At 37.7% G+C, this 91,153-nt stretch carries 90 protein-coding genes and 1 pseudogene; 62 read left to right on the plus strand and 29 right to left on the minus strand.

Annotated elements, in window-relative coordinates; genetic code table 11:
- Window positions 1-53 precede the first annotated feature (53 nt).
- The 5 genes from C4F49_RS14860 (at window position 54) to C4F49_RS14880 (ending at window position 4,147) form a co-directional block, all read left to right on the plus strand.
- Window positions 54-923, plus strand: a complete 870-nt coding sequence (locus C4F49_RS14860; RefSeq protein WP_196936627.1) for a hypothetical protein — start codon at window positions 54-56, stop codon at window positions 921-923.
- A gap of 277 nt (window positions 924-1,200) precedes the next feature.
- Window positions 1,201-1,356 carry a hypothetical protein gene (locus C4F49_RS14865; RefSeq protein ID WP_196936628.1) on the plus strand — a complete coding sequence of 52 codons (156 nt, stop codon included), beginning with the start codon at window positions 1,201-1,203 and terminating at the stop codon, window positions 1,354-1,356.
- 161 nt (window positions 1,357-1,517) lie between these two features.
- Entirely contained in the window at window positions 1,518-2,039 is a 522-nt protein-coding gene (locus tag C4F49_RS14870) for an ADP-ribosyltransferase-containing protein (protein ID WP_196936629.1), read from the plus strand.
- Between the two features lie 50 nt (window positions 2,040-2,089).
- Window positions 2,090-2,272: a hypothetical protein gene (locus C4F49_RS14875; protein WP_196936630.1), complete on the plus strand. Its 183-nt coding sequence runs from the start codon at window positions 2,090-2,092 to the stop codon at window positions 2,270-2,272.
- A gap of 57 nt (window positions 2,273-2,329) precedes the next feature.
- On the plus strand, window positions 2,330-4,147 hold the full coding sequence (locus tag C4F49_RS14880) for a recombinase family protein (RefSeq protein ID WP_196936631.1): 1,818 nt from the start codon (window positions 2,330-2,332) through the stop codon (window positions 4,145-4,147).
- Here C4F49_RS14880 and C4F49_RS14885 read toward each other — a convergent pair.
- From C4F49_RS14885 to C4F49_RS14905, 5 genes are all read right to left on the minus strand, one after another.
- Window positions 4,090-5,493, minus strand: coding sequence for a hypothetical protein (locus C4F49_RS14885; protein ID WP_196936632.1), 1,404 nt, complete (start codon window positions 5,491-5,493; stop codon window positions 4,090-4,092). The two genes, C4F49_RS14880 and C4F49_RS14885, sit on opposite strands and share 58 nt — an antisense overlap.
- Window positions 5,494-5,523: 30 nt before the next feature.
- Window positions 5,524-6,681: a hypothetical protein gene (locus C4F49_RS14890; RefSeq protein WP_196936633.1), complete on the minus strand. Its 1,158-nt coding sequence runs from the start codon at window positions 6,679-6,681 to the stop codon at window positions 5,524-5,526.
- Between the two features lie 77 nt (window positions 6,682-6,758).
- Window positions 6,759-7,052 carry a hypothetical protein gene (locus C4F49_RS14895; protein ID WP_196936634.1) on the minus strand — a complete coding sequence of 98 codons (294 nt, stop codon included), beginning with the start codon at window positions 7,050-7,052 and terminating at the stop codon, window positions 6,759-6,761.
- The gene (locus C4F49_RS14900) at window positions 7,039-9,180 is read right to left on the minus strand and encodes a hypothetical protein (RefSeq protein ID WP_196936635.1); all 2,142 of its coding nucleotides are present in this window, start codon (window positions 9,178-9,180) and stop codon (window positions 7,039-7,041) included. The genes C4F49_RS14895 and C4F49_RS14900 overlap by 14 nt, the downstream gene beginning before the upstream one ends.
- 194 nt (window positions 9,181-9,374) lie before the next feature.
- Complete coding sequence (locus C4F49_RS14905; RefSeq protein ID WP_336244705.1) at window positions 9,375-9,740, minus strand: winged helix-turn-helix transcriptional regulator; 366 nt, start codon at window positions 9,738-9,740, stop codon at window positions 9,375-9,377.
- A 101-nt stretch (window positions 9,741-9,841) separates the two neighbouring features.
- Between C4F49_RS14905 and C4F49_RS14910 the strand changes: the two genes are divergently transcribed.
- The gene (locus C4F49_RS14910) at window positions 9,842-10,180 is read left to right on the plus strand and encodes a hypothetical protein (protein WP_196936637.1); all 339 of its coding nucleotides are present in this window, start codon (window positions 9,842-9,844) and stop codon (window positions 10,178-10,180) included.
- Between the two features lie 180 nt (window positions 10,181-10,360).
- Here C4F49_RS14910 and C4F49_RS14915 read toward each other — a convergent pair whose 3' ends face one another.
- On the minus strand, window positions 10,361-10,711 hold the full coding sequence (locus C4F49_RS14915; protein WP_196936638.1) for a winged helix-turn-helix transcriptional regulator: 351 nt from the start codon (window positions 10,709-10,711) through the stop codon (window positions 10,361-10,363).
- Window positions 10,712-10,816: 105 nt separating this feature from the next.
- Here C4F49_RS14915 and C4F49_RS14920 point away from each other — a divergent pair, with 105 nt between their 5' ends.
- Entirely contained in the window at window positions 10,817-11,515 is a 699-nt protein-coding gene (locus C4F49_RS14920) for a nitroreductase family protein (protein WP_196936639.1), read from the plus strand.
- A gap of 310 nt (window positions 11,516-11,825) precedes the next feature.
- Here C4F49_RS14920 and C4F49_RS14925 read toward each other — a convergent pair whose 3' ends face one another.
- Both C4F49_RS14925 and C4F49_RS14930 read right to left on the minus strand, forming a co-directional pair.
- A complete protein-coding gene (locus tag C4F49_RS14925; RefSeq protein WP_196936640.1) occupies window positions 11,826-12,665 on the minus strand; it encodes a universal stress protein in 840 nt (279 codons plus the stop codon).
- Window positions 12,666-12,678: 13 nt separating this feature from the next.
- Entirely contained in the window at window positions 12,679-13,275 is a 597-nt protein-coding gene (locus C4F49_RS14930) for a hypothetical protein (protein ID WP_196936641.1), read from the minus strand.
- 338 nt (window positions 13,276-13,613) lie between these two features.
- On the opposite strand from C4F49_RS14930, the gene C4F49_RS14935 reads away from it, so the two are divergent.
- Window positions 13,614-13,937: a helix-turn-helix domain-containing protein gene (locus C4F49_RS14935; RefSeq protein ID WP_196936642.1), complete on the plus strand. Its 324-nt coding sequence runs from the start codon at window positions 13,614-13,616 to the stop codon at window positions 13,935-13,937.
- A 183-nt stretch (window positions 13,938-14,120) separates the two neighbouring features.
- Here the strand turns inward: C4F49_RS14935 and C4F49_RS14940 are convergent, their stop codons facing one another.
- The gene (locus tag C4F49_RS14940; RefSeq protein WP_196936643.1) at window positions 14,121-14,630 is read right to left on the minus strand and encodes a hypothetical protein; all 510 of its coding nucleotides are present in this window, start codon (window positions 14,628-14,630) and stop codon (window positions 14,121-14,123) included.
- A gap of 374 nt (window positions 14,631-15,004) precedes the next feature.
- Window positions 15,005-15,784, minus strand: a complete 780-nt coding sequence (locus tag C4F49_RS14945) for a helix-turn-helix domain-containing protein (RefSeq protein ID WP_196936644.1) — start codon at window positions 15,782-15,784, stop codon at window positions 15,005-15,007.
- Window positions 15,785-15,875: 91 nt separating this feature from the next.
- On the opposite strand from C4F49_RS14945, the gene C4F49_RS14950 reads away from it, so the two are divergent.
- The 8 genes from C4F49_RS14950 (at window position 15,876) to C4F49_RS14980 (ending at window position 22,989) form a co-directional block, all read left to right on the plus strand.
- Entirely contained in the window at window positions 15,876-16,139 is a 264-nt protein-coding gene (locus tag C4F49_RS14950; protein WP_196936645.1) for a hypothetical protein, read from the plus strand.
- Window positions 16,126-17,460, plus strand: coding sequence for a TolC family protein (locus C4F49_RS14955; RefSeq protein ID WP_196936646.1), 1,335 nt, complete (start codon window positions 16,126-16,128; stop codon window positions 17,458-17,460). Before C4F49_RS14950 ends, C4F49_RS14955 begins: the two co-directional genes overlap by 14 nt.
- A 10-nt stretch (window positions 17,461-17,470) precedes the next feature.
- Window positions 17,471-18,517 carry an HlyD family secretion protein gene (locus C4F49_RS14960; protein ID WP_196936647.1) on the plus strand — a complete coding sequence of 349 codons (1,047 nt, stop codon included), beginning with the start codon at window positions 17,471-17,473 and terminating at the stop codon, window positions 18,515-18,517.
- A gap of 2 nt (window positions 18,518-18,519) precedes the next feature.
- Complete coding sequence (locus tag C4F49_RS14965; protein ID WP_196936648.1) at window positions 18,520-20,109, plus strand: MFS transporter; 1,590 nt, start codon at window positions 18,520-18,522, stop codon at window positions 20,107-20,109.
- A 33-nt stretch (window positions 20,110-20,142) separates the two neighbouring features.
- Complete coding sequence (locus C4F49_RS18025) at window positions 20,143-20,295, plus strand: hypothetical protein (protein WP_231388327.1); 153 nt, start codon at window positions 20,143-20,145, stop codon at window positions 20,293-20,295.
- Between the two features lie 53 nt (window positions 20,296-20,348).
- Window positions 20,349-20,444: an RteC domain-containing protein gene (locus C4F49_RS18030; RefSeq protein ID WP_231388377.1), complete on the plus strand. Its 96-nt coding sequence runs from the start codon at window positions 20,349-20,351 to the stop codon at window positions 20,442-20,444.
- A 191-nt stretch (window positions 20,445-20,635) separates the two neighbouring features.
- Entirely contained in the window at window positions 20,636-21,892 is a 1,257-nt protein-coding gene (locus tag C4F49_RS14975) for a hypothetical protein (RefSeq protein WP_196936649.1), read from the plus strand.
- On the plus strand, window positions 21,892-22,989 hold the full coding sequence (locus C4F49_RS14980) for a hypothetical protein (RefSeq protein ID WP_196936650.1): 1,098 nt from the start codon (window positions 21,892-21,894) through the stop codon (window positions 22,987-22,989). Before C4F49_RS14975 ends, C4F49_RS14980 begins: the two co-directional genes overlap by 1 nt.
- A 28-nt stretch (window positions 22,990-23,017) precedes the next feature.
- Here C4F49_RS14980 and C4F49_RS18205 read toward each other — a convergent pair whose 3' ends face one another.
- The 8 genes from C4F49_RS18205 to C4F49_RS15020 form a co-directional block, all read right to left on the minus strand.
- Window positions 23,018-23,416 (minus strand): hypothetical protein, encoded by a 399-nt coding sequence (locus C4F49_RS18205; protein WP_231388328.1) that lies wholly within the window; start codon window positions 23,414-23,416, stop codon window positions 23,018-23,020.
- Window positions 23,379-23,615, minus strand: coding sequence for a hypothetical protein (locus C4F49_RS18210; protein WP_196936651.1), 237 nt, complete (start codon window positions 23,613-23,615; stop codon window positions 23,379-23,381). Before C4F49_RS18210 ends, C4F49_RS18205 begins: the two co-directional genes overlap by 38 nt.
- Window positions 23,616-23,767: 152 nt before the next feature.
- The gene (locus C4F49_RS14995) at window positions 23,768-26,929 is read right to left on the minus strand and encodes an AAA family ATPase (protein ID WP_196936652.1); all 3,162 of its coding nucleotides are present in this window, start codon (window positions 26,927-26,929) and stop codon (window positions 23,768-23,770) included.
- On the minus strand, window positions 26,910-27,476 hold the full coding sequence (locus C4F49_RS15000; RefSeq protein ID WP_196936653.1) for an ABC-three component system middle component 1: 567 nt from the start codon (window positions 27,474-27,476) through the stop codon (window positions 26,910-26,912). The genes C4F49_RS14995 and C4F49_RS15000 overlap by 20 nt, the downstream gene beginning before the upstream one ends.
- The gene (locus C4F49_RS15005) at window positions 27,445-28,788 is read right to left on the minus strand and encodes an ABC-three component system protein (RefSeq protein WP_196936654.1); all 1,344 of its coding nucleotides are present in this window, start codon (window positions 28,786-28,788) and stop codon (window positions 27,445-27,447) included. The genes C4F49_RS15000 and C4F49_RS15005 overlap by 32 nt, the downstream gene beginning before the upstream one ends.
- Window positions 28,789-28,791: 3 nt before the next feature.
- On the minus strand, window positions 28,792-29,877 hold the full coding sequence (locus C4F49_RS15010) for a ComEC/Rec2 family competence protein (protein WP_196936655.1): 1,086 nt from the start codon (window positions 29,875-29,877) through the stop codon (window positions 28,792-28,794).
- Window positions 29,878-30,288: 411 nt separating this feature from the next.
- A complete protein-coding gene (locus C4F49_RS15015; RefSeq protein ID WP_196936656.1) occupies window positions 30,289-30,942 on the minus strand; it encodes a hypothetical protein in 654 nt (217 codons plus the stop codon).
- A 165-nt stretch (window positions 30,943-31,107) separates the two neighbouring features.
- Window positions 31,108-31,959: a hypothetical protein gene (locus C4F49_RS15020; RefSeq protein WP_196936657.1), complete on the minus strand. Its 852-nt coding sequence runs from the start codon at window positions 31,957-31,959 to the stop codon at window positions 31,108-31,110.
- Window positions 31,960-32,363: 404 nt separating this feature from the next.
- Between C4F49_RS15020 and C4F49_RS15025 the strand changes: the two genes are divergently transcribed.
- Complete coding sequence (locus C4F49_RS15025; protein ID WP_196936658.1) at window positions 32,364-35,126, plus strand: ATP-binding protein; 2,763 nt, start codon at window positions 32,364-32,366, stop codon at window positions 35,124-35,126.
- Between the two features lie 482 nt (window positions 35,127-35,608).
- Here C4F49_RS15025 and C4F49_RS15030 read toward each other — a convergent pair whose 3' ends face one another.
- The gene (locus C4F49_RS15030) at window positions 35,609-35,788 is read right to left on the minus strand and encodes a hypothetical protein (protein ID WP_196936659.1); all 180 of its coding nucleotides are present in this window, start codon (window positions 35,786-35,788) and stop codon (window positions 35,609-35,611) included.
- 702 nt (window positions 35,789-36,490) lie between these two features.
- On the opposite strand from C4F49_RS15030, the gene C4F49_RS18185 reads away from it, so the two are divergent.
- The 9 genes from C4F49_RS18185 (at window position 36,491) to C4F49_RS15075 (ending at window position 48,306) form a co-directional block, all read left to right on the plus strand.
- On the plus strand, window positions 36,491-36,886 hold the full coding sequence (locus C4F49_RS18185) for a GtrA family protein (protein WP_196936660.1): 396 nt from the start codon (window positions 36,491-36,493) through the stop codon (window positions 36,884-36,886).
- A 64-nt stretch (window positions 36,887-36,950) separates the two neighbouring features.
- Window positions 36,951-37,388 carry a hypothetical protein gene (locus tag C4F49_RS15040; RefSeq protein WP_196936661.1) on the plus strand — a complete coding sequence of 146 codons (438 nt, stop codon included), beginning with the start codon at window positions 36,951-36,953 and terminating at the stop codon, window positions 37,386-37,388.
- A 45-nt stretch (window positions 37,389-37,433) separates the two neighbouring features.
- The gene (locus C4F49_RS15045) at window positions 37,434-38,669 is read left to right on the plus strand and encodes a 6-bladed beta-propeller (protein ID WP_196936662.1); all 1,236 of its coding nucleotides are present in this window, start codon (window positions 37,434-37,436) and stop codon (window positions 38,667-38,669) included.
- The gene (locus tag C4F49_RS15050; protein WP_196936663.1) at window positions 38,666-39,910 is read left to right on the plus strand and encodes a 6-bladed beta-propeller; all 1,245 of its coding nucleotides are present in this window, start codon (window positions 38,666-38,668) and stop codon (window positions 39,908-39,910) included. The genes C4F49_RS15045 and C4F49_RS15050 overlap by 4 nt, the downstream gene beginning before the upstream one ends.
- A 1,259-nt stretch (window positions 39,911-41,169) precedes the next feature.
- Window positions 41,170-41,805 carry a thioredoxin domain-containing protein gene (locus C4F49_RS15055; protein ID WP_196936664.1) on the plus strand — a complete coding sequence of 212 codons (636 nt, stop codon included), beginning with the start codon at window positions 41,170-41,172 and terminating at the stop codon, window positions 41,803-41,805.
- 61 nt (window positions 41,806-41,866) lie between these two features.
- The gene (locus C4F49_RS15060; protein WP_196936665.1) at window positions 41,867-44,524 is read left to right on the plus strand and encodes an outer membrane beta-barrel protein; all 2,658 of its coding nucleotides are present in this window, start codon (window positions 41,867-41,869) and stop codon (window positions 44,522-44,524) included.
- 10 nt (window positions 44,525-44,534) lie between these two features.
- Window positions 44,535-45,464, plus strand: coding sequence for a glycosyltransferase family 2 protein (locus C4F49_RS15065; protein ID WP_196936666.1), 930 nt, complete (start codon window positions 44,535-44,537; stop codon window positions 45,462-45,464).
- A gap of 10 nt (window positions 45,465-45,474) precedes the next feature.
- Window positions 45,475-46,722, plus strand: a complete 1,248-nt coding sequence (locus C4F49_RS15070; RefSeq protein ID WP_196936667.1) for a hypothetical protein — start codon at window positions 45,475-45,477, stop codon at window positions 46,720-46,722.
- A 549-nt stretch (window positions 46,723-47,271) separates the two neighbouring features.
- Window positions 47,272-48,306 carry an erythromycin esterase family protein gene (locus C4F49_RS15075; RefSeq protein WP_196936668.1) on the plus strand — a complete coding sequence of 345 codons (1,035 nt, stop codon included), beginning with the start codon at window positions 47,272-47,274 and terminating at the stop codon, window positions 48,304-48,306.
- Between the two features lie 168 nt (window positions 48,307-48,474).
- Here C4F49_RS15075 and C4F49_RS15080 read toward each other — a convergent pair whose 3' ends face one another.
- Window positions 48,475-49,053 (minus strand): hypothetical protein, encoded by a 579-nt coding sequence (locus C4F49_RS15080; RefSeq protein WP_196936669.1) that lies wholly within the window; start codon window positions 49,051-49,053, stop codon window positions 48,475-48,477.
- Window positions 49,054-49,458: 405 nt separating this feature from the next.
- A complete protein-coding gene (locus C4F49_RS15085) occupies window positions 49,459-49,821 on the minus strand; it encodes a MerR family transcriptional regulator (RefSeq protein WP_196936670.1) in 363 nt (120 codons plus the stop codon).
- A gap of 365 nt (window positions 49,822-50,186) precedes the next feature.
- On the opposite strand from C4F49_RS15085, the gene C4F49_RS15090 reads away from it, so the two are divergent.
- On the plus strand, window positions 50,187-51,233 hold the full coding sequence (locus C4F49_RS15090) for an MBL fold metallo-hydrolase (RefSeq protein ID WP_231388329.1): 1,047 nt from the start codon (window positions 50,187-50,189) through the stop codon (window positions 51,231-51,233).
- A 176-nt stretch (window positions 51,234-51,409) separates the two neighbouring features.
- On the opposite strand, the gene C4F49_RS18035 is transcribed toward C4F49_RS15090, so the two are convergent.
- A complete protein-coding gene (locus C4F49_RS18035; RefSeq protein WP_231388378.1) occupies window positions 51,410-51,826 on the minus strand; it encodes a YceI family protein in 417 nt (138 codons plus the stop codon).
- Between C4F49_RS18035 and C4F49_RS18040 the strand changes: the two genes are divergently transcribed.
- The 3 genes from C4F49_RS18040 (at window position 51,774) to C4F49_RS15105 (ending at window position 54,391) form a co-directional block, all read left to right on the plus strand.
- Window positions 51,774-52,052 carry a hypothetical protein gene (locus C4F49_RS18040; protein WP_231388381.1) on the plus strand — a complete coding sequence of 93 codons (279 nt, stop codon included), beginning with the start codon at window positions 51,774-51,776 and terminating at the stop codon, window positions 52,050-52,052. The genes C4F49_RS18035 and C4F49_RS18040 overlap by 53 nt on opposite strands.
- Window positions 52,053-52,320: 268 nt before the next feature.
- Window positions 52,321-53,409, plus strand: a complete 1,089-nt coding sequence (locus C4F49_RS15100) for a DNA cytosine methyltransferase (RefSeq protein WP_196936672.1) — start codon at window positions 52,321-52,323, stop codon at window positions 53,407-53,409.
- Between the two features lie 4 nt (window positions 53,410-53,413).
- Window positions 53,414-54,391 (plus strand): HaeIII family restriction endonuclease, encoded by a 978-nt coding sequence (locus C4F49_RS15105; RefSeq protein ID WP_196936673.1) that lies wholly within the window; start codon window positions 53,414-53,416, stop codon window positions 54,389-54,391.
- A 317-nt stretch (window positions 54,392-54,708) separates the two neighbouring features.
- On the opposite strand, the gene C4F49_RS15110 is transcribed toward C4F49_RS15105, so the two are convergent.
- Window positions 54,709-55,644 carry a DUF4145 domain-containing protein gene (locus tag C4F49_RS15110; RefSeq protein WP_196936674.1) on the minus strand — a complete coding sequence of 312 codons (936 nt, stop codon included), beginning with the start codon at window positions 55,642-55,644 and terminating at the stop codon, window positions 54,709-54,711.
- Window positions 55,645-55,900: 256 nt separating this feature from the next.
- On the opposite strand from C4F49_RS15110, the pseudogene C4F49_RS15115 reads away from it, so the two are divergent.
- The 3 genes and pseudogenes from C4F49_RS15115 to C4F49_RS18190 form a co-directional block, all read left to right on the plus strand.
- Window positions 55,901-56,133, plus strand: a pseudogene (locus C4F49_RS15115) (DUF4134 domain-containing protein); the annotation flags it as partial.
- A gap of 223 nt (window positions 56,134-56,356) precedes the next feature.
- Window positions 56,357-57,316 carry an ISL3 family transposase gene (locus C4F49_RS15120; protein WP_196936675.1) on the plus strand — a complete coding sequence of 320 codons (960 nt, stop codon included), beginning with the start codon at window positions 56,357-56,359 and terminating at the stop codon, window positions 57,314-57,316.
- Entirely contained in the window at window positions 57,291-57,548 is a 258-nt protein-coding gene (locus C4F49_RS18190; RefSeq protein ID WP_196936676.1) for a transposase, read from the plus strand. The genes C4F49_RS15120 and C4F49_RS18190 overlap by 26 nt, the downstream gene beginning before the upstream one ends.
- 139 nt (window positions 57,549-57,687) lie before the next feature.
- Here C4F49_RS18190 and C4F49_RS15130 read toward each other — a convergent pair whose 3' ends face one another.
- The gene (locus C4F49_RS15130; RefSeq protein ID WP_196936677.1) at window positions 57,688-57,912 is read right to left on the minus strand and encodes a helix-turn-helix domain-containing protein; all 225 of its coding nucleotides are present in this window, start codon (window positions 57,910-57,912) and stop codon (window positions 57,688-57,690) included.
- 567 nt (window positions 57,913-58,479) lie between these two features.
- Here C4F49_RS15130 and C4F49_RS15135 point away from each other — a divergent pair.
- The 3 genes from C4F49_RS15135 to C4F49_RS15145 are packed head-to-tail and all read left to right on the plus strand — an operon-like array spanning window position 58,480 to window position 64,725.
- A complete protein-coding gene (locus C4F49_RS15135; protein WP_196936678.1) occupies window positions 58,480-60,129 on the plus strand; it encodes a TlpA family protein disulfide reductase in 1,650 nt (549 codons plus the stop codon).
- The gene (locus C4F49_RS15140; protein ID WP_196936679.1) at window positions 60,122-63,340 is read left to right on the plus strand and encodes a SusC/RagA family TonB-linked outer membrane protein; all 3,219 of its coding nucleotides are present in this window, start codon (window positions 60,122-60,124) and stop codon (window positions 63,338-63,340) included. Before C4F49_RS15135 ends, C4F49_RS15140 begins: the two co-directional genes overlap by 8 nt.
- A gap of 5 nt (window positions 63,341-63,345) precedes the next feature.
- Entirely contained in the window at window positions 63,346-64,725 is a 1,380-nt protein-coding gene (locus C4F49_RS15145; RefSeq protein WP_196936680.1) for a RagB/SusD family nutrient uptake outer membrane protein, read from the plus strand.
- A 52-nt stretch (window positions 64,726-64,777) separates the two neighbouring features.
- Here C4F49_RS15145 and C4F49_RS15150 read toward each other — a convergent pair whose 3' ends face one another.
- From C4F49_RS15150 to C4F49_RS15165, 4 genes are all read right to left on the minus strand, one after another.
- Window positions 64,778-65,143, minus strand: a complete 366-nt coding sequence (locus C4F49_RS15150) for a hypothetical protein (protein WP_196936681.1) — start codon at window positions 65,141-65,143, stop codon at window positions 64,778-64,780.
- Between the two features lie 286 nt (window positions 65,144-65,429).
- Complete coding sequence (locus C4F49_RS15155; RefSeq protein WP_231388330.1) at window positions 65,430-66,287, minus strand: helix-turn-helix domain-containing protein; 858 nt, start codon at window positions 66,285-66,287, stop codon at window positions 65,430-65,432.
- A 144-nt stretch (window positions 66,288-66,431) separates the two neighbouring features.
- Complete coding sequence (locus C4F49_RS15160) at window positions 66,432-67,133, minus strand: ATP/GTP-binding protein (RefSeq protein WP_196936683.1); 702 nt, start codon at window positions 67,131-67,133, stop codon at window positions 66,432-66,434.
- Window positions 67,134-67,161: 28 nt separating this feature from the next.
- On the minus strand, window positions 67,162-68,094 hold the full coding sequence (locus tag C4F49_RS15165) for an AvrD family protein (protein ID WP_196936684.1): 933 nt from the start codon (window positions 68,092-68,094) through the stop codon (window positions 67,162-67,164).
- Between the two features lie 354 nt (window positions 68,095-68,448).
- On the opposite strand from C4F49_RS15165, the gene C4F49_RS15170 reads away from it, so the two are divergent.
- The 3 genes from C4F49_RS15170 to C4F49_RS15180 all read left to right on the plus strand — a co-directional run bounded on the left by C4F49_RS15170 (window position 68,449) and on the right by C4F49_RS15180 (window position 71,386).
- Window positions 68,449-69,420: a hypothetical protein gene (locus C4F49_RS15170; protein WP_196936685.1), complete on the plus strand. Its 972-nt coding sequence runs from the start codon at window positions 68,449-68,451 to the stop codon at window positions 69,418-69,420.
- A 109-nt stretch (window positions 69,421-69,529) separates the two neighbouring features.
- A complete protein-coding gene (locus C4F49_RS15175) occupies window positions 69,530-70,399 on the plus strand; it encodes an RteC domain-containing protein (protein ID WP_196936686.1) in 870 nt (289 codons plus the stop codon).
- Window positions 70,400-70,891: 492 nt separating this feature from the next.
- A complete protein-coding gene (locus C4F49_RS15180) occupies window positions 70,892-71,386 on the plus strand; it encodes a JAB domain-containing protein (protein ID WP_231388331.1) in 495 nt (164 codons plus the stop codon).
- Between the two features lie 35 nt (window positions 71,387-71,421).
- Here the strand turns inward: C4F49_RS15180 and C4F49_RS15185 are convergent, their stop codons facing one another.
- Complete coding sequence (locus tag C4F49_RS15185; RefSeq protein ID WP_196936688.1) at window positions 71,422-71,601, minus strand: histone H1; 180 nt, start codon at window positions 71,599-71,601, stop codon at window positions 71,422-71,424.
- A gap of 631 nt (window positions 71,602-72,232) precedes the next feature.
- Between C4F49_RS15185 and C4F49_RS15190 the strand changes: the two genes are divergently transcribed.
- From C4F49_RS15190 to C4F49_RS18045, 23 genes are all read left to right on the plus strand, one after another.
- Complete coding sequence (locus tag C4F49_RS15190) at window positions 72,233-73,213, plus strand: toprim domain-containing protein (RefSeq protein ID WP_196936689.1); 981 nt, start codon at window positions 72,233-72,235, stop codon at window positions 73,211-73,213.
- A gap of 531 nt (window positions 73,214-73,744) precedes the next feature.
- Window positions 73,745-74,155: a plasmid mobilization protein gene (locus C4F49_RS15195; protein ID WP_196936690.1), complete on the plus strand. Its 411-nt coding sequence runs from the start codon at window positions 73,745-73,747 to the stop codon at window positions 74,153-74,155.
- A gap of 10 nt (window positions 74,156-74,165) precedes the next feature.
- Window positions 74,166-75,338, plus strand: coding sequence for a relaxase/mobilization nuclease domain-containing protein (locus C4F49_RS15200; protein WP_196936691.1), 1,173 nt, complete (start codon window positions 74,166-74,168; stop codon window positions 75,336-75,338).
- Window positions 75,339-75,359: 21 nt separating this feature from the next.
- Window positions 75,360-75,995 carry a ParA family protein gene (locus C4F49_RS15205; RefSeq protein WP_196936692.1) on the plus strand — a complete coding sequence of 212 codons (636 nt, stop codon included), beginning with the start codon at window positions 75,360-75,362 and terminating at the stop codon, window positions 75,993-75,995.
- Entirely contained in the window at window positions 75,992-76,363 is a 372-nt protein-coding gene (locus tag C4F49_RS15210) for a hypothetical protein (protein ID WP_196936693.1), read from the plus strand. Before C4F49_RS15205 ends, C4F49_RS15210 begins: the two co-directional genes overlap by 4 nt.
- Complete coding sequence (locus tag C4F49_RS15215; RefSeq protein ID WP_196936694.1) at window positions 76,360-76,725, plus strand: hypothetical protein; 366 nt, start codon at window positions 76,360-76,362, stop codon at window positions 76,723-76,725. Before C4F49_RS15210 ends, C4F49_RS15215 begins: the two co-directional genes overlap by 4 nt.
- Window positions 76,725-77,045, plus strand: coding sequence for a DUF4134 family protein (locus C4F49_RS15220; protein WP_196936695.1), 321 nt, complete (start codon window positions 76,725-76,727; stop codon window positions 77,043-77,045). The genes C4F49_RS15215 and C4F49_RS15220 overlap by 1 nt, the downstream gene beginning before the upstream one ends.
- Window positions 77,046-77,079: 34 nt before the next feature.
- The gene (locus tag C4F49_RS15225) at window positions 77,080-77,394 is read left to right on the plus strand and encodes a DUF4134 domain-containing protein (RefSeq protein WP_196936696.1); all 315 of its coding nucleotides are present in this window, start codon (window positions 77,080-77,082) and stop codon (window positions 77,392-77,394) included.
- Window positions 77,394-77,693: a hypothetical protein gene (locus C4F49_RS15230; RefSeq protein WP_196936697.1), complete on the plus strand. Its 300-nt coding sequence runs from the start codon at window positions 77,394-77,396 to the stop codon at window positions 77,691-77,693. The genes C4F49_RS15225 and C4F49_RS15230 overlap by 1 nt, the downstream gene beginning before the upstream one ends.
- Entirely contained in the window at window positions 77,674-80,151 is a 2,478-nt protein-coding gene (locus C4F49_RS15235) for a TraG family conjugative transposon ATPase (protein ID WP_196936698.1), read from the plus strand. Before C4F49_RS15230 ends, C4F49_RS15235 begins: the two co-directional genes overlap by 20 nt.
- A 25-nt stretch (window positions 80,152-80,176) precedes the next feature.
- Window positions 80,177-80,842, plus strand: coding sequence for a hypothetical protein (locus C4F49_RS15240; protein WP_196936699.1), 666 nt, complete (start codon window positions 80,177-80,179; stop codon window positions 80,840-80,842).
- On the plus strand, window positions 80,839-81,489 hold the full coding sequence (locus C4F49_RS15245; protein ID WP_196936700.1) for a hypothetical protein: 651 nt from the start codon (window positions 80,839-80,841) through the stop codon (window positions 81,487-81,489). Before C4F49_RS15240 ends, C4F49_RS15245 begins: the two co-directional genes overlap by 4 nt.
- A 2-nt stretch (window positions 81,490-81,491) precedes the next feature.
- On the plus strand, window positions 81,492-82,172 hold the full coding sequence (locus tag C4F49_RS15250) for a hypothetical protein (protein ID WP_231388332.1): 681 nt from the start codon (window positions 81,492-81,494) through the stop codon (window positions 82,170-82,172).
- 3 nt (window positions 82,173-82,175) lie between these two features.
- Window positions 82,176-82,958 carry a hypothetical protein gene (locus C4F49_RS15255; protein ID WP_196936701.1) on the plus strand — a complete coding sequence of 261 codons (783 nt, stop codon included), beginning with the start codon at window positions 82,176-82,178 and terminating at the stop codon, window positions 82,956-82,958.
- A 10-nt stretch (window positions 82,959-82,968) separates the two neighbouring features.
- Window positions 82,969-84,108: a TraJ family protein gene (locus C4F49_RS15260; protein WP_196936702.1), complete on the plus strand. Its 1,140-nt coding sequence runs from the start codon at window positions 82,969-82,971 to the stop codon at window positions 84,106-84,108.
- 20 nt (window positions 84,109-84,128) lie between these two features.
- On the plus strand, window positions 84,129-84,749 hold the full coding sequence (traK, locus tag C4F49_RS15265) for a conjugative transposon protein TraK (protein WP_196936703.1): 621 nt from the start codon (window positions 84,129-84,131) through the stop codon (window positions 84,747-84,749).
- Complete coding sequence (locus C4F49_RS15270) at window positions 84,727-85,161, plus strand: hypothetical protein (RefSeq protein WP_196936704.1); 435 nt, start codon at window positions 84,727-84,729, stop codon at window positions 85,159-85,161. Before traK ends, C4F49_RS15270 begins: the two co-directional genes overlap by 23 nt.
- A gap of 44 nt (window positions 85,162-85,205) precedes the next feature.
- A complete protein-coding gene (gene traM, locus C4F49_RS15275) occupies window positions 85,206-86,384 on the plus strand; it encodes a conjugative transposon protein TraM (protein WP_196936705.1) in 1,179 nt (392 codons plus the stop codon).
- Between the two features lie 30 nt (window positions 86,385-86,414).
- A complete protein-coding gene (gene traN / locus C4F49_RS15280; RefSeq protein ID WP_196936706.1) occupies window positions 86,415-87,257 on the plus strand; it encodes a conjugative transposon protein TraN in 843 nt (280 codons plus the stop codon).
- 21 nt (window positions 87,258-87,278) lie between these two features.
- Window positions 87,279-89,294 (plus strand): type IV secretory system conjugative DNA transfer family protein, encoded by a 2,016-nt coding sequence (locus tag C4F49_RS15285; RefSeq protein WP_196936707.1) that lies wholly within the window; start codon window positions 87,279-87,281, stop codon window positions 89,292-89,294.
- 11 nt (window positions 89,295-89,305) lie between these two features.
- Window positions 89,306-89,872 (plus strand): M23 family metallopeptidase, encoded by a 567-nt coding sequence (locus C4F49_RS15290; RefSeq protein ID WP_196936708.1) that lies wholly within the window; start codon window positions 89,306-89,308, stop codon window positions 89,870-89,872.
- Between the two features lie 12 nt (window positions 89,873-89,884).
- Complete coding sequence (locus tag C4F49_RS15295; protein WP_196936709.1) at window positions 89,885-90,688, plus strand: DUF4099 domain-containing protein; 804 nt, start codon at window positions 89,885-89,887, stop codon at window positions 90,686-90,688.
- A 7-nt stretch (window positions 90,689-90,695) separates the two neighbouring features.
- Window positions 90,696-91,153: hypothetical protein (locus C4F49_RS18045; protein WP_231388333.1), on the plus strand; the 458-nt coding region annotated here is incomplete at its 3' end.

Here is a 91,153-nt window from a genome sequence, read left to right on the forward strand (position 1 = left end):
AGGGACAGATGACACTTTTTAAACACAATTTTTAATCCCAAAATCAAATAACTATGAATGAGAACAATCTTGAATATTTAAAGAAGACGCTTGATGGACTGGGCTTCGGTTCAAAGCTTAATGATGTACTGGAAAATGCGATCAGGCGTGAAATGCCGGCATTTAGCCTTGGTATTAGAAGCGAACGCAGACCTTTGGATACAAAGGATATTAACGCAACTCGTACCGATCACCTTGCTTTTACGATCAACTTCAATCGCTCGAAAGAAAGTGATATGTATTTTCTGAACAATTATGATGTTACGTTAAGGAAAGCAAATAACCCTGTTGCCGTCTCACAGACCTTTGATCTGGCTAGAGATCATCGTATAACAGCTTTACAGGCGCATAAACTCTTGTCAGGACTCGCCTTGGAAAAAGAGGTTCCGCTACGTCCAAGAGATGAAAACCAGCAACCAGGTAAACAACCCGAGAAAGTGAGTGTGTGGTTTAAACTCAACCTCGATGTAACGGATGCGTATGGCAACCATCCACTACGAACTTTTCGTCCGGAATATGGCTACGATGTTGCTGGTGCATTAGGTAAATACCCTATAAAAGGTTTGGATACACCTGAAAAGATTCAACAAGCGATAAATACACTAAAAAATGGAAACTATCTGCATGCTGATCTATTGGTCGGTAAAAAAACCTTACCCGTTTCTATTGTAGCAAATCCACAGATGAAGACTATTGATATTTTCGATAAAAATAGGACTGAGGTGCGTGATGAAACAATTTTTCCTGAAAGAACTGCAAAAGAGAAAGCAGATGCGAGTCAAGCTGTAGCAACTTCTACTGATCTAAAAGCTGGACAGCAGAAAGAGCCCCTACCTTGGGAGCAGGCTCCTGAGCAACAGCAGGCGCCGAAGAGATCGAGATAAGATTTCCTTGTCCCTGTAGTATTTCGGGACTTCCCACGCATGATGTACCACGCTAAAGCTGGGTACATCTGTGCTGTGGAATGACCTTAGTCTTTATTTCGCACATGAGGAGTTCAAATACATCATTACTTCTTTGACCTCCAACTTCCGTGCATTCGAACACCTCGTTTGAATTCACAACGCTGAGGATGACAATACATCAGCGGAAAAATAACTTTTTTATAACAATCATATGAAAAAAATATTTCAACGGATCGACCGGATCAGGGGATCTGGTATGGCAACACTGAACCTAGAAGCTTCATCACCTTACTGTCACTTAAACGGCAAGCGTTTTCCTGTAGATAGCATCGGTCAGCCTGGGATTAAATGTCGGATAACGCTATTGATAGATGGGATGCTCGTAGATTTCACGATTGAAGAAATGCTCTGATTCTATTACTTCCAAGTAGTTTAAATAGACAGAATAAGGCTATTCACTCTCATATCTATTATGGAGGAATAAAAATTTAAAACGGGCATACTCGTGGTCAATTATCGCTACAGGCGATCACTTAGCGTTCGTTTTTAATGAATTATTTAATCTGGAATATTATGGATGCGAATACCAGACTAAAAATTGATCCCACCATGATATTCTATCATGGTACACATGCCTTTTTTGAACGCTTTGAAGATTCTTTTAGAGGAAGCAATACCGCTTGGGATAATACTGTACACGGCTTTTTCTTTGCGGATAAAAAAGAAAATGCACTATTGTTTGGTGATACGATTATCACCGCAAATCTTGAAGTGAAAAATCCGCTAGACTTGAGGTTACATTCCATTTTTAACGATGAAAGTCAGGCATCCATAATCTGGAATATGCTTACCTGTGAGAAGATTGATAACAATACCGCATTGAAACTTATTAAAGATGAGATTAGTCTTGGAAAAATACATGATATGTACGGTAGCCTGCATAGTATAGGAGAACATGAAATGATGCTTGAAGCTGGTTATGATGGTATTATATCAGATCTGGGAGATGAACAGATAGAATATGTTGTCTTTCAAGCAATGCAAATTACATTGCTTTCTATAGATCGTGAAACGTTTAGGGGTTATACGAGATAGTCAAATTAATGTGATTTTTATATAATGTAGCCATTTTTTATACGAGATTAATGAAACATAGGATGGAGAAGCATGATGCGCGAAAAAATGATATTACAATAGAAGAAGTGAAATCGCTTCCAACGTTTGCCGATTTTTCTGATGAACAGGCATTAGAGGTCGTCCGTACCATTAAAATCTTTGTCGAAATTGCACTTGATTATTACAAAAAAGAACAATCTAATCTTGATTAAAGATCTTTTTTAGTATTTTAGAATATAATTAGTTAAAACATTTCTAATACTTATTTTATGTCAGACTCACTTGTTTTTGAAAGTTTTGCTAAAGGTAAAAAAGCGCCGAAATCGATAAAAAGGTCTAAAGAGTGTGTTATATATACGCGTGTTAGTAGTCAGCAACAAGCTGATAATTTAAGTCTAGCAACCCAACTAAAATCTTGTACATTGTATGCTGAGAAGATGGGTTATAATATTGTAAATACTTTTGGCGGTACATACGAAAGCGCAGAAAATGATGAACGAAAGCAATTTACATCCATGATTTCGTTTGTAAAAAAATACAAAGGAAAAATTTCTTATATCTTGGTGTATAGTTTAGAACGTTTCTCACGCAACGATAATTCGATATGGCTCACAAATGAATTGAGAAAACTAGGGATAGAGATCGTATCCGTAACTCAACCGATTGATACTTCTAATGCATCTGGACAGATGCAACAGAAAATGCTTTTTCTATTTGGCGAGTTTGATAACCAACTTCGTAAACAAAAATGCACGGCAGGAATAAAAGAAATGCTTCTCAAAGGAGATTGGCCAACAAAACCGCCGGTTGGTTACGATGTAACTAAATTAAATGGAAAAAGAAAAATAGTTGTAAATGAAGTAGGACGCTTAATTCGACAGGCATTTCAGTGGAAAGCAAATGAAAATTTAACAGGAGAAGTTATTAGACATCGGCTTGCTGAGAAGGGCTTTAATATTGGGCGTATGCAGATATCTAGAGTGTTACACAATCCTTTTTACTGTGGTCTGATAGTACACAATATGTTGGAAGGACGAGTGGTGGAAGGGAATCACGAGCAACTTATTTCTAAAGAAGTCTTTCTTCGTGTGAATGGATTGATGAAAGATAATGCACATGGTTATACCATCAATGAAGAGAATGTAGCTATCCCATTGAAACGTTTTGTTTGTTGCGGCCATTGTGGAATGCCTTTAAGAGGCTATGTTGTGAAAAGGAAAAAAATACATTACTACAAATGCAATACTAAAGCCTGTAACAACAATAAGAATGCAAAAGATCTCAATGATATGTTTGCAAGAATACTTGAAGTTTTTAAAATAGAAGAAGCAAAGGATATAATAAAATTGATTAAAACACAGACCATTGCTTTATTCAATCAACTCACCGCTAATAAGCAGGATGATTATAAGCTTTTACAAAAGGAGTATTCGGATCTTGAAAAAAAGATAATTAGGCTGGAAGAACGCTATATAGAGGAAGAGATTAATAAAGAATTGTATAACAAATATCGAACTCGTTATGTAAAGGAAAAAGAGGAAATACAGGATAAGTTGACTAAGCTGTCGCGACAAGTGTCGAACCTCGAAAAAAGTATAGCCTTCACCATAAAATTCGCGCTTGAATTGCCTTTAAAGTGGGTTTCGGCAGACTACAATACCAAGCAACGTATACAATTTCTGCTGTTCCCTAAAGGATTGAGTTATAGCAAGAAAACTAATGAATGTCGAACCGAGAGAATAAATTTAGTGTTTTTGTATATCGCTTATTTTCAGCAGATTATATCAAATAAAAAAAGAGGAATTCCAGAATTAGGACTGGATTTTTCCTCTTTTTCACGTTGGGTACGCAAATGTACAAAATGTCGAACTTTATTGAGGATTTCGAAAATATTTTATTTGCGAAAGATCTCATGGAGTAATTTATCCCTTGACCATCAAGATCAAGGGCGGTTTATAAATATGAATTTAATTAAGAACAGGTTAGAGTGCAGTTTCGGAAAGTTTGAAATCAATAAAACAAACTGCTGTCAATCTGGGTCTTCACTTTTTCTATCTGTTTCTGCATCATTTATATCAAATCTGTAGTTATATACTGGATCAAATAGACGATTTAGAAATTCTCGAAAATATCTAATATCATACCAATTGTCTATACCATAGCGTGGAATGTCACCATGTTCATGAAACGGATGATTTTCATAACTATGTTTTGTCAAATATTTATAATCAATATCTTGATATGCTTGAAATAATTTTCTTAAAAGCCCCGTTGGTCTTACATCATAATTATGTACAAAAACGTCCTCCATTAGGATTCGTTGATATTGTTTCCAAGTCATTGAACCATGGTCAGTTTCAAAGGTTTCATTTTCGGAATTTATAGTCATGGTTTTAAATGTTTCAAAGGAAATGCCCGCAATAGTATTAGTCCAAGCAGTCGAAAAGGCTTCCAAATAGTCTTCACTGGATTTATTGTGAGTATTATCTATTTCTGGCAATATATTACTCAATTTAATGCCTGACGTATCCAAATCTTCTGTTTTATATATATCAAGTCGTTTGGTTCTTATTAGATGAAGCAGTTTGCTGACTTTAAATGGGTTAATACCAGCTATAATCAAAGAGTTAGGAAGAAGAGGCATTTCTGCCCAAGGTTGTGAGGCATAAACGAAACCCGTTATGTGCTTTGATTCCATCACTTGTGCAGCATATATGGACAGCTTATTTAATGTATCGACCATATGTGGCTCGGGATTCTGCTGTGGTGGTAAATAATTCCAGTCGTCAACGTAATCCCAAGTCAGCTTAAATATGTCAATATTGGAAGGATGGAACATTCCATTTGAAATTTTAACCAAGTCTTCGTTAGATGGAATCCACGGATGTAATTTAAGTGTGGTTATATCATCATTTACCCACTTAGGAACCAAACAATATACCGGTTTTTCGTCATTAAGAAGACTTAATAATGTGGCTTCTCGTACAATCCTTTCTTCCATAGGGGATATTAAGATATAAACCAAGTCCTCCGTAGACATACCCGGAAATAGACCTTGTATGTGATTGCCATACCCCAGCAATTCGGTATATGCTTGTCTTTCTGTTTGCGAGCTTTTTTTGATTTCAACGATTCCAAAACCTCCTCTCCCAATTGAACAGCATAATAAGTCGGCTCGAATTGTTGAATCTGAGTTCTTTTTTAAGTGTACCTCGCACCCAATCAGCTCGGTTTTGCGTGTATATTTATCTAAGTCAGATAGCCGACTATAGATTATATTTAAAAAGGCATCTTGGGGATTTAATGACCATATGTCATATTCCCCGTCTATGAAATGGTTTGGTTCAGGAAATTTTACAGGCTGAATCAAATTAACCCAATTATCTCTTAGCCCCCATATATGGAGCTGTATATCTTTTTCGCTAATAGGCATATTGTTTTGAATAAAGCTGACAATGAGTGTCTAATATCCGAAAAAATTTAATTCATAAGGATTCTTAAGATAATCATTCGGTGTTAAATTAAACGTTTCCAAAATACTGTTGCTTCCATTAAATATGCCATAATCGAATTGAGCATCAATCAAAGCTTTTTCAATTAAGGCCATTTGATTGTCTATAAAAGTCGAATAATATACGGGTTCAAAATAAATATTCCCTACGTGGCCTGCTAAAAGAATTGTTATATCTGATTTAAGCTTTCCTCTATTTACAATTTGTGAACATACTTTTTCATATAACTTAACATCATTCTTAAAATAGCTTATTAGAAAATATGTCTTATTAGAATCTGGAAATAGCGAAACATATAAATATTCCATTCTATTTTCTGAATGAGGGATCTGATTGCCTTCAAAATCGAAATCTAAATAAAAGCTGGAAGAGGCTGCTATAGGATAAAAAACTGGAAGTTCGAATATTTTTGTTTCGATTATATTGTAATCTTTTTTAAGAATTGCTTTATCAAATATTTTTTTTGTTTCCTTGATGTCATTGTCTGCTTGATCTCCAAAATTAGCAAGGTAACTTCCTTCGATTTTTTTGTGAGCTGCTACGATAAACCCCCGATATGCGAAAAGGAAATTTTGTTCTGCAGTTTGGGTATAGGGCAATACTTCAATTGGTTTAAATATTGCATCGTGCGTGTTACAGAATCCCCAAAATACCGACGCTAAACTTTTGCCAATTAATTTACCATCAAATCCTGGCGAAGTCTTTTTATAGGTCATCACATGACCATCTTTCGCAATTTGACTGAGAACTCGATTATTCTGGATTGAATGCGCTGCACTAATTGAAATATTTCCTGCTTTATCAAGCTTGCATGTTTGTACACCTGCCTCTGGATGCCAACATCTTTTTGAGTTTTCTTCCGATCTTCTAAACAATTCTCTTATGACAATCTGAAAATCATCTTCATTCAAATCTGTCAAATTGAATTTTTTAAAAACACCATAGTCAGTGTCACTTCTTGATACAATTGGTGGTAAGTTTCTCACAAACGTTATAAACTCATCATAATTATTGGGATTTAACCCTCCTTTTCTAAAATCACGCATAACCTCAAAAAATGCTTCATAATTTAATTGAGGATGTTGTGTTTGATGTAAATAGTTTACCATAAGAATAATTAGTGCTTTTATGCTACTTCATTACAAATGATATGGAGAATGCGCAGCAAATTTTGTTAGGCACAATCTTACTTCAGTTGTATTAACCCATTGTCCTGTAACTCACTATATGTACTTTTTAGTTCTGCATTAAGTTGAGTTATGTATTCTTTGCAAATGTGGTGATACAGATCTTCTTTATCGTCAGTCAAGTTGAATTCAAATTCCCCCTTTTTAAGTTGTTCCAATAACTTGTTGAATACACTCTTTACATCGTTAGGTCTGTCTTCAGTCAAAACTATCTCTAACACAGTTTCTCCGAGTGCAAGCTTTAATGTTGCACTTAATTCTTTTCTATCAATAGTTGCGTTATGAGTTTGCATATATTTTACCTCTTTCACCAAAAGCAGATTTCCCGCCCTCTAAAGTTTTCATGCTAATTAATTTCCAATCTAAGTTAGGTTTTTGTCCTGTATTACAGACTAAGCTGTTCGAAAATGGGTTTCCCGAATATGTGCAATAGCCGTTAACATCGTGTTCTCTATAAATTGAGTTGTATGGTAACGTCCTTACAGCAATATTTGCATCGTGAGTTGCAATAATTACTCTTTTGCCACTTCTTGCCCTTTCCTTAATTAACGGCACAATTACATCACTTATATAATCGTTACCTAAACTTTTTTCCGGCTCGTCAATTAGATATATTTCTTTGTCTTTCAATAATTCATTATGCAAAAGAACCATTGAAGATTCTCCATTTGATGGTGTATAGACTTGGTCATTTAAAGTAAAATGCCTGTAAAAAAGCAGTAAATCGTCAATTGAATTTACCATTTCTGAACTTTCAATGTTTTTAAGCTCAGTAATTTTTTCAAATAATGCGTTAGAATATATATGCCTGTGGATAATTTCAATTTGTGCAGCGACCAATTTCTGAGGAATTTTAGTCGTGCTTAACATATGCTTATATTTGCTATCTGTTATTTTACCATCTTGAGAGATTAGATTGGTAGTGCAATACAATTTCCCTTTTTCACCTAAATCTCCTACATATTCAATTTGTGCTTCAATTGGTTTAGAAATGTTTTCAAGAATTTTTCTAACATCTTTCTCAATTGCAATTCGATTGCTTGCATATTCATAAAACCCAGTCTTTATAGGTTTTTCAGGTTGTCCTGTTTTTCTTGAAATTTCAGATACAAATAGTTTTATAAGGTTATTGAATAAACTTATGCTTTTGTAGTCAATAATTCTCTTTTCTGATTCCGAATTTACCTTGTCTATGATTTTCGAAAGAACATCGTCTAATTCTTGGAAAAGTTCATCCCCAATAACAGCTTGTAATTTTGTATCATTATTAAAGTATCCCTTAAACTCACGAATTTCTTTTAAGTTATCTTTGATTTCTTCAAAACTCCTTTTAGACGAATTTTCATCGAGTTGAGTAAACTTGTCAATCTTGATGTTTTTGGATATTTTATTAGTAGCCTCCGCAGAATAATAGCGTGTATATGCTGATAGGCTAGTGATGTTTTTCTCTGTTGCGTTTTTTAGCAAAGTAAATTCAGCAGAACAATTATCAATGCCTAAACTTTCTGTATCAACATTATATTGATTTCCTTTCAAATCAAAAACTACATCAAGCCTCTTGGCATTTGATTCATAAACGTCTGTCCTAAATCCAATACCATTATAATAGTTAGAAAGTGCCCTTAAAATTTCCGTTTTACCTGTGCCCTTGGAACCAAAAAGTATATTGATGTCATTATAAATATCAATATTTATCAACTCGGCAACTCCAAACGGATTTATTTGGATAGTTTCTTTGGTTTTTTTATCAAGAATGGTTTTTATAGTTGCATCATCTTTATCTAACAATAAACAAAACTGTTCAAAACTCTCGACAGGAAGCCTCAATTCGGGCAAATTTTCAGCAATGTTTCCGTAATCGTTCCAATTATGAACATCTGAACCGTGTATAGAATTGTGTCCGTGGTTGATATAAATGCCTGCTGAAATGGAATTCGATGCCTCTTTTAAAACTCTTTTTTTATTTGAAACTAAACTCACAAGTTTCTCGACATCGGTGTCTGTTAAATTTGGCTTTTTTGAATGGTAGTGTGCGATAAAAATCGTATCAAGAGTATCGAATTTGCTTATAACATCATCAATACTGATAGCAAAAGTGTCGACAGATGAATTCCCTATAACTTCTCCAACTTTATCGTTAAATGCTTGCGAATTTTTGGGATTTACAATAATAATCAAATGTGCTCTTCTTCCTTCTTCAAGAACATCAAATTCTACACCTGGCCATATTTGGCAAATTCCGTCAACCTTATTTTTGAATTCAATATATTGGTCGTGGTCAAAATGATTGTGGTTAGTTATAGCTAATATTTTTACATCTGTTTCTTTAATTATTTCCAAAAATCTGTCAACGTCAATATTCCGATGTTCAGAGTCGCCTTGTTTTACTTTTTTTGTATGTGTATGTATATCGATTTGCATTGTTGTGGTTTTGGTTCTTTAGTCATAAAATATTGTGTTGAATAATTGTATTGGCAAAAAGCTAAACGTTTATAATTTCATGCTTGGTCAATAACAAGTTTACCAAATATGCAAAATTTACCGCTTCTGAACAAATGAATAAAATCGGCAAGCATTTCTTAACTTAAATACTGATAATAAGAATAATGGAACATTCACTGCTGTGGATATTCCCATATGTTAGTCCATTCGTCCAAGGTATTCAAAACTTTTAAGAGATCTGAACCTTTGTTCGTAATAGAATAAGCGATCTGTACCGGAGTAGTACTGCGAATCTGCTCTTTAACGATCAATCCCTTTTTTACTAAATCCTCTATCCTTGAGGCAAGCATCTGTTCAGAAATACCCGGAATTTTGTTTTTAAGCGTGGAAAACTGATCGCATCCCAGAGAGATCTCATACAAGGCTGTCATAAGCCACCGCTTTCCTATGAACGACAAGGTGTCGTTAACACTACAGCTATCGGATAGCTTTCTTTTATTTTCCTGATAAGTAGAGGTTTTCTTTAGCATATTTGTCATTTCGTAACTAATAAAAAACTGAGTTATTGCATACCCAAAACCATTGGGATACCTTTGTTACAAAGTTAAACAAATAGAATATGGAAATTAAAACCGTTGTTTTGCCGATAGTTATAGAGAATTTTGAAAGCACAGTCGAGTTCTATAAAAAAATTACCGGTCAGGGGGTGAGTATTACAGCTTCCCACGATGGCTACCAATTGAAAATGGTTGACCGCTTTGTAATTCTCGGATCGGTTACTGGTCCCGAAGCGTTGGAAATACCTCGCCTAGTAGATGCTATCTTCGTTGTAGATGACCTTGGGGCTTATTGGGAAATTCTTGAAAAGGATTCTAAGAGAGTAATTATTCCCGTTAACAGAGTAAGTACAGGCATTCGCTTTATAGTAGAGCAAAATGATGGAAAAGTGATTGAATACCTTCAGCTTGACGAAGGATAGCGCTTTCGATAACAGTATTCACAGTCGAAGAAGAGCATCATAACTGCCAGACCGCAATTCTTCTATAGAAGTAATTGCAAGAATATAAAGTGTCCAGACGCCAATAGGGGCACTTGTCAGAAAGATATTATTACTAGGTGACGAATAATTATTATAAGATGCCAAATAGTAGAAAAATAGTTATTTCCCGATTATTTCTTTTCGGTGCTCAGCACCCCAATCGGTAAGATCCCTAATTACGGACTGCAACTTTTGACCGTATTCAGTTAATTCATATTGAACAGTGATAGGATGTGTATCTAAAACGGTTCTCCTAATAAGTTTATTTATTTCTAGGTCTTTTAGCTCCTTGCTTAACATTTTGTTTGAGATTCCGTTCAGGTCTTTTAGGATTTCCGAAAACCGTCTTTTATGATAATAACAGAGGGAGGCAACAATAGATATTTTCCATTTGCCATTAAGCACATCCATTGCATCGTGGACTGCCATAATGTTCTTCTTACATTCTTTTTGGAATTTATCGTCTGCCATAAGTTACAAAGTTACTCAAAAGTTACTGTTACTTTTATATACTTAGTGTTAAAAGTAAACATTTAAATTTTAATTTTAGGGCTTTAAATGATTAAAACTTATGATATGGCTTTAATAGACGACTTGAATTGGCGTTATGCTACAAAGAAGATGAACGGACAGGTGGTTCCGCAGGAAAAACTGGAATATATTTTGGAAGCTGCAAGGTTAGCACCGTCTTCTTCTGGCTTGCAACAGTATAAAATCATTGTAATATCTGATAAGACTCTTTTGGAAAAAATCAAAGGATTTTCATATCATCAAAGCCAGATTACAGACTGTTCGCATCTTTTGATCTGGGTAGCATGGGACGGATACACAGATGAGCGGATTTCCAGTGTATTTAACGATATGATGGATGAGCGGAATTTACCTCATAGCACGATGGATTCGTACAGAAAAACCATTCTAAACCTTTATGAAGAAGCAGGACAAGAATGGCAGGCCCATCATGCCTCAAAACAAAGTTATATCTCTTTTGCTATGGCGATTGCTGCAGCGGCGGAACAAAAGGTTGACGCTACTCCAATGGAAGGATTTATTGCCGAAAAATTAGATGACCTTTTAAAGTTAAAAGAAACTGGATATAAAACTACTGTGATTTTGCCTTTGGGATTTCGTGAAACGGAGAATGATTGGTTAGTCAATATGAAGAAATTCCGTATTCCGAAAGATAAATTTATCATGGAAATGACCATGGAAGATGCAGCGGATATTGCTGGACAACCAATGGAGCAAACGCTTGACGATTTTACTCAAAAATAATCGAATAGCTTTTAACAGGCTTGGCAATTTCGCAAGCCTAGCCTGTTTTCAAGATTTGAATACACCCCAACGATTAACCCTTCTGCAGAAAATTAATTATAACAGCCACCCGCTCAAAGCCTGGATTGCATCGGAAAGAAAATCCTGTTCCATACTGTCAATTCCGCAGGATACATCTTTGGAAAAACTACACCCCATCAAAAACTGTCTGAGCAAAAGATGCTTCTATGCAACAAGAAAGCAAGGAGTAATTGCATTAAAACTTTTCCAGGTGATTTCATCGATAATAATTTTTCTTTTTAAATATCCCTCATTCCCTTTCTTTGAGAAGTAGCAATGGCACCTCCGTCTTACCCAACAATCGCTTGCTCACACTACGTCGGAACAGCCCTTCGAAAAAGCCATAGGTCTTCGGCACGGTAATCACTAGGCCTGCTTCCTCATCCTCTGCAAAGTCCGCAATCTCCTCAGCGATGTCCTCACCCTGTTCATAATGGTACGAAGGTCCGAAGCCATCCAACAATTCATGCATCTTATATTGCTCGGGGATCATATCGGGATCAAACCGCCGGCCTTCCAGCGCTACGTTCAGCACCAACAGCTTCGCACCCAATTTTTCCAGCCACCAGCCGATTTCCGAGACCGGTGTACTCCTGGTCACCTGGTTCAGGTCACAGGCGAACACAATTTTATCGATCGAACCCAATTCTGCCTCCTTCGGAACGATAAGCAAAGGTACCGGACAGGATGAAGCCAAACCGACAGTATTGCTCCCTACAAAAAACTTTTCCAGACCACTTTTTCCAGTTGTCCCCACCACCACCAGGCCTGCCCGCCATTGTTCGGCAAGCTGCTCCACCCCAAGCTCCAATGACAACCCATTAGCCACCAGCTCAATCGCAATCTTAGGATCATCTCCCAATACTAACCCGATTTCCCTTTCCACAATCTCAAGCGCCAATAGGCTTCCTTCATGCGCCAGGGTTGTATCCGTCTCTGCCACTGGAACATCCGTAACTGCTGGAGCATTGTCATACGAATGGTAAAGCACAATTCGCAAAACTCCAATTGATTTTGCCAATCCTGCAGCATATCGGGCAGCATTTATCGCTGCTTCCGAAAAGTCTGTCGTAATAATGATTGTATTCATATTCGTTCTGGTTTTACTGTATGGTTTCTTTTAAGACCTCTTCCCTGAGCACCGTCAGGTCAATCTGATTAGCATTAAGGCCATGGCACAGCTCGATCCAGATATTTTCATTTGGTGTACGGATCAGGAATTGTTTGTATTTATAGGGGCTTGGATCGTACATGTCTGATACGTAGGCAGGCTTTTCCTTTTCGATCAGATCCGAAGCCGTTGAGGGAAGCCCTCCCGAATAAACCTCGACTCCTCCCAAATTTTCAATAGCCTTTTTGTATTCGTTGACTACATAAGTGTCTTCGAAAACATCGCCCTCTTGGTAGACAGCCGTATGAAAATATTTGCCACTAATTTTCTGTATCAGGCTATCCTTGTGGAAAAAATATTTCTCCTCCAAGGTTTTTTCCTTGTCGTCCCCGTGTCGGTATCCCGACGGAGCAGACAAATACGGAAAATCTCCAACCTCCTGCTGGGACACAAGAACCTGATCAAGATTAAAATCAGAATGGCCTTTAAGTTCAGCTTTAACTTGCGATGTATCTGCACGTCCACTACCGCACTCATCCTTGCTGTTAGTTTTTTGATTACATGAACTTAAGCCGATCACTACGGCCACAAAAGGTATAAAATATGTTTTCATTTAAGAGGGTTTAACTCAATAAACATAAATATATAATGTTACAAAAGTGTTTACAAACTATTAATTGTACGTTAAGCCAACCGACAACATACTATGAACAAGAAAAATTTCATTATATAAACTCTATATACCCTCTGGCTTGAGAACCTTGAGAGTTTATTCATTGCCCCACCAAGATTGAATCTTGAATATGGTAACACAACCACATTCCTGCGTTGCCTTGTACGCATTTTGAAGACCAAAACGAAAAACCGAGGGGTTTCGACTACCCTGAAACCCCAATCTCAATAGGCGAACATATAAGAAAGAAGCGTATGGATTTAAAGTTGCTCCAGAAGGATGTAGCGAAAATCTGTAGGGTTACAGAAGACTGTGTTACCAATTGGGAAAGAAATAGGTGCGAGCCACAAATCCAATACTTTCCTCGAATAGTTAATTTTTTAGGTTATTGTCCGCTTGAATTTGATGAAGCAAGACTTTCACGAAGAATAAAAGCTTATAGATGGAGAAACGGATTTAGCAATAAGAAACTGGGAAAACTTCTTAATGTTGATGGCTCTACTATCCTTGCATGGGAAAACGAAACGAGCATTCCTAGACAGGAATATTTACTTCAACTAGAAATGTTGTTAAAATGAAAGCGCAGCACAACGACTCGCGCATCCTTCTAATAACTTGCGCTTCTTTTTTTATAACCCGTTGTCGTTCGTCACGAAAGCAAAGGCTTCAGTAGTAACTTCAATTACGCCGAATGGGATGGACAGGATGTTCGACTTTATAAGTAGAACAGCTTTGTCTCCATTTTTTATCTTCCAGTAAAGCTAGGGAGATTGTTCATTTTCGAATATCGTTTTCCGCCTTGAAAAGGTCACTTCGCTTATATGTGAAAGTGGAGAATTCGGCTTGCAAACCAAAGGAGTATCCTCAATCACTTGACCGAATATTTGTAACAAGTTACGAAATGTTGAATTGCCGGGATGGATTTTCGATTTGATACCTACCGCATTCAGGAAATCGGATAACTCTTCTTGTAAAGAGGTAACAAACGATAGCTTTTTTTTAAGTAGGGGATATTGGGCTATGTGATATTCGCCATGGGTTTCGGCATCAACAAGAAAATCGTTCAGTTCTCGGAGGAAACCTTGTACAGTTTTGTTGTCCAGCTGGCTGTATAGCGTCCAGTTGGCACACATACGCAAGTTCCAATAACCCTCGATTCGATGCTGTTCAATGTGCTTTCTAATTTGTGCGAGCATATATATGCATTCGGCTTCTGACTCAACCCCTTTGGTTACTAGCATTGAAATCTTTTCTATAACGCTTTCTTTCATCTTGCTTTATATAAGGTTGTTGTAAAAGATATCAGATAGAACGGACTACAAATTCATAGAGGAATTAGCCCTTCCTATTTCTTTTCCAAGTTCAACATGGCAGGTAACGGTATGAGGCATTCAAAATAAAAAGTCGAGATGTTATCAGTATCATTGATTTTTCACTGCCTTACTTGACCAAGCCCAAATGAGAGACAATTAAGACTTTGGTGATTGTTCTTTTAAATAAGCCTTAAGAACCTCATCCTCAAGTGACAATAATTCACGGGCCCTGATGACATATCCCAAATTCAAAGTTATCTTCATCTTAAGTTTTGTAGTGGGACGATCTAACTCCCCATAGGTTTCTGATAATGGTCCAGCAGCGGCCGTTCTTATTTGGTTTTAAATTCAGTAGGTCTCATATTAGTTAGTTGCTGAAAATTATTGCTAAACGCAGATATATTTGAATATCCTATTTCATAAGCTATCTCCGTCATGTTCAAATCTGTATCATTAATCAATTCCATTGCTCTAATAATACGAAGCATTTTTAAGTATTGAACAAAAGTGATATGCAATTTCGTTTGGAATAATCTGGTCAAACTTCTTACACTCATTCCCGATTGCTGAGCAATACTATCTAAACTTAGATTTTCATTTAATCGATTTCTAAAACCGTCGATTATGGCATTGAGCCTTTTATCGTCAGTTATAGGAAGTTGAATGGAGAATTTTTCGAGGTTTTCCTTTGATAATACGCCTTTAATTGTAGTTAAAAACTCAAATTCCCATGAACGTTTAAAATAATCACCTTGCCATTTCTCGCTAAATGAGAGCATTTCTGCCAGAAGCTTACTAACAGGATAAATACCCAGTTCATCATAAAAACTATCTGCTTTTCCATCTGGAAAATAAATATTTATAATGTATAAATCCTGTGTATTAAACATCAGATTGTGAGGGTAGTTTTTGGGTATCCATATATAATGATTAGACGGAATATAGAAATCTTTTGTTTCTGTTTGTAAATAAGCAATTCCTCCATAGACCAATAACAACTGAGCCTTATCATGCTGATGAGCAGGCAAACGCTGTTCCGTCTGCTGTCGCATCACAAGGATTGAATCGGGATTTTTATCTACACTATTTATTAATTGGCTAAGGATTCCCATGTGGCCAAATATAGTAAATATTAGGCTAATTATATAAAAGCATAGATTGCTGCGATGGATAATTTTGCTGTTTTAATAATAGTAAAAAATTATGAAACGTAAAATCATAAAACCCGACAAAGATTTTGAACTTGAAATACAAGGCAAAAAATCTCAACATAAATTACTTCGTACAGATGAAGAAATTGATAAAGCAAAAATCTACGGGTTGGCTTATGCCTATTCCAGTCCCTTTATGCCAACGGTCGATTTAAGCTTTGCTTTTGATGAGTTGAAAAATATGCTAAAACAATGGTTAGCAAAGAAAAATAAAGAACCAATCATTTATAAAAGCAAAACTAATGAAACAATATAAAACAGTTACGATTTTGGGCATACTGTTGCTGTTATTTGAACAATCCATTTATGCTCAGCATGCAGAAAACGTCCACCCCTTAAGTTTGGAAGAAATATGGAAAGTTGCAGAAAAGAACAATCGACAGCTTAAACTATCCGACCTAAATCTTCAGCAAAGTAAAATAGAAATATTGGAAGCCAAAGACCGTTTGTTGCCTGAACTTTCAGTAGGTGGAGACGTAAAACTCAATTCCAAATTTCTGATTTACGACAATGGATTATTTTCTTCTCCACAGGATGTGCCTGTAAAAGGCTATGGGTACGGAGTAGGTTACAACTTGAACTTTAATCTTTACAACGGTGGTAAAGACAAAAGAAACATTGCCATGAAAAAGGAAGAAGAGACACGAAAACAACATGAAGTTGATCTGCAAAAGCATAGTGTAAAATATAATGTCGCAGTTGCTTATTTTGATTTGTATAAGTTCTTGCATTTCTATGATTTTCTAAATGCAGAGATTGAAGCAGAAAAAAAGCAATTGAGATTGATAGAAAGTCTGCATAAAAACGGCACCGTATTAAAGAGTGATGTACTGAGAACCTCTGTGAAATTGTCTCAACTGGAACTAAGTCTTTCCGATGTTACAAAGAAGATTGAATTAGCTAAACAACGGCTCAATATACTGATGGGACGTGAAAATGATATGAAGCTAGCGATCAAATACGAAGATGCAATTGAATTAAACGCTATCACAGATGGTGACTACAATGACTATGTAGACATTGCTTTCAACAAATCTCCTGAATACAAAATTGCTGCTAGTGACATCAAATGGAGCGAACTGAATGTAAAACAAGTGAAATCTACGCTATTGCCCAAAGTTGCTTTGTACGCTAACTATAATTACAACTATCCACAGATTTCCTTTTATCCGTATTCAAATGACTTGTGGGGATTTGGTCAGACAGGAATTAAAGTACAATATTCGATTGATAATTTGTACAAAAGTAAACATACTATTGCTCGTGCCCAGGTTGTCAGCAATCAGGCTAAAGAAAAAGCAGAAATGAAGAAGGACGAAATCTCTCTTCAGGTAAAAGAAGCTTATTTACAGCAAAAACAGGCTCTGGAGAGCGTGGAAACGGCAGAACAAAATATCGTTAAAACCACCGAAACCGTTCGTGTTATCAAAAGTAGCTACCTAAATCAGGAATCGCTACTAACCGACCTTTTGGAAGCAGAAAACGCTTTATTGGAAGCAAAATTCAATCTGACAACAGCACAGACAAGCGTAAAAGTAAGCCATATCAGACTTTTGGCAATCATAGGAATTCTTTAGTACAAATATTATGAACAAAAATAAAAAAGATAAAATTATTGTAAGCCTAACCAAATGGTTTGGTATCGCATTATTCGTAGGGATCATTATTTGGGGAGCTACCTATTTCTTAAAAGGATATCGCTATGAGCAGACCAATGATGCACAGGTAGATGCTTATCTTTCACCGATAAACGCAAAAGTGGGTGGCTATATCAGCCAAATATATTACAAGGACAATCAGCTTGTTAAAAAAGGCGATACGCTTGTGGTCATTGAGTTGGACGAGTATGGACTGAAAAAAGATGTTGCATCAGCAGAGCTCATGAGTTCACACGCCAAATTACCGATTTTGACGGCGAACGAAGAAACACAACTTAAAAGTATTGAAGTTATAAAAGCACAATTGGCAGGGGCGAAAGCGAGATTGAACCAACAGCAAAAAGAATTTGACCGTTATAAAAATTTACTAGCAGATGAATCTACCACACAACAGAAATTCGATAACATCAGTGCTTCTTTATCCATTGCACAGTCAGATTATGATCAGGCTAAAGCTTCTTTACAAGTAGCAGAATCTAAACTGAATGATTTTAGAGCGCAACATAATGCTGTACAGGCAGAGATAAAAATTAAAGAAACACTTGTTCAAAGACAGGAATTAGACATTCGATACACGGTTATCATTGCACCTTTTGATGGACAAATTGGTAAAAAGACTATCCAGGAAGGTCAACTGATACAAGCTGGGCAGACACTGGCTTTTCTGGTGAACAAAGTCGAGGAAAAATGGGTGGTTGCAAATTTTAAGGAAACACAGATTGGCAACTTCAAAATCGGACAGGTGGTATCCTTAGAAGTTGATGCCTTTCCGAATGAAAAATTCAATGGTACTATCGAATCACTTTCGCCCACCACAGGTTCACGTTATTCCCTACTTCCACCAGATAATGCTACAGGTAATTTTGTAAAAATTATTCAAAGGATTCCCGTTCGTATTAAACTAATCGATACACCTGAAAAATTAGGAAAACTCTCTGCTGGAATGAATGCCAATGTTTATGTTATAAAAGATTAATTATGCAAGCACATAAAATACCTGTTTTCAAATCCTGGGTTTCTGAATGGGTGGCGAGATCCGTCATATTTGCCATTCTGATGACCTGTCTGTTTAGCTTCGCTTTTTATAGTAGTCCGATTGCAACGATGGGATTTTATGGTATACAGCCTACCGACGTACAATATGGGATGGTCGTTATCTATGGTTCTACCGTAGCTTTCCTCGCACTTGATTTTCGGATTGTAAAATATTTTGCACCAAGAAAATATTTACTGATTGCCCTCGCCATAAATGCCATCTGCTCTGTGATCTGTTTTCATTTGAAAGATTGGACATTGTTTGTTATTTGCCAGTTCTTTCAAGGAATTACCTGTGCATTGATGTCAGGAATTGTGTTACAACTCATTTTTCCTATGTTACAGTCTGTACGTGCCCGAGTGATTGCTTTTAGCATACTGTATGGCAGCATACAGATTGCCGTGCCTTTTTATTCAATTTTTACCAGCTTGGTCATTCATTTCTTTGATTTTAACTGGCTATTCTATGGATTTATTATCATACTTATCATTCTAACAATTACCATTTTGCTTACGATGAACAGTAACGCTCGATTTACCAAAAAGATTCCACTTTATCAGGTGGATTGGATGGGCTATCTGTTTTATGTGTCTTTTATCTTAATCTTGGGATTTATACTAGTTTACGGGCGACAATCCGGATGGTTCGGTAGTTCATTAATCACTACGCTTAGTGTAGTCAATCTAATTATTCTTTCGCTTTTCATCATTAGAGAATTGAAGCTTAAACGACCATTAATCAACTTACAGATTTTCAAGACAAAGAATTTTGTCATTGGGTTATTACTACTTTTTACATTTTATATTTTTAAAGGAAGCACTGGACTTGCCTACGGCTATCTTGAAGTGATTTTAGGAAATGACCCACTGAGCACCATTCCGATATGGACGGCTGTAATTTTTGGGACTACACTGGGTATGTTCGTTACTTCCAGATTTGTATTGATGGGTTATAACCTGATAAGATTGATTATTGTTGGCTTTGGAATTATGGCGATTTACTATGCTTATATGATACTATTTGTTTCTGTACAGGGCGAAACAATTGATTTCATTTTACCAATGTTTATTTATGGTGTGGCAACAGGAGTCTTATTTGTCCCTATTGTTTCGTTTACAGCTGCATCAGCACCGCCAGCAATTGCTATCAATGCATCGCTTATCGGCATATTGGCTAGGTTTACTGGGTTTACAGCTAGTCTGGCACTGAATAACGAACTTCAATTATTTGCAAAATCAGGAGTTCGCGAAAAGATTCGGGAAGCAGTTACAGAAATGAACCCACAATTACCAGCTACCTTACTGGATATTCAAAATCAATATGCGAATGCCGGTAGCGATATCTATACTTCAAAAGCAGTATCCTCAGGCTATATTAATCAAATGGTAGCTCATCAAATATTGGCTCGTGCTACTAGAGATTATTACGACTGGATGCTAACAGGTGTGATTTTGGTAATTGTTGTTTTGCTCTTATTGCCACAAATTCAAAACGTTGTTTTGAGATTAAGAAAAGGTAATATACCTTATTAAAGATCATTTTATTGAATGTATTTAAAGCTTCTTATGGATAAATTTTATATTGAAACACTAAGTGAAATAGAAACAGCAACAAATGAATTAGAGATTGAGGCTGATTATTCTTTACAGAGAATAGAAGTAATAATTTCTCTAATTTTAAAACACCTTTCTGATTTAAAAAAAATATATCCAAAATAAGAATTTAATAGCATTGAAGAAAAAATATATTTTTTAAACACCAGAAACCTATAATCGTATCCAAGCTTGTCTATTATAATGCTATCTATAAAATAGAAGCTAAAAAACCCATCGGAACCAAGCATGCTTTATTTTGTTTAGAGTTTTGATGAAAACCTAAAATTATAGCAGACAAGCTCTGTATTTAGAGAAGTGGTAGGGTTTGGCATTGAGAGGTGGAATTTGTCGTATTGATATTAATAACGAGGAATTTATTTTGTATTTTTGTAGTTATTGAACCTGATTTACCCTTATAATTTCGTGGGGTTTAAATACAAAACAATTTGCAACATGAACAATTATGAAAAAAAGAACTAAAGGTGCTTGGGTTATAAATCATACTAACAAACTAGTAGAGATTAAAGATACTTATGAGTTTGAGGATATTGAACTTGCTGGGAAATGTGGTGTTTTTCTATCAAATTTAGCAGCATCAGATGAACAAAGTAATTTAGAGTTGGATAAAGTTAATGCTATAGCTAAAGTATCGAATATAAAAAAAACAGAGATCGAAACCATCAAGTCGAAGCTTAAAGAAGCTAGATTAATTGATACTGCTAGTAATGGATCAATCTCTGTTTTAGGAGTTACCACTTCAGCTGTTCTTGGACATACTTCTGATATTTTTGACAACAATTCCCCTTCAAGCTTTCAAAAAGCGGCTTTAGAACTTTCTGATAATATTTCAGATTTGCCAAAAGGGGAAAAAACATTAAATGAATATATTTCTGACACATATTCTCTATCTAACACAGAAACGAAAGATCTATTTCTACAAGCTGAGGAAATTGGTTTTATAGATTATGAAGTTTTAGATGATAAAAGTAAATTGTACTTTAATGGTAACTTGTTTCGTAGGGAAGGCGCACAAAAGACAAATGCTGTTCTATCATCACTGAAGCCAGATGAAACTAGAAAAATAGTTGAATTAGATCAATTATTAACCTCACATGGCTGTATTACTTTAGAGAAAGGAAAAGAAATTTTAGGAGAGCAACTTTTATCAAAACTCCAGTCTATAGGAATGTATGATTTTAATGAGGTTAGTAATTCTTCAGAGGCAAAAACTTTTATAACAAAACCATCTGCATTTTCTAAATATGGAAACCCATTTGAAGAGGATGCACTTGACTTAGCTAAAGCGTTTGTTTCTTCATTGTATTACGGTATCAACTTTAGCTCTCAAGGAAGAGGAAAAATATCTATGTTAGAAGTTTTGTTGAGAAAATTGGTAAACGGTCGTGAAGTTGGACCTGCCACAGCAATAGGAGAAGACTATAAGCTATTGGAGCTTAAACGTGTTATTCAATTAAGAAGAGATAGCACGTATCCTAATCGTTATCATATGAAACTCTTAAAAAAAGATATTGGTTTATTAGCAATGCAAGTTCTTGAGTTAGGTGATGCTACAGAACAAACAATATTAGGGTCTAACATATATACCGGAAGCGTAACTAACTACATTGGACCAGAAAATAAACGTCAAATCAATAGAAAAAAACAAAATTCACAATCTAAAAAATCTGTTGGGGAACTTTTAAGAACATTTAGAAACTAATGGAAAATCAAAAAAACAATATCACAAAAGGAGAATTAATGGAAGAATTGATTAGAAATTATTTCATTAATTCAGGCTATTTTGTAATTCGAGGTGTTAAATTTAGATATGAGAATAATGACATAACCGATGTAGATTTATACTTATATGGACGTTCCTCAAGCATAACGAGACAACGTATTAATGTAGATATCAAAAACAAGAAATCTCCTCAAGCCTTTGAACGCATACTTTGGGCAAACGGAGTACGAGAGTTGTTAAATTTTGATAGTTGTATTGTAGCTACAACTGATCAACGACCTGTTGTTCATAAATTTGGACAACTTCATAATACTATAATATTAGACGGAGCTTTTTTATCAAAACTACGTTCCAATTCGCATCCAGATAGATTATCAGAAGAAGAATTAACACAACGATTTGCAAAAAATAAAAGCTACAAGACTTTTGGGAATAAAGATTGGAGATATATTTATGAAGAATCTAAATCAAGATTATTATCTGAATTAGATTTTTCTGGATTTAATGCAGCATTATCATATATAGCATATTTCGTAGAAAAAATAATCACTGATCCTCAAAAGCGCGAAGATTCGACAAGGCTATTGTATCTAATTACATCTCACTTATTAATAACAATTGACTTTATTCTTAAAGATGTTGCATTCTTAGATATTGCTGAAAGAGAAAAAAAATTGTCTAATGGTTTTAAATTTGGAAACTTAGGTAAAGATGGAGTAGATAAGATTATTTCTATAGCGGTACAGATTTCTGGCAATAGGTCAGCAAATTCTTTTTTGAAATCATTAGAAGGAGTTCCTATTGATATATTAAAAGACTTTTTTAGCAAGAATGAGAATACGAAAAATTTATTTAATTGGGCTAGAGATTTTGAAAAGATGGGTTTTAATGAAATTTTAATAAATCCTGAAAATATAGATTCTCCTTTAAAAGGTGTTATTTCATTATTACTTGATTTTCTAAGTGTGGAAAGGAAAAAATTTTTTATGTCCTTTCAGGTTTCGTCACAAACAGAACTTCCTCTGAATGAACAATCTGAACTACGGAACACGAATAAGTCAGACGATGTAAAATAAAAACAATAAACCCTCCAATTCGGAGGGTTTATTGTTTATTCAGAATTTGTAGCATCCTGCCGACTTCAATATCTATTCTGGAAAAGGTAAACCATTTTTTACCCAGGTATTTGAGCGATGCCCCGATATGGTAGAGTTCTGCATTGTCAATAATCAACAGACGGTCGTGAGCATCAGAAAACAACTCAACTTCAATCTTAGGATATTGCCTATTGTACCGTTGTAAATCGAGCCTTAATTGATTGCTGATATTTTTATTATAAATAGTAGCTGATACATTAGCATTCCTTTTTCCCAATAAGGTCAGGACCGTATCGTCCACATAGTTATCAAATAGTATAACAGAATTATTGGAACTTCGGATAATATCCGAAATAAAGATGTAAATGTCAAAAACTTGCCCATTGTAGAAAAATACCTTTCTCACTGTGGAGCTTGTCACTTTCCAAAACTTTAAATAGCTCTTCAAATTTTTGGCCGGCTTCTAGCTGCTTCAATTCAATGTTATCCAAACGATGAAACAATGAAGCATTGCTAATAAGCATACGTCGCATTTCTACAAAGGCTTCCATAATCTCGACACTGACTTTAACGGCTATACCTGAACGGAGTAGGGCAGAAGCCATTGCGACACCTTGTTCCGTAAAAACATAAGGCAAATAGCGTCTTCCACCATAATTTAAGCTTGAGCAAGGAACATTGTCGCCTTAAGTAGGGTATAGGGAGAACATATCCGGTATTTTTAATTTCCACCCTGCAAGTTTGGTCTAAAATGTAACTAATGGACATCTATTTCCTCTATTTGTTTGACCTTACCAAAAGTTTCTAGTTCCATAAACTTAGAATTGTAAAGCTTATCGGGGATTTTTTTCATGAGTAGGTTGTGAAAATTTGCATCATGTGTTGAAAGAATAATCTGACGACCTAGGTTAACTGTGATACTACGAAGCAAATCAATAGTCGACAAGATGTTGATACTATCCATCGCCTGAATAGGATCGTCGATAAATATGCACTCTAAAGGATTATTATTTGCGTCCTTAGCGTGTAGGGCTTTAGCCAAGAAGATACTCAAGCTTAAAATATTCAGTTGTGCTGTACTAAAATATAAGTTAGGAATTTGAAGCGTGACTTTCTTTTCATCGGTTACACAGACGTTAAGCTGTGGATTGTTGTCGGTAAAATCACATTTGAATTTAATCTCTTTATAATCAGGGTGCGGATCGATCTTCCTGTAAAGAGTATTAATAATATCCTCAAAAAAGAAGGAGTTAATTTGCTCATCTATATGAGCTATAACCAAATTTCTTTCTGTCTCCAGCGTTGTTTTTAATGTGGTATTTAAAAACTTTATTCTCGCCTTAATCGCCTTTTCATCATTTTTAGCTTTTTGGTACCGCAAAAATGGAATAACTTCCTCTTTAAGTTTTGATAATAACTCGAAAAGCCCAATTACATTTTGCAATTCATTTATTGCTTTTCGCTGCTTCTCCCTGACCCCCTCTACAAATTCAGTGATGGATTCATTAGTTTGTCCTTCTACCGTAAAATTAAACTCATTTTTCACAAACTCTTGATAGACGCTGATCCGCTGTCGTAACTGAGATAGCCTTTCTTTGTTTACGGCAATATTGGAAATCAGATCTTCAGTATTAAAGGAAGATGTTGAGTTTTTTAGATTGTCAACAATTAATCTTTGCTGCTGTTCAGCTTCCAAGCATTCTTTCAGGTCATCAATCAACTGATTTAATAACAAGTGAAGTTCTGATAGAGTGATTGAATTAACCACACTATCAGAACGCTGATTGAGATAAGCCAATATGGCTGTATAAGACAAATCTTCAATTAACACAACACGATCGTCTTGGAGCTTTTTCAAGTCATTATTTGCTGTAATAATTGTCATTTCCATTGTGTCAAGATCTCCTTGTAGTTCAGAAAGATCCAGAAGATTAGTTTCTCGCAGGCCCTGCAAATTCTGCAATCGGGTTTCCATAACTGCGGAATAATCCTTTACAGATAAATTGGACAGTTGGGAATTTAGTTCATTGATTCGAGTCACTAAAGTATTCACGTCAGCCCGATCTAAGGCCAGCTGTCTTTTTATTTCATTTACTCCTGCTATTGCAAAAGAAATTTTTTCCAACGGCGATTGTTTTTCATTTTGGAGCAACACCAATAACTTTTCTTTTAGCGCTTTCTCGGCTACATCATTTTTACTTTGTTCTGCCTCACTTTTTATCTGTTCTGACAATGCCGTTTTTAAACTTTCATCTAGTGAGTCGTTACTTGAAATCCGGTTTGTAAGTTCGACATAATCAGCATAATTCTGGTTGCATAATGGACAGGCACTGGTTTTGGATTCAGTGACAAGAGTTAAACCTTTCCGTAGTAATTCTGCAAGATCAATTTGCAATGATTTTTGCTGTTCAAGTTCTGCACTGCGTTTCTGAAAACTTTGGCGCAGCTCTAATCCTCTATTCCTGATTTCCTCTAATTTTCTGATGTCCGTTTCAAATTTTACTAATGTAGGAACTAATACTGAGGGAGCAAGATTTTGCTCAATTTGCTCAATAACTGTATCAATAGATCCCAAGATATTGCGATGATCTTCCAACGCTCTTAAATTGGTGGTGAGATCTTTTTCGCCAGCAGCAATCGACGCATTTAAACTAGCCAGTTTTAAATTACCATTGTTAATTTCTTCACTAATTAATGGGACTCTTTCTATCATAGAATTGATGACAGAAATATCCTGTAGATTTCTTTCAATTTCTTGGTTCAACTTGGCTAGCAAATTAATGGCATTTGCTTTTTTATCGTTTAAATCTTTTATTTCTGCATTCTTTTTGTTTTGTTTGGCACTATTACCTTTTACTTCAGAAACGATATTTGTGTAGCGTGGGAAGTGAGCTATCAGCTCTTCATGATAAGTCTGCGATTTTCTTAGATCTTCTTTTCTTTTAGCTAAAGCGGCAAGCTGGTTTTCCGTTTTTGCAAGTTTAGCAAAATCATCTAGTGAAGTTTCCGCATCTTTTATCTTTTGTCTAACATCAACTTCTTCAAGCTGATGGTGCTGATAAATTTCCAGTGGATCGATACTTTCGCTACCTGAAACGACCACTTCGATTAGTTCTACTAATCTTTGAGACTGGATAATCTTTTGATTAAGCTCGTGTACACGCGAGGTAATAATGGAACTTAAAACTGCAGATTCCCTTTCATCAAATGTAGTATCTAGGTGATTTAGTGATTGTTTTTTTTCTTCTAATTTGCTAATTGTTTGATTGATAGCGTCCATTACCTGCTGATCCCCATTAAAAGCTAAGTCCATTTGAAAACCCTTCAATTGATTTTTTAAATCTTTGATGGTGTCCTCATTAGTTTTCAATAGGTTGACAAGACACTTGTAATACTGGTCGAGTTCTTTATCGCCGAAATATTTAATAAATGTCTTATAGCGACCTGCGCCGTCGTCTTCCTTTAAAAAAGAGTCTATCCATTCCTGTGAAAGAATAACTTCCTGAAAGTACCCCCTTATAGTTTCTTTCTCGTCAAATTTATAATCAGGCTGTCCTTTCCTTGGTTTTTTCAGTGTCTTGGTAATTGGCTCATTAGAGGTGGTAGTATAAAGGTTTACAAATGCCGGGAGATTCTCATCTGAGAATTTATTTCTCAATATATGCGTATACTCAGCAGCATTCATATTCTTTTCAGTCTTGGCGACCTGCTGATTCATTTTAGGCCGCTTTAAAAAGCGGTGGATGTTGTGGGTCACGCCCCATTCGACAGCGTCATAGAAGGAAGTCTTTCCAAAACCGTTAGGTGCATAAATAGATACGAAATCAGCTGTTTCTTTTCCGTTGGTAAAATCAAAGGTGCCATCTTCGGCTAAATCATAGGCGCGAAATGCCTGAATCTCAACTTTTTTGAATTTCATCTTTAATTTTCTGTTCTAATAATTCTAATACTGAACTTGGTTTAACTATTGCTTTTTTGTCATCAATGATTCCAGATTGTCTGATTACCTCCCATAAAAGAGGATTTCTTTCAAAATCAGTCTTTTGCGCATTAGGTCTTCTTTCCTCTGGCAGGAGTTCTAAATTTTTGTTAGTAATATGTTCTTCAACAGTTGTAGCAATAAATTCATTATTGACCTCCCCATTATAACTTAATAATATTTTCCTGCTAGATACTGTATCATTCTCAATTTTATATTTTAAGTGTTTATCACAAATGGATTCTGTAATATAGAAAAGATACAGATTCCAGATCTCAAATTCATCGGGCAACTGACTTTGATAATAAACGGCAATACTGTTAGACAAATTTTCCCAATCTTTTGCCAGTGAAGCTTCCGATGGAAATTTCACAAAAAAGGTATGGATTTTTGATATGTAGGTCTCGATATGGAGCGTTACCTCTACATCAGGATAAAGGTCGATAATGAGAGTTTTAATTCTGTTTTCTGTCGATATATTGTTCATATTCTTCCTGTAGTTTAGTAAGTAATTGTTGTTCATCGAATATGTGGCTGTATTCAGCGATCTTATCGATAATGCACTTCTTTTTAAAAGAATCCAGATGGACAAAACGGTAATGGTCGAAAGGAAATTTGATGCCATTGTCAGTTTGCATCAACCCTTTATTGGTGACCCTCATTAAATTCGGTATTGTCTTCGCTTCAATTTCGTACAAACCATCTAAAGGACTGCTGTTGGTCCCAATCACAACGACACTACCGGAAGGTAATCCATGATAGTCTGCATGGATCATTTTTTGTACTTCAAAAGTCCAGTCATTGGTGGTATCGGAATACAATAATCTAAATGAATTAAATAATTTTTTCAAATCTGCCTCCTCAACATCAGTATATTCCATAATGTTAACTATAGTCAAAAATTCGAGCCATGCTATCCAGATATTTCTGCCATTGAGGACATTTGGACTTGCTTGATCGAGTAGCAAACGTCTTTTGAAGTGGCGACGAATTTCATGAGGTGCAATCCCACTGTTAACAATCTTTTCTGTTTCTGTTTTCAGAAAATTACGCGTGTAAGCAATATTTTGTTCATTGAACTGATTTACTCGTAAAAGGAAAGATGCTTCTGTAAGAAAAGAGAAACTACCCAAATGAGGAGGATCAAGATTAACCAAATGTTCTGGATGTAAAGTTACAAGCGAGTCAAAAGATGACATTGGCGAAAATTCAATTTTTCCCAATTGTTCATCCAACGCATCTACCATCTGACTTTGAATACCAGCGAGAAGAAAAAAACCATCGTCAATTTTTCCTACCCCTCCTCCGGAATGTCCACGTACTTCTTCAAGACCTGGCCTATCTGGAATTCTCGCTTCTCGCAAAGAATTGTTTCTAGGGCCTTGAATCGTAATACCTTCATCTGTCCTGTAGGCATTAAGATAGTCAGGATCAATTTGTAAATTGCGGCGCATTTGTGGGTAGCCAGCCAAAATATAAGACTCTCGATCTGCTGTAATATCATCTGTCCGAATAATTTGGTTTAGCCCTTGCAGTTTGGCAATCTTCAAAATTGCAACATCTGCGTCTGGATGTTCAAAATAATTATTGCCCAATGACATATTAAAAGGAATATCCTCTGCATGTAAAATATTATCGTGTTCAACAAACCTCTTTAATATCTGAACAGTATTTTGAGCATTTTGTATTACATGCTTTGCCGTGAGAATATAAGTTGCATTAGAATCAACAGGTTGAAACAATATTCCTGAACCTTCGTTCAAGACAACCACATAATGTCTGATTTCGTCAAGTACCATGCACTAAAATTTAAATGGGTTTTCAATTGGCATAACCTTAAACGACGGAAAATCAGCATAATCCTGCTCGGTGAAAATCCTACTGATAAGCTCTCCATAATTGAAATGAATTGTACATTCAGGATGACAATCGATTAGGCGCCCAAGAAGCTGTTTGTGCGGATGATTATCCTGCTTGCTATTTGTACTGATTACGAAGTGTTCTGATTTAATGGAATTGAAAACAGCTGGGCTGGTATTTGACTGCGCCCCGTGATGTGAAATTTTGACCAGTTTTACAGGCAGGGGATTCTCAATATCGTAACCTAATGTTTTGAGCGAGGTTTGGATTACAGACGGAAAAGAGTCACCAAGAAAAAGAAAATCATTGTCATTGTAGGAGAGAATAAAAGCAAACGAACTGCCATTTGGTACGGCATCATCTTCCTTAAAATTTTTATCGTTTACTTTTAAGTTGTTTGTATGGTGATCTTTTAATGATATCTGGTGGTCGTTGATTTTACTGGTCAGCGAATCTGGCCGCTCAGCGTTCCATCTTGCAAGCAAATCTTCAAGCCGTTGTTTGTCAGGGGAAAGAAATTTGAAACTGAGCCCGTGAAAAGCTTTCTCTTTGCCCGCGATAAATAGTTCTTTGTTCCATAGCTTATGTTTGTTGAGGTAATCTTCAAATTGAACACCCTGTGGCACACTAGTTTGATTGGAGTTATTAATGTTCATAATAATTGGTGGCATTGATTCATGTTGAGAATTCATCCAATTCTTAATTACCTTTCCAGAATTAAACCAGACTTCCCCTATCATTTTCCAAGCCTGATCAGGTTCAAATTCGATCCACGAGATAAATCCTCCAATATGATCCTCATCAATATGTGTCAGTATTACGAGGTCAAAAATCTTTTTCTCTGACCTTAACTTATCAATTAAAAGTTTTAGAGGACCGTCAGTCTTTTTTTTATGCTGATTGTTATATTGAAAAGTTTGTTTTTTCCCTCCATCAATCAATATATTTCGTTCTTGTCCGGTAATCTTATCTTTAAAGGTAATATGTATAGCATCACCGTTGTTAGCTTGTAGCACTTTTATTTCCATGATCACATCTTATTAAAATTATAGTTTAAAAGAGGTATAAACAGCCTATTAGATGTTGTATTTCATTATTTCTTTATTATATGTTTTTTATTCCTTTTGTATTAAAGCTAGCCACTCAAACTATTGAACTTTACGAAAGTAAACTTATTATGCTTATCTAGGAACAAAGTGATAGAAGTAGGCATAACATTACAGCTCCTAAAATAAACTTAGCTATCTACGGTTTTAAATATTATAATTTTAACAGTGAAAATGAGTCAATAAAACTTTAAGTTAGTAAAAAATCTTTATGTGACGCAGTCTAATTATTATCTGAAGATACTTTAAATGTCATATGAAAAAATCATTTTACACAAGTCAACCAGATATTTAGTAGATCGACTGATTAACCTTAATGGATCAAGAGTAATATCAGGACTGCTCAAACTTCATATTATTTACCAGAAAACTCCTTGCTCGCTCAGGGGTATACTTTCTTAAGAAAGCATTATGAGCCTTATCTCCATTTTTCTGAATTTTGATTGTTGCTTCTGTTATTAGCAACTCTAATAATTCTATCAGAAACTTAAGATCAGTTACTCTTGGGCTTGCTAATTTTCTTGATATAATCACATCTTCCGTGTCTCCATCCAACATAAACCCAGTTTTGGATATCTTGATGAAAACCAAAGCTTGCTCATTTACGGTGTCATCACGATGCGCAATATACGAATGTCGTAATTCCATTAAATGTTCATGTAATAATTGATACTTTTTATCATGCTGTTCAAGTTGGGATTTCTCAAATTTTGAAAATCCAGCCTTATTTTCTGTGAAACACTTACCGTAAGTAATTAAAATTGATTGCCAGAGTGCAAGTTCTATTGTTGAATTCGTATCAACTGATTCTTTTAAAGAGATTAGTTGTTTAGCAATGTCTAAAACAAATATTAAGTCTTCTCTAATAAGCATAAAGGACTTCAGTTTCTTACTCAACTCAACTGGCATAATATATAGCAGGTTGTCGGGATATCTACTTCTAGCAGTATTACATATATCGGTTAAAGCTTTTTCTTTTTCTGTCATTATAAGTCAAATTGTTTCATAAGTATTTTGCATTGCCATAAGCTAACTAGCGTATGGTTTTTATAGGCAATTCTTCTTAAAAATCTGGTTAGCGCCAGCATTAGATAGTTCTCATTTTGTATACTTACTGCTTCATAATAATAATTTAAGGCAGTTGGTTGGTAATTAAGGTTGCTTATCGTTAGAACCGTCTAATTCTAAATTCTTAACAAATCCAAATCCAAAGCTTTTAACGCCGTTACTATCGTACTGAGTTAGTATTGTAGGAGCTAGTACATTGAGTTTTTGTAGGCTAAAAGATTCTGAATAAGTCTCTACATATTCTTGGACTTCAGTCTCTGGCCAAAGAGTAATTGTTAAGAATAGATCTGCCTTTTCCTCCGCGCTTAACCCATTAGTTTTTGAGTCAAGTTTTGCTATGATTGCCTGATCAACAATTATTGTTAATTGTTCCAAGCTTGGGATTTTAGCTTTAAGGTGCTTATTGTATACTTCTACATAACTCTTTTTACCCGTTTCATTTACTAATTCAAAATCTGCAGTCTTTCCATTTGATAACGGTGACTCTATGTCTGTAATTTGGTAGTCACCGCTCCTAATTAAAGTATTTGCAGTTAGAATTTCTGAAATACCATTCAAATAGGTAGGATTAATATCCTGCATCTCTACCAAATCAAATTCTAGAAATAATCTTTTAAATAAGTTTTTACCTTTCTGTTTCAATTCTGGTAAAAGCGAATCAAATAAAAATTTAACTTCTGTATCCACGTATTTCAAAAAAGATATACATATGGATTCACCCAGTTTCGCTCTACCCATTAAGATGGGAATTGAATTTTCCGTTTTTATCTTTCCGTAAGCTTCAATTAACGGGGTAGCATTATTAAGTTTAGCTTCAAATTTATTTGTCAGCTGCGCCCAAAATTTTTGATCGTCTTGTAAAATATCATGAAGGTTTGGACAAAACTCTTGTGTAAGATCTTTGAGTTGCTGATTGATTACATCATTACTTGCCATATTAGGATAAAAATTAAGTTTGCAGTAAAAGTACGAAATTGTTGAGATCTTCCGTTCAGATGGGTGAAAATTCTTAATTTCGATTCATATTATCATTCACTTTGCTATCTTAAACTAATTGAAGTATAAGATAATTCAACAATTGCTTTATGTCGCTTGCGTACATTTTCCAACAATAGCGTGATTTATTACAGTCGAAAAATCAATACACATGATTACTTCGTAGGGGCGGTATTGGAATTACTTTATTAAATTTGTGGATGATCGCCCATTGCCAACGACCGTGTGAGATTGAACAAAGTTTGATCGAACTCATCAACGTAAACCGTGATGCTCCATATGTAAATCGAGGGTTTTATTTTCAGTATCTAACGGTATTGGACAAATGGATATCCAATTTCATTTTGGAAGACGATGTTATTGTTTATACAGAGGTTGGAAACGATATCAAAGAGATCGGTAAAAAGTTGGTGTTCACCCAAGTTAAGTGCTATACAACTAGTTTTAGTTTTAGGAACAAAACCCTGAGAAAAGAAATCCTCCATTTTTTTGTACAGTACCTGCAAGAAAAAGAGAGAAATCCTTCCGTTGAATTTCATTTCCTAACCAATACATCTATAGCAAATAACGAACGATTGCTCCAAAGTTGGATGAATGAACAGGATACAATAGGAACTGAACTGTTCGAAAAATGCTGTGGCAAGGTGGAAGAAATACTAAATAGCGAATTCAAGCTTATCAAAAGACAGCGGCTGGATAAAAAATATCTAACCAGGCAGGATAAGGAAGGCATCAAACAGCAATTTACAAGTCTTGGAGAATTTTTTAAATCATCGATATTGCTAGAAGATTTTGTGAAAAGAATAAAGTGGTACTTTAGCGCTGAAAGTCCCGAAAAACACATTAATACACTACAGGACAAGATTCTCACAAATTTAGGACATCCTCGATTTAACGGCAGGCCACCAAAGTTACTAATGGAAGCCCTGCTATCCGAGATATATAGATTTTCCCAACTCTCAGATGCAAGCCTTAGGAAAGTGGATAACACTCTACTTAATAACATCTTACTGGCCAAAGATAGTGACATCAAGCAGTACGTAAATGAGTCGCTTCTTGAACTGTTGGATGTCAAGTTTAGTGTGATTTACCAAGAGTTACAGAAATACCGTTCGATCCAAGAGAAACATAGCTCAGAACTAGCCGTACAGGGACAGCTATTACAGTCACTCAGGGACAACACTTCTGACACAACAGGGAAATATCCCAAAGACCTGACCCTGATACCAAATGTTAGGATTTCAGAAATCATCGGGAGAAAAGAGGAGCTTCGTCGATTGACAGAAACATTAGAAAAAGCAATACAAGTAAATCTGGCTGGCGAGGATGGAGTTGGAAAAACCACACTGGTCAAGATTTATCTTAACGTCCTACGTGATCGCTATGACCACCTATTATGGATCGATTGCGAGAATGGCCTGCTAAGTGGGGTTATCCAAAACACCGACCTTATTGCGAACCTAGGCATTGAATTTGCACCAGACAAGATCGGCGAAGAGAAATTCTTGCAGATCATTCGTACACTTAATTCCCTGAAAGGTCGTAAAATATTAGTCCTAGACAACCTACCAGATTTAGGACAACTTGAAACGGTTAGGAACTTAAGCCAATGGGATATCATAGTTACCTCGATGGTTAGGTTACCAGAAATATGCATTTTACAGGTCGAAAGGTTTTCTTTTGCGGATGCTAAAGACTTATTCCGTAAATACGAACCAGAACGCCATGCCAGTGACGAGGATCTAAAGGCACTTTTTGAATATATAGAGTACAACACCCTTATCATAGAACTTACGGCAAAAACTATTCGTGCTAGTTATGACCTGAACGTTAGTGACCTCCTAAGGCACTTTAAAGGCCAGAGCCTAGATGATGTGGAGCTTGATATAGAAATAGCAAAGGGAGGATCCAAAGTTCGCCTGGTCAATTTTCTCCTAGAAATGTTCGATCTGAGCAAGCTATCAAAATTAGAATCTTTCTTTATGGGCATGTTTGCTCTTTTGCCCTCCAGCGAAATATACCTGTCCGATTTGGTTACCTGGTTTGGTAAGGATCACGAGAAGCAAAACAAAGTGGATTTTGCAAACCTTATAAATAGCCTACATGAAAGAGGATTAGTTACAAGAGAAGGTGACAACATAAAGGTACATAAGATGCTACAGGAAGCATTGTTGTATAAAGAAAGAAAAAGCTACAATCCTTTTGTAGTTTATGCGGCGCAGATTGGTTGGCTTGTGAGGCGGTTTAATGAAGGTGCAGCCCATAACCCTGTTCAGGCCATGCGTTTCTTAAAGTATGGTCAATCAATACTATCTAATATCAAGGAAGCTTACAGAGGGAGTGTTTACCAGCCTCTTTTAGTACTGGAAAATGAAGTGTTAAATATATTGTTTTGGCTAAAGTCATCAACTGGTACATTGAAGAAATGGGAGGATCTGATAAACAGAGCGACAAAGTATTTACTTAAGGATAATCTAGCACTAGGCTCTATGTTCAACAATTATGCCTATGCACTAATTGAAAACGGCGAAATGGAAAAAGCCATGTCGTATTTAAAGAAGTCCATCAAGATATTGCGGATTCATGAAAAGGATCAACTTGCTCTTTTAATTTGTGTGCTTTGTAATCTTGCAAGGTTACATGCAGAACTTGATGAGTTCGAAAGCTTCAATAAAACCTTTAATGAAATCACCTCTTTACGGAAAAAATACAACTGTTGGGAAGACCCTACCTTTCCGATCCAATGCAACCTTTTGGCACTTGTAAATCAAAAAGCCACAAATTACTCAACGGCCATTGATATGTATAATATCGCCATAAATGCTCACCTGCAATTACCTAATGAAAATCGGAATGAACTGAACCTTGTTCTGTTTCTCAGCAACCTTGCTATGTGTTACCTATTTAACCGGGAGGAAGACAAAGCAGAACATACCGTAACTTTTGCCTTAGAGGTATTAAGAAAGTTGGAAGTAAAAGCTGATAAGGTTCTGGTGAATGCGATCAACATCTTATTGATGATTACAACTTATAAAAATGAAGAAGCATTATCCGTTAAATTAAAAAAGATATTGGAGACGCTATCGGGCAGGGTTTACACAGATTGAGTCTTCGAGCATCGGTGATCTTGAAAGCCAGCTCTAAAATAAAATATATTTTTCAATACTGATTTTTTAGTATTAATCGAATTCATAAGCCCAGAACGTAAGTGATCTCTAAATGGTAGATCAAACAGCAGTTTTTTTGCTATCAAACCGGTGTTACACTCTTTTACTAGTTTCCAGTATAAAATGATGCTTCTTTGTTGTTTATTCCTAAGTTAAGTTAGTTCTTCCTTTGAATAAGCAATCTAGAGTATTATGTGCGAACAAATTACTCACGAAATAGGTCTGTATTAATAAATTCAATTGTTATGAAAACAGCATACTTATACGTCCGTGTGAGTACGGATGAGCAAAAGATTAAGATGTCTTTTAACGCATAACAACCCTCATAAACAAAAACCATTTCATTTTCAAAAAGATATCTTACTGTTGGATTATCTGTTTCCTGACTAACAATATTGCACCAGCCACAAAACCCAAAATCTTTATTTTTTTAAATATTCTTCACCAAGTCTTTTAGCCTCTGATTTACAAAATGCCAAGACTTCATTTAGCTTCTTAATTTTTTCTTGATTAAGCGGCGTATAATTGAAAGTATAGAACACATCACTAGGAAGATCTTCTATGTTTTCCAATTTTCCTTTTGCAAATAATTCTATAGCCAAATCTAGAATCAGAAATTAATATTAGCAGTAAATTCTCCTGATCTTGTGTAACCACTTTCTCGTATTGATCTAACATATCGTTCTAACTCCGATGACCCCTGAGTACTTTTAATAATAAGAATAACTTCTTCAAAAGTATCGACATCAAAGAGATATAGACCAGAAAAATAATTGTCGTAATTTTCATTATCTACCCATATCTCATCATGTCCAATAATTCTCCATTCCCTTTCATGTGTCCAGTCAATCTTCTGTGCGTATCCCAGCTGAAATGCTAGATAACGATTTTATTCCTTTATTGATGAATTAATTTGTTTCCATTTTTTTTTGAAGCAGAGATTATTATTGAGGAGAAAACCTTCTGAATGAGTTATTTAAAATGAAAAAGAGAATGCAATAAGTCGAAACAACATATCTGGAAGGAATTTACTGGCGAACCTGTTTAAAAAGCACAGATACTGAAATTTATGCGCCAACTTGGTTTAGTGAAGAGAGTACGAAAAAGCCTTGTACATTCTACATAGAAGATAAGGAATAAAAAAAATATTACATTCGATGTTTTCTTGTGACATTCAACTCCTGGATGAGTAAGCATTATTTTTTTTTAATTAAAAAAGCTTACTATCAATCCAAATTGTTATATTGCAAATATAAACCAATTATCTCTGGGAGGAATAACCAACCATTGATTTATAACTAAGTATGAGATTTTTTAATTCTAAATTTTTAAAATTTGCATTCACTGGGTCTTTAGGATTTATAATCGATTTTGGTTTGACATGGGTATTGATCGAAAAGTTCTCGGTAGGATACTATCTTGCAAATTTTTCAGGATTTACGACAGCTGTTACTTCCAATTATTGTATTAACAAATATTGGACATTCAATCAAAGTTCATTGCCATCTATACGTCAATTTTCAATCTTTTTAATAATTAGTAGCATAGGATTATTTTTAAATTTTGCTATTATAATGTTTTTAAATAATAATGCAGGTTTGGATTTCTATTTTTCAAAAATATCTGCGACAATCCTTGTTGTAATGTGGAATTTTATCGCTAACAAGCACATCACATTCAAAGTGCATAGATTTTTTTGAGAAAACGTCTTTAAAGATAAATTAATTGCGAGTTAAAGTAAGTTATATATAAAAAAACAAAATTATGAAAAATAAAATTTTATTAGCAAGTTTATTAACTGCTTTCGCCGCCACACTATTTACACAATTTTATAGTGTAGCAGCCCCAAGTTTGTACAATGTATGTGCTTCAGTTAATTCAACGGATTATTATAGTATTTATAAGGCAACTGCTGAAGATGCAGCTTGCGAAAGTTGTCAAATTAACCTTATTCCTACACCACATTACGACAGCAGTGGTGAGGTTAGCGGATATAGCTATTCAGGAACTGTTGTCTCGGAAGAATATGAAACGATTACGTGCAACGTCTCGCAGCAAGGTGGGAAGGATTGTAAGTCGTTAGATTACAACATGAGGGAAGCGTTGTGTACTGATATCTTTATAAAAGTTGAAGATATTGATACAGGAACAGGAACAGGAACAGGAACAGGAACAGGAACAGGAACAGGAACAGGAAATTAATTATTCTTAAATCTCAATAATTTACTTTAACTTTTAAGCAACACAATGAGAGGTATTTGCGTATTTTTTTTCCTGATTAGTTACTTAATAATATTTTCACAATGTTCAAATTCAACAGTATCCAGAAAAGAGACTTTAGAAGTAGATAGAAATTACTTTGAAATTATTTATAATTACGAAGATCTTGTAGTTGATGCTAAAGAAATTATTGATACACTAATATATTTACCTTTAGAAACTACTAGTGAAAGTGAGTTTTACGAAATATCTCAACTAGAAATAACAGAAGAATACTTTTATATATTAGACAGAACATCTAATTCTATATATATATACGACATTCACGGTAATTTTATTAAAAAAATATCCTCATTAAATGAAGATGTGAAAATTCCATTTCAGAAGATTTTAAGATTCACAATTGACCCATCAATTAATAAGTTGTCTTTTAATGATGTACAATCGAGCAATTTATATGAATTTGATCTCGAAGGGAATTTTGTCACCATGGCAGAAAAAAGACCTATAGACTATCTAAAAAGCGATTACTCACTATTACAAGGTCATGAAATTGCTTTAGACTTATTTAACGAGATAGAAAAAACTACAGAAAATCATCCTTCAGTACTTGTTTCAAAAAACAATAAAATACTTTTTAGCAACCTCGATTACGACCCAACTGTTATTAACAATTCCGAAATCATAGGTAACAAAAAGTATTTTTATAAATCTCATTCCGATTATATTTTATTCACTCGGCCATATGACTATAATATTTATAAATATGACACGGTAAATGGCATCACGAAGTATTCACAAGTATTTTTCTCGACAGAACACTCCTTGCCCGAAGACTTTATAGATAACGTTAATTATAAAAGCAAAAGAATTCCCTACATCAAACAAAACAAGTCTATAGTTTATAAATTGACAGATATTTATGAAACAGAACACTTTATTACATACAGAATTTTTACCAGTAATTTTTCAAAATTTATAATTTTTAACAAAAAAACAGGAGAAAAATTAGATCTTAACCAAATAATCTCTGATACAACGACACGATATTTGCCAATTTTTGGTAATTATATTCATGGTGTTAAAAATAATTATTTTGTTTCTTCTTTGTCGCCAAAACATGTTATTACACAGATAACCCATAAGATGAATTTTGCGAATTATTTTAAAAACTTACCGCTCTCTACGCAAGAAATCTTTAATAAAGGCAATAATCAAAACAACGTATTAGTATTAACAAAGCTTAAAAATAATAGTCAATGATCAATCTTCAATATAAAATCTTATCTCTTTATTTATTTTTTTTTATTGGTTCTGCTTATGGGCAAAACTCATTAGAAACAGATAGTTTGATAGTAAATTCCCCAGATTATAAAGAAGTTCGTATTGACCCTGACTATGTGGAAGAAGTCCTAGAATCCAAAATTACTGACTCTATCAAGTACATTTTTTTAGAAACAACAAAAGAAAGTGAATTCACTTCGATAACACAATTGGCGGTAACGGACAGTCATTATATAATTTTTGACCGAAAATTACAAACAATTTATTTCTTCACAAAGGATGGTAGATATTTCCATAAGCTTACCAAGCAAAATAAAAACAATCCAGATTCTTTTACATATGCCGTTGGTTTTGTTTTAGACTATGACTCTGAAGTTTTATCTGTAGATGATATTCATTCGGAAAGCACATATGAGTTTAATTTAGAGGGTAAGTTTATACATAAAATAAAGAGGGAGATATATCCAATAAGCGACTACTCTTATTTTGAAAATTTAAAACTGGTCTACTATAACTTTAACAGCCATCAATCAGCAAATCAATATACTTCAAATCCTTCTTCTAGAAAAACATCCAGACTTGAGCCTAACCTAGTAATTTATCATAATAATGGTGAAGTATTTCAACAACATTTATGGTTTAATCCGGATAATGTTGATCCCGATGAATTTTATACTTTCAGAAATTTTTACGTTTCTAACAGAAATGAAGTTCTATTTTCTAGGAGCCTCGATAACACTATATATAGCTATAACTCTAATTTAAAACTTCAAAGATTAATTAAGATTATCTTGCCAATTCAAAACTCTATGCCAGAGGACTTTCTTACCAACGCGTTGTACGATAATAAACGCAGAGAATATCAAAGGACAAATTCAAATATTTCAAATAAAATTGATAACGTTTTCAAAATCAATTATTGGGTTACAGCTTCTCTTACACGGAGGAAACACGTATTAGTCAATTTAGGAACAGGAGATTTATTCGATATAGACGGAATTATTTCTAATGATTTAGGGTTGACGTTGCAAGGAAACTACACAGCTTTTCATGGGGTAGATAATAACGCTTTTATAGTTAGCATTCCATTTTTAACCTTAAAATATAAATATGACCAGCTATCAAAACAAGAAAAATCTCGAGTCGATGCATCTTTGAAAAATGTCGCAATTAAACCATATCAAAACCCTATATTAAAATTATTATACGTTAAAAACTAAGAAATGCCTAGTTTAAATAAACTTTCTCTATATATTTTACCAATACTGTTATGCTTCATAGTGTTTTATCAGTTTCGAAATCTCGGATTTGCCTATGTTGACGATGAGTGGATGTTACTGGATGAAGTTTTGATTCAACAAGGATTAAATTTCGAAAATTTTATAGCCATATTTTCAAATATTAACAATCTTCAATATTCACCTTTAAACACTATATACTACCTTTTAATTTATCAAATTAATGGATATGACGCCTACTATTATCACTTATTTTCTATTTTAGTTCATCTATTAAATGGATTAGCATTATTTAAGTTATTAAATTTATTATTTAGCTGTTTTAATATAAATAATACACAAATAATTTCGTACATCGTAGTTCTCATTTGGTTGATACATCCTTTGAATGTCGAATCAGTCGTTTGGATTTCCGCATCGAAAATCCCCCTTTTCAGTTTTTTTTATTTTATATCTTTCTACTACTATATAAAATCGTTCCTTGATAAAAAAAAATTTGCAATCAACTATAGTTTGTGCATCATCGCATTTATCTTCTCTTTTTTGTTTAAAGAACAGGCCGTAATCATTCCAGTTACCTTTTTTATCTTTTCATTAATTTTCCAAATTCAAAGTACGAGTGTCCGATACAGAACTTTATTTTTTTTAATAACTCCCCTTTTTATTATATCAATTATATTTATAAGTGCTACTCTTTTCGCTTTGAGCTATGAAGGGGGTGGACACCCATTCGATAAATACCCTCTCGAAAAGCGCTTATTTTTTTCTTTTTATAGTTTGGGTTTTTACATATTTAATTCTTATTTACCTCTAGAATTAAAATATCACTATGCATTTCCAATTAAGCCCGATCAATCAGTTCCCATAAACTTATACGTGATTGCTATATCTTTGATAATTCTATTTATATCCGCTAATAAGTATCTAAAAAAGACGAAATATTATTTAACTTATATTTTTATGTTTCTGTTTTTTGTTATTCATTTAGCTTTATGCTTGCACATAATTCCTTTACCTCGTGCATCAATCGTAGCTGACAGATATATGTATTTGGCATTAATTGGCTCAATCTCATTTATAATAATATTTATTACTGAGTATTTTAAGCTTGATTTATCCTTGAAAAATCGATCTAATTATATCTTTACACTGATACTCTGCTTGTTTATTATAGGATTAGCCGGTTTTAGTTATACGCTTGTTGAATCTTGGTTTTACAGACAAATCTAACTTATTTAAATATGAATATGTTCAAACCTTTCTTACCATACCTTGTCATATGCTTGTCGATTGGTGTTAGTCTATTATTTTTTTTTGATAAGCCATCCAAAGAGAATAAATTAAAGGGCAGTTTAGACATACAAGATAACTTAAGCTCTCAAGCTGATGATAGAACGCTCTTTTGGGATATTTATCCTGAGTTAATTTTGCCGAACGAAGGCAAAACTTTAAATAAAGATCTATCCTTGACAGATATTAATGAATCCAATATAACTCTATCGAATCTATTTGATAAATCGAGCGATTCAATATTAATCTTTAGATTTTCAAATTTCGATTGCGATTTATGCCTTAGAAAAACACTTCCTATTTTGATGGATTTTTTTAAAGATAATTCCAATAAAGTAAATCTCATAGTTGATGGAATGTTACCGAAAGAATATAGGATTAAGTTTAAAGAACTAAAAATTCCCTTCCCTGTATATTTTCTTAACGATCAAAATTTACAACTTTCACTAGAAAATAAAAACATCCCGTTTTTCTTTATTCTTGACAGAGAACATTATAAAACTCATAAAATTTTCACTCCAAGTAAAGATTATCCCCAACACACACAAACATATTTGAGAAATATTAAACAATCATTATATGATTAAATATTTTTTCGTAATAAATTTATTTCTTCTCTATTCATTTAACTGCAAATCACAAGAACGAATGGATAAATTTTTCGCTATTAGAGGACTTATTATTGATAGTGTTTCCCACGATGCCGTTAAATCAGCCACTATTTCTTTATACAACAACAATAACAATCTAATTAAATACGGCTTAAGCAATTTAAAAGGAGAATTTGAACTTAAAGATGTACAATACCAAGATACAGTTATACTTAAAATCTCACATCTATCGTATAATATATTTATATTAAAAATAGCGGCACCTAGCGACGGTCTTCTAATTCTTAAGAACACATTCTTAACAACTAAAACTAAAGATATAAATGAGATTGTAATTGAAAAACCACCTATTTTGCTTAATAAAGATACGTTAGAAATATATCCCGAAGCATTTGATTTAGGAGAAAACACTGTGATTGAGGATTTACTAAAAAAAGTGCCAGGAATTGTAGTTTGGGGTGATGGGCAAATTACAGTAAATGGCAAAAAAGTCACAAAACTGTTGGTAGAAGGGAAAAAATTCTTCGGAACTGACCCCCTTATTGCAACACGAAATCTTCCAAATAATGCTGTTAGTAAAATAACAGTATATGAAAACCCTAAACCAGAAACAAGCGAGAACAGTACTTTGAGTATGGATATTACGCTAAAGAATAACAATAAAAGTGGAGTTTTTGGTAAAGTAGGAGCTGGTATAGGTGATACGAAACGAAAAGAAACAGCGGGCTCGTTAAATTTTTTTAACAAAAAAAATCAAATCAGTTTATTTGCCGCACAGAATAATACAAATAAGGAAGCTTATACAGTCGGCGATTTTCTCAGAGTTAACACTTACATGCCTGGAGGAGAAGATTACAATTCATATTCATCATCTTTTAACAAAATAGGATATAATGAATTTTTAATACTTGGAAGTAGGTTCGAAAGAAGCTGGACAAAAAATGTCAATTCAGAATTAGATGTCTTGAACTATATTAAGAATGCTACAATAGAGCAAGAATCAAATGAAATTTATCAGTTAGAAATTGGAAGCCAAGACGTGAAATCAAATAGTACAAGCACAATAAAAAATCAAGTTTTTAAAGCTAATAACGATAACAAATTCAAATTTAAAAACAGAGAATTTAAGGTTAATTCAAAAATTTATCATACTATCGATGATCTAAAAATAAATTTAATTAAAACAATTAGTCAAGACTCAAAACAGGTTTACTTAATTGACAATGCTAATAGTACACGAGCCAAAAATCTAGATAAAAGTTTATATTTAAATTACAATGATAAGGGCTTATTAGGGAGAGATAAAGTGAATGTTTTTTATGAATTTAGGCAAGTGGATAAAGTTTTGAATCAAAACCAACATTTAATTTTTGTAGATTCTAATTATACATCTGAGACGCTCAATAGAACAAAAATAAACGACGTAAAACGCTTAAATCATAATTTATTTGCTAACATTGAAATTCTGTCCGCTTTTGGAAAAATTTCAAAATGGAGATTAAATAGCGAAAGCTACTTTGCATTATCTTCACATACTGAATCTCAAATTGATCGTCATTTTAATCAATTTACACAAAATTATGATATTGTCAACGGAGCAATATCTTTTAATGATGACTATCGAGAATTTCACTGGCGTCCAGGATTAAAGTTGTCAAGATCCTTTATCGAAATCTTCGGACGTGGGAGTAATGAGTGGGGAAGTTCCGCAATGATTAATTATGAGACTACAATGGGACAAAATAGATCTAGCAGCGATTTTAGAACAATTAAAAATAATTTTAAATCTATCCTGCCCTCAGCAGATATTTATTATACATGGTATCGTTCGGGGAAAGAAAACTCATTGATCCTAAATTATAATACTAACTTAATTAGGCCTCAACTATATCAGCAAGTAAGTCTACTAGATACTACGCAAAAAGACTTTAATTATGTAGGAAATAAAGATTTGACACCCGAATATAATCATGTTATAGAATTCAAGTTTAATAACAGAAAAATTAAAAACTCATTTAATCAAAATTTAACTTTCCGCTATACATTAAGAAAAGATCAATTAGCAGACAGCTCAATTTATCAAAACGATGGCCTTAGAAAATCTTACACTGTGAACATTAAGGGTACGCCATGTTACTCGTTAAATTATGATTTGTTAAGCTCCACGAGAATCTTTGGCAAGCCGTTAAATATGAAGTTATTTGCAAATTTTACTGGGGAGAAAGGCTATTACTATATAAACGAATCATTGATTAATATGAAAAATTATGGTTTTGAGACATCTTTTAATTTTGATTATTTACCACACGATAAAATAACCACATCAATCAAAACAACAAATTCTAAACAATTTTCGCAATTTACAAATTACGCAAATAAGACCACCACAAATATTTTAAATATAGATGCTGTCATAAAACTTCCTATGAGGACTACATTTATAAATTCCATAAGCTTTATCGATAGTAAAATAAGTAGGTTGGAAAACAATCAACAATATTTGTGGAATATTCATTTATACCACAGATTTTTTAAGAAGGAAAGATTTGAAATAAAGTTTTCGATGTTTGATTTATTATCTCAAAAATCTAGTGTAAAAAATTATATTTCTGGAAACATGATTAAACAAGAAATAAATAATAATCTTGAGCAATATTTTATGTTTAGTTTGTCCTATTTCCCAAGAAAATTCTAGAACTTAATTAATGAAAACAATATCTATTATAATACCAATCTACAATGAAGAGAAAAATATTAAAAATTTATTTGATTCATTGACAAATCTTTTCATTGGAATGGAAGTTGAATATGTATTTGAGTTTGTATTCATTAATGATGGGAGTGAAGATAATTCATTGGAAATTTTAGAAAGTTTAGATAAATCTATCGGAAAAATCCGCATAATTAATTTTTCAAGAAATTTCGGCCAACAAAATGCTCTAAAAGCAGGTTATGATCACTGCACAGGAGATGCTATCATTTGTATGGATGCTGATTTGCAAAACCCACCTGACATGATCCTACAGATGATATCACTTTGGGAGTTAGGGTACGATATAGTACTTTGTAAAAGAAAGGACGGTAATCAAAACAGCGGGTATTTAAAAGGATTGTTTTCTCGTTTATTTTATAAATTTCTAAATATTTTATCTGAAATTAGAATCGAACATAACGTTCCTGATTTTAGATTGGTAGATAGAAAAGTACTTTCTGAATTAATTACGCTTAAAGAAAAAGATCTATTCTACAGAGGAATAATATCATGGGTGGGTTTTAAAAAAGTAGTAATTGAATATAAGCATATTCCGCGTGATCATGGAAAAACATCATATAATCTACTAAAGATGATGCAATTGGCTGCATCGGGAATTACTGGATTTTCTTTAAAGCCCCTTTATTTATCTATGCTAATTGGCTTGTTAATTATATTAATATCATTTATATATATATTTTACGCATTAATAATTCACTATTTAGGGCGCACAATTTCTGGCTGGACATCGATAATAGTGGCGATTATGTTTTTTGGTGGAATCCAGTTGTTTTTCTTAGGGGTGATAGGTGTATACGTGGGCAAAATTTTTACCCAAGTAAAAGATAGACCAAACTATATTATTAAAGATCATATATATTAAACTGGTTGCAATGAAATTATCAATAATATTCCTCCCGCCGCTTAAAAGTATTTTAACTATTACGATCTATATCGCATTAGCAGTTGCCATTTATTTGATTTTAGATGCTTTTGGTTTTATTCATACAATTCCCAACAATAATAATCTTATTAATTGGGATGGAAAATGGTATTCATCAATAGTGGAAAATGGTTATGTGTATATTGAAAGTATGTGTAATATAGCATTTTTCCCATTATTTCCTTTAATTTGGAAGCTGACAGGGTTCAATCCCATCAATATCTCGATTTTTAATTTTTTGATATTTCTTCTTTCGTATCTATGGATCCTGTGGGGTAAAAATTTTTCAATAATCTCAATATTATTTTTATTGACCCTTCCCTCAGTTATTTTTTTTGCACTACCATATTCTGAATCAATATTTTTCCTAAGTTCGTCTTTAATAATTATAGGACTTGACCGACAGTCTACATTACTAACGTGTATGGGACTTTTCTTTTCTTCCCTGACAAGATCGGTTTCAATAGTGTTTATTCCTGCGATAATTATAACTCATTTTTTAACGAAGGAGAAAAACTGGACGAAAACAATACTTTCAATATCATTTTCGTTATTAGGAACTTTTACTGCTGTAATAATTCAATATTTAGATACAGGGCATTGGTTCCGTTTTTTACAAGTTCAAGAGTATTGGGGTAGAAAATGGCAGGTTATTTCTTTACCGCTAACAACTTTCAATACAGAAAACATTTTAGGTGTAGATGCTTTTGGTTTGATTGTAGGGCTACTTTCTTTTTATTATTTAATGAATATATTATTTTCATACCGTAAAAAAACAGTTAACTCCTATAATATTTTGAAATCAGATAAGGGTTTAATATTTAGTTTACTTTATATGTGCGCTATTACATTTATCGATTGTTTTTTCACTACTACTTTATTAGATCGAACAAATATTTGGAGTATAAATAGGCACATTTTAGCGACTCCTTATGCCTTTTATTTTCTTCTAAAGATTTTAAACAGTGCTCCAAATAAAATTGATAATAGCATAACAATTTTCATCATTTTCACAGGCTTATTGGTAACAAAATTGTATAGCTATCCGTTACAATTTTTGGTATATTTGATTTTAAGTTTTTGGTTATTCAAACTGAAAGATGAATTCATTTTCCCAAAAATTATATCATTATTTATTATCATAATATACCAGATATATTTTTATCAACTATTCCTGTCTAATAAATGGGTGGGTTAAAATTGCTTATAACTGGAAATCAGCGATAGACACAGGCTATTAGGTTAGATGATTATTCATTTTTTTAAAAGATATCGACGTGGCTGAAGTACTCCGGAGCTATGAGTACCGGGAGCTTCGGGCGTTGGAAAACTGACTGGAGAATTATCACAGCAAAAATAACCAAGTATATACTGAGATTATGAAGAGGATATTCAGCGTGACCTCGATGAGTTGAGTTCAAAGTTTGGTTTTCAGAGTAATTCATTTGTTGTTGGAGTAAGAAACGGTAGAGTTGCTTTCTTCGACAGTGTACCTGTTTCATCTTCAACTTCTCTTTCATATAGTTTTTCAACTCGTTTGAGACATAACAAGGGCCGTTGTCAGAGAGAGGCTTCGGTTTGGCTTTTGATTTCAAAGATTACATAGCTGAGATTGTTGATTTTCAAATGCGCGAAGAAAATTTTTTGACTCAGGCAATCTTTCAAGAAAACCTGAACACTAGTAGATATTTTTATGGATTAAAGAAATGTTTTTCATCTTAAAGAAGGTAGCAGCAAAATTTTTTCTATGGGTTACATTATAACTATCTCTATATTATTACTCTCAAGTATACCTAATGTTTGTTTGGGTCAAAACTTGCCGAAAAAAGATTTAGATGAAATTTTGAAGAAAGTTGAACATCATTCAATAATCGGCCTGGGAGAAGCGGAACATTTTTACACAGGATATTATAGGGCAAAGATCGATATCCTCAAACATCTTATTCAAAATGAGTCAATTGATGTCATTGCTCTTGAGGCTTCAATAAATATCACGGCGCTTCTAAATAAATATATTAACGGGGACGCTATGCTGGATGTGCCCAATACGTTGATTTTTCTAAATGAACCATATTCGTTGCAAAAAGCAGGGTTGTATAATTGTGTGGAAATAGTTGAATTGATCGACTGGCTTAAAGATTATAATACCTACCACAGTAAAAAAATAAAATTGGTAGGTATAGATTTCCAAAGTTATTCTATTCCCCTTGATAATTTAAAGAACCAAGCTTCATACAGGCAACGGGAAAAAATTAGCCAGACTAAAGTTCTATTAGATAGTTCAATGCAAGCAATCCTAGATAGTAGCATTATGATTATAACATCGCAAGAATGGCTGAGCCTTTTCAAACTCGCACAATCTAATGTCAAAAGCTTGAAATTAGACCTTATTAATAATGAAAATAAAACTCTATTCACCGAACTCGAGCAGTTTACTACCTTGTGGGATAACCCCATGTTCCCGCGAGATTCACTAATGTATGAAAACTTAGTCTCACATATTGATGAGAAATCACGTGTTTTGATTTGGTCTGCTAATTTTCATCTAGAGAACGATAAGCACTTCAAAGGGCCGAAGAAATTAGGTGTTTTTCTTGATGAAAAATACGGAAGCGAATATTTCATCATCGGGGTCACTGATATGACCAACGAACAAGATGATAACTTAATTTATCCTTCAAAAGCTGATTTTTCCATCCAATATAATTTGAAAATCAATGTGCCAAAAGGCGAGAAATGCGAGATGTTAAATTACGAGCAAGTCTTCAAGATTAATGAATAAATTTTTAAATCGAACATTTCCCATCGATCTATTGTATAGCAAATGGTATGCTAGTAAATTATGAGAGCTAAACTTTAAACGTATTTGTTTAAACATATCATTCTTTGCCTAGCGTATGTCTACCTTACCTAGTGTAAGATTTTACTTCTCGAATATAAACGACACAATTTAATCAACTACTTCGACTAGATTGAGCATAGCAGCCACAACTTCTTGATCTGAAGGTACGGGAGTTTGGGTAAATCCTTGAAAAGACACTTTATGGGCGGTTTTTCCATTCGAGTAAACTTGCGGTATATAAAGCTGAAACATCCAATCTCCAGGTTTATTATTGCTGTTTTTAACTATGAAAAGTTTTGGGAATTTCTGTGTTCTACTATCTTCGACCGCGACTAAATTTTTGTTTTCATCTAAAATGAGTTCCAATGTTTCTTCTCCTGTTCCATCAACTCCCGCAGAGATCCTTTGATTATTCTCTCCTTGTCCAGATACTCCTTCGTTATTCATTGAAAGAGAATAGTAATATATGCCCGCCGAAGAAGGGTAGGTGCCAATCTGAGTGAGTTGTAATTCTCCTGTTGACCAGCCTGCTGCATAATTGCCAAGCGATTCAACCAGCTGAGCTTTAGTCGTGATGTGTTTGAGTCTAGCTTTAGTCATGTCAGCCTGCTCTAAGTGCGGTTTTTCTTGAGGTTTTCCGCAAGCGAACACCAAAGCGGCAGAAACGAGAAATCCAAAAATCTTCATTGTTTTATTTCTTAAATTAAAAAGGATAATTCGAAATTAATACAAACTTTATAGTATAGCTATCCACGAAAACTAGTATTTTTTTCTATTCATCAGAACTTTTTCCGACAATGACAGGCTCCTTGCAGAGCAAGCAAGCATATAAAAATTCAGAAACAAAATCAGTATTCGTTTTTAATGTAATCCATTACCAAGATCATTCACCTCATTGGAAAGTGATTATTCTAAATGGTTGCAGTCGATAAATGAAGTACTCGCTAAAAAGTAATGTTTAATTGTTATTAAAAGCGACTCAACAAGTTTCTTACAAATGTTTTTCAATCGTGCTGAATTGGATGACAAGTTAAGACTAAGTCGATCCATAACTGAAAAGGGTGGTGGCAATTTGATTCGCTATCGGCAATGCTAACATGTCCCATTTCTAATGTCTTCAGTGCATCTAGTAAGGAGTTTTTTGACTTCCTTTAGCTGTTGTATTTTAACATCGACCTCCTTTATTTTGCTTTGTACAGCAGCTATTTTTTTCTCCGTTGAGAGCTTCTTGTTATCCCATTTTTCCAACAAATCTTTTATTTCCGCCAAGGTAAAACCTACCTCCTTTGCACCTTTTATGAGGTTGATTTTTTCTATAATATCTTCATCGTAGTATTTGTAATTGTTTGTTTTTATTTTTTCATTGGCTGTGCCTTTGAATAAACCATAGGTTTCATAGTACCTTAACGTGGCAATCGAAATTCCTGTTCTTTTTGATAATTCATTGATTAACATCGTCGTCGTGTTTAATTTTAAAAAAAATATAAAGTATAAACCCTACTATATGGTTATAATTTCTAAAATTACAAACTATATTTGCTAAAACAGAATGAATTTTTACAAAAAAGGTTTTCAATTTCAACACTTATTCTTAGGTGTCAGACTAGGTTCTTTTAGGATTTCTCTTAATGTGTTAGCAGGGTAATCTCAAAAAGATGCGAAACTTGAAAAGTAATAGCTCCTCAAAATAATCTGTGTTCCTAAGAGTAAACAGAAATTGATAATCTATGCAAAAAGGGAATTTTTTTAAAATCATCAAAAGAATAATGATCATATTTCTCAGTATATTATTGTTGCTGGTAACAGCTGTGCTCATATATATGCAACACCCCAAATTCGGAAAAGCACCGAGCGGAAATCGGTTGGCACGCATTAAGCAATCTCCACGTTTCAAAGATGGGAAATTTCATAATACTCACGTTACACCTATGGTTAGCGAGGGGAATTCTATGATAAAAGTAACTTATGATTTCATTTTTGGTAGATTTCCTCGAACCAATCCAATTGATGAAATTCCTGCTGTTAAAACAGATCTGAAAACTTTGTCAGTTGCCGATAATGTTCTGATATGGTTCGGGCATTCATCTTACTTCATCCAGCTAGACGGAAAACGTTTTTTGATAGATCCTGTTTTCAGTGGAAATGCTTCCCCAATTCCTGGCTCCAATCGATCATTTAATGGAACGGATATCTATTCGGCAGATGATATGCCTGAAATTGATTACCTGCTGATCACCCATGACCATTATGACCATTTGGATTACCAAACTATAATCGAATTGAAGCCAAAGATCAAAAAGATTGTTTGCGGTTTAGGGGTTGGTGAACATTTCGAATATTGGAACTTTGCATCTGGACAAATTATTGAAAAAGATTGGAACGAAAGTCTTGAGCTCAGTGAGAATTTTACATTGCACACTGCGCCTGCTCGGCATTTTTCGGGTAGAAGCTTTAAGAGTAATAATACGCTTTGGGTTTCTTTTATTATGCAAACACCAAATATCAAAATATATCTTGGGGGAGATAGTGGTTACGACGATCACTTTAGTGAAATTGGCAGGAAATTCGGAGCATTTGATTTCGCACTTTTGGATAATGGTCAATATAATCCTGCATGGCGGGAAATTCATTTACTGCCCCACGAGGTACTGATAGCGGCAAAAGATCTTAAAGCGAAACGATTACTACCAATACATTCCTCGAAATTTAAATTGGCTTACCATCCTTGGGACGAGCCTTTAAAAACCATAAGTGAACTAAATGAGAAAGAAAATGAAACGATATTGGTGACGCCGAAAATTGGTGATGTTGTAAAACTAAATGATTCTTCGCAGACCTTTGGCAAGTGGTGGGAATCGATCACGTAGTGTTATTTGTATGGTTTGCTAGCTGTACCTCTTAAAAATATATAGTTTTTTATTTTCTAACAACACTCTTAAAGCTGTTAGCGATCAAGTAGGGTAGAGCGGATTGTCAATCCGCTTTCCTCACTAAGTCAAGATGATTCTGGAAATTCCGAAATAGCATAAATGCTCAAACGGTGTTAAATCCGACCGCTATTGCCATGCATATCCAGATCGGATAGGAGGTCGGTTACTATTTTGATGATCAGTTCTACGTCTTTGTCCACAAGGGTTCTGTCAGCCCAACTTCCTTTATAAACAATATTCCAATCAAACCGATTAATCGTAAAATTTGCTCTAAAAATGCTATCATTTGGATGAGCGAAAAATTCTATATTCTTCGTAACCTCTCTTATTGAAAGATTTCCTGAAATTCTAAGGCTGTCAATTCCTACTTTTTGAATATTGGTTAGCTCCAATAATGATTGTGGATGCTCTACAATATTAAAAAAGTCGACACTTTTTAGATGGTTAAGCAGATTCTTTCGAGCAATTTTTTCGTTTGTGGGAATATCAGTTACGTCAATGGTTGTACAGCTTTGGACAAGTAACAACAACCTACGAGATAATGATGTTAAGATCAGGATGGTGCGGCTTCTATATCCTAAAGTATGGATAGATGTCGATACGGTATATAGCGATGCCCCGGAACGTATTCGATTCTGGGTACAGAATGAAGAGAATAGGTTGATCGCGATTAAAAAGGCAGAAGGAAATGCAAAAAGAATCTCAGAACAGGCTGAGCGCGCAAAATTAATCTTGGATAAGCTAAAAAAGCAATGATCCGATACTGGTAATATTTGACATTTGCAGGAGTAATTTAATTTCATCGTAGCCATTAATTAGTTAGAACTCTTGAGAATTTTTAGATTTCAGAATGGTCGTGGACATAATCGCCATAGGTAAAAGCGCAACAGCAAAACTTTATTTACTAAAAATATTAGTATTTTAAAATGTTAATTATATATTTGTTGTGGATAAATAAACTATGCGTAAAGTAATACTCTAAGTTTTTATTTGTATATTTTTGTTTCACTCTAAAGTTTTAGATATGAAAATAGTCTCTTTTTTTGCAGGTGCAGGTGGTTTAGATTTGGGTTTTGAACAAGCTGGTTTTGATGTGGTATGGGCAAACGAGTATGATTCAGAAATTTGGGACACTTACTCACGTAATCACCCAAATACATTCTTGGACAAAAGAAGTATCGTCGAAATACCTTCGGATGAAGTTCCTGATTGTGATGGTATTATAGGTGGTCCACCTTGTCAGAGCTGGTCCGAAGCGGGTTCGAAAAAGGGTATCACCGATAAGAGAGGTCAGCTTTTTTATGAATTTATGCGTATATTGGCAGATAAAAAACCGAAGTTTTTCTTGGCAGAAAATGTCTCTGGAATGTTGTTAACCACGCATAGAGACGCTCTCAATAATATAAAGCAAATGTTTAAAGACATTGGTTATAATCTGTCTTTTCAAATGTTGAATGTGTCCGATTTTGGTGTTCCGCAAGATAGGAAGCGAGTTTTTTTCATTGGTTTTAGGAATGATTTAAAAGCTGAATTTAAATTTCCAGTTTCTACTCATAAAGATGCTAAAATCAATTTAGCAGCTGTGATAGGAGATCTAGTAAATTCTGCTTTGCCTGCTAAAGACCGCAATATTACCAATGGTAGCTTTTGCTCTGTTCCAAATCACGAGTATATGATAGGAGGTTTTTCTTCTATTTACATGTCGAGAAACAGAGTTCGGTCTTGGGATGAGGTCTCATTCACAATCCAAGCTGGGGGAAGACATGCACCGATTCATCCACAAGCTCCGAAAATGGAATTCGTTGAGCAAAATGTTAGACGATTTGTACCTGGGCAAGAGCATTTGTATCGAAGATTGAGCGTGCGCGAGTGCGCACGTATACAGACGTTTCCAGATGAATTTATCTTTGATTATAAGTATGTTGCTGCTGGTTATAAAATGATTGGAAATGCTGTCCCCGTGAAGATGGCTAAAGTACTAGGCGAAATGATAATTCTACAATTGACTAAAGCTAAATTGGCTAAATCACGTATTTCAAAAAAAGCCAGTGGACTGGACGGAGAGGCTGTCAAAAACAAGTTAAACGTTTTTTTGGAAGAATTAACTGCTTAGCCTGATGTCTACAGTCCGAAAATCTATACAAGTGATTAATGGGAAAGCCTTTGAATATTCTTTATTGATGGGATTTTATGAACGTCTATCCTTGTTAACAAATGTAAGTATTGAAAAAAATGGTGCTTATCTTTTAGCCAAAAGTTATTTCGATAGTTTTGATGAAAGCGAACAGCAATCTTTCAATTTATATTCCAGTTTTGCTGTTAATTTTTTGATAGATTTAGAACCGAGATTGTCCAATGGTATTAATGATGATGATGTGTTGACCTTAGAACTGGTGTCCGATAAGCAGGGGCAAGCTGGCGATGTACGCGATGTTCTTGCTATTAGGGTTAGTCAAGGTTGGGAAATTGGTATTTCTGCTAAAAATAATCATAGAGCCGTTAAACATCCTCGTTTATCCCAAAACCTAGACTTTGGAAAGCAATGGTTAGGTTTAAATTGTTCTACAGAATATTTTGAAGCAATTGCACCTGTTTTCAAGGAATTGGCTAATTGCCAAAAAGCTAGTGTCAAAACTGCTAAGTGGGATGAGCTAGGCGATTATCAATCGTCAGTGTATATTCCTGTTCTAGATGCTTTTAAGACCGAGCTTTTAAGGTTAGAGAAGGATAATGTCGGGCTAGTAGCAAAAAGTCTTGTGCAGTATTTAATTGGTCGACAGGATTTCTATAAAGTGATTAAAGACAAAGGACGAGTAGAAATACAAGCCTATAACTTGTACGGTACACTTAATCTACCTTTTGGTAAAGCGAAAGCAAAATTTAAAGTAAACCTTTTAAAGTTGCCTACGCGGTTAATCGACATATCATATCAGGCTAAATCTAGAAGTACTCTCATCGTAGTGCTAAATGAGGGATGGCAAATTTCTTTTAGAATCCACAACGCAAGTTCGAGAGTCGAGCCATCTTTAAAATTTGATATAAACCTTGTATCGTCGCCGTATACACTTTTTACCAATATGTTGTCGGTATCATAACAACTGATTTTAAAGTTTTTGGCGAAATGCAGTATAGGTCTAATTCACTGTGTTTATTTTGATAGCATATTTGATTTCGCAAAATATCTAAACAGGTGACTTATTTATGGTATGCGATTTGCAGTGAAAATAGACTATTTTGGTTGATAGAATCTAAGATCGCTACAGATTTTTAGTATATTTTTTTATGCCATAAAAAAAGGAGATTACAGCTAATCTGTAGCAAGAAAAACACGGTAAACCGTAACTTTAAAAGTTTGTAACTACTTAACCGCTGTATCGTGGATACGAGCGAAACGCTCGCACTAGCGAGGGTCTTAATTGTATTTAGTAAATAAGTCGTCGTATGGATCCTCATGAAGAAAAAAATTCATTGCAATTACTTTGTACTTTTGATCACCATTTTGTTCTAGAAACCGAAGTCTTTTGTCACTAATCTCTTTGTCTAGAATAGAAGTGAAACGTTTCAAATCATTAGGTTTACATATTTTATTGATTTTAGGTATCAACTCTTTTAGAGTGAAAATGTGACCTACCATTTCTAAAGTAATATGTCTAGTAAGCACGAGAACGAAATTTTGATAGGTATTGATTTGGATGTCAAGGTTTCTGAGTACCTCATCATCTGGGTAATATATAGTTTTCAAATAATGGTTTACTATGTCGAGGGCTATTCTGATTTGTTTTTCTTTTGGTTTGTCAAGTTCATGAATAGCATTGTTACCTAGAAATCTAATACTATGTAGCCTATGTGCATCATTCTTCGTTAACAACCCTTCATCGGAAAGATTATGGATCTTTTGCTCAAGATCTCTTTGAGTACTTAACTTTTTGTCTATATATGTACCTTCAATAATTGCTCTTAAACCAGCTGAAGCTAAAATAAATGCTTTGTTTTCAATAGCAATTTTTACTTCTTGGTACAAATTAGCAATTTTATTAGGTAGTTTATTTATCAAGGAATAACTAGCAAACCCCATTTTCGCAAATGGAGGATAATACGTCTTTTCGCTATAAGGAATTAGCTCCTCATTTATTTCATTCACCATACTGGGGTCATGAAAGCTTCGGCAATAGATAACATCATCGCAACCTAAACACTGTAATAAGATATGTGTAGTTGTACCCCAATAATGATAGCTTAACGGGAACTCTTCATCTGGCAATTCTTCATCATGCACAGCATTAGAAAATATAGGATTATGATTTGTTTCTTTTTTGCATGAATTACAAAATACTTTGTTTGTTTTCATATTTTTTAGATATTATTAAGTAATAAAAACTGATTGGATTTAATACAAATTATTCGATTTTTTAAACGGATTTTGAGCAATCCAACCAAATCACTAAAGATAGGAAGCAACTATGGAAGATTCAAATAAAATTATTCAAAGCTTTTGGTACGGGGATGACTGCCACTTTTCGGTAACACCTCTTTTCCCACAAGACATTTGTCCCGAAAGCTCGCAAGGTGCGAGATAAACAGTAACAAATTAATGTGTTTCAATTATGGAAAAACAAGGAAAAAAAGTTTTACTGGCAGCCGTGGCAATGCTGTCAGGAATTGGTGCGTTCGCACAGGGCAACGGCTCGGCAGGAATCAACGAGGCTACCCAAATGGTAACAAGCTATTTCGACCCGCAACGCAATTAATCTACGCCATCGGTGCGGTAGTCGGGTTAATCGGGGGCGTTAAGGTGTACAACAAATCCGGTTCCGGCGACCCGGACACGAGTAAGACTGGAGATTTCGGTATTGCTGACCATAGCTTTCCGGAAATTAAAGACAGCCCATTTCGTTCAAAATTGACCAGTTCAAATTATTATAAATTAAGAATTTATGGAGGAGTTTAAGTTTTTGTTGGCTGGTCAATTCGCCACGGAATTGGGTGGTAATAAGATGGTTCTTCCCCACTTTTGGTGGTAATCCTATGAAACAAATATTGATTTATCCGTTAGTAAGTTAATGAATGTCAATAAAATAATATTCAACGGCACTAGTCAGTTCAAGGTTGTTTCTGTAGATAGTGATATGGATAGCTTCACTATCTATGTATTGGGCAAAGGGAAAATATCTTTTTGCCCAAATTGTGAGCAGGTCTCATCTAAAGTTCACAGTTATTACACAAGAAAGTTTGCGGATCTTCCAACATTCGGAAAGTGCTCAAAGATTATCTTGCGAGCACACAAATTTTATTGTAGTACGCTGGAATGTCCATTAAAAGTGTTTACAGAAAGATATCAAGACCATTTTAAGCCATACCAGAGAAGAACTGATAGGTTAAATATTAAATTACTAAATATAGTCCTCGAATCTGGCGGAAAATCTGCAGAACGGATCTGCAACCAACTTTCCATCCCTGTATGTGATACGACTTTATTGCGACTAATAGAAAAGGCAGAGCTCCCCAGTAATGAAGACATAATAGCCTTGGGTGTTGACGATTGGGCAATAAAGAAACGGGAGCGTTATGGAAGTATCCTTGTAGATCTAGTCACAAATCGTCCAATTGGGCTACTTGGTGATCGCGAAGAAGATACGCTTTGCTCATGGTTACAGAAAAGAGATAGTCTCCAGATTATTTCCCGAGACAGGTACATTAATTTTAAAAATGCTTCTACAAAGGGTGCCCCTCAAGCAATACAAGTTACGGATCGCTGGCATTTATTAAAGAACTTAGGTGAGGCGATGCGCAAGATTCTGGACCGGGAGTATTCAACCCTAAAAAAAGTCAGGGAGGCTAATAGCAAAACTAAAATGGCAGAACCACGTGTTCTAAAAAGTATGATACCCAGCGCTCAACAGGAGAAGTTCAAAGAAGTAAAGCTGCTGCTTGAACAAGGTGTGTCTATCCAGGATATTGCAAGAAGGTTTAAGATGAGCCGTACAGTTCCGTCATATGATACTCAAGGACCGAAGCAGTGACGGTTTGAACTCGTGGATTATAAATGTGATAAACTCCTCAATTGCGGAACTACGTAGTTTTGCAAACGGATTAATGCAGGATATTAAAGCGATAGAAAATGCTTTCAACCTAGCCTGGAGCAATGGGCCGGTGGAAGGAAATGTAAATAAACTCAAAACTTTAAAACGGCAAATGTATGGGAGATGCTCGCTGAGCCTTTTGGAAAAAAGGTTAGTGTTGACCCCATCATAACCACCAAAAGTGGGGAAGAACCATAGGCTCCGAAACCCTCTCTCATGACATAAAACAGAATATTTAATTTGTTTTACCACCAAAAGTGGGGAAGAACCATAAGATCCGAAACCCCCAATTGCCTTTAATAGTTTTTCTCTTAAAAACCCAACAACTCATTAGCTGACACTTCTAAGGCTTTGGCAATTTGATATATTGTAAATACTGAAGCGGTAACACGCCCATTTTCTATTCTTCCGATAGCCTGATAATCTTTAAAGCCTATAGCGGCGGCTAATTGGGGTTGGGTTAATTGTTTAGCTTGTCTTAATTCTTGAATACGCGCACCTAACAACTTCCTAAATCTTAATTCTATTGCATCCATATGGACTAAGCACGGAATAATATGAAAACTAATACCAAACAAATTTGTTTGGATTATATTAATTTTTTATATTTGTTTAGTTAAATCAGGTCGTTATCTGATTTAAGGTATTAAATTAAGAGAGTCTCGTTCACAAACTCTGACAATAAATCCCAAACGAGACGGTAGTTTAATGCCCGTGCACATATTTTTGTACCTTTGGTGCAAACTATAGCGCATGGGCGACTATCGTAAATCCGTTTTGGGAGGGGTCAGAGCCTTGTGTAGCGGTTGATAGGAGCCCTGCTATAGTTCTTCTTCCATAGAGACTCACTAATCATAAGTGAGTTATGAAAAAAAAACTTTACAAAAATCTGATTAAAGCTCCCGAGTAGCTCGGCTATTTCTTTTCGATAAATGATGTGTTAACATAAAAAATAATTGACGTATATTTTGTGCGCACGGTATTTCGAATACCAAAACATTCATCAATTAAGACTGGAGTCTTGGCATCTGGACGGATAGCGAGTCTGATACTTCGTTAATGCGTTGCAGATGCAATGGTTACACAAAAACTAACTTAAAAAAATGAAGGATTTTTATGAGGATGGGAGGGGACAGTTTTTTTTGAAACTGCTTTTCTCAAAGGATAAAGGTGCATTATATCGCTCTGTTGGCGCAGCACGCCCATTTCCTTTTGTCTTGGAACAAAAGGAACCAAACACTCATGGACCGATTTTACCGGGTAGTGATTATTTTAAGATCAGACTTCATAATAAAAAGTTTCTATTGCTATCCTGGCAATTACTCAAAATGTCACATGCGAACCGAGTTTATGATCCCCGTAAGGAGAAGCAAAATAATAGAGGGTGTATTGATGGTATACATATACCGAAGGATCTTAATTTTACCTTTTGGGCGCTAGGGGGATTTAGGACGTATAGCTTACAAGCTATGATGTACAGCATACTGCTTTTTGTTTCATTTTTGTTTCATAGTGTTGCCTTGGCGCAGTCTCGACAGGACATCGGGACTGTAGCTGGGGCAAATAGGATTGTTCCATTACGAGCAGGGGATAAATTGCCTGAAGAGTTCTGGAAGCAGGAATACCTTTTTTATCGCAATGGCGATACTGTACGACAGACGCTAGACGTATATCGAGGCAAGGCTATAATTTTAGATTTTTGGGCACAGTGGTGCACACCATGTCTGGTCTCGCTGGGGAAGGTAAACACCTTTGCACATCAGCTTTCCGGCAATGGCGTATTTATCCCTGTCACATCGGACAAATTGACTTCAGTCCAGTCGGTGTGGAAAAAGCAAGGGTTCACGTTGCCTTCTGTTATTGGAGACACCATACTGGGACAGTTCTTCCCCCGAGCGAGCATACCCCATGTGGTGTGGATAGATGCCGAAGGCACAGTCGCGCACATCACCAACCAGCAGCCGCTAGATGAGAGCAATATGAGCGATTTTTTCAAGGGAGCAGAGCTGGAGGTCGCCCAGAAGACCGCTGTCGATAAAAATAGGCCTTTGCTCCTGGATACTCGAGTCGATCCAAGCAGCGTGGAGAATTACCAGCTTGTGCTCAAAGGGAAGCAAGAGGGGATGCCCATGCTAAAATTCACGCGCAGTACGCCACAAGGGGTCTTTAGCAAGACGTATATCAATAGGCCGCTGCTGCTGCTCTATAAAGGGCTGGCATACGACCTGTTTTACGGGCTGGGACAGACAATGTTCGAAAAGGACTTTCAGATAGCCGATATAGATCCTGCCATACTGAATGAAATCTATACGCTTGATATCATTTCACCGTCTAACACAGAAGCTACGTTTTACAGCCACCTGGTGGATCTGTTGAATACAGCATCGGGCCTGGAGGCAGGCATGGACAGCGAGCAAAGGCAATGCCTGGTGCTAAAAAAACTGAACGGTGACGTTGTCCTCGGTACAGCGGGAGGAGAAAGATTGCGCCAAGTGGACTGGAACGGACATATCGATCTTCGCAACCTGCCCTTGCCATCTTTCCAAGGTATCCTGATGGACGATCGCTTGACGGGAAAGTATATCGTCAACGAGACCGGCTATAAAGGAAATATCGATGCACAGCTGACCGTAACCAGCGATCTGGCAGAATTGAACAGACAGTTGGCAAAGATGGGGCTTCAGCTCGAAGAGGCCATTAGAGATGTGACCATATTTACCATAAAAAAGCCTAAACCTAACGAACATGAATAAAATACGCTATAATTTTTTTGTGCTGATGCTTAACCTGTTCTGTGCACCGATATTAATGGCACAGGAGCAGGCCCTAAAAGGGCGGGCGGTCGACCGGGCCACAGGGGCAAGGATCGCAGATGTATCGATGTACCTGCCAGGCGATGCCGCTATGGCAAAGTCGGATCAAAATGGCGCTTTTAGCATTCAGGTCCGCAACGGTACAGAAAAAGTGCCCGTCCGTTTTTCGGCAGTGGGCTACATAGTTCTGGATACGCTGCTAGCCATCGATAGGACCCATTTGATACAGCTCGAGAGGGGACTTGTCGACGTGGAAGAGGTGTATGTATCGACAGGGTACGATAAGATCCCAAGGGAGCGGTCTACCGGGTCATTTTCGGTGATCGGAAGCGACCGCATCAGCGAGCAGATCGATTTTAACATCATGGACCGGCTGCCTGCAGTAGCGTCGGGCATCGTGCTCGACCGCAATTCAAAAGGAGGGTCTGACCAGCTTTTGGTAAGGGGCATGAGCACGATACTGGGAGAAACTGCGCCTTTGGTCGTATTGGACAATTTCCCGTACGAAGGGGATCTTTCCAGTATCAATCCTGACGATATCGAAAACATAACGATCTTGAGGGATGCGGCGGCGGCGTCCATCTGGGGAGCGCGGGCCGGCAATGGCGTGATCGTGATCACCTCAAAAAAAGGGAGCCTGAACCAAAAATTAAAGGCCAATTTCAGCGCGCAGACTTCCATAGAGGCTAAACCGGATCTTTTCGCGATCGAGCGGATCAGCTCCTCGGACATGATCGATGTCGAGAGCATGCTCTTTGAAAAGGGGTATTACAGCTCCATGATCGGTTCCAGGAGCAAGCCTGTGCTGTCTCCTGCCGTAGAGCTCTTTATCCGCCAGGCATCGGAATCTGATCCTGCGGCCTTAGCAGAGATCGATGCCGAATTGGACAGGCTGCGCACGCTGGATGTCCGGAACGATTTTTTAGACTACATATATCGGCCGGGGCTCCAGCAGCAGAGCACGGTAAGCCTTGCACAGGGGTCGGACCGGTTCATCTGGAACGCTTCAGCGAGCAATGCCTCCTTGAGGGACAACCTGGGCCAAAAGACACAGAGAAATACGTTCGTGACAAATTCCAGGATACATATCGGCAAGCGCCTGTCCATCGATGCAGGGATCAATATTTCCTTTCTGGCAAGCAGGAGCGGCAGGCCAGGGCTTGGAGCTATCAGCGCTTATAACAGCGGGCTGTTCCCCTATGCCGAGCTTGCCGACGCCCAGGGAAATGCGCTCGCTGTCTATAAAGACTGGCGCGCGCCATTTTTGGAAAACGATCTCCATCCCGAGCTGCTAGATTGGAGATATTACCCACTAGAAGACTACAAGCACAGTACATCTGTGCAGTCCAGCCAGAACACGCTGCTGTCTACAGGTGCAGAATACAGTCTGCCCAAGTGGTTCAGGCTCTCGGCCAAATACCAGTTCCAAAAACAGGCCGGGCTTTCCGAAAATCTGACAGATATACAAAGCTATGAAGCGAGGAACATCGTCAACAGCTACTCCAAAATAAATACAGCGACCGGGGGGATTGACCATCAGGTCCCCAAAGGGGGGATCTTAGACCAGTCCACCAATAGCCGGACAGCCCACAGCTTGAGGGGACAGCTGAATTTCAACTGGGAAACGCCTATCCATAAGGTATATGGGCTGCTCGGCAGCGAGGTGCGCAGCGTTTCCGCGAATTCGGGCAGCAATAGGCTGTATGGATACAATCACTCCAATCTGGCCTATTCGCTTTTTGACCTGACCGTTCCGTATACCCATTACATTACCGGAGCAAACGTAACGATGCCCAGTGGCCTATCTCTAAACCAGCGGGAGGACCGTTTTATCTCCACGTTCTTCAATGGATCGTATATGTTCAAGGACAGATATACGGCTACTTTCAGTGCCAGGAGAGACGCGTCAAACCTCTTCGGGTTGCACGTGAACGACAAATGGAACCCCTTTTGGTCAGCAGGCCTTGGATGGACCGTTTCAAATGAGCGTTTTTTTGCAGACCATCCGATAGGCCACCTGAAGCTTAGAGCTACCTATGGCAAGACCGGCAACCTGAACCCTTCGATGGTCGCCCTTACTACGATAAGGTATGCCGGCCCCAATCCGTTCACGCAGACACCTTATGCCAGGTTTGACAATTATGCCAATCCCGAGCTGAAATGGGAAACAGTGGGCATGGCCAATATCGGCCTGGATTTCGCTACCAAAGATAACCGTATCTCAGGAACGATCGAAGGCTACTACAAGCAAGGGACAAATCTGTATGGCCTGGCTCCCATGGACTATACGAGCGGCGTGGATGCGTTCATCATCAAGAATGTGGCGGCCATTTCGGCAAAGGGAATGGACGTGACACTGAACACGATCAATACGATAGGGAAGGTCAGATGGACAACAAACCTCCAGTTCAGCTTGAACCGGGACAAGGTGACTAAATATCATGCAGAGAGCGATCTGGCATCTCAATTTGTGGGCGCGACGAACAGGATTTCGGGAAGGGAAGGTTCTCCGGTATACGCTATGTATTCCTATAAATGGATGGGACTGGATGCGCAGGACGGCGCGCCATTGGGGCTGCTCAGCGGCGAGGCGTCACGGGATTACCGCCAGTTTACGGGAGCGAGCGCCACAGTAGACGATCTGGTCTACCATGGGGGAATCCAGCCAACGCTGTTTGGATCGCTGGGCAATACTTTATCATGGAAACAGTGGTCGGCCACATTTCGCATGACCTACAAGTTTGGCTATTATTTCAGGAGAGAGACCATTGTTTACAGTTCGCTCTTCTCGACATGGAATGGCCATGGCGATTTCAACAAGCGGTGGCAGCGGCCCGGCGACGAATCTGCTACCGATATCCCTGCCCTGATATATCCCGTCGAATCTGGCGCGGAAAACTTCTATCGCTATGCAGAGCCTTTTGTGGAGCGGGGCGACCACATCCGGTTGGAGTATGCCAACCTTTCTTATGCGTTCCCAAATGGTGCCGTATCCAAGCTGAAAGATGCATCGGTGACTTTCAATGTCAATAATCTAGGCCTGCTGTACAAAAGGAACAGAGCAGGGGTCGACCCGGATTTCAGCTCAGCCTCAAATACGGGATTTTCACCTTCGACGATTTATTCATTAACGATAAAATGTGCAATATGAGAAACATGGAAAAAACAATTTTTTGTGCGCTGGCGGCCCTGTTGGTTTTATTTTCTGCATCCTGTGACAAATTTCTGGACACAAAGCCCGATCAAAAACTTGCCGTTCCGCAGAGCCTTGAAGATCTTCAGGCTTTGCTGGATGACTATACCAATCGGACGATGGAAAGCGCTGCAGGAGAGATCAGCTCTGGCGAGTACACCGTCAGCGATGCCAATCTAGCATCCCTTTCTTCCTCATCAGCCTTTGACAGGCGGATGTATCAATGGGACGGAGATAATTTGTTCGAACAGGGGAGCTCATTGGGCGATTGGGGGCGCTATTACACGACAATATATACATGCAATACGGTGCTCGAAAATCTTGAGAATATCGAGAGGGGCATATCCAATGCGGCACAGTACGACCAGATACGGGGCAGGGCTTTTTTTTGGCGCGCACAAAAGCTGTTTCAGGCTAGCTTGATCTGGTGCAGCGCGTACGATCAGCGTACAGCGGCGAAACAGCTCGGGCTGCCGATCCGGCTTGGCACAGATTTCAATGAGGTATCGGTCCGATCTGATATGCAGCAGACATATCGGCAGATCCTCGAAGATGCCGAAAGCTGTATCCGTCTTTTGCCAGAGCAGGTTTCGCACCCTGTCCAGCCGGGCCGTTGCGCCGGTTACATGCTCTTGTCGCGCATACATCTTTACATGGGCAATTACGAAAGATCCTTTCTTTATGCTGATTCGGCACTTTCCATAAAGAATGACCTCATGGACTATTCTGCACTGAACAGCAGCCCTACCTATCCGATTGCCCGGTACAACCAAGAGGTGATCTATCAATCGGCTATCGGTGCACCGCAGATACTGAGCATCTCCCGTGCGAACATCGTTGAGGAGATCACCGGTAGCTATGCAGATGGCGACCTGCGGAAAGTGCTTTATTTCGTCAGAAATACAGATGGGACGTATGGCTTTCGAGGGAATTATATTGGAAGTGCGGGGCTGTTCATGGGGTATGCAACAGATGAGCTGTACCTTCTCCGAGCAGAATCTGCAGCGCGGACCGATCGGCTGTCGGTAGCCCTGCAGGATATCAATGCGCTGCTGTCCACGAGATGGAAAAAGGTAAATGGTATATCCACGTATCAGCCTATAGAAGAGATCGATGCCGATGCCCTGCTGGCATTTATATTGTCTGAACGAAGGAAAAGTTTGTTGTTCCGGGGATTGCGGTGGTATGATCTGAAGCGGCTGAACCGCGATGGAGCCAATATTACGCTGAGAAGAACGATAGCAGGGCAAGAATATGCCCTTGCCGCCAATGACTTGCGGTATGCGCTCCCTATTCCAGAAGATGTTATAAGGATATCCGATATGGAGCAGAACCCGCGCTAAATAAACATGGCACCCCAAAAGGTGCCATGTTACCTATTAAATTGAATACTGCCTATTCCGGATTTCTTGTAGATTCGGCATTCTCTACAACTTGCTCTTCAGTATCAATTGGATATTCCGATTCAAAATAATCGATCAATGCTTCGGCGTCTACAATGCTGACATTTGTCTCGAAGGTACAAGGGAGTTCTAAGGTAAGCTCCGTCTCACAATTGTCAGGAGACGACCCGTCTTCCCATTTTTCTGGGTTCAAAATTTCAGAAGGATCATCTCCTGTGAAATGCCATGTAGTTGTGGCTGTCTTTTTTGCTACAGCTGTTTTTTGATTTTTCTCAAAAGCTGTTACCGTAAAGAACAGCCCAAATAATAATGCAAATGCGGTCATGCCGGCTACGATTTTTGATTTTAATGTTTTCATTTTTTTATATTTAAAATGTGTTGTAAAATTAATTTTGACTTGTCAAATTTATACTCGTGAAAAGTGCTGCGAGTGTTTTCTTAAAAGGTCTACCCATCACTATTGTGGTAATGGATAGACCCCGATCGGGAATACCGCATATTTTCTTCGTTGTCTTTTAAAAATATTCATCATCGCATATTTTGTTTGGGGAGAAGTAAACTTGTTCAGCAAAAATAAATACAACAGCCTTATTTGTATAGTCTGTTTATGCCAATCGTATATCTCTATGTTGGCATTTTCTGAATTATTTTTGATATATTTTTCTGTAGGATGCAAGGGTATGACCCTTTATTTTTTTGAATGCTCTATTTAAAGAATTGATGTCACTATAGCCACATTCCACAGCAATCTCGAATAATGAAATATTTGTTTCAGCAAGTAGATTCCCTGCCTTTTTAATTGTTTCGGACCGGATGTATTGCTTTGGATGTTGTCCTAAATATTGTGGAAATATACGGGCTAATGTACGTCTAGATATCGGAAAAGTGCCAATTATATTTTGCGCAGTAACGGGATCTCCCTTGGCAATTTGAGTCGCTATAAATTCCTGAATCTGAACTAAAAGTTTTTTAGTTTGACTGATTTTGTCACGATTTTTCAATAATCCCTTATAAGCAGAAAGTAGAGGTGGCAATTCCCAGAAGAGATGCCTATTGAAATCTTTATACCGCATCGGTGGTATCTCAATCAACCGTGCCAGTCGATGTTTAAAGATTTGATCCATCGTGCAACTTTCCATAGAATGGAATCTGGCTAACGCTGGATTATTCATGAATCGTATCAATTCGTTAAATTCATCTCGCATGGGATACAAGAGTTCCGGAGCCAGACATATTACGTGAAAGCTGTTTTCTTTGGTGATGAGCTCAACACAATACTTTCCGCTATTAGCAAATAGCATTCGACACTGATTGGTAGCTAAACTTATGCTTAAAACTGACTTTTCATTTTCCTTGTAGCACAATTGTCCTTTATGTACGGCTATCAAAATATAAGCGGGGGCTTCTGAAATAATATGTAAAATGTACTTTTTTGTATTTTTGGTTTCATAATGGTCCAGTTGTAGACTTTTCCGACTATATTGCCGTCGCGTAATAGTCATATGCTTATTTTCATATCTATAGCATTTGGAAAAAGGATAGTTTTCCGAATCTTGTAACAAGGTTATTAGCTTCGATGTGTCTTCTTGAAACTGTAATCTAAAATGCATGATCCAAAAAGTTCAGGTTCGCTTGTTGTCTATGTGTTAACTCTGTTCGAGCTTAATAGCATCGAACTGAGCTTTACGTATTTTTGCGGCTCGATCAATTGCTTCTTCCAAATCAATAATGGGTGATACATTGAGATGATTGAGGATCTTTTCTAAACGTGCAAGTGGATTTCCTGATATAATTTCGGGATGGAGCCCCATCTCTTTATAAGCTGTTAATAACCTGATTTCGGAGAGTTGCCTGAATCTTTCAGAAGTTGGACGATGACCGTCCGCGACAAAATCAAATTCTACGGGCAAATGGAAAAATGTGTCATAGTGGCTAGTTGCGTACGCCTTCGCCATACCTTCAAATTGATGAAGCTGGACAACGAAGTTCCGATATTGGCGGTAATGCAATAATTGTTTTAGCTTCATTTGCCAAGGATATTCGTCTGGATAGGCCCCCGTATAGAGCCGTGTGCTCCCGTACAACCACTCCTGCAATGTACAGCCATCGGAAATAAAACCATCCGTGAACTTGGCTTCAGCGTGTATTCTTTCGGCAAAGCGCCTCATGCCTAAACAAAGTAATTCGGCATAACTGCATGCACGCAGCGTTTTGCCAGGGAATAAGTTAGGAAGGATTTCTCGCATGGTTAGTGCATGGGTAACCGGTACTCCAGTTGCTAAGGATAATGCCAAGCTCAACGTTGTTTTTCCTGTACAATAGGTGCCAGAGATAACTATTTTTTTCATTTTAAGATATGTAATGGGCATTCTTTTCTTATGATAATTTGTGCGCAATTTGAAATTTTCCTCGATAGGTTCCCACATTACCCGACAAGTCGATCATTTGCCAGCTTTCTTTTCTTTGATTAATTCGTTTGATTTTGTCAAAGCTTATACGCGAAATACAGTGCTCTTCGAGCTGTGGTGCATGTACTTCTAAATCCATTCTACGAAGCCATATGTTTGGACATTGCTCTCTATTCGAATTCATTTTTTGATAAAGTAGAGTTTGCATAAGTTGACCAAATACCTGCAAAGCATCCGTCGGCAATAAGATACTACGCGAAGAACTCAAACCATCTATTTCGTTTTCTGGATATTGTCTTGGACAATGTACATGCCCCTGAATACTGTTGCTGTGTAAGTTAAGGGTTATCGTATGGATTTTTAATGTCCGTTTTTTATAACCGATGGTGTAAAGTTGTTCTGAAAATGGATCTAAGGACTGATGAGCGGTAAGCCAGTGATAACGCTTGCCCTGATGATCGATCCGTATACTGATGGTTGTGAATCCTACTGTTAGTTGAAATGTACTGTAGCTTCCTTGCTTACTGGAGTTGTCTCGTCCGGATTCTTTAATCTGTATAGCAAATGATACCTCGCCGATGCAGAGAATACTGCTGATTTTAAAACTCATCCGGTCTAGCGTAGCCATATTGATCTGTTCAATGCTCAAACCGACTAACTTGGATAAACCGAAACCGGCAAGAAGCAAGGCAAGAGCAGTGTATTCTATACTTCCCAAATGAACAGTTTCATGACGAGGTCTTGCAGGTCCATCATAATCGATCTTGAAAACCCCGGATATTATAGAGTTATCAATAATAAAAGACTTGAGTTTTATGTGATATGCCTGAAATGCACGACCAAAATAGCGATTCCTTGCATCGCCTAGTACCTCGTCAGTGGTGTGGAAAAACGTATGCATAATTTACAGATTTAATTTTATGACTAAGTTATAGCGTAGGTCGATGGTAAACAATTTGAAAAACCACAACAAGGCACAAGTTAGTTGCGAAATGTACAAAAGCTCAAGTTTTAGTAACTTTACTGTAAGGGAAGGTTCCGTAAATGATGTAAAGTTGTTTGCTTTTTGTGATACAGCCAATTAATAATGACTAATGTTTAAATTTTTGTGAAAAAACTAAATCTAAACATTGTTTTATTGAAATATACTTCTTTAAATTTGTCTATATGAGGTTTTTATGTTAAATTATTTTACTGTTAATGTTAAATTAACAAGTATTCAAACCTTTTTTTTAATCTACTTAGTATTCTATTTATGAAAACACAAAAACGATTGTTTGAATCGATTCGAGAAATTATACCGCAAGAAGATCTGCTGGTAGATCACATTGTAAATGTGTTGAATATTTCTAAGCATCAGGCGTATGCAAGGATAGCGGGAAAGATATGGCTTGATCTGGACTCGGGAAAAAAGCTAATGGATTTTTTTAAAATTCCTTCCGAAAATGTTTTTGGAAAAACTGGTGATGATGTGAGCTTTCAATACACAGATCTCAATATGAGTGATTTTAACGAATACCGAGCCTACCTCAAACATCTAACAGGGATGTTGAATGCAGCAAAAATTAAGAAAGACTGCACGATCTTATTTTTAGCAGACGATATTCCGATTTTTCATTACATGCCTTTCCCAGAATTAATTTTTTTTAAACTTTATTCTTGGTCAGTCGATACTGTGGGAATTAGTTTGACTTATGAAGCGTTTGTTAAGCAGGCCAACACGTCAGAACTGAAGGACTTATTTACGGATTTGTATAATGCTTATCTGGATATTCCCTCTGTCGAAGTTTGGAGTCAATCGACAATTGATGTAATTCTGAATGAAATAGTAGAATATAACAAATTTCGGGCGTTTTCAGAACATAAAAGTGTAGGGATTCTTTTGGAACAGGTAGATGCCATATGGCAAAACCATAAAATTTGGGGAAGTCAACGTAAAAAAGAGAGTGGACGTTCTTTTGACCTCTTTTATAGTGGGACTCCAGCGCTAGGAGGGAAAATGCTCCTCGAAGCAGAGGATTACAGTCGCGCAGTAATAAAACTCTACACGATCAACAGTATTTCTACCGATAACATGTTATTTATTGGAGAACTTCGACGATACATGAGGTCGGTTCTGGATAGGGGCATGCTCATTGGAGCGAGCACCAGGGAAAAAAGATTAGAGTTTGAGCATACAATAGAAAGCAAGTTGGAAAAGGCCAGAAAAATTTTGTCATTTAACTAAATGTAGTGTTTTGTAGGTTTTCTACCCTTTGCTAAATTTTACTACATCATCATTAATCGTATCCTCGTATCCTCGTATCCGGGTGGATACACTGATATCATGCCGAAATATGAAAAATCATCGACTGGAACAACTCTATGAAGGGATGCTTCATGAACTCCGCACATTAAATGATACAATGATTACTTCAATCATCGATTTCCCAAAGTCCTTAAATGCAACAGTGCGAACGATGGATGCACTTGCAGAATGGTCTAAATCACATCCATTTGATGGAGATAGGGAAGAAATTTATTTCTTTAAATATATCAAACCAAGGTTTCAATGTTGGCATCTGTATATTATTGAACTTTATCATATAATAAGTGCCGCCCCGATCGATACAGATAAGATCATCCAGAAATACTATGAAAGTGAGTTGAAAGTTATAGATCGTTATTTTAAGCGATATGCACTGTATTACCAATACTATTATGCAGATGAAAATGCTCGAGACAAAGATTTCTTCCTAAGTAGGAACCACAAGCATATACTTCCCGAACTTAGTCTGTTTACTAAGTCTAATAGTTTTTCAAGTAGCCTAGATTATCTCTTTGCAAAATTCAAAGCACTTGAAATGCTCAGAAACTGTATCATTAGGATAATGAAAGAGCACCATCGGAATAGCGAAATTCAATCGTTAGAATTGATGCTGAAAGAAAAAAAACAATGGTGGTCCGGAAATAAAATTGAACTGGTAGAGTTGGCATATGGACTTTATCACAGCAAACGAATTAATGGGGGCAATGCTGAAGTTGGAGAAATAATCACATGGCTCGAAATGAGCCTTAATGTTGATCTAAAGCAATCTTACAGAATGTTTCTTGATATTAGTCGGAGAAAATTGGTTAGCCACACCAAGTTTATCGATGAAATGCAGACTGCATTGAATAGTCACATCCAAAATAATTATGGACCTCAGCCTACAAATAATAAATAAATAGCAGCTGGATCCTTGCTTTTTTGCGAGGTGCTTTAAGAAAGAATTACAAGTCAGAAGTCGAGCTCAAAGCTTCAAAATAGGCGAGCGTATCACAGTGCATTGCAAACTAGGTCGTATGTTTTCCTTTCTTAGAATCTATAGTTTCAATACTGTAATTCTTGTTATCACTATAATGACAGTCCTAATTTTTGTAATCATCGTGGATATTGTTTATTATCTAGAATTAGTAGATGTTTAAATAGTTCGTAATTAGGATCGAATGGCTGATGGAAACGAATATTAATCATCCACAAAGTTACTTCGCCAGCTTAACGCGCTCCATTTCACAAGCCATCGGCACCCAATAAAACCTAACAAAAATGGGTATCCGTTCGATAACGGAGCCTCCTCGCTACGCTCATTTTTGAAGCAGTTTTCTTTTGCTCGGTCAAGCTATCGTCTCGTAGAAAACTGGTGTTAATTAATTTTTTCACCTTAAAATTTTCTGCTATGCAAACATTTTTAGATTTTAAAGAACTCCTCCAAACTAGTGACGACATCGTTGCAAACGAACTATCCTTATGCTATAAAAGATCAGTAGAACTCATGGGCCCACAATACAAAAAGTTAAACAACTCACGCACTGTGAGTAATCTTCTCAGACAGATTTGGGAAAAAGACCAGATTGAAATTCGAGAAAGCTTCTACTTACTGTGTTTTTCAACAGGACTGGATTTATTGGGTTTTCAGAAAATATCAGAGGGTGGACTGGATGCTGTCTTAGTTGATTTTAGAATCCTATTTTCAATAGCACTGTTATCAAGAGCTTCTTCAATTGTTGTAGCTCATAATCATCCTTCAGGAACATGCCATCCCAGTGAAATGGATAGAACCTTGACCAAAAGGATTGTAGAAGCAGGTGGATTACTTGATATTCGATTAAACGATCACATTATATTGACAGAGACCAGTTACTACTCATTTAGAGACGAAGGGCTTTTATAGGCCTTTTTATTTTATAAAGACAAGTAGTCTGTAGACTACTTGTCTTTATTTTTTGTCGCTGTAATATCATTTCTGAGTTCTTGTGATAGAGTCTTGATTTCTTGAAGTCCTTTTCTTACACGTGTACCAGCGGTTGCATTTCCTTGTCTAAAGAATTTCGTTGCATCTGCCTCTAATGAATTTACTAATTCCTTTAATTGGTTGAATTTTTCCATTTTTAATCTATTTGTTTAAATATAATATTCCTAATTCATATGAAATATAGTGTTGGCATTCCTTGAAAACAAACGAAGCTACACTTTCCCAATATTCCTAAAATGGGGATGATGTAGAATAATTTTAGTTAACGTTTTGGTTCAGACACTCTATATAACCCCCTTTTTTCAGTTAACGTATCTGAAATCCAAAGGAAATACTTGTTTCGACGCAATCCATTTGATCTAAAAATCCACTAATTGATTGTCTAATCCCTAAAACTACTAAATAAAAATCAATACCAACATTGTCATATTGTGAAATCTCTATCCAATCTCTCCGCAATTTTGACTTCATAAAATAAATGTTCTTTGACATGAGGGGAAGAAGCGTTATTAGCGAATAGCTAATAATTACAGTGCAATCGCTCAGATCTATTCGCGGATCTTCGATGAACCATAGGCAGCCGGTTTCGGCAGATATGTAGATATCTACGTGAGTATTCCCGAATCGTATTATATAGAAGATTAACGTTTTAACACGTACACATAACAAAAACTATTACTGAAGGAGGCTTATCATGGCCTCCTTCTTTATTTCAGCTTAGCTGAAATCCCTACTAAAACTTATGAATTTCTAACCCATTATAGCATGACACAGTGGACGAACATACAACAAATGAAACAGCAAGCTTCAATTGTGGAACTATTGAGTAGGCTTGGTCATGATCCAGCTTATAGATCTGGTAAAGAACTTTTTTATAAAAGTATGCTGAGAGAAGAAAAGACACCTTCGCTATGTGTAAACGATAGCCTGAATGTTTGGTATGATCACGGCGGACAGAATGTCGCTGGAATAAAAGGTGGCAATATCATCGATTTTGCACTTGCCTATTGGTATCCTGCATCTTTTAATGAAGTTGTCGAAAAGATCAAGAATATAATGGCAATAACAATTAATTCACCTCATAAAATAAGTGCTGAGCAAAAAAGACCAAGAAAGCTGACTTCAAAACTCAGTAATTATAGTATCGAACGGATTCAAGATCTTGGCCATAATTTCGGAATAACCAGGTATCTTCAAAGTCGTAGTATATGGGATCAAGCACAGGACAGAATCAAGGAAGTTTATTATACCATCAATAGTGGTTCCAAAAGGGGTCGACAATTCTTTTCGGCTGGTTGGCAAAATGATGCCGGGGGATGGGAATTGCGGAACCGCATTTCTGACCGTGATTTTAAGTCTTGTATCGGTCGAAAGGCAATTACCACAATTTCTGGCAATTCGGATTCTTTGTGCCTATTTGAGGGATACATGGATTACCTTAGTTGGTTAAAAGAACATCCTGATGCAACAGATACAGTTCTTGTACTGAATTCAGTAAATCTGTTGGACACGGCAATTCTTCAAGCGAAAGATTTTGCTTCCATACACGTTTTTTTTGATCGTGATCCCGCTGGTGAATCGGCCTTGAGCTTGCTGAAAAGTGAGCTTCCCCAAGCTATCGATTGTTCTGCCAATTATAGAGGGTATAAAGACTATAACGAGATGATAATGAACCGTCCTAAACAGTCGATACTTTACGAAGAGAAAAATATCTACGAAAAAATAATGGCGACCTACCGCCGTTAGTAAGCGACTAGGCTAATTAGAATGCTTAAAACATAGCCAGCCAATTGGCTAAATGATATGATAGTAGGCTGATAGGCTTGCTAATTTGTTAAGTAAGTAGCTGATTATTCAATTTGCATGGTAAGCGTTAAGCTATTTGGCTAACTAAATGATGCGTTTACTAAGTGGGCTATTGGCTAATTATTTAGTAGATTAATCGTTTAGCGCGTAAATAAACTAAGTAGTGGGCTGAATAATGAAGCCACTAATTGTTCAGATAAATGAGCAAGATCTATCTATGTAGGGATCGAAAGGCCAAAATAAAGGTGTTGTTCGTTTCCTGGTGCATTGGCTAGCGCAACTGCACTAGGAAACGAACGTGCAGCTACCAGACCTCTTCTTGTTTTGTTAGCTGCAAGTTGTGTTTTCAGGTACCCCAAAACCCCTTGCCGTCGCCCTGCGACACCCTCGTAGGGAGTCTCGGACGAAGGGTGAAAAACCTGCGCAACTTGGTTTTTCTTAAAAAGGGCGGCTAAGAATTATAAATAAGCTATGAAGAAAAAGCAGAATAAAGGTGGAAGACCAGCAATGTCAAGCGGTAAACGCACGCACATTATCAAGGCCAAACTGACCGATGAGGAAATTGGAGTACTAAGACGTATACAGCAGGAATCTGGGCTAAACCGTACAGAATTGATCCGCAAACGTGTACTTGGTGGTACGGTTGTAATCATAAACATACGCGAAATCATTTCACTATTTGATCCCATTGGTGCTGAGTTAGGCAGGGCGGGGAATAACATCAATCAGCTAGCACGCCATGCCAATATGCTTAATAAACAGCATAAATTGGATCCTTCGATTGTCACAACATTTAATGCGCTATTGACGAAATATATTCAGATCCAAGGCGAATTGGAGAAAGCGCTTCGCCAACTTTTACGAAAGATAAAGGATACTTAATAACATTTCAATGATTGTAAAAATACTGAGGAAGTCATCGACATTTAAAGCGGTACATTACAATACTGAAAAGGTAGAAAGAGACCGTGGCGAACTATTACTCGTGCAGAACTTCGGTATTCTAGAGGGCATTGAAAACCTGCGGCCAAAGGATTATATGAATTACCTCGAGGCATTATCGGCACAAAGTAGACGAACCAAATATCCGCAATTCCATGTGGCGATCTCGACCAAAGGACGCTTGCATAGCAAAGAAGAACTGTCGACTATTGCACAAAAATGGATGCAGGGCATGGGGTATGGAGAACAACCTTATCTGCTTATTTATCACAGGGACACCGCCAATAACCATATCCACATCGTATCCAGCCGTGTTGGTCGGGACGGCAAAAAGATTTCAGATAGCTATGAGAAGCTTCGAGCCTATAGTGTGATGAACCAGATCCTTGGCAAAAATGAACGCCATGCTTTAGCCAATCATCTGCAGAAAGCATTGTCGTACAGTTTCTCTACACGTGCCCAATTTGCGATGCTACTTGAACAACAAGGCTATGCGCTGAACCCAGCAGATGATGTTTACAAAATCTCTAAGTATGGCCATGTGCTGGGCGAAATTGAGCTGGCTAAAGTGGATAATTATATAGCAGCTAGACAAAAAGACAAAGCTCGGATGGCTCAGATCCGCGCTGTAATCGAACGTTATAGCAAAAAGTATGATCCAAAACTAGAGATCAAAGACAGTACATACATCTCGCATTTAGCAAATTTCCTTAACGAAAAATTTGGTCTACAGTTCATTTTCCATGGAAAGACTGGTCAATCTCCGCACGGCTATACCATCATTGATCACGCGGAGAAATCCGTCTACAAGGGAGGTGAGATTATGCCACTGCGTGAATTTATTGCCGAGAGAAATGCGATCAATGAACCAGAGCGGAACGAAAAGAAAACGGCTGAAGAGGCGGTTTTTGAAGATACAGTTAAACAGGCAAATAGTCCTGATCTAACCAATAACATCGCCAAATCTATAACATCCGAACCTGATGCCCAAATGGAGACACTAGAAAATGCCAATACTATATTGGTTGCTATCGATATCCATATTTCCGATGATGTGGACGATGAAGCCATGCATGGTCGAAAGCGTCGTGGGAAGCAAAAATCAAGTGCTCAGAACAGATAATCATTAAATTATTAATCCATTATGGTCATATTAATAGGAAACCAAAAGGGTGGAGCAGGCAAGAGTACCATCACCCTGCTGCTGGCCAATTACCTGTGCGAAGCACATAAGCGAAAAGTTACAGTGCTGGATATGGATTACCAGCAATCTGTTTCATCCAAGTTCGAGAAAGCTAAAATACTCGAAAACGAAGCACCGTATGAGGTCATACCAGCCGATCTCAAACATTTCCCGATACTTTTGAAAGTGCTGACAAAAAATCCCGAAGAAACGGTGCTGATTGATCTTCCCGGAAAAATGGATGATGACGGGCTTATTGCAGTTATTCTCTCAGGAGACCTTATACTCTGTCCTTTCAATTACGATGAGTTTTCGGTGGATTCAACTCTGCTGTTTGCCATGGTGGCAAGCAAAATCAATAACCGCGCACCGATCGTCTTTATTCCCAATCGTATCAAATCAACGGTACGGTACCATACCCGTAATGATGTGGACAAGGTACTTGCGAAATTCGGAACAGTCAGTGCAGGTATTCCCGATCGTATAGATTTTCAGCGTGTGGATACCCTCCATATCCCTGCAATTCTTTTGCCCGTTGTACTTCCATTGCTTGACCATATCTATGCAAACTATATCGATAGAAAGGAGCTCAAATGAAAGAGATCAAATCACTTGCCGATCAACTCCGCGAGAAACTCCGTTCTGGTAATACCGAAAATGAGTCAATAAAGACAGATAGTGCAAGAAATACGTCCACAGCTGTACGTAAGAAAAAAGCACGCGCATCCCCTGAACAGCATAAAGTGAACGCATTCTTTAAAGCCATCGAAGAATTTAAGCTGGAAACAACAGAAAAGAGTATGATCCGTGTCGATGCGCGGACGATCAACCTGCTCAAACGCATGAAACTGGCCAAAGGAATCGACATGAACCGCTTTATTGTCTATGCGCTCCATCAGTATATCAGCCAGCATCCCTGGCTTGCTAACCATATCCAAGAAACCCTTAAAAACTCCGATTTATGAACTGGACAAATTTCCTACTTACCCTCACGCTGTTATACCTCAGCTATTATGGTCTAAATCTGCTTTACGATCTATTCAGGGCACGAAAGGCAACAAGGCATGACAGCGCAGGCGAAGTCCTATTTTTTGATGAGGATGTCAAACCCCAGCTCATTCTACCCAAAGAAGAGCAACCGGAAGATTTAGACAGCTCTACAGAAGGAATAGAAGTCGAATCAATTCCACAAATAACTGCATTGCCCAGTCCACAAGTAGTGCCATCTTCCGATCTGATTCAATCAACCGGCGCCGTTGGATTAAAAGAACTGTTCAACCTGGCCAAAGACAACCTGATCGAATTTACCGGGGCAATAAGTTATTGATGGAAAAAATACCACAATCGATATCAGGTTTTGCTTTGGAGAACTTGTTGATTTTGTTTCCATACCTATGTGCGGCCCAACCCGGTATAAATGATTTTTACAGCGCGACAGGAGAGATGCACCGCTGGTATTTTTCCCTTTCGGATCTGGTACTGGTCATTGGCGCAATATCCGGTATTCTTGGTGGTCTACGAATTTATGCCAACTGGCAGTCCGGTAAACACCACCATATAGATGCGCAGGTAATGGGCTGGTTCTTTTCCTGCCTGTTCCTCACGCTGATCAGCGTTTTCCTGCGCGCACTCTACGGAATCAGTTAATTCCATTTTTATACATCCTTTAATTTTTATCCAAATGACAGTAAGAACCAAAAAACTGTTTGCATCCGCTGTGCTTACGCTTGTCGCAGCGAACTCGTTAATGGCACAGACCGGTGGTGGTACGACAGGTATCAACGCGGCTACCTCTTCACTCACCGGTTACGTCGATCCCGTTTCGACCTTAACGCTCGCTATTGGTGCCGTAGTCGGTATTATCGGTGGTGTACGTGTTTACATCAAGTGGAATTCTGGTGACCAGGACATCAACAAAGAGCTTATGGGTTGGGGAGGATCCTGTCTCTTTCTTGTATTGGTATCCGTGGTCATCAAAGCATTCTTTGGCGTTTAATGATCCGCAGGTTCTCCATATACAAGGGGCTTCAGAAGCCCCTTGTATACCGGGGTTTTAAGGGCAAATTTATCGGTTGGGGAATCGGATCCCTCGTAGCAGGTCTAGTGGGAGGAGGCTTGGTCGGTGCGCTGACCAGCATGTATCTCGGCGGATTTATAATGATCATCGCCATTGCAGGCGGCCTTAGCTATACCTTCCATAGGCAGAAAGCCGGTCTCCACGATAAAACAAAAGCCAAAGGTGTATTTATCCATCCCGTAAACCTGAAGAAAAATTATGCAGACAACAGCTTCTAAAACCGCATTTCGAATGCCCTATGCTGGCATTGACCATTTTCAAGGTGAAGCCCTGCTGTATGGTGACCGCGGAGATTTCTCCGCAATATTCAAGTTGCGCAATCCCGTGATACAATATGGTGCAGACCCCGAACCCTATACCGCCTACCATAATCTGTTGCTCAATATAATCAAGATACTGGGCGAAGGACACATTATCCAAAAACAGGACATTTTCTCCAGAACAGTATACCATCCGGAAGAGGCAACAGAATTTTTGCAACAGAAATATGGTGAACACTTTGCAGGTCGCCAGTACACCTGCATTACGACCTACCTTACCATTACCAAGCACGTGAAACGAAGTGCCTTTTATGTGCACGATGCCAAAGCGCTACTGGATTTTGGACAACAGATAGATAAACTCTTTGATCTGATGCAGGGGAGCGGGATGCTACCCCAAAGGCTCAACGAACAGCAGATACAGCAACTCGTATCACGGATGTTGGCTATGGATTTTACTTCCCCAAATATCGTACTCGACAATATGGGAGCAAACGATATGGAACTTAAACTGGGCAACCGTACCCTTCGTAATATCAGTCTGATCAATACCGACACCATTGATCTACCAGAGACCGTAGGTACCTATACACAACGGCAGGACGGTAGAAATCTGCGTGATTTTCCAGTAGATAACCTGTTCTTTCTCCATAACGTTCCCGATTATCGTTGTATGGTCTATAACCAGCTTATTGAAATTCCGGGTCAACAGGCTACCTTGAACAAGCTGGAGCTGAAACGAAAGCGGCATTCGGGCGTACCTGATCCAGCAAACCTGATCTGTGTGGATGACATCGATCAATTGTTGGTAGACGTTGCACGCGAAAATCAGTTGCTCGTACATGCCCACTTCAATATCCTGCTCTGTGCCGATCAGCAGAAAATTGGTAAAGCAGCCAACTTTATTGAAGCCTCGCTCTTTCAACAAGGGATTATTCCTTCCCGTAATGCTTACAACCAGCTGGAACTATTTCGTACAGCGCTCCCTGGCAATGGCATTGAACTCAAAAAATACGATTGGTTCCTGACCACATCCGATGCAGCCATCTGCCTTCTTTTTAAAGAAACCATGCAGACGGATGAAGATTCTGATTTTCTGATCCGATTTACCGATCGGCAAGGGATACCTGTTGGTATTGATCCAGCCGATATGCCCATGCGTACAGGAAGAATAAACAACCGATCGAAATTTACCTTGGGTCCATCGGGATCGGGAAAATCGTTCTATATGAATGCACTGGTCGAGCAGTATTGCCGCTACAATATGGATGTCATTATTGTCGACACGGGAGACAGCTATTCGGGATTGTGCAGGTATTATGGTGGGAAATATATTACCTACACCGAAGAAAAGCCCATCTCAATGAACCCTTTTGCCATATCCAAAAAAGAGTTCAATCTGGAAAAAAAGGATTTCCTGAAAACCTTGATCGCACTGCTCTGGAAAGGCGCAGACGGACAGCTTACACAGATTGAAGACACGGTACTATCCAATGTTTTGTCTTCATATTACTATGAGCATTTCTGGTTAGATCCAGGAGAGCAGCACCCCAAACGACCAGCCAAGCTTGACTTTGATTCATTCTATACCTATTCCGTGGATAGGATACATGAGATCACTGAGCAGGAATCCATCAGCTTTGATCTGGATGAATACCGTTACGTACTGCGTAAGTTCTATTCAGGACAGGAATTCGGTACGGTACTCAATGAAGCAGCCGATTCTTCACTCTTTTCCGAACGCTTTATTGTGTTCGAAATTGATAATCTGAAGGAAAATAAGGTGCTTTTTCCCATTGTTACCCTCATTATCATGGATGTCTTCCTGCAAAAAATGCGGCATCGAAAAGATCGACGCAAAGCCCTGATTGTGGAAGAAGCCTGGAAAGCCATAGCCTCTCCGCTTATGGCATCCTACCTGCTTTACCTCTATAAAACAGTGCGGAAGTTCTGGGGAGAGGTTATCGTTGTGACGCAGGAATTGGGTGATATCCTAGGAAACCCCATTGTAAAAGACTCCATCTTAGCCAACTCGGATACCATCTGTCTGCTTGACCAAAGCAAGTTCAGGGAAAACTACGACGCCATTGCTAAATTATTGTCCATCACGGAAACCGAACGGCGCAAGATCTTTACGATCAACCAGCTTGAAAATAAAGAGGGCAGAGGGCGTTTCAAAGAAGTTTATATCCGCAGGGGTACTACGGGTGAAGTATATGGTGTTGAAGTATCCCTTTACCAATACCTCTGCTACACCACAGAAAAACCGGAGAAGAGTGCGGTAGAAAGTTACGTTCACAATCATGGTAATTACCGCGATGGATTGAGCGCCTTTGTTGCCGATTTACAAGCCAGCGGTCTAACACTAGGAACTTTCTGTGCCAAGGTCAACCAGTCCGCACAAGAACACAACTAACTATACAATAACGAACATCTTGATTATGAGAATAAAGACAACTTTTTTAGCCTGCCTCATACTATTATGTATAAAGTTGCAGGCTCAGATCTACATTGATCCCGCCGTAGCAGTAGCTACGGGAGCACATGCAGCAGTAATCAACGGCCAGCTCAATACCACAAACGAAAGACTCACGCTGATCCAACGTGGACAGCTTGCTGTAACCGGACAGCTGGTTATCGTTAACGACTTGCAGGACAAAATCTACAAAGGGCTGAGTGAGGTTTCCGCAGTTGTCCGAAACCTACTCGCTGTAAAGGATATTGCCGATATCAGCTCGGATATCGTTCGGGATGCCAATCGGGCGATGGTGCTGGCTGGTAATAATCCCGTACTGGTACTTTTTGCAGAACAGGGTGCTCAGGAGTTTAAGACCAGAGCTACGAACCTAGCGGTAGAGGTCACTTCCTTTGTTACAAAAGGAGGTGCTGATAACCTGATGGATGCCGGTGAGCGCGCCAAACTGCTGAACCGTATCGTAACCGAAATGACCATCCTGCGGGGTGTCGTCTACGGTATGTACCGATCTATGTATTGGGCGAAACAACGGGGGATCCTGAATTCACTCAACCCTTATGTCGGATTTATCAATATCGACAGACGTATCGCAGATGACATAATACGTAACGCCAAATATTTAAAACAATGAGCAAAATCTTTGTCCTTTTATGTTTCCTGCTGATGGTATTCAGGGGAAATGCACAGTTGAACGTCGAGCTGCTCCATCAGCTCGTGCAACATAGCAAAGATGAAAATGAGCGCCAAAAAACAGCCCGAACCCGTCAGGCAGTCACCTCCGCCAATGAAGAAGTGAACCGTTCCAAAATGGCGGATCTCAAAGCAAAGTACCGAACTTTACAAAAGAGATTCCATGCTATAGGACTGGCTATTGATGCAACACAGATCGGCTTGCAGGCAGCACCGATCATTAGCGATATTGTCGATCATCAAGCAACCATTCTTGGTCTTGCGGGACAGGATCCATTGCTAATTACAATGGCCTACAACACACAGGTCGATCTCGTGGATAAAGCCTACCGACTTAGCCAGTACCTCTACGCGCTGGCCATCAGCATAGGCGATATCAACCGAATGAAAGCCAGTGACCGCAGGTTGCTATTTGCTCATGTACTAACCGAACTGCGACGCATGGCTGGCACATCACGTGGTCTTGCAACAAATATGTATTACGCTAACCGCAAGCGAATCCGTACATCCATGAACCCCTTTTCGGAATATGTGAACCGAGACAGACAACTGGTCGAAAGCATCCTCACTAAAATCAAACAGTTTTGATTATGAAACCAACTATTTTCTTTATGCTGACTTACCTGCTTTTGTTTATACCGATATGTTATGGACAAGGTTACGTAACCATTGTTTACGACAGCAAACACCTGGCTGTTGTAGGCGAAAACGGCGCTGTCCGTTCCGCAGCCGAAATAACACACAGCAGTTACCTTGGATCTATCAAGGACAGGCTGGATGATATCAATCTCAATGTCAGCTCCGTCGTGCTAGTGCAGGATATGATCCACCGCTCACTGACGGAAGTCGATAAGGCATTGCGTACCGGACTTACCGTAAAGCAGATCGGAGCTCTCAGCGCCGAAATTGTCACCGAATGTAATCTGATGTTGCAGACAGCCAAAGACGCTCCACATCTACTGCTTTTTGCTGAAGAGGTGGCGCAGCAACTGAAAAACCGGGGCGTAAACCTAGTTGCTGAGGTATCCGGTTTTGTACTGAAAGAGGGAGAGAACATATTGATGGATTACAGCAAACGCGATCAACTGCTCCGCAAGGTTGTACTGGAACTGCGTGTTATGCGTGCACTGGCCTACAGTATGCACAGATCCATGTACTGGGCAAAGCTACGAGGTATTTTTCGTAGCCTCAATCCGTACAGCCAATTTGTAAATCAGGACAAACGTATGGTCAATGACCTCATTTACAAGATAAATGTCTTAAAGAACTAGCCTATGAAATCAAGAATTTTCCTTTTGCTTTGCTTAGCGATATGTTCGCTTCAACAAGTCAAAGCGCAGACCGTCAAATATCAGACGGATCAACATATTGTCAACCAACAGGAACGCATGGTCCATAAACAGTGGGATCGCAAGAAATTTACGCCGACAAAAGGCTTCCTTGGACTCAACTACCAGTATTGGCTGACTTGGGGGCTACATCCCAATTATCCAAAAACAGATTTGAGGCCTCTTAGTGTATCAGGCCCCCAGACACAGCGGTTATTGCTCGTTGCCGCGATGAAAAATACGGAAGAAGCCTACAAGAAACATGTAGATACCCTCCGAAATACAGCACTTGGCGAGATGGCAGGTTATGCAGGAGCGGTATCGCTGACCGATCCGCTCTGGCAGCTTTATTACCGCAAAGAGTTCCAGCCACTGATCGAGCAGATCGATCCACTGCAGGGGAGTACACCCGAAGTACAAAACTACCTCACTCGAATAGGTGTACTGGAATGGTATAGAGAAGAAACGCAAGCATTGGCTCAGCGGCTCAACTCTGCTACAACAACGAATATGGACCGAGGATCGCGTATCATGAGCTATCACAGCATGCTCGAGGAATATAGGAAGCTTCTTGCGACCTGGGAAGCCAAAAAACAAAGAGCTGTACTGTATCTTAAGGTCAGTAAGGTAAACGCGCAGGTCAAAGAGCCTTCTGAGCCCATCGTTGCTCAGCCCGGAAGAACCGATCGTCAGATCGTAGACGATATACTCCGCAAATCCAAACTCTAATCCGATCACGATGAATCTCACTTTTATGCTGTCGGGTATGCTGTTGCAGACCCCAACACCGGTCGATGTACCGCAATCTTTTAAAGACACCTTCAATTTTTTGCAGGGAAACGGTGTCTACGATGATAACATGATGCACTTCCTGCGCGGGATGAAGAATACCATCTGGACACACTATGATGCTTTCATTGCTGATGCACAGGCACTCAGTGCCATTTTTATGCTGGTTTTCTTCGCTACAAAAATTTACGAGATGATGGCTGGTGATAAACAGCTGGAGGTAATGCCTCTACTGCGTCCTTTTGGTCTGGTCATGGTGATCCTCTGGTGGAATACATTTACCAAAGTTGTGGCTTATCCTACAGATCTGGTTTCGCTCAAGACGGAGGTTATGTTCAATGAAAGCCAGACCGAAGTCAATAACCTCAGGATGCAACGGGCAAAACTGATGGTGGACATCGCTGATCAGCTCCTCACGGTAGAAGCAGAAGCAGAAACAGCAAGGATAGAAGCAGATACTTGGTATGAAAAAGCATGGGAATCGGTTAAATCATCCGTCAAAGAAGGGTTTGCCGAAGTATGGAATCCGATCGTCGAAATGAGTAACCGCCTAAGAGTAGGCTGGCAGCTTCTGATGACTTCCTTACTGGAAACCTTGGCCATATGGCTGCTCCGAATCTGCGTCTACATCATCTTCATCGTGCAGATTATTTACTCGACTATTTTGATTATCCTAGGTCCGTTCTCGGTGGCAGCAAGTATTCTGCCGGCATTTCGAGATTCCTTCGGTACCTGGATAGCCCGTTTTATATCCGTTAATCTGTATTCAGGTATAGCCTATCTGGTCATGTATGTGGCTTCACTTTTTCAGCATTATGCCATGGAAGCAGAGATAACACGTTACCAGCAGCTGGTCGGTACAACAGGTCCTGATCTGGAGAAACTAACGGTATTTGCATCCAATGGTGTGCTATCTTTTGGACTGGTGATCGGAACTTTTGTAATAGGCGCACTCACTATGCTAACTGTACCGAGTATCTCAACCTGGGTTATCTCGACGTCGGGTATTTCATCAGCAGCTTCTACCATGGGAAGAGGTTCGGCAGGTCTCTCGCGCATGATGGGAAAAGTATTCACCAAAGGACTATAACAAATTAAGTAGACCAAAAGATGATTATAAAAAATATAGAAACCAAAGTTCGGCTCGCGACATTTCTCTCCGCAGGCTGCCTGATCGCATCCGTGATTATGGTCATCGCTGTCTCGTTCTTTGCCTACAGACAGGTTGCTGATGCCCGTAAGAGTATCTACATCATGGATGCAGCTAATGTACCGATGCCTGCAAGACAGACCGATGTTCAGATGAACCGAGAAGCGGAATATCGGTCCCACGTTGGACGATTCCATAGCCTATTTTTCTCGCTCACGCCAGATGATCGATTTATGGAATACCAAATGAAGCAGGCCATGTACCTGATCGATGAAAGCGGAGCTTTGCAGTACAATAACCTCAAGGAGAAGGGTTATTTTAATTCTATACTCTCCTCCAGTGCTGTACTGACCATCCGTACCGATAGTATAGAAATCGATATGCCGAAGCGTTATTTTAGGTATTACGGTACACAAAAGATAGACCGTAGAAGCTCGGCGATTACCCGTTCGCTCATTACGGAAGGATACCTCAACGATCTGGAAATACGATCGGACAACAATCCCCATGCAGTACTCATCACCAGGTGGAAAACAGTAGAAAATAAAGATATCCAACATGCACAGAAAAACACATTCTAAAAACACCGAGCATCCCTCGAAAGATGCGGCCTTTCTGGAGCGGATCGTGCAGTTCAGAACCATGTGCCATAGCCTGATGGAACGTTATCCTTTTCATTTCTTTGTCAGCATGTTAATCTGTATCCTGATTTCAGCTGTGCTTGCTTTTACCGTTATGCGCGTAGAAAAATCCACGGAGCTTCCTACATTTCCGGGCTTAGCTACGGGAGGAGTAACTAAGAATACGACCGATATCATCGGTTTATATGGCGCCATTATCGAACTGGAAGAATTACAGCATAGTATTGCAGCAATTATCCAAAAGGATTCGTTGTCTGATCGCGACAGTATCCGCCTGAGCGACGCACTCAAACGTTATGAACAGATTCAACGTTCCCTTATACACACAGGCGATACAAGCACTGCTCCATAAAGACATAAGTTTCATTTCATCCACAACCTTATAATTTTAATTTGATGAAAGTAGATTTTAATAAACCCAGGTATGCGATACCGCTTATCCTGCTTCCTTTTCTATGTATATTTTTCTATGTGTACAAAAGTAGCTTTGGAAAGGAGGAAGCTCCACAGGCAGGGGAGGATTCCCTGCAGACAGAACTGGCCGAAGTTTCTGACCAGGTTCGAAACCGATCGCTTTCCGATAAACTTGATGCTTACCGTAACCAGTATAAACAGGCCGATGGATATACCGCAATCGGTCATATTCAGGAAGAAAAATTACTGGAAGAAGTACCCAATACCTTGTACAACGAGCACGAACGTCAGATGCTTGATTCCATAGACCGTGCCATGAAGGGTAAATATGGAGCAAAGTCCAACGGATTTCCAGATGCGACCTTGAAAAATGTAAATCGCGCCAACGATCCACATGAACGGGCGCTACAGCAGGCGCTTTCGGAGATCAATGCACCTCAGCGACAAAGCACAACCCCACAGATACAGCAACCTGATGCCATGGAACTTTTTCGACAGCAAATGGCGCTTATAGATAGTATGGGAAAAGCCAATGATCCCGAGGTAACGCAACAAAAAGGTAAAGAAAACGAACAGCTGACCGCTAAACACCAACAATCACGTTTGAATGTTAGTAAAACGATAGGTATGGCTTCGGTATTCAATACGGTGAAGCCCGATGTTGAGGAAACATTTATCACCGCCATTGTGGATCAGAATATCAAAGGTTATGCAGGATCGCGCTTGCGGATACGTCTCTTGGAAGATATGCTGGCTGGCAGCTTTTTGATCAAAAAAGGCACCTATATCTACGCCGAGATTTCTGGTTTTTCCAGTCAGCGGGTTAATCTAACGGTCAGCTCGATTATGAACGGACAGCATATCCTTCCTGTTCGATTAGATGTCTATGATCATGATGGTCTTCGCGGATTGTATGTGCCTGCTTCCGCATTCCGTGAGTTCACCAAAGAACTGGGTGGTAATGCGAGTCAGGGGATAACCTTACAGCAGGCAGCAGAAAACAATCGCCAGCTAGTCATGAGCATGGTGCAGAAAATGTTCCAGTCGACAACAAGCGCTGTGAATAAAATGATCCGACAGAATAAAGCAAAGATCAAGTACAACACATTAGTCTATTTGATCGATCCCGAGCAATTACGCAATAACCAAAGCAACTATTAAACCTCATTATTTAACTATAAAACTATACCGATGAAAACATTATTTCTGATATTATCCCTGTTGTTGACAGGTATCGTAAATCTTCTTGCACAGGAAAAAGCAGGTACTTATCGTGAAGAACTCCCCAAGATTATACTGGATGGCAAGAGCTCGCTACATATTATTTCTCCCGAACCGATACGTTACGTGGATATATCTACACATCAAGTTATTGGCGATATTCCTGAACCTAATATGTTAAGATTGAAATGGATAAAAGATTCAACCGATATTGATAATTCGGAAACAGGAGATCTTGGCGTGGTAACCGTTGTTGGTGAAAGCTTTATGGCACAATACAACCTCTGCTTTTTTGAATATTTACCGGGATTGGGAGCAGTAGCGAGTTTTGAGATTTTACCCCAACATACCAAACCGCTCGCTGTAACGGTGGAGTTGACCACACCCGAGCTTAAGCGTCATGCCTTAACGCTGTTATCCAAACGTCGGCCGGTAGCTATCAGAAAGTCCAGCAGCTATGGTTTGCGCGCTGAACTTGGAGGCGTATATACTGTAGGAGACTTGGTGCTATTGGATATTGCGTATTACAACAGTACAAAACTGAGCTATGCTATCGATGAATTGCGTTTTAAGATTGAAGATAAAAAGATCGCCAAAGCCACCAATGTACAGTCTACCGAAATCAAACCAATCTGGCAGCTCTACCAGCACAGTACCTTTAAAAAACAGTATAGGAACATCTATGTGCTCAAGAAAGCAACTTTTCCAGACAAAAAAATACTCCATATCGAGCTTTCTGAAAAGCAGATATCCGGTCGGACATTGACGCTTAAAGTCAAATACAAGGATATCCTGCATGCCGATACCTTTTAAGCATACCCGTAAAAAATCACGATGGAAGAAAGTAAAGAACAACAGGCGATGCACCGCTTCCTGCAATTTAGCATTTATCTTTCCGTAGCACTTGACATCTTGATGTTTGTTTATGCAGAAAAATTGGCTGAAACGCGGTTTGCTGAACGATATGGACTGATTCTCTTTCTTGAGCGCATGGCAAAAATTATTATCTATCACTTTCCTTGGTACAGCAAGCTGTTTACCCTTTTATTGATCTCTCTGGTTGCTATAGGTACACTCAGCCGAAAGGAAAAGGACCTGAATCCCAAAAATACCATTATCTACCCTATTACCTGTGGTTTGCTATTGCTTTCTGCTAGTTTAGGATTTTATGACAGACATGGAAATTGGCCTATTCCGTATACCAGCTGGTATGACATCGGTTATACCCTATGCAGCATCTTTGGGGTGTTATTGATTCATATAGCCATGGATAATATTTCCAAGATCATAAGTTCTAAACTGGGAAAGGATAAATGGAATGTGGAAGGGGAATCTTTTATGCAGTCCACTAAACCCAAGGTTACAGCATATGCAGTCAACATTCCCATGCTTTTTTATTACAAAAAGCGTGTCCGAAAAGGTTTTCTGGTGCTGGCAAATGTATTTCGAGGCACTTTGTTGGTGGGTACCCCAGGAAGTGGAAAGAGTTTTGGCGTAGTTATGCCCGTCATTAGGCAGTTCGTTGGACTGGAATTCACGATGTGTATTTATGACTTCAAATACCCCGATTTAGGTAAAGTTGCATATTACCACTATCTACTGGCTAAACAGCAGGGCAAGTGTAACAATTACGATTTTCATGTGGTCAACCTGACCGATCCCCAAAGGAGCAGGCGCATCAATCCTTGGAAGCCAGAGTATCTCCAGACGCTGGCGGATGCTTCCGAAACAGCCGAAGCTTTGGTTGAAGCGATGAAAAAAGGGGATAAGGGCGGAGGTAGCGATCAATTCTTTACCCAGTCCGCCATTAACTTTTTGGCCTCCTGTATTTATTTTTTCAGTAGATACGAGGGTGGAAAGTATTCCAGTTTTCCGCATGTACTGGCATTTCTAAATCGTTCCTATGAAGAGATTTTTACGGTACTGTTCAGCAATAAAGAACTTGAATCTTTGCTTTCGCCTTTTATGACGGCATTTAAGGCGCGTGCTTTTGATCAGCTCGAAGGACAGGTGGGGACACTGAAAATATTTATCAGCAGGCTCGCAACAAAAGAAACGTTTTGGGTGTTCTCTGGAGAAGATTTTGATTTGAAGATCAGTTGCCCCGCAAGTCCTTCGATACTCATCCTGGCAAATGATCCGAATACGCAGAGTATCAATTCAGCCTGTTATTCGGTGATACTGAACCGTATCACAAGGCTTGTCAATTCCAGAGGCAATAAACCTGTAGGCCTGATCATCGATGAGGCACCGACACTCTACGCGCACAAGATCGAAAACCTGATTGCACAGGCACGATCAAACTTAACAGCGGTGTTGCTCGGATTACAGGAACTCCCGCAGTTTCAGCAACAATACGGCAAAGAAACAGCAACCACAATTGCATCTGTAGTAGGAAATGTGCTTTCGGGATCGGTCAGAAATAAAGAAACCCTGGAATGGCTTGAACGTATTTTTGGTAAAGTCAAGCAGATCAGTGAGAGTTTATCTATTGATCGCACCAAAACTTCGCTTTCCATCAGTGAAAAGCTAGAATCCTTGATTCCAGCAGGTAAGATTGCCGCACTCAAAGCGGGTGAAATGGTAGGTATCCTGGCTTCCGATGCTGTAGAAAAGTATACAGGTAAATTTGATACATCAGCCATTAATTGCCGAATCAATCTGGACATGAAATCAATCAAAGCAGAGGAGGAAGCTTATAGGGAACTTCCTGTATTCTATGATTTTGGCGGAAAACAGGATGAAGTACTTCTGCAAAACTTTTATCGTATCAATGATGAAGTGCTGGAGATTGTATCGGGGTTTAAACCAACGAACAACTCAAAATTTTCTAAGGCAGATAGCAAATAAAGTAATGGGGTATGGAGATACATTTTTTTAAGTTTTTCCTGTTGCTGTTACCATTTTCTATACACGCTCAGGTCAAGCAAATCAGTCTTTATCCAGCAACTAGATGGATAAAAACGCCTGAAATTAATCTACCATTGCCAGTGTTAACGGAGCCTGCTGCTAAAGAAACGGAGATAGTCATCCATATGCCCTTATCGGATTATAGCATCACCTCTGGATTTGGTTGGCGTAGACATCCGGTAACTGGTAAAGCTGATTTTCATAAAGGTGTCGATTTGACGGCGAAGGATAAGATTGTGCGAAATATGATGGATGGAAAGGTAATCTGGGCAGGATATCACAAAAATCTAGGGAATTATGTCCGAATAGATCATGGCACAATACAGAGCGTGTATGGACATCTTTCAGTTATAATAGTAAACGTCAATCAGGCTATCAATAGTGGACACCCTATTGGAATAACGGGAAGTACAGGACGTGCGACGGGGGAGCATTTACATTTTGCTGTCATGAGCAATGGAGTCTACATTAATCCCTGGAAATATTTGCAGGGATTAATTAACAAGAGTAATAAATAAAAGTCATTTTTTATGGACAAACTATTCAATGAACAGGATATTCCTGTAGGAGAATTACGTAAACTTGGCTTGCATAATAATGGCAAGCCAAGTTTATCTGAAGCCGATATGGATGCCTTATTGACAGGACATCGCACGGAGCTCATTACCTTGCATGATTTGCATGGCGACGGTATACATATCAAGAAAATGGATGCAAAATTGTCGCTGGAAAGAATGCCCGACGGACATATCACGCTGCAGCTTCACCCCATATACCGTAATGTAAAGAAACATCCGCTTTTACTGGATGCCGAAGCAGAACAGCTTGAACAGGGAAAATTGACCCACGTACTGAAAACTTATCAGGAAGCTGATGGAAAGCGTAAATCTTGGGTTATCGAGTTTGATCCTGAAACCCGAGAGTTTATTGCAGCCGATCCTGAAAAAATAAAAGTGCCAGCGATGATCAATGGGGAGAAGCTCTCTGATTTACAAAAAGAGCAATACAGGAATGGGTCTGTTGTTGAACTTTCGGATGGCACACGTCTACAGCGCAGAGCAAGTAGCCGTAGCGGCGTTACATCCAATCGGGAAGCGCTGATGTACTCACTTTTGCTGGATGGTGGTATTTCTTACACGTTGCTCCGCAGTCTTAGAAATCTATTCGGTAGCAAGTCCCAACAAAAGGATTCCTATACCGAAGGCTATAAAAGAGCATTGCAAGATATGCAACAGCAGGAGCGAAGCAAGCCTGTTATGCTCCATGCTGCTGATCCTGGATATGAAGTAGACAAACAGCAGCAGAGAGATCTGGGAAAAAGCCATCCACGTTAATTAGGCTATGCTGACTTTAGATTATGTTGATCGTCGGGTACAGGTTTACTTTGCAGCTTGGATAGATTTATCGCCCAAGGATATCATCTCACTGAAGGAGACAGCAGGGGTAGTGGAGCCTCACATGGCGAGACAACATTTTCTTTTCTATACAGCTGTGGATGTGATATGTTTTTGTCACTTTTATCAGCACCTCTTAAAAAATATAGGAAGCAATGTCTTCAGCGCTATTGGTTTTAACCCCTGCACAGAAAAGTTAGGACAGCTTAAGAAGCAATTCCCTAATGCGAGGACAATCGGAATATTTGATGATACCGTTTTAGGGCGCGTATTGGATTGTAAGGTTGTATTGGCATGCATACGGAAGGAGGTAAGCTTTGAGCTAGCTCATGGAGCGGTGTTATTTTCGTATAGAGGAAAAGATTTTGTTGTTCCCGAGGCTCTCTTTTCCCTTCACCACTTTCG

The sequence above is a fragment of the Sphingobacterium hungaricum genome (genome assembly GCF_015210005.1).
Taxonomy (GTDB): Bacteria; Bacteroidota; Bacteroidia; order Sphingobacteriales; family Sphingobacteriaceae; genus Sphingobacterium; species Sphingobacterium hungaricum.

Excerpts from the sequence above, each read along its gene's own strand:
- C4F49_RS18185 (WP_196936660.1), top strand. The coding sequence starts at position 36,491 with ATGAGATTTTTTAATTCTAAATTTTTAAAATTTGCATTCACTGGGTCT.
- C4F49_RS15180 (WP_231388331.1), top strand. The coding sequence starts at position 70,892 with ATGCAAACATTTTTAGATTTTAAAGAACTCCTCCAAACTAGTGACGAC.
- C4F49_RS15170 (WP_196936685.1), top strand. The coding sequence starts at position 68,449 with ATGAAAACACAAAAACGATTGTTTGAATCGATTCGAGAAATTATACCG.
- C4F49_RS14860 (WP_196936627.1), top strand. The coding sequence starts at position 54 with ATGAATGAGAACAATCTTGAATATTTAAAGAAGACGCTTGATGGACTG.
- C4F49_RS15085 (WP_196936670.1), bottom strand. The coding sequence starts at position 49,821 with ATGTTAATCAATGAATTATCAAAAAGAACAGGAATTTCGATTGCCACG.
- C4F49_RS15145 (WP_196936680.1), top strand. The coding sequence starts at position 63,346 with ATGGAAAAAACAATTTTTTGTGCGCTGGCGGCCCTGTTGGTTTTATTT.
- C4F49_RS15240 (WP_196936699.1), top strand. The coding sequence starts at position 80,177 with ATGAGAATAAAGACAACTTTTTTAGCCTGCCTCATACTATTATGTATA.
- C4F49_RS15010 (WP_196936655.1), bottom strand. The coding sequence starts at position 29,877 with ATGGAAATAAAAGTGCTACAAGCTAACAACGGTGATGCTATACATATT.
- C4F49_RS14885 (WP_196936632.1), bottom strand. The coding sequence starts at position 5,493 with ATGCCTATTAGCGAAAAAGATATACAGCTCCATATATGGGGGCTAAGA.
- C4F49_RS15290 (WP_196936708.1), top strand. The coding sequence starts at position 89,306 with ATGGAGATACATTTTTTTAAGTTTTTCCTGTTGCTGTTACCATTTTCT.
- C4F49_RS14900 (WP_196936635.1), bottom strand. The coding sequence starts at position 9,180 with ATGCAAATCGATATACATACACATACAAAAAAAGTAAAACAAGGCGAC.
- C4F49_RS15150 (WP_196936681.1), bottom strand. The coding sequence starts at position 65,143 with ATGAAAACATTAAAATCAAAAATCGTAGCCGGCATGACCGCATTTGCA.
- C4F49_RS14955 (WP_196936646.1), top strand. The coding sequence starts at position 16,126 with ATGAAACAATATAAAACAGTTACGATTTTGGGCATACTGTTGCTGTTA.
- C4F49_RS14950 (WP_196936645.1), top strand. The coding sequence starts at position 15,876 with ATGAAACGTAAAATCATAAAACCCGACAAAGATTTTGAACTTGAAATA.
- C4F49_RS15200 (WP_196936691.1), top strand. The coding sequence starts at position 74,166 with ATGATTGTAAAAATACTGAGGAAGTCATCGACATTTAAAGCGGTACAT.
- C4F49_RS15160 (WP_196936683.1), bottom strand. The coding sequence starts at position 67,133 with ATGAAAAAAATAGTTATCTCTGGCACCTATTGTACAGGAAAAACAACG.
- C4F49_RS15000 (WP_196936653.1), bottom strand. The coding sequence starts at position 27,476 with ATGAACAATATATCGACAGAAAACAGAATTAAAACTCTCATTATCGAC.
- C4F49_RS14890 (WP_196936633.1), bottom strand. The coding sequence starts at position 6,681 with ATGGTAAACTATTTACATCAAACACAACATCCTCAATTAAATTATGAA.
- C4F49_RS15080 (WP_196936669.1), bottom strand. The coding sequence starts at position 49,053 with ATGAAGATTTTTGGATTTCTCGTTTCTGCCGCTTTGGTGTTCGCTTGC.
- C4F49_RS15185 (WP_196936688.1), bottom strand. The coding sequence starts at position 71,601 with ATGGAAAAATTCAACCAATTAAAGGAATTAGTAAATTCATTAGAGGCA.
- C4F49_RS15065 (WP_196936666.1), top strand. The coding sequence starts at position 44,535 with ATGAAAACAATATCTATTATAATACCAATCTACAATGAAGAGAAAAAT.
- C4F49_RS14875 (WP_196936630.1), top strand. The coding sequence starts at position 2,090 with ATGAAACATAGGATGGAGAAGCATGATGCGCGAAAAAATGATATTACA.
- C4F49_RS15270 (WP_196936704.1), top strand. The coding sequence starts at position 84,727 with ATGCACAGAAAAACACATTCTAAAAACACCGAGCATCCCTCGAAAGAT.
- C4F49_RS15245 (WP_196936700.1), top strand. The coding sequence starts at position 80,839 with ATGAGCAAAATCTTTGTCCTTTTATGTTTCCTGCTGATGGTATTCAGG.
- C4F49_RS15195 (WP_196936690.1), top strand. The coding sequence starts at position 73,745 with ATGAAGAAAAAGCAGAATAAAGGTGGAAGACCAGCAATGTCAAGCGGT.
- C4F49_RS14870 (WP_196936629.1), top strand. The coding sequence starts at position 1,518 with ATGGATGCGAATACCAGACTAAAAATTGATCCCACCATGATATTCTAT.
- C4F49_RS15235 (WP_196936698.1), top strand. The coding sequence starts at position 77,674 with ATGCAGACAACAGCTTCTAAAACCGCATTTCGAATGCCCTATGCTGGC.
- C4F49_RS15260 (WP_196936702.1), top strand. The coding sequence starts at position 82,969 with ATGAATCTCACTTTTATGCTGTCGGGTATGCTGTTGCAGACCCCAACA.
- C4F49_RS15190 (WP_196936689.1), top strand. The coding sequence starts at position 72,233 with ATGACACAGTGGACGAACATACAACAAATGAAACAGCAAGCTTCAATT.
- C4F49_RS15205 (WP_196936692.1), top strand. The coding sequence starts at position 75,360 with ATGGTCATATTAATAGGAAACCAAAAGGGTGGAGCAGGCAAGAGTACC.
- C4F49_RS15285 (WP_196936707.1), top strand. The coding sequence starts at position 87,279 with ATGGAAGAAAGTAAAGAACAACAGGCGATGCACCGCTTCCTGCAATTT.
- C4F49_RS15250 (WP_231388332.1), top strand. The coding sequence starts at position 81,492 with ATGAAACCAACTATTTTCTTTATGCTGACTTACCTGCTTTTGTTTATA.
- C4F49_RS15165 (WP_196936684.1), bottom strand. The coding sequence starts at position 68,094 with ATGCATACGTTTTTCCACACCACTGACGAGGTACTAGGCGATGCAAGG.
- C4F49_RS14940 (WP_196936643.1), bottom strand. The coding sequence starts at position 14,630 with ATGAAAGAAAGCGTTATAGAAAAGATTTCAATGCTAGTAACCAAAGGG.
- C4F49_RS14925 (WP_196936640.1), bottom strand. The coding sequence starts at position 12,665 with ATGAATACAATCATTATTACGACAGACTTTTCGGAAGCAGCGATAAAT.
- C4F49_RS15060 (WP_196936665.1), top strand. The coding sequence starts at position 41,867 with ATGGATAAATTTTTCGCTATTAGAGGACTTATTATTGATAGTGTTTCC.
- C4F49_RS14915 (WP_196936638.1), bottom strand. The coding sequence starts at position 10,711 with ATGGCAGACGATAAATTCCAAAAAGAATGTAAGAAGAACATTATGGCA.
- C4F49_RS18210 (WP_196936651.1), bottom strand. The coding sequence starts at position 23,615 with ATGGCTTCTGCCCTACTCCGTTCAGGTATAGCCGTTAAAGTCAGTGTC.
- C4F49_RS15140 (WP_196936679.1), top strand. The coding sequence starts at position 60,122 with ATGAATAAAATACGCTATAATTTTTTTGTGCTGATGCTTAACCTGTTC.
- traN (WP_196936706.1), top strand. The coding sequence starts at position 86,415 with ATGAAAACATTATTTCTGATATTATCCCTGTTGTTGACAGGTATCGTA.
- C4F49_RS15210 (WP_196936693.1), top strand. The coding sequence starts at position 75,992 with ATGAAAGAGATCAAATCACTTGCCGATCAACTCCGCGAGAAACTCCGT.
- C4F49_RS14935 (WP_196936642.1), top strand. The coding sequence starts at position 13,614 with ATGGATTTAAAGTTGCTCCAGAAGGATGTAGCGAAAATCTGTAGGGTT.
- C4F49_RS15175 (WP_196936686.1), top strand. The coding sequence starts at position 69,530 with ATGAAAAATCATCGACTGGAACAACTCTATGAAGGGATGCTTCATGAA.
- C4F49_RS14865 (WP_196936628.1), top strand. The coding sequence starts at position 1,201 with ATGGCAACACTGAACCTAGAAGCTTCATCACCTTACTGTCACTTAAAC.
- C4F49_RS15230 (WP_196936697.1), top strand. The coding sequence starts at position 77,394 with ATGATCCGCAGGTTCTCCATATACAAGGGGCTTCAGAAGCCCCTTGTA.
- C4F49_RS14945 (WP_196936644.1), bottom strand. The coding sequence starts at position 15,784 with ATGGGAATCCTTAGCCAATTAATAAATAGTGTAGATAAAAATCCCGAT.
- C4F49_RS15070 (WP_196936667.1), top strand. The coding sequence starts at position 45,475 with ATGAAATTATCAATAATATTCCTCCCGCCGCTTAAAAGTATTTTAACT.
- C4F49_RS15135 (WP_196936678.1), top strand. The coding sequence starts at position 58,480 with ATGAAGGATTTTTATGAGGATGGGAGGGGACAGTTTTTTTTGAAACTG.
- C4F49_RS15045 (WP_196936662.1), top strand. The coding sequence starts at position 37,434 with ATGAGAGGTATTTGCGTATTTTTTTTCCTGATTAGTTACTTAATAATA.
- C4F49_RS15075 (WP_196936668.1), top strand. The coding sequence starts at position 47,272 with ATGGGTTACATTATAACTATCTCTATATTATTACTCTCAAGTATACCT.
- C4F49_RS15105 (WP_196936673.1), top strand. The coding sequence starts at position 53,414 with ATGTCTACAGTCCGAAAATCTATACAAGTGATTAATGGGAAAGCCTTT.
- C4F49_RS15130 (WP_196936677.1), bottom strand. The coding sequence starts at position 57,912 with ATGGATGCAATAGAATTAAGATTTAGGAAGTTGTTAGGTGCGCGTATT.
- C4F49_RS15155 (WP_231388330.1), bottom strand. The coding sequence starts at position 66,287 with ATGACTATTACGCGACGGCAATATAGTCGGAAAAGTCTACAACTGGAC.
- traM (WP_196936705.1), top strand. The coding sequence starts at position 85,206 with ATGAAAGTAGATTTTAATAAACCCAGGTATGCGATACCGCTTATCCTG.
- C4F49_RS15100 (WP_196936672.1), top strand. The coding sequence starts at position 52,321 with ATGAAAATAGTCTCTTTTTTTGCAGGTGCAGGTGGTTTAGATTTGGGT.
- C4F49_RS15215 (WP_196936694.1), top strand. The coding sequence starts at position 76,360 with ATGAACTGGACAAATTTCCTACTTACCCTCACGCTGTTATACCTCAGC.
- C4F49_RS15120 (WP_196936675.1), top strand. The coding sequence starts at position 56,357 with ATGAATGTCAATAAAATAATATTCAACGGCACTAGTCAGTTCAAGGTT.
- C4F49_RS14995 (WP_196936652.1), bottom strand. The coding sequence starts at position 26,929 with ATGAAATTCAAAAAAGTTGAGATTCAGGCATTTCGCGCCTATGATTTA.
- C4F49_RS14920 (WP_196936639.1), top strand. The coding sequence starts at position 10,817 with ATGGCTTTAATAGACGACTTGAATTGGCGTTATGCTACAAAGAAGATG.
- C4F49_RS15220 (WP_196936695.1), top strand. The coding sequence starts at position 76,725 with ATGGAAAAAATACCACAATCGATATCAGGTTTTGCTTTGGAGAACTTG.
- traK (WP_196936703.1), top strand. The coding sequence starts at position 84,129 with ATGATTATAAAAAATATAGAAACCAAAGTTCGGCTCGCGACATTTCTC.
- C4F49_RS15295 (WP_196936709.1), top strand. The coding sequence starts at position 89,885 with ATGGACAAACTATTCAATGAACAGGATATTCCTGTAGGAGAATTACGT.
- C4F49_RS14980 (WP_196936650.1), top strand. The coding sequence starts at position 21,892 with ATGGAAAATCAAAAAAACAATATCACAAAAGGAGAATTAATGGAAGAA.
- C4F49_RS15020 (WP_196936657.1), bottom strand. The coding sequence starts at position 31,959 with ATGGCAAGTAATGATGTAATCAATCAGCAACTCAAAGATCTTACACAA.
- C4F49_RS15090 (WP_231388329.1), top strand. The coding sequence starts at position 50,187 with ATGCAACACCCCAAATTCGGAAAAGCACCGAGCGGAAATCGGTTGGCA.
- C4F49_RS15055 (WP_196936664.1), top strand. The coding sequence starts at position 41,170 with ATGAATATGTTCAAACCTTTCTTACCATACCTTGTCATATGCTTGTCG.
- C4F49_RS14895 (WP_196936634.1), bottom strand. The coding sequence starts at position 7,052 with ATGCAAACTCATAACGCAACTATTGATAGAAAAGAATTAAGTGCAACA.
- C4F49_RS14880 (WP_196936631.1), top strand. The coding sequence starts at position 2,330 with ATGTCAGACTCACTTGTTTTTGAAAGTTTTGCTAAAGGTAAAAAAGCG.
- C4F49_RS15040 (WP_196936661.1), top strand. The coding sequence starts at position 36,951 with ATGAAAAATAAAATTTTATTAGCAAGTTTATTAACTGCTTTCGCCGCC.
- C4F49_RS15005 (WP_196936654.1), bottom strand. The coding sequence starts at position 28,788 with ATGGTACTTGACGAAATCAGACATTATGTGGTTGTCTTGAACGAAGGT.
- C4F49_RS18025 (WP_231388327.1), top strand. The coding sequence starts at position 20,143 with ATGGATAAATTTTATATTGAAACACTAAGTGAAATAGAAACAGCAACA.
- C4F49_RS15255 (WP_196936701.1), top strand. The coding sequence starts at position 82,176 with ATGAAATCAAGAATTTTCCTTTTGCTTTGCTTAGCGATATGTTCGCTT.
- C4F49_RS15050 (WP_196936663.1), top strand. The coding sequence starts at position 38,666 with ATGATCAATCTTCAATATAAAATCTTATCTCTTTATTTATTTTTTTTT.
- C4F49_RS14905 (WP_336244705.1), bottom strand. The coding sequence starts at position 9,740 with ATGACAAATATGCTAAAGAAAACCTCTACTTATCAGGAAAATAAAAGA.
- C4F49_RS15225 (WP_196936696.1), top strand. The coding sequence starts at position 77,080 with ATGACAGTAAGAACCAAAAAACTGTTTGCATCCGCTGTGCTTACGCTT.
- C4F49_RS14965 (WP_196936648.1), top strand. The coding sequence starts at position 18,520 with ATGCAAGCACATAAAATACCTGTTTTCAAATCCTGGGTTTCTGAATGG.
- C4F49_RS18190 (WP_196936676.1), top strand. The coding sequence starts at position 57,291 with ATGATACTCAAGGACCGAAGCAGTGACGGTTTGAACTCGTGGATTATA.
- C4F49_RS14960 (WP_196936647.1), top strand. The coding sequence starts at position 17,471 with ATGAACAAAAATAAAAAAGATAAAATTATTGTAAGCCTAACCAAATGG.
- C4F49_RS15110 (WP_196936674.1), bottom strand. The coding sequence starts at position 55,644 with ATGAAAACAAACAAAGTATTTTGTAATTCATGCAAAAAAGAAACAAAT.
- C4F49_RS15015 (WP_196936656.1), bottom strand. The coding sequence starts at position 30,942 with ATGACAGAAAAAGAAAAAGCTTTAACCGATATATGTAATACTGCTAGA.
- C4F49_RS14975 (WP_196936649.1), top strand. The coding sequence starts at position 20,636 with ATGAAAAAAAGAACTAAAGGTGCTTGGGTTATAAATCATACTAACAAA.